This is a genomic window from Herbaspirillum lusitanum, assembly GCF_046025995.1.
Lineage (GTDB): Bacteria > Pseudomonadota > Gammaproteobacteria > Burkholderiales > Burkholderiaceae_D > Herbaspirillum > Herbaspirillum lusitanum_A.
In genome coordinates this window covers 516,211-614,746 of the sequence record NZ_JAQQFM010000003.1, presented here as the reverse complement: position 1 = coordinate 614,746, position 98,536 = coordinate 516,211, and the positions used below count along the sequence as shown (strand labels likewise).

Here is a 98,536-nt window from a genome sequence, read left to right as displayed (position 1 = left end):
CCCCCCCCCCCCCCCCCCCCCCCCCCCCAGGCCCCCCCCCCCCCCCCCCCCCCCCCACGGCAATACATACAAATCGTGGCGCCGCTAACACTTTGCGGCGCCACGATCATGGTTTCAATTGACGGGCTTGAAAGCCGATTACCAGCTGGCCTTGAATACTTCTTTCAGCTCATTGAGCGCAGGCTGTTCCAGCCCGCTTGCACGGCCGCCGGACAGATGCCACAGCTTGGCGGTTTCTTCCAGTTCTTCCAGAGCGAAGGCAGCTTTGGAGACCGAGCTTTCCCATACCACAGGGCCCAGCCGCTCCAGCAGCACGCCGCGTACCTGAGTAGCGATCTTTGCCACCTGCGCCGCCACTTCGGGCGCACCGGGGCGGGCATACGGAATCAGCGGAATGTGGCCGACTTTCATCACGTAATACGGCGTGATCGGCGGCAGCACATCATCCTGCTTCCAGACGCCGTTGATGGTCAGCGCCACCAGATGCGAGGAATGCGTGTGCACCACGGCATGCATTTCAGGATTGTTGTCGTACACCGCGCGGTGCAGCACCAGGGTCTTGGACGGCTTGGCGCCGGAGACCCAGTTGCCGTCCTTGTCGACCTTGGCGATGTCAGCCGGATCGAGAAAACCCAGGCAGGCGTCGGTCGGCGTGATCAGCCAGCCGTCGTCCAGCCGCGCGCTGATGTTGCCGGCCGAGCCGACGGTGTAGCCGCGCTGATAAAGCGAAGCGCCGATGCGGCAGATTTCTTCGCGCAGTTTGGCTTCCACACTCATGCAGGCACCTTGCCGTCCAGATAGCGCAGCGCCTTTTCAAAGAAATCGACGCTGCCGAAATTGCCCGACTTCAGCGCCAGCGCAATCGGTTCCGCATCCAGCGTGGCAGTCGCCGGCACGCCCGGATCGATCTGAGGTCCGATGCGCAGGGCGCGCACGTTGAGCGCCTGTACCACCGCACCGGAGGTCTCGCCGCCGGCCACCACGAACTGACGCACGCCGCGCTGATGCAGACCGGCCGCGATATCGGCCAGCGCCTGTTCGACCAGATGGCCGGCCTTGGCGACGCCCAGTTCTTTCTGGACTGCCTTGACTTCATCCGGCGTGGCGGTGGCGTAGATCAGCACCGGTTCTTGCTTGATGTGCTGATCGGCAAAGGCCAGCGCCTGATCGACGATCTTTTCGCCGCGCGCGAGCGCCAGCGGATCGATGCGATAAGAAGGATGCTTGGCGTTCCACTCCGCCACCTGGGCGTTGGTCGCCTTTGAGGCGCTACCGGCCAGCACGACCGACAGGCCGTTGACTTTGGGCAGTTGCGCGGCTTCGGCGCTGGCGTGCAGCAGACCGGCGCGACGGAAATTCTCAGGCAGGCCGAGCGCAATGCCGGAACCGCCGGTGATCAGTTTCAGTCCGGCGCAGGCTTCGCCCAGCGTGAACAGATCCTTGTCGGACACCGCATCGGTGATCGCCATCTTCACGCCTTCGCCGCGCAAGGCGGTGAAGCGTTCTTCAATCGCAGCCGCGCCCTTGGCCACGGTGTCGTAACGCACCAGACCCACCTTGGATTCGGTCTGACGCTGCAGCACGCGCACCAGGCTGGCGTCGGTCATCGGCGTCAGCGGATGGTTTTCCATGCCGGATTCGTTGAGCAGCGCATCGGCCACGAACAGGTAGCCGCGATAGATGGTGCGGCCATTTTCCGGGAAGGCCGGGCAGGCAATCGTGAAGTCCGCGCCCAGTTCTTTCAGCAGTGCGTCGGTCACCTGGCCGATATTGCCGGCGTCGGTGGAGTCGAAGGTGGAGCAATACTTGAAGAAGAATTGCGTGCAGCCCTGCTGCTGTAGCCAGCGCAGCGCGGCCAGCGATTGCTCGATGGCTTCGGCGGCGGGAATAGTGCGCGACTTGAGCGCGATGACCAGCGCATCGGCGGCCACGGATGGAATTTCAGCAGGAATGCCGATGGTCTGCACGGTACGCATACCACCGCGCACCAGCATGTTGGCGAGGTCGGTGGCGCCGGTGAAATCATCGGCGATGCAACCAAGCAAAGGTTTGGACTGAGACATGAATAGCTCCGGATCTGTGTGCTGTCGTATCGAAAAAGTGGCGGCCTGAATTACTTGGCGGACTTCGCTGCAGGCAGTTCGATACCCGGGAAAATCTTGATGACGGCCGAGTCGTCTTCACCACCGTGACCGGCGGTCGAAGCCATCATGAACATCTGATGCGCAGCGGCCGACAGCGGCAGCGGGAATTTGCTGCGGCGTGCGGTATCGAGTACCAGGCCCAGATCCTTGACGAAAATATCGACCGCCGACAGCGGGGTATAGTCGCCGTTCAGGATGTGCGGCACGCGGTTTTCAAACATCCAGGAATTGCCGGCGCTGTGGGTGATGACGTCGTACAGCGCATCGGGATTGACGCCTTCGCGCAGACCCAGCGCCATGGCTTCAGCCGAAGCGGCAATGTGCACGCCGGCCAGCAACTGATTGATGATCTTGACCTTGGAGCCGATGCCGTGCGCGTCGCCCAGACGGTAGACCTTGCCGGCCATGCCCTTGAGCACGTCTTCGATCTTGGCGTAGACGTCGGCGGGGCCGGAAGTCATCATGGTCATTTCGCCCGAAGCAGCGCGTGCGGCGCCGCCGGAAACCGGCGCGTCCAGCAACAGCAGATTCTTTTCGGCCAGACGCTGGCCCAGTTCCACCGCGAAATCCGGCGCCACGGTGGCGCTCGAAATCACCACGCTGCCGGGCTTGAGGGTCGATACCGCGCCGTTGTCGCCGAACAGAACAGTCTCGGTTTGTGCCGCATTGACCACCAGCGTGATCAGCACATCGACCGCCTTGCCCATCTCCGCCGGGCTGGAGCACGCCACGCCGCCTTCAGCCGCGAACTTTTCCAGCACTTCCTTGCGCACGTCGCAGGCGTGCACATTGAAACCCGCGCGCAGCAGGGAGCGTGCTACGCCCAGACCCATTGCACCCAAACCGATCACACCGACATTCTTAGACATATTGTCTCCACTGAATTGATGCGCCGGCCCAATGCTTCATTCATTGTGGCCGCAGCTGCATCTGGTTGATATTGCGTGCTGTCCGCGACGGCTTGCTGCATGCCGCACTGAACAGAATTCCTGTTTCCGATCTTGCTTGTACTGTGCTGCTGTTCTCTATCATCTATGGCCCTGCCCGGACCGCATCAGTTCTGCCCCTGGCTCAGCCGTCGCGCCGCGTTGAACATGTGGTTCTGCGCCGCGCTGCGCGCCGCCATTTCATCGCCGGCGCGAATCGCCGCGACGATCGCCTCATGCTCTTCACGCACCTGGCGCGAAAAATCTTCGTAGCGCGCTTCGTTGCCGCGCGTCACCGCCGTCGCCACTTCCAGATACTGGCTCAGAAACTCCAGCGTCTTGATGAAGTAGGGATTGCGCGTGGCGCTGGCCAGCGCGCGATGAAACTCCACATCTGCGGCGACGCCGTCGCCGCCCTGCTTCACATCCTGGCCGATACGCGCCAGCGCTTCCTCGATGGCGCGCATGTCGTCATCGGTACGGCGCTTGGCCGCCTGCGCCGCCACTTCGGCTTCAATGGCACGGCGCAGTTCAACGATTTGCAGCACCGCTTCCGGCGAACTGACTTCGGCGTAGTCGATGCGCAGCGGTTTGATGCCGGCCTGCTCGGTAATGAAAACGCCGCTGCCCTGACGAGGCTCGACCACACCCTCATGTTTAAGCTTGGAAATCGCCTCCCGCACGACGGTGCGACTGACGCCGAATTCCTGCGCCAACACCACTTCGGTAGGTAATTTGCTGCCTCTGGAAAATGCGCCCGCGTCGATCTTCTCGAGCAGTTGCCGCGCGACCGTGTCGCTCAGCGCCTGCGTAGGGATTTTCTGAAACATGGAGTGTCTCGTCGTTATAAAGTTATCCGGTCATCATACAAATTTATTTCGGGAGCCGCAATCCGATTTTTCTTATTGACCGGGAGAAACAAGTCGGTTTAAACGCATTTGAATGCAATTGGACGATATTAGGCGCAATTTCATGCAGGGAGATGGGGGTTTTGCGGGATTGGACAGAAAGCAAATATCGCAAAACGCGGCTTGCGGCCTCGCACACCGGCCAGAAAAGGCTGAGAATACAGCGTTCCAGGCTGTTTGGAGTGCCCCTCCGACAGGATCGGCAAGCTGCCTAATCAGCAAATCGGAGGATCGCCGATGGATAAAGGCAGTAGCCGCGCGGTGATTCACGTCGTCGCCCAGACCGACGCCCAAGCCTAGGCCGAGGCTGAAATATGGCACACTGTGCGGCGCGCTCAGGCGCCCTCTTTTTCGATGTTCAATCCGCAGTTCCACTCAGTTTGATTCAGCCTCCATGCCCTACGATCTCTCAGACAAACTCGTCATCGGAATTTCATCGCGCGCCCTGTTCGATCTTGAGGCCGAAAATCTCATCTTCGATCAGCAAGGCGTGGAGGCCTACTCCAGCTACCAGCGTGAACATGAGAATGATGCACTCACGCCCGGCACCGCGTTTCCGCTGGTGAAGGCGCTGCTGAAGCTGAACGATCTGATTCCCGAACGGCGTCTGGTGGAAGTAGTGGTCATCTCACGCAACACGCCGGATACCGGCCTGCGCGCCTTCAACGCGATCGAGTCGCACAAGCTCGACATCAGCCGTGCCGCCTTCACCGGCGGCGGCTCGATTGCGCCTTATCTGCAAGCCTTCAAGATCGATCTGTTTCTGTCGCGCGATACCGGCGACGTGCAGGACGCCATCGACGGCGGCGTGGCAGCGGCGCAGTTGTACACCGCCCCCACCGAATACATTGCGCCGGAAAATCAGATCCGCATCGCCTTCGACGGCGACGCCGTGCTGTTCTCGGCCGAGTCGGAACGCATCTTCGCCGAGAAGGGGCTGGAAGCCTTCACCCGCCACGAGCAGCGGCACCGCAAGAAAGCCATGAAGGAAGGCCCGTTCGCCAAGCTGCTGCTGGCGCTGTCGGCGATTCAGAAACAGTTCACGCCGGCCACCTGCCCGGTGCGCATCGCCATCGTCACCGCACGCAACAGTCCGGCGCATCAGCGTGTGATTCACACCTTGCGCACCTGGGATGTGAATGTCGACGAAGCGTTTTTCCTCGGCGGCCTGAAGAAGGCGGAAGTGCTGCAAGCCTTCGGCGCCCACATGTTCTTCGACGATCAGGAAGGCCATGTGCAGAGCGCCTCGGTGCTGGTGCCTTCGGGGCGCGTGCCTTACAAGGGCGGGAATCTGGAAGGAAAAATCAACGCCCGGACCGGCAAGAGCACGGTCAAAGCCGCCGTAAAAAACGCAGTCAAAACCAAGTCCCCCAGCGCGCGCAGCAAGGCCGGCGTGCAATAAACCCGCCGGCCGGGCGCATCAGTTGCGACGGCGCTGCCTGACCAGCCAGGCCGTCGCCAGCAACAACACCGTGGCAGCCGCCAGCGCAATCACAAAGCCCTGATCGAAGGCGTCGCGCGCCGCCATCGTCAGCTGCACGCCCAGCCCTGACGGCAATTCTGCAGCAACCAGCAAGGCCGCATCCAGACTATCGCCTGCGCTAGCCGGCACGCCTTGCAGCGGCAACTCCAGCCGCGCCGCGTAGACCACGGAAACGATGCAGCTCATCAGCGTGACGCCGATGGCGCTGCCCAACTCATACGACACTTCTTCCACCGATGCCGCCATGCCGGCGCGTTCGGCCGGCGCGCTTTGCAGGATCAGGGACGAGGCCACCGTCACCGTCGCCCCCAGGCCGGCGCCCAGCAGCGCCAGACTGAGCAGTTGCAGACTGGCCGCGGCCTGGTAGGCCAACAAATACGCGCCCATGCCGATGCCGGAGACGAACAGCGACAACGACAGCAATTTCAGCGCCGGCATGCGCGCCAGCAACCTGCCGCACAGCGGGCCGGCGACAAAGGCCGCCAGCGGCAGCGGCAACATGAACAGACCGGCTTCCAAGGGCGACATATCCAGCACCAGTTGCAGGCGCTGACTGAACAGCAGTTCCATGCCGAACATGGCGGCGGCGGCAACGATGGCCGAGATCACTGCGCCGCTGAACATGCGATTGCGAAACAGCGCCAGATCGATCAGCGGATACGCGCTGCGCAACTGCCGCCGCACGAACAGCGACAGGCCGGCCACACCGCCGGCCAGCGCCAGCGCAAAGGCTTGCCAGTCCGGATGGATGCGCGCCAGTTCCTTGAAGGCGTAAGCAGTGCAGATCAGCCCCAGCATGGCCTGCAAGGATGCTATCCAGTCCCATGGGCGGTCTGCGCCCGGCGTCGAGGCCGGCAGCAGCAGCCACCCGCACAGCAGCGCCGCCAGCACGATGGGCACGTTGATCAGGAATACCGAACCCCACCAGAAATGCTCCAGCAACAGACCGCCGATCACCGGCCCCAACGCAGCACCGCCGGATGCGACGGCCGCCCACACGCCGATGGCCATGGCGCGTTCGCGGTCGTCGGCAAAAGTCAGACGAATGATGGACAAGGTGGCCGGCATCATGGTGGCGGCGCCGACCGCCAGCAAGGCGCGAAAGGCAATCAGCATCGCCGGCGAAGCGGAACAGGCGGCGCCGAGCGAGGCCAGACCGAAAATGCTCAAGCCGCACAGGAACAGGCGTTTGTGACCGACGCGATCGCCCAGCGTGCCCATGCCGGGCAGCAGGCCGGAGACGATCAGCGCATAGATGTTGAGGATCCATAGCTTGGCCGAGGCCGATGCGGAGAGTTCCACCGTCAGTCGCGGCAAGGCGGTGTAGAGCACGGTCATGTCGATCACGATCAGCAGCAGCGCCACCGACACAATCGCCAGCACCAGCCAGCGCTGACGCGAGGGCAACTCGCGCGTGAGCGAAACGGCAGCTTGTCTGGTGACTTGATTCAGCATGAGGGCTCCTCCCGCATCATCACCACCGAGACCGTGTGGAAACCGTGGCGCCCGAAGAAGGCATGCGCCTCGGCATTGGCCATGCCGCTCTCCAGAAACAGGCGATGAATGGCGCGCGCTTTCAGTTCCGCAAACAGCCATTCGAGCAGCCGGCTGCCGACCCCGGCGCCGCGCGCCTCGGGATGCACCAGCAAGTCTTCCAGCGTGGCAAACGCCCGGGCTGCCGCAGGACGTTCGATGCTGACGAGGGCCATCGCCAGTACGCGTTGATCCAGGGTGGCGACGGCGATCATCGGCGCCGGATTTTCAGGCGGTTCGCTTGCGGGCGCCAGTGCCGCCGACAGTTCTGCGCGCAGTATCTGCGGCAGATCCGGCGCCCATGACGCCGGCGACAAGGCCCGCCCGCTTTGCAGTTCGGAATGGGAAATATAGCGATGATCGCCATTGGCCAGAAACAGATCGATCAGCGCTTGCAAACGCGAGGTGTCGCGCTGCCAGCCAAAGGCCAGCGAAGAAAAATTGAGGGTATGCATAAAAGAAGCGAGCGTCGCAGGGGCGCTCGGCCGGGCAAAAAGTGGGATAAAGAAACCGATGCAAAAAAAGATGCAACAGCATAGTCAGCAGTATCCACCTGTTTTTTAGTTGATAAAAGTTGGAATCCATCTTAATAATAGATAGATGGAATGGACTCTCGATCAGTTAAGGCAATTCGTGGCGGCCGTCGATGCCGGCTCGATCTCGGCTGCGGCGCGCCGTCAGGGCAAGGCGCAGTCGGCGGTCAGCTCGGCCATCGCGCTGCTGGAGGTGGATCTCGGCGTGGCGTTGTTCGATCGCTCGGGTCGCAACATCAAACTGACGCCGGTGGGCGAGGTGATGCTGCTGGAAGCGCGCGAATTTCTGCGTCAGGCGCAGGGCCTGAACCAGCGCGCGCAATCCTTCGCCGGCGGCGAAGCGGCGCGGCTGACGCTGGCCGTGGATGAAGCCCTGCCCTATCCCGCCGTGGCGCGCTTGCTGCGGGAACTGGCGCTGCGTTTTCCGGCGCTGGAATTGTCGCTGCTGAACGGTTCGGCCGCCGAAGTGGCCGACTTTGTATTGCGCCGGCGCGCCGATCTGGCGTTTCAGTTCGATCGCGGCGAAGTCGCGTCTTCGCTCTCGCAAAAACATGTGGGCAGCGTGCAGCAGGGCTTGTTTGCGGCGCGCGGCCATGCGCTGAGCCTGCTGGCTTCGGTCAGCCGCACCGAGCTGGCGCAGCACCGGCAACTGGTCACGCAGATCGACGACTTCGCCGATCTGCTGCTGAGCCCGGCGGTATGGCGTTCAAACAGTGTGTATGTGATTGCCGCCATGGTGGTCGACATGCTGGGCTGGGCCATTCTGCCGATCAATATCGCGGAGTATGAAAATTTGCAGGAGCTGCCCTGCTCGGATCTGGTACTACCGCGGCTGTCGGTGCGCATGCTGGCGCTGCACGGACAAACGCCGCCGGCCGCCGCGCAATGGATGGAACAGCGCATGCGCGCGCTGCTGCAGGAAGCCTGAAGAAGGCACTAAAAAAGGCGCTGCTCAGAACAGCGAGCTGTCCTCGTTTTCCAGTTCCAGCGTCAGCAGCCGCGCCATCTTCATGAGCGCCGGCGCCAGCTCGTCGCGGATCATCACGCGATCGGGAATCGGCCCCACCGCGCTGCAGTTGAGCCCCATCTGCAGCGGCGGATTGCCGACCGCCAGCGGCACGCTCACCGCGAAGGTATCGCGCTGATATTCACCGGCCGCCAGACAGTAGCCGTGCGTATCCAGATCGCCGAAAGCGCGCTCCATCTTGGCCACCACCTGCGGCCCGTGCGCACCGCTTTTCTTCCAGATGCCGAACAATAATCGTTGTCGCAACTCGGGTGGCTGTGCCCACACATAGGCGCGGCCGATGGAGCTGAGCGCCATCGGCACCGCGCGCCCCACGCCCAGCCGCAGCGTCGCGATCTTGCTGCTGTTGCAGTACTGGACGTAGATCATGTCGAGCTGATCGGCCATCGCCAGGCCGACCGACATGTCGTACTTGTCGGCAAAGGCCTGCATCACCGGCCGTGCGATCTCCGGCAAGGGGCTATTGACCAGATATTTCTGCCCCAGCCGCAAGCCGCGCACGCCGATCTGCACGCGCACGCCATCGGGTGCGCGGTTCAGATAACCCAGCGACACCAGCGTCGCCGCCAGGCGTGAAACCGAGGCCTTGGAATAGCCGGTGCGGCGCACCAGTTCGGAATGCGCAAGCGGTTTGGAACTGCCGTAAAACACCTTGAGCAATTTGAGCGCGCGCTCCAGCGTGTGCGTCGCGGTGACAGAGTCATCGCCGGCATCGTCGCCGGCCACATCCGGCACCGATGCGGTGCCGGTCGATATGCCGGCCGCCATGCGCTGCACCGCGCGATCGTCGCCACGTGAGGGCGGCACGTCGGCGACGCGCTTGCGCGCGCCGGCGGCCCCGATGGCTCCGATCGCCGCATTCTTGTCAGCCTTGAGCACGTCTGGCCTCCATCTCCTGCAACTGCTGAGTCAGCGCCAGCATCTGCGGGCCGGCGGTCTGCTCGATGCGCGCCTTGCTCAGGGTTTTCGCCAGCCCGGCGCAGAGCAGCACCATGGGCATGCGGTCCTGCAGTTTGAGCGGCGCGGCCACCACCGTGATGTCGGGGCCCCAGTCGCCGGTCGACACGCAAAAGGATTTGTCGGCGATCTGCGCCTCCGCCTCGGTGATCTTCTGCCGCACCGCCATCCACTCATCGCGCTTGTGATACGGCCGCATGTGGTCCAGCAGATAGCTGCGTTCGTTCTGATGCAGGCAAGACAGCAAGGCCCAGCCCACCGGCGAGGCCGCCATCGGCATGTGCTCGCCGACGCCCAGTCCGACCGTGGCCGGATTGGAGGCGCTGTGGCAGTTCTCGAACAGGATCATGTCCAGTCCGTCGCGCCCGGCCAGCGCCACGAACACGCCGTTGTCGTCGGCCATTTTCTGCATCAGCGGCCGCGCCTGCTGCATGACGTCGGTATCGACATTGGCGGCATAGCCCAGGCTCAGCACCGACACCGCCAGCCGATATTTGCGGCGGCGTTCGCAATAGGTCAGGTAGCCGAGCTGCGTCAGCGTCTGCGACAGGCGCGAGACGGTGGCCTTGGGCAGGCTGGTGCGGGTGGCGATGTCCTGATTGGCGAGCCAGTCGGCCTCGCCGAGAAATGCATCCAGCACCGCGAAACCGCGCTCGACCGGCTTGATCGGCTGGGTGCGCGACTCATGACGTTCGGGACTCGGAAAATCCGGCGGATTCGGCGCGCGCAGCACGATGCGCACATCTCTGGCGCGGCGCGCAGGCTTACGCGGCGCGGTGTTCATGCGTGAACGAAATGAGCGCATGCAGCATGCGCGGGGCGGGATGAAAATGCACTCGGTCTCCTGGTCGGTGCGCCTGTCTGCAAATCATGACTGAGCATGTTCGCGGATTCGTTTTGAGAGCGCACATCAGTGTTGTCTGGTGTTGTGTGGACTTGCCGGCTCAGTTTTTTCTGAGCCTGTAGCAGCAAGATGCGGCAGCCACAAACGACGGTCAATCGCTGTGTATTTTATGTTCCGTACAATGGAATTTACAAATATGTTTTGAAAAGCGAACGGCCATGTTGCAGCGCACGAGGGATTTTTCGCCAAAATTAAATCCGCGTGCTGCCTCGCAAAGCCCCGATCAACAAGGCTTTACAGAGGTAGGACAAGCAAGCCGCGCCTGTCTGCCTTGCACTGCAAGATGCCTGCGCGCAACGAAAGCCTCGACTTCGGAAAAATGGAAGGCATTGATTGATTCCGTTGTACGGAACATCTAAAAATGCTCGCTTGACACTCCTCCTGCGCTTTCAGACTATACGGACATCGCTGCAACGGGAGCCCGGACAATCCATCGTCACCAGCCCCGGCCACAAGACAGCGAGCAGACAAGATTCGCCACGAATCGACACAGAATCACAACGACAGAGACAGGCCTGCAGCTCCATTCGGAGCGCCGGCGCATTGGCAACTTAATTAGCGACTTAAATACGCAGCAAGCAATCGGCAAGGACTCAGGCCGCCATCGGAATATCCCGGGCGGCCCGGCGCAGTCCGTCCATGCCGAGCGCGCCAGCACAGGAAAGCGCCATGAGCACACAAAAAATGATGGATGGAAAAGTCGCAATCGTCACCGGCGCCGGTGGTGGCATCGGCCGCGAGATCGCGCTGATGCTGGCGCAGAACGGCGCCAGCGTGGTGGTCAACGACATCGGCGTTTCGCTCTCGGGCGAAGGCGCCAACGCCGGACCGGCGCAGCAAGTGGTGGAAGAAATCAAGGCTGCCGGCGGCCAGGCGGTCGCCAGCACCGACAGCGTGGCCGATGCCGCCGGCGCCGCAAAGATCGTCGATTGCGCGGTGCAGACCTTCGGTCGCATCGACAGCATCGTCAACAACGCCGGCATCCTGCGCGATGCGCTGTTCCACAAGATGAGCGGCGACGAATGGGATGCCGTACTCAAAGTGCATCTCTACGGCGCCTACTACGTGAGCCGCGCCGCCGCGCTGCACTTCAAGGAACAGGAATCCGGCAGCCTGGTGCACATGACCTCGACCTCGGGCCTGATCGGCAATCTGGGGCAAGCCAATTATTCGGCCGCCAAACTGGGGCTGACCGCGCTATCGAAATCGATTGCGCTGGACATGCAGAGATTCAATGTGCGCTCCAACTGCATCGCCCCGTTTGCCTGGAGCCGCATGATCAGTTCGATCCCGGTGAAGACGCAGGAACAACAGGAACGCGTCGACAAGATCAAGCAGATGACGCCGGACAAGATCGCGCCGCTGGCGGTGTATCTGGCCAGCGATGCGGCGGCAGATGTGAACGCGCAAGTCTTCACGGTGCGCAACAACGAGATCTTCCTGATGAGCCAGCCGCGTCCGCTGCGCTCGGTGCACCGCTCTGAAGGCTGGTCGCCGGAGAGCATCGCCGCGCACGCCATGCCGGCCCTGAAATCCAGCTTCATCGCGCTCGACCGCTCCGCCGACGTGTTCCAGTGGGACCCGATCTGAATCTGAACTTGCCCTCCCTTCGAACACCTTGCGACTGCCATGGCCATTGACTATCACACGCTGAAGAACTGGAATTTCCCGGTGCTGGAACACAGCTACGACGCCGACGACAGCATGTTGTATGCGCTGGGCGTGGGCGTCGGCGCCGACCCGACTTCTGCCGGCCAGTTGCAGTTCGTCTACGAACAGAATCTGAAGGCCCTGCCTTGCATGGCGGTGATTCTGGCGCATCCAGGATTGTGGATGGGGGTACCGGAGGCCGGCGTCAATCTGTTGAAGGTGGTGCACGGCGAACAGAAGCTGAGCTTGCATCGCCCGCTGCCGGCTGTTGGTTGCGTCACCGGCCATTCGCGCGTGATCGCAGTGGTCGACAAGGGACGCGACAAGGGCGCGCTGCTGGTGGTGCAACGCGAGATCCGCGACAAGCTCAGCGGCGAATTGCTGGCGACCGCCGAGCAGACCAGCTTCTGCCGCGGCGACGGCGGCTTCAGCGAACTGGGGCAACCCAGCGACGAAGCCCCCGCAAGCGACAACCGTCCGCTGCCGGAGCGCGCGCCCGATCTGATCTGCGATCTGCCGACGCGGCCGGAGGCGGCACTGATCTATCGGCTGTCGGCTGATCGCAATCCCTTGCACGCCGACCCTGAGACGGCGCAGAAAGCCGGTTTCCCGAAGCCGATTCTGCATGGGCTGGCGACTTATGGTGTGGCCTGCCACGCGCTGCTGCAGGCCTGCTGCGATTACCGGCCGGAACGTCTGCGCTCGCTGGCCACGCGCTTCTCGGCGCCGGTCTATCCGGGTGAAACCATCCGTACCGAAATCTGGCGCGAGGGCAAGCGCCTGCGCTTTCAGTCGCGCGCGCTGGAACGCGACAAGATCGTATTGAGCAACGGCAGCGCAGAGATCGACGACTGACGCCGGATATCGACAGACAGAACTAAGAGATACAGAGACCGAACCCCGAAACGCATTCCGGAGACATCATGACTGGCAAGACGACTGGCAAAACATCAAGCATCCGTTCCGACATCGCCTACAGCACCCCCGACCGCATCGTGGTGCGCGGCAAGGATCTGCCCAATGAAATTCTGGGCCACATGAATCTGGGCGACTTTGCCTACTTTCAACTCACAGGCAAGACTGCCACGCCCGAGCAATCGCGCGTCTTCAATGCGCTGCTGATCACGCTGGTGGAGCACGGCATCACGCCCAGCGCGATTGCCGCGCGCATGACCTATGCCGGCGCGCCCGAGTCGCTGCAGGCGGCGGTGGCAGCCGGCCTGTGCGGTCTCGGCACGGTCTTCGTCGGCACCACGGAAGGTTCGGCGCGCATGCTGTACGAAGCCTTCGACAGCGCCGGCGACAACCCCGATCTGCAGCAACTGGCCGAAAAAACCGTGGCCGCCTATCGCGGTCGCAAACAGATCATTCCCGGCCTCGGCCATCCGCTGCACAAACCCATCGATCCGCGCACGCCGCGGCTGTTTCAGATCGCAGAAGACAACGGCATGAGCGGCAAGTACATCGCTCTGATGAAGCTGATCGGCGCCGAAGCCGAACGTGCCTCCGGCAAGGTGCTGCCGATCAACGCCACCGGCGCGCTGGGCGCGATCTGCTGCGAATTCGGCTTTCCGTGGAAGATCGTGCGCGGCTTCGGCGTGATGGCGCGCGCCATCGGTCTGGTCGGCCACATCCTGGAAGAATCGGAGACGCCGATGGCGCACGAAATCTGGCACGACATCGAAGCCCGCGCCAGCGCACATCTGCGCGGCTGAGCCAGAAGTGGACACCGACATGAGTTCCGGGATGAACACTCCCGCCGGCAATGAGGCCGTGCTGTGCAGCTTCGTCGACGGCGTCGCCACCATCACGCTCAACCGGCCCGACAAGCTGAACAGCCTGAACGATGCGATGCATGCCGACATCGCCGCGTTTCTGGATCGCGTCGAAGCCGATCCGGCTCTGCGCGTGCTGGTGCTGACCGCCAACGGCCGCGCCTTTTGCGCCGGTCAGGATCAGAGCGATCGCAAGCCGCTGCCGGCCGGACAAAAACGCGACATGGGTCAAGCGCTGGAGCGCTATTACAAGCCGCTGGTGTTGCGCCTGCGCGCCTTGCCTGCGCCGGTGATGTGCGCCATGAACGGTCTGGCAGTGGGCGTCGGCGCCTCGCTGGTGCTGGCCTGCGACATCGTGATCGCCAAACGCTCGGCGTATTTCGTGCAGGGTTTTACCAGACTCGGTCTGATGCCGGACGGCGGCGGCACGCAATTTTTGCCGCAACTGCTGGGCCCGGCGCGCGCCATCGGCCTGGCCATGCTGAATGAAAAACTCAGCGCAGCGCAAGCCGCCGAATGGGGCCTGATCTGGCGCTGCGTGGAGGATGAAGAATTCGATAGCGCCAGCGCCGCACTGGTGCAGCAACTGGCGCAGTCGGCCACGCGCGCGCTGGCGCTGACCAAGCGCGCGATGTATGCCGCGCCCGGCAACAGCCTGTTGCAGCAACTGGACCTGGAAGTGCAATCGCAACGCGAACTCGGCCTCAGCGACGACTATCTGGAAGGCGCCAGCGCCTTCCGTGAAAAACGTGCGCCGGCGTTTCGCGGCAGTTGAATCAGTAGCAAGGCAGCAAGGATGCAGCGGCATTTCGCCAATGCATCAACCATAAAGGCAGCCGCACAAGGCGCCGCTCATAAAAGTAAAAGGAGATAGCAATGTCACAGTTCAAGAGGGTAATCAGCGCCGGCGTCATGGCCTGCGCACTGGTCGCAGCATCCGCCTCGCAAGCCGCCGACGTCACCATCGGCGCGCTGTTTCCGATGAGCGGCCTGAACGCGTCCTACGGCGACATCTTCGGCTCCGGCGCCAATCTGGCGGCCGAACACGTCAATGCCGACAATCTGCTGGGCGGCAAGCTGTCGATCCAGTACGAAGACAGCCAGGCGCTGCCGCAGCAAGGCGTGATCGGCATGAACAAGCTGGTCAATGTGCAGAAGGTGCCGTATGTGCTGTCGGCGTTCACCGGCGTCTCCAAGGCCATCTCGACCATCTCTTCGCGCACCAGGACGGTGGCGGTGAACGGCGGCGGCGTCGGCCCCGATCTGGCGGAACTGGGCCCGTATTTCTGGAACATCATCCCGCTGGCCAACTACGAAGTGCGGGCCATGATTCCCTACCTGGTCAATGAGCGCAAGATGAAGCGCGTGGTGCTGATCTACGTTGACGATCCGCTCGGCCAGTCAATCAAGAAGGAAATGGAAACCGCCTTGCCGGCCGCCGGCGGACAGCTGCTGGAAGCATTGTCGGTGCCGGCCAGCGCGCAGCAGTTCGGCGGTATCGCAGCGCGGGTGCGCTCGGCCAATCCGGACGCGATCTACGTCGCCTCCTACGGTTCGCAGCAGTCGCAGATCGTCAAGCAGTTCCGCGACAACGGTCTGAAGCAACTGTTCGCCAGCTACACCGCCTTCTCGATTCCTGAAATCAATGCGCTGCCTGAAGCGGCCGGCTCGGTCTATACCTCGCAGAACATCGACTGGGCCTCGCAGGATCCGGTGACCAAGCGCTTCGTCGACGATTACAAGAAGAAGTACAACAAGATGCCGACCGCCTACATCGCCAACTACTACAACGCGGTGCGTCTGTTTGCGCTGCTGTCGCAGCAGCTGATCAAGAAGGGCCAGCCGCTTACCGGTGAGAACCTGCTCAAGCAGCGCGTCGAGACCAAGACCTTCGATCTGGTCGGCGGCAAGGTGACGGTGGCCGAGAACGGCACCGTGACGATGCCGATGCAGATCAATGAAATCGACGGCAAGGGCGGCAAGGTCGTCAGCACCGCCGCTCCGAAATAATCACGACGCTGCCAGAGGACACACCATGCTGCTGTTACAGCTGTTGATCAACGGTGTTCAGGTGGGCGCGCTGTATGCGCTGATTGCGGTCGGGTTTTCGCTGATCTTCGGCTCCACCCGCATCTTCCACTTCGCCCACGGTTCGACCTTCACCATCGCCGCCTACGCCTTTTATTACGTGCTGTCGGTAGCCCAGATGCACTGGCTGCTGGCAGTGCTGGCGGCGACCGCGGCAGCGGTGCTGTTCGGCCTGGCGCTGAACCGTTTCGTGTACGTGCCGATCCAGAAGCACGAAGGCTCCTTCTTCACGGTCTTCGTGGCCTCGTTCGGGGTCGGCATCATCGTGCAGAACCTGTGCGGCATTCTGTTCGGCCGCAGTTTCGTATCGGTCAATACCACGCTGAGCCGCAGCATGGAAGTGATCCCCGGCCTGTTCGTGTCGCCGCTGTCGGGCATCGCCATCGTCATCGCGTTGCTGTTCTTCTTCGGCCTGCAGACCTTCCTGATGCGCACCCACACCGGCATGGCGCTGCGCGCCCTGTCGGAGAATCCGGAACTGGTGCGCGCCTACGGCATGAGCCCGCGTCGCCTGTCGAACACGGTGTTTGCCCTGGGCTCCTTGCTGGTGGTGCCGGCGGCCTTGCTGTCGGCCGCCAGCTCCGGTCTCAATCCGGCCATCGGCCATCACGTGATGCTGATCAGTCTGGCGGCCACCATCGTCGGCGGCGTCGGCAGCCTGCGCGGCGCCGCCGTCGCCGGTCTGGTGCTGGGACTGGCCGAGAATCTGGCGCTGCTGTATTTCGAACCGCAATGGAGCGAGGCGATCACCTTCATCGTGCTGTTCCTGTTCATCCTGTTCCGTCCGTCGGGCCTGTTCGGCCGCGCCACGGCGCACTGACCCCCGACCCTGACACCGGCTCCAGAGGATCTCATGCTTGCCTACATACTCAATCTCGCGACGCTGATCTGCATCAATGCGGTGCTGGCGATCACGCTCAATTTCATCATGGGTTACGCCGGCATCTTCTCGATCGCCCATGCGATTTTCTTCGGCGTCGGCGCGTACACGGCGGCCTACTTTGCGCTGCATGTGAACGCCTCGATCTTCCTGGTGATTCCGGTCGCCATGGTGGTGGCCGGGCTGCTGTCGCTGGTGCTGGCCTTGCCGGCGCTGCGGGTGCGCGGCGAATATTTCGTCGCCGCCTCGCTCGGCCTGCAGGTGCTGGGCGTGACCGTGTTCTCCGAATGGAAGAGCGTGACCGGCGGCCTGGGCGGCATGATCGGCATCCCGCCGGCCGACCTGTTCGGCCATGCGGTGACGGACCCGGTGCAGTTTCTGCTGCTGGCGCTGTGCTGTCTCTTCCCGGTGCTGGGCCTGACCACCTGGCTGTTGCGCTCCAGCTTCGGCCGCAATCTGAAGGCCATCCGCGACAGCGAATCGGCGGCGCATGCCTTCGGCAAGAACGTGGCCTTCATCAAGACCATGTCGGTGGTGATCTCGGCCGCGCTGGCGGCGGTGGCGGGCTCGCTGTATGCCTTCTACATGGGCTTCATCAACGTCGAGAGTTTTATGCTGGACACCTCGGTGCTGCTGATGGCGATGGTGATCATCGGCGGCACCGGCACCCTGCTCGGCCCGCTGGTCGGCACCATTCTGCTGATGCTGCTGCCGGGCGTGTTCAGCTACATGTCTTTTCTGCCGCAGACTGAAATCGGCTCCATCCAGCAGATCGCCTATGGCCTGGCGATGGTGCTGCTGATGATTTACCGTCCGGGCGGCATCGTCGGCTCCAGCAAAGGAAAAGCAGCATGAACGCATTGCATGTCCCTGATCAGGCGGTGATCGAAGCCGCCGCTATCCCGACCAACGCCGGCATCGAACTGTCCGGCAAGGCTGATCCGAAAGCCGGCGGCGAGGTGCTGCTGAGCATCCGCAATCTGAACAAGAGCTTCGGCGGACTCAAGGTCACCAACGATGTCTCGCTGGATCTGCGCGCCGGCATCGTCACCACGCTGGTCGGCCCCAACGGCGCCGGCAAGACCACCCTGTTCAATCAGATCACCGGCCATCTGGTGCCCGAATCGGGCGAAATCCTGTGGCAGGGCCAGTCGCTGATCGGCAAGAAACATTTCCAGATCAGCCGTCTCGGCGTGGCGCGCACCTTTCAGGATCTGCGCCTGTTCAGCCACATGACGGTGGAAGAAAACGTGCTGACGGTGATGGAGCCGGTGTCATGGATCTGGCAGCCGGGCGGTCGCGCCGGCCGCACCGAACGGCGCGACCGGGTCGAACAGATACTCAAGCGCACCGGCCTGGCCGGCAAGGCGCAGACGCGCGCCATCGATCTGGCCTATGCCGAACGCAAGTTCCTCAGCATGGCCCGCATCATGGCCGCCGACGCCAGGATCTGGCTGCTGGATGAACCGGCCTCGGGGCTGGACCGCAGCTCCTACGAACTGTTTCTCGACCTGTTGCGCACCGAAGTGAAAAAAGGCGTGACGGTGTGCATCATCGAACACAACCTCGACATCGTGGTCGGCATTTCAGATCGCATCGCCTTTCTCGACCAGGGCAAGTTGCTGGCCGACGGCCTGCCCGACACGGTGCTGAAAGACCCGCATCTGGCGGCCATCTATTTCGGAGATCAGGCAGCATGAGCGCTCAAGCAAATCTGCAGCAAACGAACCAGCCGCTGGTGCTGGAAACGCGTGGCCTGGTGGTCGGTTACGGCGGCCGCCCGGTGCTGCGCGACTTCAATTTCAATCTGCGTCCGGCCGAGGTGCTGTGCCTGATCGGTCACAACGGCGCCGGTAAATCAACCCTGCTCAAGACCCTGTTCGGACTGGTGCCGCGCCAGGGCGGCGAGATTCTTCTCGACGGCAGCCAGCTCGGCACGGTGGAGCCGCGCGGCCTGACCGCCGCCGGCGTGTCGCTGGTGCCGGAAGGCCGCGGCATCTTTCCCGGCCTGACCGTGGCCGAGACCATGAAGATGGGGCTGTGGTCGGCCGGCGTGCCGGTGCAGGAACGCAGCGCGCGGCTCGACTGGGTGATGTCGGTGCTGCCCGCGCTCAAGCAATTCTACGAACGGCGTGCCGGCAATCTGTCGGGCGGCCAGCAGCAGATGGTGTCGATCGGCCGCGCCCTGCTGAGCCAGCCGCGCTGCCTGCTGATGGATGAACCCTCGATCGGCCTCGCGCCCAAACTGTTTCAGGATTTGCTGCAGCCGATACGGCAACTGCAGCGCGACACCGGCATGTCGATTTTGCTGGTGGAGCAAAACGTCAAGGAAGCCCTGAAGATTTCCGACCGTGTGGTGGTGATGAAGTCCGGCGCCATCATTCGCGAGGCGCTTCCCGAAGAATTGAACGATAACGCCAAGCTGATGGAACTGTACTGATATGGCCACCACTCACTCACCCGCCGCTTCCGCTCATACGCTTGCTGCCGCCACCGTTGCGTCGGCCGAATTGCTGACCACCATGCCGGCGCTGCTGGCGCGCAACGTCGCCGCGCACGGCGATGCGCTGGCTTTCATCGACGGCGAGCGCGAGATCACGTATCGCGAGTTCGATCAGATGGTTCAGCGCAGCGCCGTCTGGCTCGATCTGCAAGGCATACGCCCGGGCGACAAGGTGGCGGTGTGGCTGGTCAATCGCATGGAATGGCTGGCGCTGTACTTCGGCCTGGCGCGCATCGGCGCGGCGCTGATGACGGTCAACACGCGCTATCGCTCGCACGAGCTGGCCTATATTCTGGAGCGCTCGCAAGCCTGCATGCTGATCCTGCAGCTCAACTTCCGCAAGATCGATTTCCCGGCGGTGCTGCGCGACGTGCCGGCCGAATCGGCCAGGACCCTGCGCAAGGTGGCGGTGGTGGATGCCGATCACAACATCCCGCCTTCCGTGCTGGGCAAACCGACGGTGCCGTTCAATCTGAGCACGCTGCCGGACGGCGAGGTGCCGAATGTGGCGCAGCCCGATGCCGACAGCATTCTGTTCACCACCTCCGGCACCACCAGCGGCCCCAAGCTGGTGCTGCATCCGCAACGTACGGTCACGATACACAGCCAGCGCGTGGCGCCGGCCTATGGTTTCGAGGAAGAAGGCACGCGTCTGCTGGCGACGCTGCCGTTCTGCGGCGTGTTCGGTTTCAATGCCGCGATGGCCGCTTTTGCCGCCGCCAAACCGGTGATCGTGATGGATACCTTCGACGGCCCGACCGCCGCCGAGCTGATCAACCGGCATCGCGCCACGCACGTGTTCGGCAGCGACGAACTGTTTCACCGCATCATCGAAAACGCCAGGGGCGACCGGCCGTTCCCGTCGGCGCGCGTGTTCGGTTTCGCCTGCTTCCATCCGGGTATCGTCGAGTACACGCAGGCGGCATGGGCGCGCGAAATTCCGATGATAGGTCTGTACGGCTCCAGCGAAGTGCAGGCGCTGTTCTCGCTGCAACAGCGCCAGCTGCCGCTGGAAGAACGCATCAAGGGCGGCGGCATGCCGGCCAGTTTCGGCCGTGGCGCCGAAGTGCGTATCCGCGATGTCGACAGCGGCGAGCTCCTCGGCCCCGGGCTGAGCGGCGCCATCGAAATCCGCGCCGACACCAATTTCACCGGCTATCTGAACAATCCTGAGGCCACCGCCAAGGCCATCGACGCCGACGGTTTTTTCCGCACCGGCGACGTCGGCTATGTGCGCGACGACGGCAGCTTCGTGTATCAGACACGGCAAGGCGACGCCATGCGCCTGGGTGGTTATCTGGTCAGCCCGGTGGAGATCGAGGACGTGATCAAGACCGTGCCCGGTGTGGTTGACGTGCAGGTGGTGGCGGTCGAGATCGGCGGCCAGACCCGGCCGGTTGCATTTGCCATCGGCGAGAGCGGCGTGCAGCTCAGGGAAAGCGAAATGAAACTGACGGCCTCGGCGGTGCTGGCGCCGTTCAAGGTGCCGCTGCATATCTGGCAGGTGGATGAATTTCCCAGCACCCAGAGTTCCAACGGCACCAAGATCCAGCGCGTAAAGCTGCGCGACATGGCAATGCAGCGTCTGACGCAGGCGGCCTGAATCAACTAGCAACGGCGGCCGGAACCACCGGCTGTAACGGAGAACAGCATGAGTTCGTATTACCTGGAAGACTTCCAGCCGGGACAGATTTTTGTCAGCAGCGGGCGCACCATTACCGAAGCGGATCTGACCTTCTTTTCCATGATTTCGGGCGACTGGAATCCTATCCATGCCGACGTCGAATTCGCACGCCAGACGCGTTACCAGCAACGCATTGTGCACGGCACGCTGGGCATTGCGATCTGCACCGGCATGCTGCATCAGCTGGGCATCTTCGAGAAATCGGTGATCGCCATGCTGGGTCTGCGCAACTGGAATTTTCTCAAGCCCATCATGATCGGCGACACGGTGCATCTGGAGCTGGAAATTACCGCCATCGAGCCCGGCAAGAGCGGCCGCAGCGGCAAGCTGGGACGCCGCTTCCGCCTGATCAATCAGCACGGCGAAGTAGCGCAGGACGGCGAGAGCGACGTGCTGGTGCTGACGCATGAAGGCGCGCGCCAGCAGGCTGAAGCCAGCGCCGGCAGCTCCGCCAAACCATCCTGAGCGAGACCGTCATGACTGAACTGGTAAAGCGTGAAGATAGCAATGGTCTGGCGACGCTGACGCTGAACCGGCCCGACAAGATGAATGCGCTGACGGTGCAGATGTTCATGGAACTGCATGAACATGTGGCGCAGCTGGAGCAGCAGACCGAACAGATCGGCGCGGTGCTGCTGCGCGGCGCCGGCCGCTGTTTTTCGGCAGGCAACGACCTGCACGACATCGCCGCCGGCAAGCCGCTGCCGATGCCGCATCTGCAGGCGCGCACCATCGACCGACTGGCGCGCTTGCCGCAACCGGTGATCACCGCGGTGCACAGCCATTGCTACACCGGCGCGCTGGAACTGGCATTGGCCGGCGACCTGATCGTGGCCTCGGAATCGGCGCGCTTTGCCGACACCCATGCCAAGTGGGCGCTGACGCCGCTGTGGGGCATGAGCCAGCGCTTGCCGCGCCGGGTCGGCGCTGCACGGGCGCGCGAAATGATGCTGCTGGGCCGCAGCTATTCAGGCAAACAGGCCGAGAACATGGGGCTGGCGAATTTCTGCGTGGCCGACGATGTCTTCGATGCCGAACTTGAAAAGCTGGCGCGCGAGCTGCTGGCCGGGTCCTGGTTTTCGCATCGTGCCAACAAGCGCCTGCTGCTGGAAACCGACGGCCTGTCGCTGGACGCCGGGCTGGCGCACGAAGTGTTCCGCAATGCAGGCAAGGGGCCGGACATGCAAGAGCGGATCGCCGCCTTCGGCAAGAAGTAGGCATCCATCCCAGCCGCAGATTCACACAGCTGAATCACCGGCGTCAGCGATGCCGGTGATGCTCCTTCACGCTTTTTTTTTAAATGATCCGCCATGACAAACCCGTCTGAATTTCTGCTGCCGACGCCGGCCGACCTGCCGGCTCGCCTGAGCATTCCCGTGATCGGCTCGCCCATGTTTCTGGTATCGAATCCGGCGCTGGTGATTGCGCAATGTTGTGCCGGCATTGTCGGTTCTTTCCCGGCGCTCAATGCGCGCCCGCAGGAAGAACTGGATGTCTGGCTGACGCAGATAGGCACAGCGCTGGCGTCGTACCGCAGCGCCCATCCCGACAGGAAAGTCGCGCCGCATGCGGTCAACCTGATCGTGCATCAATCCAATCAGCGTCTGCAGGCCGATCTGGACAGCTGTGTGCGGCATCGCGTGCCGGTCGTCATCACTTCGCTGCATGCGCCGGACATGGTGGTGGAAAAAGTCCATGCCTACGGCGGCATCGTGCTGCACGACGTCACCACCCTGCGCCACGCGAAGAAGGCGATCGGCGCCGGTGTGGATGGCCTGATTCTGGTCTGTGCCGGGGCCGGCGGCCATGCCGGCGCCCTCAGTCCGTTCGCGCTGGCGACTGAAGTGCGCGCCATTTTCGGCGGCTTGCTGGTATTGGCCGGCGCCATTAGCAACGGTGGCGGCGTGCTGGCGGCGCAGGCGATGGGTTGCGATCTGGCTTACATGGGCACGCGCTTCATTGCTTCCGAAGAATCGATGGCGCTGCCTCAGCACAAACAGATGATCGTCGACGGCAGCGCCGCCGACATTCTCTACACGCCCTACTTCTCGGGCGTGCCCGGCAATTATCTGAAACCCAGCATCAGCGCCGCCGGTCTCGACCCGGACAATCTGGAGCCGCAGGACAAGTCCGCCGTCGATTTCGGCAAACCCAAGCGCTGGAAAGACATCTGGGGCAGCGGCCACGGCATCGGCGCCATCCATGCCGTCGAGCCCGCCGCACAGATCGTGCAAAGGCTGATGGATGAATATGCGCAGGCGCAAAGGCGTATTAATTTGCTGCCTGCGGGCTGAACCTGGGGCAATACCACCTGCGGCACTCTCTTCGATCACCGTCCTCCTGACGAAACTCAGGAGCGCCCCTCAATTCGCGGCAAGCTGATCGCCGTCTCACGGCGCTCACGCCTCCCTTGCAAATTTCTTTGCGACAGCATTCACGTTTGACGCGGGCTTAATGCTGCATGGCACATTGAGCGTCATCCGGCTCGCCGCATGGCGGCAATACCGCAGGCTTCGGTCTTGCGCACCGGACTTGCTCAAATCACCACAAAAACACGCACCAAAAACTCGCAAAATCACCAAATACAGATCATGCAATGCTGCACCGCAATGGGATTTTTGCTCATATTTTAAGCAAAAAAATATTTGAGAAAAATTGCTGAAACCCTTTGCAGAAGCGGGTTTTAGCGGTAATAATCTGGCCGCACCGTTTTGTATGCCAATCTTGTATATCAGATTGGCACACTATTTGCTGATGAGAGGCCATGGGTACAAATCAGTCCGTCAAATCGTCGTCACAGATCGCCATTCGCATCACCGAGGCAATTCTGGCCAAGCAACTTGGGCCCGGAACCCGTCTCGGCGAACAGCAATTGGCCGATCTGTTCGGCGTCAGCCGCACCCTGGTGCGGGAGGCGCTGACACGCTTGATGGCGCGCGGCATTGTCACGGTCAGCGCGCGCCGCGGCTGGTTTGTCATCGAGCCGACCCCGCAGGAAGCACGCGAAGCGTTTGAAGCGCGCCGCGTGATTGAACTCGGATTGCTGCGCCAGGCGCGCGTGCGTCCGGTGTCTGCGGCTTCGATTGCTCAGCTGCGCGATCACATCGCCAGGGAAGAAGCAGCCATTGCAGGTGACGATATCGGGGCGCGCAGCTATCTGCTGGGCGATTTCCATGTCTGCCTGTGCGAATGCCTGGGCAATTCGCTGCTGTCCGAAACCCTGCGCGATCTGACCGCCCGCACCACGCTCACGGCGATGCTGCATCAATCGTCGGAGCAGGCTGAGGATTCATGCTCGGAACATATCCGGATCGTCGCGGCTCTGGAGCGCGGCGAACTGGAAGTGGCGGAACAACTGATGCAGACCCATCTGCAGCATGTTGAATCCGGCCTCAACCAGGTACGCAGCAACGATCCTCTGGAACCGTTGCGGCAAGCTTTGGCACCTGTGTCGGGAAGCACAGCCATGAAAACGGCCACGATTGCCGACATTGAGTCTCACCGCAGTTCAGCATCGAAAAACAGGCCATAAAAAACGGCCACTCATCAAGCACTTAAACGTTGCCTCAAGGGAAACCACCATGAAGATCTCCAAGCTGTTATTCGGCCTGATGGCCAGCGCCATGATCATGACCGGCACCGCCGCACATGCCGATACGCTGGACGACGTTCAAAAGAACGGCGTGCTGCGCGTGGCCGTGCCACAAGACTTTCCACCGTTCGGCTCGGTCAATTCCGACCTCAAGCCGCAAGGCCTGGACATTGATGTCGCCACCCTGATCGCCAAGAAGATGGGCGTCAAGGTCGAGCTGATTCCGGTCAGCAGCGCCAACCGCATTTCCTACCTGACCACCAAGAAGGTCGATCTGGTGATCTCCAGCATGGGCAAGAATGCCGAGCGTGAAAAGGTGATCGACTTCACCGCCGCCTATGCACCGTTCTTCAATGGCGTGTTCGGCCCGGCCGACCTCAAGGTCAGCAGCGCCGCCGATCTGGCAGGCAAGACCATCGCCGTGACGCGCGGCTCGGTGGAAGATCTGGAACTGAGCAAGATCGTGCCGGCCAGCGCCACCGTCAAGCGCTATGAAGACAACAACGGCACCATCAGCTCCTTCCTGGCGAATCAGGTGCAACTGGTCGCCACCGGCAACGTGGTGGCCGCTGCGATCATCGCCAAGAACCCGCCCAAGAAGCCGGAAACCAAATTCCTGATCAAGGATTCGCCTTGCTTCATCGGTCTGAACAAGGACGAAAAGAAACTGCAGGACAAGGTCAATGCGATCCTGGCTGAGTCGAAAAAAGACGGCAGCCTGAATACCCTGACCGAAAAATGGCTGGGCCTGCCGCTGCCGGCCGGTCTCTAAGCAAGCCTTACTGATGCAATCCCGCCTGGGCATCCGTAGCAAGGCCACACCGTGGACCAGGCGGGTTACTTTCACACGTTGAGGCAAAGGGCACAGATCACATCATGGCTTACCAATTCGATTTTCTATCTACATTCGACTATACGGATGTGCTGATAAAGGGCGTGCTGACGACGATCGAACTGATCGCCATCGGCGGCGTGCTCGGCATCGCACTCGGTATCGTCGGTGCGTGGGCGCGCACGCAAGGGCCTAACTGGCTCAAGCCGATTTTCAGCGGCTACGTCGAGCTGATACGCAACACGCCTTTCCTGGTGCAGTTGTTTTTCATCTTTTTCGGTCTGCCCAGCCTCAACATTCAGATCTCCGAAATCCAGGCCGCGCTGCTGGCGATGGTGATCAACCTCGGCGCCTACAGCACCGAAATCATCCGCGCCGGCGTCTCGGCGGTGGCACGCGGACAGATCGAGGCCGCGCTCAGTCTGTCGATGTCGCGCATGCAGGTGTTTCGCTACATCATCCTGCGCCCGGCGTTGCAAAAGATCTGGCCGGCGCTGTCCAGCCAGGTGGTGATCGTGATGCTGGGTTCGGCAGTCTGTTCGCAGATTGCGGTGGAAGAACTGTCGTTCGCCGCCAACTATATTCAGGGCCGTAATTTCCGCGCCTTTGAAGCCTATCTGATCACGACCGGCATCTATCTGGTGATGGCGATTCTGCTGCGCCGCCTGCTGCGCCTGATCGGCGATCACTTCATCACTGCCCGGAGGTCCGCATGATTGCTTTTTCCACCTGGGACATCGTCCGCAACCTGATGCTGGCCTGGCGCTGGACCATCGCGCTGTCGCTGTTCACCTTCATCGCCGGCGGCGCCGTCGGTCTGGTCATCCTGTTCCTGCGCACCTCGCGTCGCCGCTGGCTGCGTGAGGTCGCCAAGCTGTACATCGAGCTGTTCCAGGGTACGCCGCTGCTGATGCAATTGTTCCTGGCCTTCTTCGGCGTCGCCTTGTTCGGACTTGAAGTACCGGCCTGGGCCGCCGCAGGTCTGGCGCTGACGCTGTGGAGCGCTTCCTATCTCGCTGAAATCTGGCGCGGTTGCGTGGAAGCGATTCCGAAGGGCCAATGGGAAGCATCTTCGGTGCTGGCCATGGGCTACTTCCAGCAGATGCGTCACATCATTCTGCCGCAGGCGCTGCGTATCGCTATTGCACCGACGGTCGGTTTCGGTGTGCAGATCATCAAGGGCACTGCGGTGACCTCGATCATCGGTTTCGTCGAACTGTCGAAGGCCGGCACCGTGATTACCAACGCCACCTTCCGTCCGTTCACCGTCTTCGCCGCCGTCGGCGTCTTCTACTTTGTGTTGTGCTGGCCGCTGTCCAAATACAGCCAGTTTTTAGAAAGGAAATACAATGCCGCTCATCGCCATTGATAACGTCAAGAAAAGCTACGGTGACAACGAGGTTCTGAAGGGAATCCGTCTCGATATCGAACCCGGCGAGGTGATCGCCATCATCGGCAAGAGCGGCTCCGGAAAAAGTACCCTGCTGCGCTGTGTCAACGGTCTGGAAACCATCAACGAAGGTTCGATCAGCGTGGCCGGCGCCAAGCTCGGTCAGACCGAACTGGAACTGCGCAATCTGCGCCTGAAGGTCGGGATGATTTTCCAGCAGTTCAATCTGTTCCCGCATCTCAGCGTGGGCCGCAACGTGATGATCTCGCCGATGATCGTCAAGGGCGTGAGCGAAGCCAAGGCGCGTGAACTGGCCAAGGCCAATCTGGAGCGCGTCGGTCTGGGCATGAAGTTCGACAGCTTCCCGGATCAGCTGTCCGGCGGCCAGCAGCAGCGTGTGGCGATTGCCCGTGCGCTGAGCATGGAACCGCAGGCGCTGCTGTGCGATGAAATCACTTCGGCGCTCGACCCGGAACTGGTCAATGAAGTGCTGGCCGTGGTGCGCAGTCTGGCCAAGGAAGGCATGACGCTGGTGATGGTCACCCACGAAATGCGCTTTGCGCGTGAAGTGTGCGACCGCGTGGTGTTCATGCATCAGGGCAAGGTCCACGAAATCGGACCGCCGGAAGAACTGTTCACCAATCCGAAGACGCCTGAACTGCAACAGTTCATCGGCATGACTCAGGCTTGATGCCAGTTTGATGCGGACTTGATGCAAGTCTGAATCGGCAGTAAAAAGAAAGCCGGAATACCTTTGGGTGTTCCGGCTTTTTTCATGCGCCCTCCACTCTGAAATCAGGTGCGCCGACCACATTGATTAACAACCGCTGGTTGCGACTGAAACGAGTTTTCACTGCTTCTGGTGCATGCCGTCCTTCCCTATAGTGCCTCCTGTCGCCGGCTTCCGGCCATAACTCCAGAGAGGAACATCATGACTTCAGCCTTCACATCCCAGCTTTCCGGCCGCGTCGCGGTCATCACCGGCGCCTCCAGCGGCATCGGCTTCGCTACCGCACGTTTGCTGGCCGCACGCGGCGCCAGGGTCGCCGTACTGGCGCGCCGCCGCGAAACGCTGGACCGCCTGGTCGATGAAATCCGCAAGGCCGGCGGCGAGGCCATGGCGCTGACGGTCGACGTCACCGATCAGGCGTCGGTGGACGCTGCCGCCACCGCCGTCGAACAAAGCTACGGCCCGGCCAGCCTGGTCTTCAACAATGCCGGCGTGATGCTGCCGGGCGCCATCGAAGAAAACAAGATGCAGGAGTGGGAGCAGCAGATCGATCTCAACGTGAACGGCGTCATGCGCGTGATCTCGGCCTTCGTGCCGCAACTGGCGAAGTCGGCCAGCGCCGGCATCGCCAGCGATCTGATCAACACCTCGTCGATTGCCGGCCAGTACATCTTCCCCTACTTCGCGGTGTACAGCGCCACCAAGGCTTACGTCAGCCACCTGACGCGCCATATGCGCGTGGAGCTGGGCCCGAAGAACATCCGCGTGGCCATGATAGAACCGGGCTGCGTCGCCACTGAACTGCAAGGACATGTCACCTTTCAGGGCGCCAAGGACTGGCTGGCCAATGCGGCGCAGAACATCGACTTTCTGCAACCTGAAGACATTGCCGAGACGGTCGGCTTTCTGGTGTCGCTGCCGAAACACGTCAACTTGCAGCAAGTGGTGATCATGCCGACCAAGCAAGGTAGTTGATCAGCAAGGCCGGACGTGGAAACCGTTTCAGACCGGCAGGTATAATTTTCCGGCCGGTCCGGCCTGAACCCGATGAAAGAATCCGCATGGATGAGTTGCGAGCCATTTCAAGCTTCGTGCGCGCCGCCGAGCTCGGCAGTTTCCAGAAAGCCGCCGAAGCGCAGAACACCACGCCGCAGGCGGTGAGCAAGGCGATACGTCAGCTCGAGCAGCAGCTCGGCATCCGCCTGTTTCATCGCACCACGCGCAAGAGCTCGCTGACGCAAGAAGGCGAGCGCTTGCTGGCCAGCGTCAAGCCGAATCTGGAAGGCCTGATCGGCGCCCTGAGCAGCACGCGCAACGCCGCCCGCGACAACGAAGGTATCGTGCGCGTGGCCGCCGGCGGCGCGGTCGGACGCAAGGTGCTGATTCCGCTGTTGGCCGAATTTCAGCAACGCTTTCCACTGATTCAGATCGACCTGATGCTGGAAGAACGCTTCAGCGATCTGGTGGCGGAACGCATCGATGTGGGTTTTCGCGCCGGCAATCCGCCGGAGTCGCAGATCGTCAGCCGCCGGCTGTTTTCAGTGCAGCAGATCGTCTGCGCCGCGCCGGCTTATCTGGCGCAGCATGCCAAGCCGAAGACCAGCGATGAGCTGCGCGCTCACCGCTGCACCGCTTATCGCCAGCCGGGCAGCGGCCGACCCATGCCCTGGGAATTCGAGATCAATGGCGACACCCGCTTCTGGCATCCCGCGCCGGCGCTGTGCTGCAACGATCCCGAAGCCGAAATGCAGGCAGTGGCGGCCGGCATGGGCATAGGCCAGATCGACAGCATCAATGCGACGGCGGCGATTCGCAGCGGCGCGCTGGTGCCGCTGATGACCGACAGCCTCAGCGAACGCATGGGTCTGTATCTCTACTACGCCCATCGCAGCGACATGCCCGGCCGGGTCAGGCATTTCATCGATTTCACGCTGGAGCGCCTGCGCGACAGCACGGATTTTTATCTGAGCCGCGCGGAACTGGCGGCGGCACAGCGGCCACACAAGCCTCGCAAGACAAGGAAATAGTCAAACGCCGGCGGCCGGGGTCGGCCAGCCGCGGCACGGTACGCATCAGAAAGAAAGGCCGGCATGAAGCCAAAACTCAGCGCGACAAGCATCGACGACGCCGAACAACTCGTTGCGATCAGAATCGCCGCCATGCAGGAAAGCCTGCTCCGGATCGGCCGTTTTGATCCGGTTCGCGCGCGCGATCGTTTTCTTTCGGGCTTCAGGCCTGAGCAGTGCTGGTTCATTCATGTCGGCGACCAGGCTGCAGGCTTTCTGTCTCTCGATCTGGAAGGCGATCCTCTGTTGCTTCAGCATCTCTACCTGCTGCCCGCGTTTCAGAATCAGGGTCTCGGTTCGATGCTCATGCAGATGATTTGTGCGGAGGCGGACCGGCGTGCGCTGCCGATCAAAGTCGGCGCCTTGCGCGAGAGCGATTCGAATCGCTTTTACCTGCATCACCAGTTCGAGCAAGTGAGTGAGGAGGAATGGGACATCTATTACATCCGGACGCCTCGCCCGGCGACCGGCTCCGTCCATCCGCTATTCGGGACGGACAAATAAAAAAACCCGCCATGCGGCGGGCCTTTTGCAGGGCCGATCGCGACAGTAAAAATCAGCGATTCAGCTCGCACACTTTCTTGTCGTTCTCGAAGAACTGCACCTTGCCGGTGGTGAAGCGCTCCTTGGGAATCGACAGCAGCAGATAATCCTTGATGCTATAAGTAGCGCCCGAGGCCGGCTTGCGATAAAGGTAGTTGGCACGCAGCACGCCGTCACGCAGGGTAACGCTGAGCGGGGTAAACACGTGCGGCCGTTCGGCGGCGTCCGGTGCCTGCATCACGCGCGCCACCAGCAGCAGTTGCCGGTTGTCGAAGAAGGAAGACGGCGGTCCGAAGCTTTTCTTGCCGCCCATCACGGCTGCCGGATGCATCCATTCATCCCATTCGCGGGAGTTGCGCATCAGGGTGCAGAAGACCGGATGTCTTTCGTCATCCCAGTTTTTGAGGAAGCTTTGATACGAGCCGCTCATGATGGTCTTGAAGGGCACCACGGTCGGGTCTTCCTTGGATTGCCACGGCATCCATGCGCAGCCCGAAAGTCCTGCCACCAGCGCGACACTGAAACCACATAACAAGGTAAGAGCAATAGCTTTTTTCATGCGTAATCCTGTGGAAGGCAAGGCATTAAAACATGCCTGTTTGCCGGTGCGAAGGTTTTGCCGGGATCTTTACACCCGGCTTGATCGATGAGAGGTCTCCCCTGCAGCAGCCGCCATCGTCATGCACCAGAGCGATAGGATACCAACAAGCGGCGACATAGCGTGATCAGAGCAGGTCATGCGGGAAAAGTTGCAGGCCCGGCACAGTTGCCGGGCGCCCTGGCCACATCTGGTCTGAATACGAATGCCGGCTCCGCCGATTGCGAGGCCGGCGCCATGCATGATGCGCGATGCGAGCGCCATGTGCGTGCTCTCGCTTGCCCCTGCCGCTACATGCCGGTATGCGTATTGCATGATAGTGATCGCGCCCGGCCTGGGTTATGCTTCCGGCATTCACGCCCGGAATGCCGGGAGCGGGGCCGCAGCAAAAGCGATATCTGCGCGCCTCGTTTCTCAGGTGCCGGGAACCCGGGAATGTGCGAACGCTGTTCTCGCCCCTTTTTTCATACTAGGTGATTTGCCATGAACCCAGCCGTTTCATCCGACTCCGCCCCAAGCACGGGCACCGCGCTGCGCAGCTTCATCGAAGGCATGCCGAAGACCGAGCTGCATCTGCATATTGAAGGCACCCTGGAGCCCGAACTGATGTTTGCTCTGGCGCAGCGCAACAACATCAAGCTGCCTTACGACTCGGTCGAAGCACTCCGCGCAGCTTACGACTTCAGCGATCTGCAGTCCTTCCTCGACCTGTATTACGCCGGCGCCAATGTGCTGCAGACCGAGCAGGACTTCTACGACATGACGGCCGCTTACATCAAGCGCGCGCAAGCCGATCAGGTGCGTCACGCCGAAATCTTCTTCGATCCGCAGACTCACACCGAGCGCGGCATTTCCATCGCCACCGTATTTGCGGGCATTGCCGGCGCACTGCGCGATGCGCGTCGCACCGACGGTTTCGGCGGCGCCATGATCATGTCCTTCCTGCGCCATCTGAGCGAGGAGGAAGCATTCGACACGCTGGAGCAGGCGCTGCCGCTGCGCGATCAGTATCAGGATCTGTGGAACGGCATCGGCCTCGACTCTTCGGAGCGCGGCAATCCGCCTGAGAAATTCCAGCGCGTGTTCGCGCGTTGCAAGGCGCTGGGTTTCCATCTGGTGGCGCACGCGGGCGAAGAAGGTCCGCCTGAATACGTTATCGGCGCGCTCGATCTGCTGCACGTGGAGCGCATCGATCACGGCGTGCGCAGCGAAGAAGATCCGGCCCTGATGCAAAGGCTGGCGCAACAGCGCATTCCGCTGACGGTGTGCCCGCTGTCGAATCTGAAACTGTGCGTGGTGAAGGACATGGCCCAGCACAATCTGGCGCGCCTGCTCGACGCCGGCCTGGCGGTGACGGTCAACTCGGACGACCCGGCCTACTTCGGCGGCTACATGACGGCCAATTATCTGGCGGTGGCCGAGGCGCTCACGATGAGTCGCGAGCAGGTTCTGACGGTGGCCCGCAACGGCATCGAAGCCTGCTTCCTGAACGATGAAGAGAAGGCGACGCTGATGCTGGAACTGGAGCAATACGCGAGCACGCATTAAATCATCCACGCCGGCGAAGCCATTCGCCGGCGTCCGCCTCAGTCAAGCATCGACGCGATGCTGATTGTTCCTCCTGCCCCCGCTCCTTGCTCTCCATGCCACTCAGACGGCGCGCTCAGCGCCAGGTCTGCCCACGGCCACATCAGGGCCTCCCGGACACCTGCCCGCGGGGCAGACACAAGACGCGTCTCCCTCAAACAGAATATGATTCGCCAAACTATCGAAAAACTGTGAGCAAGCACGGTTCTTGCATCTGCTCGGAGATCGTATTCAACAATCGGGGATGAATACCTTGTCCAAAATAAACGCTGAAATTGCTGACAATCCTGCACGGAAAATCGGCTTGAGCAACTGGTTTCCCGCCTTAGCAAGAAGCTGAGGCGCTGGAAACCTGCCGGATTCCCACAGTTTTTTCGAGCAAGTGCTTGGTGCAAAAAAACCTGGACACCCTCTTTTTGGTGCAAGAACTCCCCATATTGTTGCAAATGTATTTTTATATTGTCGACAATGTTTGAGACGAATAATGTAAAAAAACAAGACTGCTGCGGGCAAGTGCTCCGGCAACCGATCAACAATTCCAGCTATCGATCGCACAAATCGTACAAATCGCACACCATGAACAAAGCCATCAAGCCATCCCGTCTTCAGTCCGCCGCCATCAGCCCGGCCGCGCCGGCTCAGCGCGACGCCTCGGTTGCCGTCGAGGAACGCATGTATCAGGACATCTACGACGCCATCATGGAACACCGGCTGCCGCCCCGGACCAAGCTGACCGAGCAGACGCTGTGCCAGATCTACGATACCGCCCGCCACACAGTACGCAAGGTGCTGACGCGCCTGTCGACCGAGGGCATGGTGGATCTGGAAGCCAATCGCGGCGCCTTCATCGCCAGCCCCTCACATGCCGAAGTGCGCGACATGTTCGAGCTGCGCAACATCATCGAACACGCGGTGCTGGACAAGGTCGGGCGTGAAGCCGGGGTGCGCCAGATCGCCGGTCTGCGCAAGATGGTGGAGGAAGAACGCGAGTCGTACATGAGCGGCGACCGCCCGCGCTGGATCCGGCTGTCGGCGCAATTCCACCTGGCGCTGGCCGAGCTGACCGGCAATGTGCTGCTGGTGGAAACCCTGCGCAAGCTGGTCTCGCGCACCACGCTGATGATCGCCAAGACCGAGGCGCCCGGCCATAACGCCTGCTCGTTCGATGAGCACGATACGGTGCTGGAAGCGCTCGAAAGCGGCAACATCGCAGCGGCGCAGGAACACATGGCACATCACTTGCATCTGTGCGAAGACCGAGTTCGCCCGGATGACAACGATCACTTCGATTTGCGCAGCGTGTTAGGCAAGCATTCCTGACCCTGCCAGGCCGTTCCGCAGCAGCGCTGAGCTGATTCAACGTAGTGAAATTGAATTGATTCAGCCTGCCGCCTGACCAGCCTGCTTCGAGAGTGAAATAGCTCGAAGGATTTCAGTTCGTCATTTCCGCAGGCGCGGCTCCCGACCCATAGCCCGGAGACAGCCATGACGATCAGTTCTGCATCCCCTGCCGCTCAGCCGCAGCCTGCGCAAGGCCACGCCGCCTCTTCGCCGCATTCTGCGGCCGCTTATCAGCAAGCCGCGCATTACAGCGACCGCCTGACCAATGCAGACCTGGCGCCGCTCAAGAAACAGACCTGGGGCGCCTACAATATCTTCGCGTTCTGGATGTCCGATGTGCACAGCGTGGGCGGCTACGTGTTTGCCGGCAGCCTGTTCGCGCTCGGCCTGAGCAGCTGGCAAGTCTTGCTGGCGCTGGTGATCGGCATCGCCATCGTCAACTATTTCTGCAATCTGGTCGCCAGACCGAGCCAGGTCAGCGGCGTGCCGTATCCGGTGATCTGCCGCATCTCCTTCGGCGTGCTGGGCGCCAATGTGTCGGCGGTGATTCGCGGCCTGATCGCGGTCGCCTGGTACGGCATACAGACCTATCTGGCGTCGAGCGCCTTCGTGATTGTGGTGCTCAAGTTCATGCCGGCGCTGGCACCCTATGCCGACCTGCAGCAGCACGGCTTTGCCGGGCTGTCCGTGCTGGGCTGGGCCAGCTTCTTGCTGCTGTGGGTGTTGCAGGCGCTGGTGTTCTGGAACGGCATGGAGACCATCAAGAAATTCATCGACTTCGCCGGTCCGGCGGTCTATGTGGTGATGTTCATCCTGGCCGGCTGGATGGTATGGAAAGCAGGCTGGAGCAATATCGGACTCAATCTGGGCGAGGTGAAATACAGCGGCTGGGCGGCGCTGCCGGTGATGATCACGGCGATCTCGCTGGTGGTGTCCTACTTCTCAGGGCCGATGCTCAACTTCGGCGACTTCGCGCGCTACGGACGCTCCTTTGCCGAGGTCAAGCGCGGCAATTTCTGGGGCCTGCCGGTCAACTTTCTGGCGTTTTCCCTGGTCACCGTGATCACCACATCCGCCACCGTTCCGGTGTTCGGCCATCTGATCACCGACCCGGTGGAAACCGTGGCGCGCATCGACAACACCACCGCCGTCGTGCTGGGCGCGCTGACGTTCCTGATCGCCACCATCGGCATCAATATCGTGGCCAACTTCGTTTCGCCGGCCTTCGATTTCTCCAATGTCGCGCCTAAAAAGATCAGCTGGCGCGCCGGCGGCATGATTGCCGCCGTGGCCTCGATCTTCATCACGCCCTGGAACCTGTTCAACAATCCGGCCATGATCCATTACACCCTGGACGTGCTGGGCGGCTGCATCGGCCCGCTGTACGGCATCCTGATCTGCGACTATTACCTGATCAAGCGTCAGCAGGTGAAACTGGACGACATGTATTCGATGGATGCCGGCGGCGCCTACTGGTACAGCCGGGGCGTCAACTGGAACGCGGTCGGCGCCCTGGCGCTGGCGGCCATGATGAGCGTGGCTTGCGTGATGGCGCCGCAGCTGCGCGCGCTGGCGGATTTCTCCTGGTTCATCGGCCTGCTGCTGGGCAGCGTGTTCTATCTGGCGCTGTCGCGCAAGGCGCGGTGAATCCGCCATGTGCGCATGCAGCGTGCGTCGCGCGCCGGTAAGCTCTAACATCCGGATCTACGCGGGCGCCGCACCCGACTTCCGACTCTGTTTTGTATTGTTGTCTCCGTTTTCCGAACCACGAACCGTTTTTGACTGAACATCTATGTCACAGCAACAAAGCTATCCCCGCGACCTGAAAGGCTATGGCCGCAATGTCCCTCACGCCCGATGGCCCGGCAAGGCGCGCATTGCGCTGCAATTCGTCCTCAATTACGAAGAAGGCGGCGAAAACAACGTGCTGCACGGCGACCCCGGCTCCGAACAATTCCTGTCGGAAATCATCGGCGCCGCAGCCTACCCGGCGCGTCACATGTCGATGGAATCGATCTACGAATACGGCTCGCGCGTGGGCGTATGGCGCATCCTGCGCGAATTCGAACAACGCGGCCTGCCGCTGACCGTATTCGGCGTCGCCATGGCCCTGCAACGCTCACCGGAAGTCACCAGCGCCTTCGTCGAACTCGGGCATGAAATCGCTTGCCACGGCCTGCGCTGGATTCATTATCAGAACACCGACATCGACATCGAGCGCGAGCACATGCGCCAGGCCGTGGAAATTTTCCGCCAGCTGACCGGCCACGCACCGCAAGGCTGGTACACCGGCCGCGACTCGCCCAACACCAGGCAACTAGTGGTCGAACACGGCGGCTTCGCCTATGACTCGGACTACTACGGCGACGACCTGCCGTTCTGGACCAAGGTGGAAACCTCAGACGGCGATCAGCCGCATCTGGTGGTGCCCTACACGCTGGACACCAACGACATGCGCTTCGCCACGCCGCAGGGGTTCAACACCAGCGAGCATTTCTTCCAATACCTGAAAGACAGCTTCGACGTGCTGTACGCGGAAGGCGAAGAAACGCCCAAGATGCTCTCCATCGGCATGCACTGCCGCCTGCTGGGACGTCCGGGCCGCATCGTCGCGCTGCAACGTTTCCTCGACTACGTGCAATCGCACGACCGCGTCTGGATCTGCCGCCGCATCGATATCGCCGAACACTGGAAGGCTACGCATCCTTATCGGGAAGCCTGAGTTTTTCTGAATGGATAAAAAAACGCCGGCAGATGCCGGCGTTTTTTATTGACGAGCAAGGAAAACAGCCCGTCGAAACAATCCCCCCAAAAACCGACTCAATTCCCCGTCGCCCCGGCTTCAAACCACTTCCCGATCAACGCCCGCTCCTCGTCCGTAATCTTGGTCATATTCCCCAAGGGCATCGCCTTCTGCACCGAGGCCTGCTGATAAATCTGCTGCGCATGCTGCAAGATCGCCTCTTTGCTATCCAGCAAAATCCCCTTGCCCGGCGTCGGCATCAGCGTAGGCGCAGCCGCATGGCACTGAATGCAACGCGCTTGCACCACCTCCTGCACCTGCGCAAACGAAACGCCGCTCGCAGGCGCCGCAGCTGCCGGAGCCGCCACAGCTGCGGCAGGCCGGTCAGACGAGGCAGCCGATGCGACAGCCGCCGGCTTGGGCACGGCAGGCCGCAAGGAAGCCGGACGCGCCAGAAACGCCGTCAAACCCAGCAACACCACCGCCACGCCCGGATACCACCAGTTCGACACCCCCTTGTGCCGCAGCACAAAGAACTGGCGAATCAGCACACCTGACGTCATGATCAGCAACAGCACCAGCCAGTTGTGCTCGGCGCTGTAGGTCATGCTGTAGTGATTCGACAGCATCGCAAACAGCACCGGCAGCGTGAAATAAGTATTGTGCACGCTGCGCTGCTTGCCGCGCTTGCCGTGGATGGGATCGGGCGACTGGCCGGCGCGCATCGACGCCACCATCTTGCGCTGGCCCGGGATGATCCAGAACAGCACGTTGGCGCTCATGATGGTTGCCATGGTGGCGCCGCTCAGCAGGAAGGCCGCGCGCCCCGAAAACAGATGGCAGGCCACCCACACCGCGATCACCACATACAGGCCGACCAGAATGTTGACAGTGCGGTCGCCGTTCTTGCGTTCACCGAAGACGCTGCAGATGGTGTCGTAAATCAGCCAGCCGAAAATCAGAAAGGCGATGGCTGCGCCGCCGGCCATCGGCCCCGACATGTCGAACACATTGCGGTCCACCAGAAACACATTGGCGTTGAACAGATACAGCACCGAGAACAAGGCAAAGCCGGACAGCCAGGTGCTGTACGACTCCCAGTAAAACCAGTGCAGATGCTCGGGCAGCATCTTGGGCGCCAGCAGATATTTTTGCGGATTGTAAAAGCCACCGCCGTGTACCGCCCACAGCTCACCGCCCACGCCCTTTTCCAGCAACTCGGGATCGGCCGGCCGCGTCAGGCTGTTGTCGAGCCAGACGAAATAGAAGGATGAACCGATCCAGGCGATAGCGGTAATCACGTGCAGCCAGCGCAGCAGCAGATTCAGCCATTCGAATATATATGCTTCCATGTTTCTGTCTTACCCCTGTGTTGGTTCTATTGATTTCGCCTATAGCGTTTTGCGACCGCGCCGCCAAGGATGCCTGCGCATTTTCCACCCTGTCGCCCTCAAAATCTCAGGGCCACCGCAGGGGCTTAGCATAAAAGATGCCGGGGCAAAAAAACACGCGCGCCATCCTATATCTGATATATGCGCGCGCCTTCACACAAAGCCTCGGCAAGACGGTCAAAACACAACAGCAAGATGCGATCGCAGCCAGGCAAGCGCGCTGAATCTGCGCCGAGCCACAAACGGCCGGGATCGGCGGTAAACGCTAAAGGGCCGCCAGGGCGGCCCACGCTCACTCCCGCGACGGCACAAAAAAAGCACGCATCATTCGATTATTGTCACACACACTGTCGACAATATTTTTCAACATTTTTATTTCTCAATTCTGTCCTGCAAAATTAAAAATCCAATACAGTACTGGCTTACAGGAGATATGAGGGATGCTGCACAAGAAATTTTATGTTTTCATTTTTAGTGCATAGCGTCAAATTCAGTGCATGAATAGCACCAACTTGTCGCAGATTGAAAATGATTTTGTCAACAAAATGAAATCAGGCTTTCCATCGCATTCCACATGTTTTAGTCGATATGCAGGGGAGATGCAAATCGGACAGGTGAAACGCCGCCATCGCATCGCACAGACATCGGAGCGGCAATAGTCGGAACGGAGCGCCTTGGCGGCGTGCGTACCAGCGCGACGACGGCCGCATGCCAGCCGCCCGATATGACAAAAAAATCCGCGGCCGGCAAAGCACCGTCACTACACAAATCGTACTGGCACGATATCTGCTAACGATCTGTCCTGGAAATTGCCGACGATGTGCTGAAAATGAGCGGGGAGCGCGTAGTTCTCAGTCCTGCGTTGACACATTTTTTCGTCTTTTCAATTTAACCGTAACGTACGTTGCGTACGTTACTTGTCCAACCTAGGGGAGCGTAATGAAGAAAACTCGTTTGGCACTGGCCTTGGCATCCTGCCTGATGGCCGGCAGCGCGATGGCGCAGTCGAGCGTCACCGTGAGCGGCTTGGTGGATGCGTTTGCAGGCAGCCTGAAGAACAGCGGCGATACCGGCAGCAAAGCCTCGGTCGGTTCCGGCGGCCTGACTACATCGTGGATCGGTTTCAAGGGCGTGGAAGATCTCGGCGGCGGTCTCAAGGCCGAATTCGCACTGACTTCCTTCTTCCAGACAGATACCGGTGCCAGCGGCCGTTTCAGCGGCGACAACCTGTTTTCGCGCGATGCCAATATCGCGCTGTCCGGCAGCTACGGCCGTTTCATGATGGGCCGCGGTCTGGCGCCCAGCTTCTTGCCGACCGTGCTGTTCAACCCGTTCGGCGACTCCTTCACCTTCTCGCCGCTGGTGCTGCACGTGTACACCCCTTCCGGCAACTTCGGCGCACGCACCTGGGCGCAAGCCAATGCGGCCGACAGCGGCTGGAGCAATGAAATCATTTACACGACGCCGAAATTCGGCGGTCTGCAGGCCAACCTGCACTACCAATTCGGTGAAGTCGCCGGCCAGACCGGCAAGAAGAACATCGGCGCCAACGTACTGTACTTCAACGGCGGCCTGGCGCTGACCGGCCTGTACTTCGATGCGCAGGCCAGCAACCCGAACTCCGGCGCCGCCGTGATAGATGCCACCGCACCGATCAGCTCGGTCACCCGCCAGAAGACGGCAATGGTCGGCGCGACCTACGACTTCCAGGTCGTCAAGCTGTACGGCACCTATCAGATCAGCAAGGACACCACCGCCGGCACGCCTGAAATGAAAGACAAGCTCGCCAGCGTCGGTATCAGCGCACCGATCGGCAACGGCTCGCTGCTGGTCGGCTACGCCAACACCAAGCGTTCGGGCAGCCTGATCGGCAACGATGTGAGCCGCAACACGACTTCGGTCGGTTACGACTACTTCCTCTCCAAGCGCACCGACCTGTACGCCATCGTGATGAGCGACAAGGTCACCACCTTCGGCCGTTCCAACGGCTTCGGTCTGGGTATCCGCCACCGCTTCTGATCGCGGGCGATCCGAGGCAATCCGGCCGGCGTTGGGGACGACGCCGGCCGATACCGTGTTGTACCGCAGTCCGGCGACTCCTTCTAGCCGGACCGTGTCTTGAGGCTGTACTTCGGTGGAAGCCGCATTACCGGAATGTGTTCAGGCGCGTAGTTTTGGTTTTGCACCCTGTCCGGCATCGGCAGCTGTTTTCGATGCACCGGCCTGCGCACATTGCGGCTTCCACCTCCTTTTCACAGATTCGTTTTCGGGAGATTCCCCCATGCGTTCATTCCGCTTCCTCGGCTGTTCTGCAGCGCTGCTGCTCGGCCTGGTATCGGCTTCGTCCTCTTTCGCGCAAGAGACCAAGATCAAATTCCAGCTCGACTGGCGCTTCGAAGGCCCGGCCGCGCTGTTTCTGGTGGCCAAATCCAAGGGCTACTTCGCCCAGGAAAAACTGGACGTCACCATTGACGCCGGCAACGGCTCCGGCAATGCGGTCAACCGCGTCGCCTCCGGCACTTACGACATGGGCTTCGCCGACATGGCGGCGCTCATGGAATTCGCCGCCAACAATACCGATGCGCCGAGCAAGCCGGTGGGCGTGATGATGGTGTACAACGACACCCCGGCCGCGATTTTCTCGCTGAAGAAGTCGGGCATCAAGAAACCGGCCGATCTGGTCGGCAAGAAGCTGGGCGCTCCGGTGTTCGACGCCGGCCGCCGCGGCTACCCTATCTTCGCCAAGGCCAACGGTCTGGATGCTAGCAAGACCGCCTGGACCAGCATGGACCCGCCGCTGCGTGAAACCATGCTGGCGCGCGGCGATGTCGACGCCATCACCGGCTTCTACTTCACCTCGCTGCTGAACCTGAACGCCCGCGGCGTCAAGGATGAAGACATCAGCGTGATGATGTTCCCGGACTACGGCGTCAAGCTGTACGGCAACGCCATCATCGCTTCGGAAGCGATGGTCAAGCAAAAGCCGGAAGCCATCAAGGGTTTCCTGCGCGCCTTCGCCAAGGCCTCCAAGGACGTGATGGCCAATCCGGAAGCCGCGATCAAGGTGCTCAAGGAACGCGACGGCCTGGTTGACGAGAAGCTGGAACTGCGCCGCCTGAAGCTGGCCATCACCAGCGCCATCGCCACCCCGCACGCCAAGTCGGAAGGCTACGGCCAGGTGTTTCTGCCGCGCCTGACGCTGATGGCATCACAAGTCTCGGATGCCTACGGCACCAAGACCCGGGTCAACGCCGACAAGATCTGGAACGGCTCTTTCCTGCCCTCCAAGGCTGAGCTGGACGTGTTCCCGAAATAAGCTGCAGGCCGACGGCTGCCTGCGAATCGCGACTGATTGCGCCGGCAGCCGCAGTCCTGCAGACAGGCCTGCCATACCGCCATATCGAATTAAGCAGGCAACAACTGCCCGAGCATTCCTGATTCACTGAATAAAGATGCAGCCCATGAGCGACACCTTCGTCGATTTCCGCCATGTCTATCTCGCCTACGACGGCGCCGCCGAATTTGCGGTGGAAGACATCAACCTGCAAACCCGTCCGGGCGAATTCATTTCCATCGTCGGCCCTTCCGGCTGCGGCAAATCGACCTTCATGAAGCTGGCGACCGGCCTCAGGCAGCCGAATCGCGGCTCGGTCTCGATTGACGGCGCGCTGGTCACCGGCCCGCTGAAGATCGTCGGCATGGCGTTTCAGGCGCCGACGCTGCTGCCCTGGCGCACCACGCTGGAAAACGTTCTGCTGCCGCTGGAAATCGTCGAACCGTACCGCAAGAATTTCAAGCAAAAGAAAGCCGAATACACCGAGCGCGCGCTCAAGCTGTTGAAGACGGTCGGCCTCGACGGCTATGCCGACAAGTTTCCCTGGCAATTGTCGGGCGGCATGCAACAGCGCGCGTCGATTTGCCGCGCCCTGATCCATGAACCGAAAATGCTGCTGCTGGACGAGCCTTTCGGCGCGCTGGATGCCTTCACCCGCGAAGAACTGTGGTGCGTGCTGCGCGATCTGTGGACCGAGCGCCAGTTCAACGTGATTCTGGTGACCCACGATCTGCGCGAAGCCGCCTTCCTGGCCGACACCATTTACGTGATGAGCAAGCGCCCCGGCCGCATCGTTGCGCGCAAGGAAAATCCGCTGCCGCGTCCGCGCGAGCTGGAACTGACCTACACCGACAGCTTCAACGCGCTGGTGCATGAACTGCGCGAGCATATCGGCCGCGTACGCAATACCTGATACCTGATAGCTGATACCTGACTCATCTGAACGCATCGGAAACGACATGAAAACCCTCTTCCAAGGAAAACTGAACAAGGCCGCCACCACGCTGGCGCCCTGGTTCCTGCTGCTCCTGATCATCGGCGTCTGGCAGTTCGTCTGCAGCGTGATGCAGGTGTCGGACTTCATTTTCCCCAGCCCCATGTCCATCCTGCAGGCCATGATCGAATTCGCCGGCCCCATCACGCATCACGCGCTGGCGACATTCTGGGTCACCATGGTCGGCTTCGGCATCGCAGTGGCAGTGGGCGTGACGCTGGGCTTCGCGATCGGCTCCTCGCCCATGCTGTATGCCGCCGCCTATCCGCTGATGACCGCCTTCAACGCCCTGCCCAAGGCCGCCTTCGTGCCGGTGCTGGTGGTGTGGTTCGGCATCGGCGCCGGCCCGGCGATCCTGACCGCCTTCCTGATTTCCTTCTTCCCCATCATGGTCAACATCGCCACCGGCCTGGCCACGCTGGAGCCGGAACTGGAAGACGTGCTGCGCGTGCTCGGCGCCAAACGCATGGACATCCTGCTCAAAGTCGGTCTGCCGCGTTCCATGCCCTACTTCTTTGCCTCCTTGAAAGTGGCGATCACGCTGGCCTTCGTCGGCTCCACCGTGTCTGAAATGAACGCCTCCAACGAAGGCATAGGCTATCTGCTGGTATCGGCCGGCTCCTCGATGAAGATGCCGCTGGCCTTTGCCGGTCTGGTGGTGATCGGCGCCATGGCGATGGCCATGTATGAACTGTTCGCCATCATCGAAAAACGCACCACCAGCTGGGCGCACCGCGGCGGCAAATGATTTTCCGGCAGCGCCGACAGGATGCAAAAGCGGTTTCTGTTTCCCGGCATTTTGTCTATGATGATCGCCGCAGCGCACACTAAAGGGAAGGTGCGCCAGGACGGTCCTGCAAGCGGACGTACTAGCAAATATCTGGGGAATAACAAGTGAGCGCAGCTCTTCGTCTACAAATCAGTCATGTCCGCAAAGCCTATCCGGGCGTGCTGGCCAATGACGACGTCAGCCTGAGCGTGGCGCCGGGCGAGATCCACGCCGTGCTCGGCGAAAACGGCGCCGGCAAATCGACGCTGATGAAAATCATCTTCGGCGCGGTCAAGCCGGATGCCGGCGAACTGCGCTGGAACGGTGAGCTGGTGCAGATCGCCAATCCGCAGGTGGCGCGCAAGCTGGGCATCGCCATGGTGTTCCAGCATTTCTCGCTGTTCGATACGCTGACCGTGACCGAAAACATCGCGCTTGGGCTGGACGCCGATACCGATCTGAAAGAGCTGGCCACGCGCATCCTGCAGACCGGCGAAAAATACGGTCTGGAGCTGGAGCCGCATCGCCACGTACATACCTTGTCGGTAGGCGAACGCCAGCGCGTGGAAATCGTGCGCGCGCTGCTGACCCATCCGCAGCTGCTGATTCTGGATGAGCCGACTTCGGTGCTGACGCCGCAGGCGGTCGAGAAACTGTTCGTGACGCTGCGCAAGCTGGCGGCAGAAGGCTGCAGCATTCTCTACATCAGCCACAAGCTCGATGAGATCCGCGCACTGTGCCACAGCGCCACCGTGATGCGCGGCGGCCGCGTGACCGGCGCCTGCGATCCGCGTGAAGAAACCAGCGCCGGCCTGTCGCGCATGATGATCGGCGACGAACTGGTGCGACTGCGCCGCGAACGCAATCCAGACTCACAACGCAATGAGCGCAAGCTGCACATCAATCGCCTGTCGCTGCCCAAGGCGCACCTGTTCGCCACCGAACTCAAAGACATAGAATGCGAAGTACGCGCCGGCGAAATCGTCGGCATTGCCGGCGTGTCCGGCAACGGCCAGCAGGAATTGCTGGCGGCGCTGTCCGGCGAAGACCAGCGCGCCGCGCCCAACATGATCATGCTGGGCGGCGGCGCAGTCGGCCATCTGTCGCCCAATCCGCGCCGCAGCCGCGGCCTCGGCCTGGTGCCGGAAGAGCGCCTGGGGCGCGGCGCCGTGCCTTCGCTGAGCCTGACCGCCAACATGCTGCTGTCGCATCAGAAGACGCCGTATGTGAAGCGCGGCATGATCGATTTCGCCTTCACGCGCCGCGCCGCAGCTTCGATCATCGAACGCTTCAAGGTCAAGGCCAGCGGCCCGGATGCGCTGGCCAAAAGCCTGTCGGGGGGCAATCTGCAGAAATTCATCGTCGGCCGTGAAATGGAACGCAAGCCCTCGGTCTTCATCGTGGCCCAGCCGACCTGGGGCGTGGACGTGGGGGCTGCGGCGCAGATCCACGGCGAAATACTGAAACTGAAACAGGAAGGCTGCGCGGTGCTGGTGATTTCGGAAGAGCTGGATGAGCTGTTCGCGCTGTGCGACCGCCTGCACGTGATTGCCAAAGGCCAGTTGTCGCCCTCGGTTCCGATTGAACAGGCCACGCGCGAGCAGGTCGGGGTCTGGATGAGCGGGCTGTGGCAGGACTACACGCCGCCGGCAGCAACTGCACCAGAAAATGCGTCGGAGGCCGGCCATGCTTAAGCTGACGCTGCCCTTCCGCCTCGAGCTACGCGGCGCGCCTTCGCGCAGCATGACCTATCTGTCGCCGCTGATCGCCATCGTGCTGACCATGCTGCTGGGGGCCCTGCTGTTCATCGCGCTCGGCAAGGATCCGCTGGCCGGGCTCAAGGTATTCATGATCGATCCCTTCAGCGGCAAGCGCGCCATCAGCGAGCTGCTGCTGAAATCCATCCCGCTGATCCTGTGTGCGCTGGGGCTGGCGGTGTGTTTTCGCGCCAGTATCTGGAACATCGGCGCCGAAGGCCAGTTCACGGTCGGCGCGCTATGTTCCGGCGCCATGCTGGTGTGGCTGGACGTGCCGGGACACAGCATCTCCGGCGGCGCCGGTCTGTTGCTGATGATCCTGGCCGGCATCGCCGGCGGCGCGTTCTGGGCCGGCATCACGGCGCTGCTGCGCGACAAGTTCAACGCCAATGAAATCCTGGTGTCGCTGATGCTGACCTACGTCGCGCAACTGCTGCTGATGTGGGCCGTGAACGGCCCGCTGAAGGATCCCAACGGCATGAATTTCCCGCAGTCGAAAGTGTTCTCTCCGGAGTTCATGCTGCCGATGCTGATCAGCGGCACGCGTCTGCACATCGGCTTCGTGGTGGCGCTTGTGGCAGCTGTGGTCATGGGCATTTTCATGACGCGCAGCCTGCGCGGCTTCTCGCTGACGGTGGGCGGTGTGGCGCCGCATGCGGCGCGCTATGCCGGCTTCTCCAGCCGCAGCGCACTGTGGGTGGCCTTGCTGCTTTCGGGCGGCTTCGCCGGTCTGGCCGGCGCCTTTGAAATCGCCGGCCCGATCGGTCAACTGCTGCCTTCGGTCTCGCCGGGCTACGGTTTCGCCGCCATCATCGTGGCCTTCATCGGCCGCCTGCATCCGGTCGGCGCGGTGCTGGGCGGCATCATCATGTCGCTCTTGTATCTGGGCGGCGAGCTGGCGCAATCGCGCCTCGGCCTGCCGTCGGCCATCACCGGCGTGTTTCAGGGCATGCTGCTGTTCCTGCTGCTGGCCTGCGACACCCTGATCGAATACCGCCTGGTGTGGAAACCGAAGGCATAAGGACACGGACATGGAACAACTCGCCCCCCTCATCGCAGCCTCGATCAATGCCGGCACGCCTTTGCTGCTGGCAGCCATCGGCCTGCTGATCAACGAACGCTCAGGCGTGCTCAATCTCGGCGCCGAAGGCATGATGCTGGTCGCCGCCATCGCCGGTTTCGCGGTCGGTTATCAGACTCACAGCCTGCTGCTGGGCTTCCTCGCCGGCGCCTTGTGCGGCATGCTGATGGCGACGCTGTTCGCCTGGCTGGCGCTGCGTCTGGCCACCAATCAGGTGGCCACCGGACTGGCGCTGTCGATCTTCGGCGCCGGCCTGTCGGCCTTCATCGGCCAGCGCTTCGTCGGCCTGGCCTTGCCCGCGCAGGCAAGCAAGGTGCCGCTGTTGGGCGATATTCCCTTCATCGGGCCGGCGCTGTTTCATCAGCACTGGATGAGCTATGTGGCGCTGCTGCTGTGCCTGGCCAGCATGGTTTTTCTGTATCGCACGCGCGCGGGTCTGGTGCTGCGCGCAGTCGGTGAATCGCCGGAATCGGCCCATGCGCTGGGTTACTCGGTGCGCGGCATCCGCTTCGCCGCGCTGTTGTTCGGCGGCGCCTGCTGCGGCCTGGCCGGCGCCTACATGTCGCTGGTCTACACCCCGATGTGGGTCGAGGGCCTGGTGGCCGGACGCGGCTGGATTGCACTGGCGCTGACCGCCTTCGCCACCTGGCGCCCGGCGCGCGTGCTGCTCGGTGCGCTGCTGTTCGGCGGCGTCACGATTCTGCAGTTCTATCTGCAAGGTCTGGGCGTGACCATCCCGTCGGAGATCCTGTCGATGGCGCCCTACCTCGCCACCATCGTGGTGCTGGCGCTGATCTCGCGCAATCCGGACTGGATTCGCCTGAACATGCCGGCCTCGCTGGGCAAGCCTTTCCGTCCCGGCTCGGCATGATCGCCCGCATTGGCTTCATCATTTTTCGCAGCAAAAAATGTACTTAACCACACGTACTTAACTACTCGCACTTAACCACTGAACCTGAGGGAGAACACCATGATCATTTCGCGCAGAGCTTCGCTTGCGATGCTCGCCACTCTGGCGGCGGCAACCCTGATCGGTTGCGGCAAGAAGGAAGAAGCCGCTCCGGCGCCGGCCGCTGCTGCACCTGCCGCGGCCGCACCGGCAGCCGATCCGCTGAAGGTTGCCTTCGTCTACATCGGGCCGGTCGGCGACGCCGGCTGGACCTTCGCCCACGACAACGGCCGCAAGGCGGTCGAAGCCAAGTTCGGCGACAAGGTGAAAACCAGCTTTGTCGAAAACGTGCCTGAATCGGCGGCCGATGCAGAACGCGTGATCCGCCAGTTGGCAACCGACGGCAACAAACTGATTTTCGGCACCACCTTCGGCTACATGGAAGCAATGCTGAAGGTAGCGAAGGAATTTCCGGACGTGAAGTTCGAACATGCGACCGGCTTCAAGACCGCCGACAACATGGCGCAATACGACGTGCGCACCTATGAAGGCGCGTATCTGGCCGGCGTGGTTGCCGGCAAGATGAGCAAGTCCGGCAAGCTGGGCGTGGTGGCCTCGGTGCCGATTCCGGAAGTGATCCGCAACATCGACTCCTTCACCATGGGTGCGCGTTCGGTCAATCCGAAGGCCACCACCGCCGTGGTATGGGTCAACAAGTGGTTCGATCCGGGCAAGGAACGTGAAGCGGCCACCACGCTGATCGGCCAGGGCGTGGACGTGCTGATGCAGAACACCGACTCGGCAGCCGTGGTGCAGACCGCGCAGGAAAAGGGCGTGTACGCCTTCGGCTGGGACAGCGACATGACCAGCTTCGGCCCCAAGGCGCACCTGGCGGCATCGGTGATCAACTGGGGCGTGTACTACACCGCCCGCGTGCAAGCCGTGCTGGACGGTTCGTGGAAATCCTCCACCACCTGGATCGGCCTGAAGGAAGGCGGCATCGATCTGGCCGCCTTCAACCCTGAGCTGCCGGCCGATGTCAAGGCGCTGGTGGAAGAGCGCAAGAAAGGCATCGCCGACGGCAGCGCGCCGATCTGGAAGGGTCCGATCAAGGACAACGCCGGCAAGGAGCAGGTTGCCAAGGATGCAGTGGCCGATGACGGCTTCCTGCATGGCATCAAGTTCTACGTCGAAGGCGTGGACGGCAAGGTGCCGGGCTGATCCGGCTGGCTATGTGCTCCGCCTGACGGCTGAAGCTGCGGTCGCGGATTGCAGGTAAATCGCGACGCATGCAGTGGTATCTGATGGCCGGGAATGTTTCTCCTCTGGAGAGATGTTCCCGGCCATTTTTTTGTCCGGCCGCCAGCGTCGGATGGATGGAAACATCAGGGTCCATTCGCTCAGCCGGCCGGGTCGCCCGGAACCGCGCCGCAAAAGATCGCACCGGGCGCTAGTGCGCAGCCGGGCTGGCTGTATAATGCAGACCCAGTAAACAAGGGAGACCGCGCGGCGACCCGGCAATGCATGTCTGGCGGCCGCAGATCGAGCGGCCGCAGTCTCATCCGCCGCCCGCGTTTGCATCTGAGGCTTTGCTTGCCGGCCCACGCGAGGCAACTCAAGGCAACCGCCGGACGCCGTCCCCGCTCTTCCTGCTGTTTGTTCAGAATTGATTATTCGATGCGAACGCCCGCCGGCACAAGCCTGGCGGACGGCGCTCACCAAGAAACGATTTATGCAAAAAATCCGCAAACCGATCGACATCAAGATTTCCACCGTGGTTGCCATTTCGGCAATTCTGCATGAGACCGATCCGGCAGCGCTGGAGCAGGCCCTGAAAGACATGACCGGCGGCGTTTCCGATTTCTTCGAAGACGAATTCGCGGTGCTCGACGTCGGCGCGCTGGAAGGCAATGCCGCCGGCATCGACTGGACTGCACTGGTGGCGCTGTTCAAGAAATACCGTCTGAACACGGTCGCCGTGCGCAATGCGGCGCCGGAGTTGCACGCAGGCATCGTCGCTCACGGCCTGAGCATCGACACCACCAGCACGGCCAAGGCAGCGCCGGCAGCTGCAGCGCCAACCCCGGAGCCGGCTGCTGCAGCATCACCCTCGGTACAACTGGAGCTGGAACCGCAGCCGGAAGCTGCGCCCGAACCAACACCTGCGGCGCGCCCGCAGGCAGCGCAGGCCGCTGCTCAGCCTGTGCAGCAAAGCATGCCGGCCGGCACCATGTTCGTCGATACGCCGGTGCGCGCCGGACAGCGCATTTATGCACGCGGCTGCGATCTGGTGATCATGGCGGCGGTCAACAACGGCGCCGAAATCATTGCCGACGGCAGCATCCATGTCTACGCGCCTTTGCGCGGCCGGGCGCTGGCCGGCGCCAGCGGCAATACCGAGGCGCGCATCTTCGCCGCTTCGCTGGAAGCGGAACTGGTCTCGATCGCCGGAGTCTATCGGACCTTCGAGAACGGCCATCCGCCGGAGCTGGCGCAGAAACAGATACAGGTGCGCCTGAGCGGCGACCGCATCGATGTGTTGCCGCTGAAGGCGACCTGAACTGCGTCACGAACTGCGCCGCGAATAGAACCAAGAACCACGACACGAAACATCAAGAATCAAGGCAAGGCCCCTGTCCGACAGGTGCCGAGCAAAGCGACATACCGACCAGCGCCATGGCCGCCCGGTCGTCAATAATTAAAATCTGCAATTTCAAATCAGCGACCACTGATCTTTTAAGGAGTTTTTTGTGGCAAAAATCATCGTTGTGACATCCGGTAAAGGCGGCGTCGGCAAAACGACTTCCAGCGCCAGTTTCGCATCGGGTCTGGCTCTGCGCGGACACAAGACTGTGGTCATCGACTTCGACGTCGGCCTGCGTAACCTCGATCTGATCATGGGCTGCGAACGCCGCGTGGTGTACGACCTGATCAATGTCGTGAATCAGGAAGCCACGCTGAATCAGGCGCTGATCAAGGACAAGCACTGCGACAATCTGTACATCCTGCCGGCCTCGCAAACCCGCGACAAGGACGCGCTGACCGAAGACGGCGTGGAGCGCGTGCTGAACGATCTGAACAAGATGGACTTCGAATACATCATCTGCGATTCGCCGGCCGGTATCGAACACGGCGCGGTGATGGCGCTGACCTTCGCCGACGAAGCGATCATCGTGACCAATCCCGAAGTGTCGTCGGTACGCGATTCGGACCGCATCCTCGGCATCATCCAGGCCAAGTCGCGCCGTGCGCTGAGCGGCGGCGAGCCGGTCAAGGAACATCTGCTGATCACCCGCTACTCACCGAAGCGCGTGGAAGCCGGCGAAATGCTGTCGTACACCGATGTGCAGGAAATCCTGCGCATCCCGCTGGTGGGCATCATCCCGGAATCGGAATCGGTGCTGCAAGCCTCCAACCAGGGCAATCCGGCCATCCATATCAAGGACAGCGACGTCTCGCAGGCCTATCAGGATCTGGTCGCGCGTTTCCTTGGCGAAACTGTGGAACTGCGGTTTACGAATTACGAAAAACCGGGATTCCTGCAGCGCATCTTCGGAGGTAAGTGATATGTCCCTGCTTTCTTTCCTGTTTCCGGCCAAGCCCAAAAGCGCCTCCGCAGCAAAGGAACGGCTGCAGATCATCATCGCCCGCGAACGCTCCAACGGTCGCCAGGGCCCCGACTTTCTGCCGGCGCTGCACAAGGAACTGATCGAGGTCATTTCCAAGTACACCAAGGTCAATGCCGACGACATCAAGATTTCTCTGGATCGCCAGGGCAATCTCGAAGTGCTGGACGTGAACGTGGTGCTGCCGGACGCCGAAACGCCGACCTGAGCATCTCTGATCCGATGCATGCCGCCGCTCATCTCTCATGGTTCCGGACTCTGCCGGGCCGGCCGGGAATGAGCGGCTTGTTTTTTGGCGCGATGCTTGAGGCCGGCGTGATCAGCTCTCTGCTCTGCTCAATACCATGAAGCTGGGCTTGCTCTTGCTGCATGAGGCAGCCGCTGGCTCCGACGCCCGTCCATCCTCCCGCGCCAATCTGCCTGCCGGGGCTGCCCATACTACCGATACTGCAGCGGCCACCTTGCTCGCCGCCCTGTCCGCGCACAACTGCCGCGTCTACCGCACTACCCAGGATGTGCGGCATGAGGCCACGCTGGCCGCACTGCCCGATTTGCTGGTGATCGATCTGGAATACGGTACAGGCGGCAAACTCACCGAGTTGCTGCTCTGGCTGAAACAGCAGCCGGTCGCGGCCGCCGGCCACGACAGCCAGGCGGAAAGTCCGTCCATGGCGAACGAAGCAGCTGCGCAATCGCAAACAAACGGCATTCCGGTGCTGCTGCTCGCCAACCACGCGCAACAAGACTTGCTGCATGAGCTGTTGCAGGCTGGCGCCGACGATTATCTGATCAAGCCGCTGCGCCGCAGCGATCTGAATACACGGGTTGATCTGTTGTTGCGGCGCTGCTATCCGCAGCAGACTGCCGGCGAAATCATCGCCATCGGCGCCTACCGTTTCGACCAGCGCTCGGGCCGCGCCAGCCTGGAAGGCCTGGACATCGTGCTGACGCAAAAGGAGTTCGAGCTGGCCTTGCTGCTGCTGCGCAATCAGGATCGTCCGCTGTCGCGCGCCTATATCCAGGAACAGATCTGGGGCGCCGAGCCGGAACTGCCGACCCGCACCATGGACACCCACATCTCGCGCGTGCGCAACAAATTGCAGCTGCGCCCCGAGCGCGGCTATCGCCTGGCGCCGGTGTACGGCTACGGCTATCAGCTGGAACAACTGGGCGGTAAAACTGCCGCTGCGCGCGCCATCCCGCCGTCCGAAGATGACGACCAAGGCTGAGATGAAATACGCCGGCCTCCCCGGCGCGCTGAGCGACTATCTGCTGACGCGCTTCAGCACCGCCACATCGCGTCGACTGCCACCGACAGGACGCATGCTGGAAACCGCCGCCGGCCGCCTCTATCTGCTCGACAGCGATGCGGGCAACAACGAAAAACCCTGCGTCGTCTTCACACCCGACGGCCCCAACGTGGTCGCCCATTACACCCGGCTGATGGCATTGCTCACACCGCGCTTGCGCGTGATTGTTTTCGACATGCCGGGATTCGGCTTTTCCCTGCCGACCGCCGGCTATGGCCATTCGCTGCAGGAGGGCGCGCAGGTCGTGCTGGATCTGCTGTCGCAGTTGCACATTCCGCGCGCAACGCTGGCCTTCAGTTGCGCCAACGGCCTCTATGCGATCAGGGCCGCGCAATTGCAGCCTCAGCGCATCGCCAGCCTGATGCTGACGCAAACGCCGTCCTTGCCGCACATGCAAGCCTGGGCCTATCGCATGATCCCGCTGCCTTTACGCGTTCCCGTGGCAGGCCAGCTGATCACCTGGGCAGCGCGCCGGACGCTGGCGACGCGCTGGTATCGCAGCGCTTTGCCGACCCATGCCGACATGGGCAGCTTTACGCAGACGACGGCACAGTCCTTCAAGCAAGGCGGCTGTTTCTGGCTGGCGTGGTACAAGGCCTGTTGCGTGAAAGCCGCCTGCCGGTGCGAGCGGCGATCGAGTCGCCAATGCCAATGCCGATAACGATACCGATGCAGCCCTGCACCGTCATCTGGGGCGCGCTGGATCGTTCGCATCGCGCCACGCCGCCTGCTTCGCTGCTGGGGTATTTGCCGCATGCAGAACTGATCGGCTTTGATGATTGCGGCCACTTCCCCGATCTGGAACAGCCCGATCTTTATGCGCAGCAACTTGTTGCGCATATGTCAAAACATGATCTATATCAGATGTGAATACCTATTATCAGCAGGGAACCAATCCCCTTTTTGCCCAACAGGTATAATGTCGAGTCGAAATGCCCCGAATTACTTCGATTTTTTAGCTTACTGCTGCCTACGCGCGGCGCCTATCTATGCAATTGCTCGCTGTCGGACTCAACCACACCACCGCGCCGGTTTCACTGCGCGAGAAGGTTGCGTTTCCGGCTGACCAGATCGGTCAGGCGGTGGCGGCGGCGCGTGCATGGTTCGGCGGTCGCGAAAATGCAACGAATCTGCTGCCGGCCGGCGAAGCTGCGATTCTCTCCACCTGCAATCGCACCGAGTTATACGCTGCCAGCACCGCTCCTGACGGCGGCTTTGACAGCGCTATCGACAGCACCGCGCATTTCCTCGCGGATTTCCACCGTCTGCCTTACGCCGACCTGCGTCCCTTCCTCTACGCCCTGCCGCAGGACAATGCGGTGCGCCACGCTTTCCGCGTCGCCTCCGGGCTGGATTCGATGGTGCTGGGCGAACCGCAGATTCTGGGTCAGATGAAAGATGCGGTACGCCAGGCGGACGCCGCCGGCGGCCTCGGCACTTATCTGCATCAATTGTTCCAGCGCACCTTTGCGGTTGCCAAGGAAGTCCGCACCACCACCGAAATCGGCGCTCACAGCGTGTCGATGGCGGCGGCTGCCGTGCGACTTTCGCAACGCATTTTCGATTCCGTCGCCAGCCAGAACGTGCTGTTCATCGGCGCCGGTGAAATGATCGAACTGTGCGCCACCCACTTCGCGGCGCAGAATCCGAAATCCCTGACCGTCGCCAACCGTACGCTGGAACGCGGCGAGACGCTGGCGCACCGCTTCAACGGTTCGGCGCTGCGTCTGGCAGATCTGCCGACGCGCCTGGCCGAGTTCGACATCGTGGTGTCCTGTACCGCCTCTTCGTTGCCCATCATCGGCCTCGGCCTGGTCGAACGCGCAGTCAAGGCGCGTCGTCACAAACCGATTTTCATGGTCGATCTGGCCGTGCCGCGCGATATCGAATCCGAAGTCGGCCGTCTGGACGACGTGTTCCTCTATACCGTGGACGATCTGGCAACTGTGGTGCAAAGCGGTGTCGAAAACCGTCAGGCCGCCGTGGCGCAAGCCGAAGCCATCATCGAAACCCGCGTGCAATCCTTCATGCACTGGATCGACACGCGCGCCATGGTGCCGCTGATTCAGGATCTGCACGAGACCGGCGAGACCCTGCGTCTGGCCGAGCTGGAGCGCGCGCGCCGCATGCTGGCCAAGGGCGACGATGTGGAAGCCGTGCTCGAAGCACTGTCCAAGGGTCTCACCGCCAAATTCCTGCACGGCCCGCAACAGGCCTTGCATCACGCGCAAGGCGAGCAGCGCAGCCAGCTGGTCACGCTGCTGCCGCAGTTGTTCCGCACCAAGCGTTAGCGTTACCCTCTTCTGATTGCCGCCCGGCAATCCACTGCCGGCCTCGCCGGTCGGCCCGCTCCGGCAGCTCCCTTTAATACTCCGCTCACCTCGCTGCCGCAGCCCTGCATCACATCAGGTCTCACGTTCAAATTCAGCCTCACCGCTCACCGGATACCGAATCGCCCATGAAACCTTCAATGCTTGCCAAGCTCGACCAGCTGGCCGAACGCCTGGAAGAACTCAACAGCCTGCTGGCGCAGGAAGACGCCACCGCCAGCATGGACAACTTCCGCAAGATGACGCGCGAACATGCCGAGCTCGGTCCGCTGGTGGAGCTCTACGGCAATTACACGCAGGCCGCGCAAGATATCAAAACCGCGCAGGAGCTGCTGTCCGACCCGGACATGAAAGAGTTCGCGCAGGATGAAATCAACAGCGCCAAGGCGCGTATGGAAGCGCTGGAAGGCGATCTGCAGAAGATGCTGCTGCCCAAGGACCCGAACGACGAGCGCAACATCTTTCTGGAAATCCGCGCCGGCACCGGCGGCGACGAATCGGCGCTGTTCGCCGGCGACCTGCTGCGCATGTACACGCGCTACGCCGAACGCAATCGCTGGCAGGTCGAGATCGTGTCTTCGTCCGATTCGGAAGTCGGCGGCTACAAGGAAGTCATCGCCCGCATCGTCGGCTTCGGTGCCTATTCGCGGCTCAAGTTCGAATCCGGCGGCCACCGCGTGCAACGCGTGCCGGCCACCGAAACCCAGGGCCGCATCCACACCTCGGCCTGTACCGTGGCCGTGATGCCGGAAGCCGATGAGGTCGAAGACGTCGACATCAACCCGGCCGACATCCGCATCGATACTTACCGCGCCTCGGGCGCCGGCGGCCAGCACATCAACAAGACCGACTCGGCAGTGCGCATCACCCACATGCCGACCGGCATCGTGGTGGAATGCCAGGACGACCGCAGCCAGCACAAGAACAAGGCCTCCGCATTGAAAGTGCTGGCGGCGCGCATCAAGGACGTGCAGCTGCGCGAGCAGCAATCCAAGGAAGCGGCCACGCGCAAGTCGCTGATCGGCTCGGGCGACCGCAGCGAACGCATCCGCACCTACAATTTCCCGCAGGGGCGCATGACCGATCACCGCATCAACCTGACCTTGTACAAGCTGGACTTCATCATGGACGGCGATCTGGACGAGCTCACCAATTCGCTGATCACCGAACATCAGGCCGAATTGCTGGCGCAACTGGGCGACGACGCCTGATCCCAGCCAGGTACGACAGCCCGGTGTCAGCAAGAATCGGCCAAGCAGGCGTATGATTCTGCCTGTTCCAGCGACCTGGAATGCAGCGTCGGCGAGGCGTGTAAAGCCGGGCCGGCGCGGGAACCAAAACCATGGCGGTCCCTCTGAGATGCAGTTTTACCGGTCCGCCGCGGTTCAGTCGCCACGGTTCAATCTCATTGCCTGAATGTGCTGCATCACTGATTACCCGGCTCATAACTCATATCAAAGCGAGCGCTCTCATGAAGTCATCCAAACCCCTGTTGCTGCTGATCGCGGCCATCTGCATCGCGCTGCTGGGCGCGGCCCTGTATCTGCAAATCGTTGAAGAAATGCAGCCCTGCCCGCTGTGCATCATCCAGCGTTATCTGTTCTGCGTGATTGCGCTGGTCTGCCTCATCTTCGCCTTCCTGCCGCGCGGCGCGACACGCATCGGCGCCGGTCTCGGCGTGCTGGCCGCCATCGGCGGCGCCGCGACCGCCGGCTGGCATCTGTGGGTGAAGGCGCATCCTGGCGTGTCCTGCGGCATCGACCCGCTGGAGACCTCGCTCAATCACATCGCTCCGGCCAACATGTTTCCGCTGATGTTCCAGGCCGATGGCCTGTGCGCAGCACCGCTGCCGCCGCTATTCGGCCTGTCGATTCCGCAATGGTCGCTGATCTGGTTCGTGATTCTTGGCCTGGCACTGGCACGCGTGCTGTTCAAGCGCCGCTGATCGTGCGCTGATTCTTTTTCCGCAAACTCAGTTGAAACTCCCCGACTTTGCCGGCAACACGCTGGCCGCCGCCCTCAAGGCGGCGCCGCTGGACGCGCTGGAAAATCGCATGCTGCTGTGCCACGCGCTGCGGCTGACACGGGTGCAACTGATCACCCAGTCCGAACGACAGCTGGATGCCGCCGAAGCCGCCTTGCTGACGCAGCTGTATGAGCGCCGCCTGCACGGCGAACCGATCGCCTACATCGTCGGCGCACGCGAGTTTTACGGGCTGGTGTTCAAGGTCACGCCGGCCGTGCTGATCCCGCGGCCCGACACTGAATTGCTGGTTGAACTGGCGCTGGAACGGCTGCCGCAACAAGGCAGTCTGCTCGACATGGGCACCGGCTCCGGCGCGATTGCGGTGGCAGTTGCACATACGCGGCCGGATGCCTCGGTGACCGCGCTGGATGCCAGCGCCGATGCCCTGGCCGTTGCACGCGACAATGCTGCGAGCAATCAGGCGCGCGTCAATTTCGTGCTGAGCGACTGGTATGCGGCACTCGCCACAAGCAATGCAAACGCGCAAGCGCCGGCACGTTTCGACCTCATCGCCTCCAATCCGCCCTACATCGTCGCCGGCGATCCGCATCTGTCGCAAGGCGACCTGCGGTTTGAGCCCGTAGACGCACTCACCGATCATCAGGACGGTCTCTCCGACTTGCGCACCATCATCGCCGGCGCAGGCAATCACTTGCATTCCGGCGGCTGGCTGCTGATGGAACACGGCTACGATCAGGCAGCGCCGGTGCGTGCGCTGCTCAATGCGGCAGGCTTCACCGAAGTGCAATCCTGGCGCGATCTGGCGGGGATAGAACGGGTGAGCGGCGGGCGCCTGGTTTAAGCTTCGCGACCGCGCTGAAACGACACCGGGCTCTGACTTTCGACAGAGCCCGGCTCAGCCAGACACTCAGGTACAACAGGACGTCTCGGCCTCCGCCGCCTCCCGAATCTTCAGGCAGCCCTCTTCCCACCGCCCTCCGGCCCTGCAGGCATACCGACCACGCTGATGTCGCGCAGCTCTGGATGTTCGATCATGCGCAGCAGCGAGGCTTCCTTCTGTTTCGCGGCCTTGAGATGGCGCTCCTTGACGTGGCCATAGCCGCGGATGTCTTCAGGGATGCGCGCCACTGCTGTCACCTGCACCAGATTTTCCGCGCTCAGATTCCTGAGCAGGCGCGTCAGTGTGTCGCGATACTCATCGATCAGCGCGCGCTCCTGTCTGCGCTCTGCGGTATGCCCAAAGGGATCGAGCGCACTGCCGCGCAAGAACTTGAATTTCGCCAGCACGCCGAAGGCGCGCATCATCCACGGGCCGTATTGTTTCTTGATCAGATGGCCCTTGTCGTCGTGCTTGGCCAGCAGCGGCGGCGCCAGATGAAACTTGATCTGATAATCGCCTTCGAACATGCCGGCAATTTTTTCGCGGAAGGCCGGCGCGGTGTAGAGCCGCGCGACTTCATACTCATCCTTGTAGGCCATCAGCTTGAACAGATACTGCGCCACCGCCTGCGTCAGCTTGAGCGGCTTGCCGGCATCGCCCAGCGCACTCTCGTAGGCGCGCACCATCTCCACGAATTCTGCGTAGCGCTGCGCATAGGCGGGGTTCTGATAATCCGTGAGAAATGCGACGCGGCGCGCCACCACTTCTTCCAGCACCGGCGCACGCTTGAACTCGATCACCTGCGCCGTCATGCCGTTGCGCCTGGCTGCCGCCAGTACCGCGTCGAGGTCGTGTGCGGCGGCGCGGCCCCAGCCGAAGGACTGCTTGTTGAATTCCACCTGCAGCGCATTGAGTTCGATGGCGCGCAACAGAGCCGCTTCCGACAAGGGCACCCAGCCCTGTTGCCAGGCATAGCCGAGCATGAACATGTTGGTGGCGATGGCGTCGCCCATCAGCGCGCCGGCGATGTGGCCGGCATCGACCAGCGCCAGATTGCCGGCGCCGCAGGCCTTGCTGATTTCGCCTTCGGCCGAAGCGCCGGGAAATTGCCAGTCGGGATTGCGCACGAAGGCGGCGGTCGGCGTCTGCGCCGAATTGACGGCGGCATGCGTGCGGCCTTCGCCCATACGCGACAGCGCATCGCGGCTGGCCGTCACGATGACATCGCAGCCGATCACCAGATCGGCCGCACCGGTGCCGACGCGGGTTGAATGCAAGTGATCGGCATGATCCGCCACGCGCACGTGCGACATCACCGGCCCGCCCTTTTGCGCCAGGCCGCTCATGTCCAGCACCGAACAGGCCTTGCCTTCCAGATGCGCGGCCATCGCCACGATCTGACCGATGGTGATGACGCCGGTGCCGCCGATGCCGGTCACAATGATGCCGTAAGGCTGCGCCAGCGAAGGCAGTAAGGGCTCGGGTAATTTCGGGCTTGCAGGGCTTTCATCTGCCGCGCCCGCTGCCGTAGCCTGCACGCGTTTGGGTTTTCTCAGCTTGCCGCCTTCCACCGTGACGAAGCTGGGACAAAAACCGTTGACGCAGGAATAGTCCTTGTTGCACGAGGATTGATTAATCTGGCGCTTGCGTCCGAACTCGGTTTCCAGCGGCTCGACCGAGAGGCAGTTCGATTGCACGCTGCAATCGCCGCAGCCTTCGCAGACGGCCTCGTTGATCACGGCGCGCTTGGCCGGATCGGGGTAGGCATCGCGTTTGCGGCGACGGCGTTTTTCCGAGGCGCAGGTCTGGTCGTAAATCATGGCGGAAACGCCGGGCACTTCGCGCAGCTCGCGCTGCACCGCATCCAGCTCGCTGCGATGGCGGATGGTGACGCCTTCGGCCCATCGTGTATCGGCCGGATATTTGTCCGGCTCGTCGGTGACGACGATGATGGGTCGCACGTTTTCCGCTGCCAACTGACGCGAAATCATGGCCTGATCAAGCGGCCCGTCGAACTCCTGGCCGCCGGTCATCGCCACCGCGTCGTTGTACAGAATCTTGTAGGTGATATTGACCTTGGCCGCCACCGATGCGCGCACCGCCAGCAAACCCGAATGGAAATAAGTGCCGTCGCCGAGATTGGCGAACACGTGCTTTTCATCGGTGAAGGGCGCTTGCCCGACCCAGGTCACGCCCTCGCCGCCCATGTGGGTGAAGATGCTGGACTCGCGATCCATCCAGGTCACCATGTAGTGGCAACCGATGCCTGCCAGCGCGCGGCTGCCATCGGGCAGGCGGGTCGAGGTGTTGTGCGGACAGCCGGAACAGAAATGCGGAATGCGATCCTTGTTGGGATCGGCCTTGGTGCTCACGTTAAGCGTGGCCTCCTTGGCCTCCAGATAAGCAATGCGGGCGCGCACGCGCTGCTCCACCGGATGGCCGGCGAAGTACTTGGAAATGCGCGCCGCAATCGCCCGCGCAATCTGCGCCGGACTCAGCTCATAGGTGGCCGGCAACAGCCAGTTGCCGTGGCCTTCGCGATGCGATCCGCTCCATTCGCCGGTGTCGTCGAACTTGCCAACCACGCGCGGACGCACGTCGTCGCGCCAGTTGTAAAGCTCTTCCTTCAATTGATATTCGAGGATCTGGCGCTTCTCTTCGACCACCAGAATTTCCTCCAGACCTTGCGCAAATTCCTTCACGCCTTCCGCTTCCAGCGGCCAGGTCATGCCGATCTTGTACAGGCGAATGCCGATGTCGCGCGCCACCTGCTCGTCGATGCCGAGATCATCCAGCGCCTGCCGCGTATCGAGATAAGACTTGCCGGCGGTGACAATGCCGATGCGCGCATGCGGGCTGTCCCAGATGATCTGATTGAGCTTGTTGATGCGTGCGTAGGCCAGCGCGGCATACCATTTGTGATTGTTCATCCGCGCTTCCTGCTCCAGCACGGTATCGGGCTGGCGGATGTTGAGGCCATCGGCCGGCAGGTCGAAATCTTCCGGCAACACGATCTTCACGCGATCGGGGTCGATCATCACCGACATGCCCGACTCAACGATATCGGTCACGCATTTCATCGACACCCAAAGCCCGGTATAGCGGCTCATGGCCCAGCCGTGCAGACCGTAGTCCAGATACTCCTGCACCGTGGACGGATACAGCACCGGTATGCCGCAGGCCTTCAGGATGTGTTCGCTCTGATGCGCGGTGGTGGAAGACTTGGCGGCATGATCGTCGCCGGCAATCACCAGCACGCCACCATGCTTCGACGTGCCCGCCATGTTGGCATGCTTGAAGACATCGCCGCAGCGATCGACGCCCGGCCCCTTGCCGTACCACAGCGAAAACACGCCGTCGTATTGCGCGCCCGGAAACAGATTGACCTGCTGCGTGCCCCACACGCTGGTCGCGGCCAGGTCTTCGTTCATGCCGGGATGAAATCTGATGTGCTGGGCGTCGAGATATTTTCTGGCCTTCTCCGCAGTCTGATCGACCGTGCCCAACGGTGAGCCGCGATAGCCGGTGATGAAGCCCGCGGTGTTGAGGCCGGCGCGCTGGTCGTATTGCCGTTGCAGGATGGGAAGGCGGATCAGCGCCTGGATACCGGTCATGAAAACCCGGCCGCGCTCAAGCGCGTATTTGTCGTCGAGGGATACATCGTCCAGCAACAAGCGTTGACCGGAAGTCAGGGGTGCGTTCATGCAGTCTCCGTGGCAAAAATCGTGTCTTTGCTTGCACATGCACCTGCTCACAATGAAGACAGGCGCGTAAAAACTCTTGCGCCTTGTGGGCGAGGTTTCTTTGTTTTAGTGGGAGCTACATTAGCACAAGCCATTTGGGCGCGCTACGCACGGCGCAATACGAAATGGTCCGAAATGGACAGCGCATTGCGTGAGCAAACCAATCATGCAGGCGACGCATCAAGCGAGCCTGGCAGAAAAATGTACGAGGTAAAAAATGCGGGCTGCGGGGTCGGCGAGGAGAGGAGTTGCAACAGAAATGCGAGTCGATGCTCAGTGAATTTCTCTGAAAATTTCCATCAGAACAATTGTTACCAAATGCGCAGCAGGTGTAACAGCTGGTAAAAGAAATTGGTCGACAGGCGGGGCTGGCGTTTAATGAGTCTCACTTGAACAGCGCTTGGTATCCCCCACCACTCTGTACAAGGTTCCTCCCCTCTAGTGTTGAAAGCACCACTAGCTCGCGGACTTGGCCTTCCCCTCCAAGTCCGCTTTTTTTCGTCTGTACGCTTTGATTTCAGGCGTTCGCCTGTCAGCGCACACTTGTCGATCAGACAAAAAAATGCCGCATCGCGCGGCATTTTTTTGATCCCGACCAACCGAGAAATCAGGCCGGCGGCAAATTGATTTCGCCCAGCAACAAGGTATGGGCGGCCAAGACTTCCTGCGTCTTCAGGCGTTCATACAAGGGCGTGAAATCGGGTGCCGTGTCACTGAACAGTTGCTCGAAATCCTTGATGACGAAATACGTTTCCTGATACGAGTCGATCTTGTACAAGGTGCGCATCACCCGCTCCAGCTCAAACGGAATCCGGCGCGGTTGCGGATTGGTAAGACAGTACTCGACCTCGCCGCCGGACGACAGTATGCCGGCGCCGTAGATGCGCAAACCTTCCGGACTTTGAATCAGGCCGAATTCGATGGTGTACCAATAAAGTCTTGCCAGAGAAGCCAGACCATCCAGCTTCAGCGCTTTCAGGCCGCCCTTGCCGTATTCCTGCAAATGGTTGGCAAAGATGGGATTGAACAGCAGCGGCACGTGGCCGAAGAAGTCGTGGAACACGTCCGGCTCGACGATGTAATCGAACTCATGCGGCTCGCGCAGCCAGACCGTGACCGGGAAGCGGCGATTGGCCAGATGATCGAAGAAGGTATGGTCGGGCACCAGACCCGGCACCGCCACCAGCTGCCAGCCGGTCGCCTTGTACAGTGCCTCGGTGGTGCGATCGAAACGCGGGATGCCCTGCGACACGTCGAGCGCCTTCAGGCTTTCGATAAACACATCGCAGGCGCGACCGGGGATCAGCTTGGCCTGACGCTGATACAGCTTGCGCCAGAGTTCATGCTGTTCGGGTGTATAGGCATCCCAGTTTTGCGCAACCACATAGTTGGCGTCGGCATGGGTGTAATCGCCGCGCAGTGCGCCGCTGTCTGATTTGGTGGCGACGGTGGCAAAAAAGTCGTCGGTATTGACGTTGTCCATGGCACAGGGTTTCGTTTCAAAGAGATGGCGATATTATGCGCCGTTTTGCCGACTGGCAGGCTGCGCGGGATCAAGCACGCAGAATGCGAAGCGGAGCAATGTTGAAGAGCGAAGCTTGCGCAGCAGACCGGCCGCGTCTGAAAAAAACTCCGGTGCAGACGTTCAGGAACGCGGCTTGTTCTTTCCGCTGAGACTGGCGATCCACTTGAACAGCGCGCGCATATTGGCCTTGACGATGTAATCCAGCATTGCCACCTGTTCTTCCATTGCCTCCTGAAACACCGAGACCGAGCTGGCCGGCTGAATCTTCAGATAGGCATCGGCTTCGCCGTAGTCGCGCTGGATTTCCATCCCCGCCTTCTTGGCGATATGCAGCATCACCTTGTTGGACGACAGGCAATGCATGTACAAGGTATCGACATCGACATTGCGACAACGCATCGCGCCCCGCTCAAACAGCTTGCTGCCCACACCCATGCCGCGCGCCGCAGCCGCTACCGACACGCCGAATTCAGCCACCACCGGTTTGATGGTGGCGCCGCTGATGCGGGTCTTTTCGCGTGGCGCAAAAGCCAGATGGCCGACGCCCAGCAGACGCAGTTTGCGGTCGTAGACGCCAAACACGGTGTCGCGCGCGAAGTCGATATTTTCCACGTAGCGCGTGACCATTTCATCGGATAGCTTGGTGCCGAAACGCAGCAGCCGGTCCTTCTCTTCCAGCGCCAGAAAATGGCGCAGCATGTGACGCCGCGCGCGCGGCGACAATTCCTTGACCAGGATCAGCGAACGATCCGATTTCTTCGACTCCACCACCACGCCGGTTTGCGCAGCGACAGGCACGCCCGCCTCCGGCCTCGCCTTGCCGCGCATGCTGTTGAACCAGTGTGAAAGTCGTTTGAACATCGGCGTCTGAATCGTCAATATGGCGCACAGTGTAGACCAATCGCTGCCGCCATCAATCTGCGGCAGGCGCCGTCTGCGGATGAAGCTTGCGATACACCGCAACAAACTCGGCCACGCGCGCGCTGCGCGCGAGCTGAATCGCTTCCTGGATTTTCTGCGGCTGCGTCTGATGACGGCCGGCGATGGCGCCGGCATCGATGTCCTGCGCCGCTTTCAAGGCGCCTTCCAAATAAGCCGCCTGCGGAAACGGGCGCTCTTCAAAACCGTAGCGGCCGCGATGGTCGCATTGCGCCGCCAGCAGCATGTCGAGAAAGCGCTGCGGTTTGCGGAAGGCATCGCAACGACCGAACAGGGTAACCAGCGTCGCCGGACGCATCTCGAAAGCACGCCCGACATTGCCATGCTCGCGCGCCGTCATCAGCGCCAGATCGCGGCAGTCGCCCGGCACCTTCAGACGCACACAGACTTGCTCCGCCAGCCTGGCGCTGCGCGCTTCGTGCCCATGATGGCGCGGCCACATGTCCTCGGGCGTGGTGCCCTTGCCCAGATCGTGCAGCAGCGCAGCGAAGCGCACCGGCAAGGCGTAATCCTGTTGCGCAGCCCAATCCACGACCAGCATCACATGCACGCCGGTGTCGATTTCGGGATGATGTTGTTCCGGCTGCGGCACGCCCCACAAGGCATTCAGTTCGGGCAGGATGCGCTCCAGCGCACCGCAGGCGCGCAGCACCTCGAACATGCGCGAAGGCTTCTGCTCCATCAGGCCGCGCGCCAGTTCCTGCCACACGCGTTCCGGCACCAGCGCATCGACTTCGCCATCGCGCACCATGCGCTGCATCAGGGCATTGGTCTCAGGCGCGACGCTGAAATCGGCGAAGCGCGCAGCAAAACGCGCCAACCGCAATATGCGCACCGGATCTTCGATGAAGGCGTCGGAGACATGGCGGAAAATCTTTTGCTGCACATCGCGCTGACCGTGATAAGGGTCGATCAGGCTGCCGTCGGCGGCCTGGGCGATGGCGTTGATGGTAAGGTCGCGCCGCGCCAGATCGTCTTCCAGCGTGACGTCGGGCGCGGCGTGAAAAGCGAAACCTTTATAGCCGGGCGCAGTTTTGCGTTCGGTACGCGCCAGCGCATATTCTTCCTGCGTCTGCGGATGCAAAAATACCGGGAAGTCCTTGCCGACCGCGCGATAGCCCTGCTTCAGCATTTCCTCCGGCGTCGCGCCCACCACGACATAGTCGCGATCCTGGACCGACAAGCCCAGCAAGCCGTCGCGCACTGCGCCGCCGACGGTGTAGATTTTCATGCTCAGCGGTGGTCCGGCAGGATTTCTTTTTCGGCCAGCGCTTCGGCGATCCAGCGCGCCACGGCGGGATGTTCGCTGAGCCTGTCCACATAAGCCTGCAAGGCCGGCGCCAGCGACACCTGATACGTGCGGAAGCGCATTGCCACCGGCGCATAGAAGGCGTCGGCAATCGAGAAATCGCCGAACAGAAATTCATGGTGGCCGAACTGCGACAGGCAGTCCTCCCAGATTTCACAGATGCGACCGATGTCGCCCTGCGCTTCCGGCGTGCGCCCCTGGCCCGGATAGCGTCCGCGAATATCCATGCTCATGGCGCTGCGCAGGCCGGTGAAGCCGGAATGCATTTCAGCGGTGATGCTGCGTGCGATGGCGCGCGCCTCGGTGCTTTGCGGCCACAGACCGCGCTCGGGAAATTGCTCGGCCAGATATTCGCAGATCGCCAGCGAATCCCAGATGGCAATGTCGGCGTCGAGCAGCACCGGCACCCGGCCGGAACCGGTGAACTGCGCGATCTGGTTCGCGGTATCCGGCTGATCCAGCAGCACGCGCACTTCCTTGAACGGTATGTCGAACGCCGTCATCACCACCCATGGCCGCATCGACCATGAGGAATAATTCTTGTTGGCGATCACCAGCGTCGGCTGGTGCCTGCCGGCCCTGGCCAGCGTTTCGGACAATACCGGATCAAGTTCAGTGTTCTGCATGTCGGTTCTTTCTGTGGCGGAACTGCGTGGATTATTGTTGATGCCTAGCGTCTGGCGTTGCTGCGATAAATGTCGAACTGGCGCTGCGGATCGCGCGGCGACAAATATAGCGGCGCAGCGGTTTCCAGCGAAGTCGGCGTGATGCGCAACTCGGCGGCAATCGGCCCGGAAGTCAGATTATCCACCCGCATCGAGGCTACATTGTCGCGGCTCATCAGCTTGCCGGGCAGGTGCTCCAGCATCAGGGCCTGCAAATAGCCGAGCGCCGGCGGCAGCGCAAAAATCGGGCGTGAGCAACCGGAATACCAGCCGGCCAGTTGCACCAGCTGCCGCAAGGAATAATCGGTCGGGCCGCCCAGCTCGTAAATCTTGCCGGCGCAATGCGGCAGTTGCAGCGCATTGAAGAAAGCCTGCGCCACGTCGCCCACATAGACCGGCTGAAAACGCGCGTTGGCACTGCCCAGCGGAATCACGGGAAATTTCTTTTGCAGGGCGGCGAACATGTTGAGGAAGTTATCGCCTTCGCCGAATACCACCGAAGGACGGAGGATCGCGACCTCCAGCGGCGTCGCCGGCGATGCGGTGGCGGCGACGTCCAGCACCGCGCGCTCGCCGGCGGCCTTGGAACGCTGATACATGGAAGGACCGTCGGCCGCTGCGCCCAGTGCGCTCATGTGCAGATAGCGCGGCACGCCATGTCGAACGCAGGCGGCGGCGATGCGGCGCGGCAGTTCGACGTGCGCGTAGTCGAAATCAGGGCCGTAGGCTTTGCCGCCGCGTGCCGGCCGCGAATGCAGTATGCCGATCAGATTGATCACGGCATCGGACTCTGCCACCAGTCGCGACAGGGTCGCCTCGTCATTCAGGTCGGCCACCACTACGCTGACCACCGGCGACACCAGCAGATGCTTGGCGCGCTCGTAGCGCCGGGTCGGCACCATCACGCGATAGTCGGTACTGCTGCCGAGCAGACGCACCAGCCGGCTGCCGATGAAGCCGGAACCGCCGATCACAAGTATCTTGCGTACAGCCATATTGTTCTCCCTTACGGCGCAACGCGGACGCTCAGCCGACATTGGCTGGCGCCGCGCGCCGGATCACACTCTTTCGGTCAAGGCAGATCGGTGGCGACGTTGCTGTTGGGCGCCACGCTGCCCATGCGTTGTTTCAGGGATTGCGGACGGTTTTCAAACATGGCCGCATAGTAGGTCGCGTTGGACATCACGTTCTTGACGTAGCCGCGCGTTTCGTTGAAGGGAATGATTTCAGCGAAAATCGCGCCTTCCACCGTGCGCGGCAAGGTCGAGCGCCAGGTGCGCGGCCGCCCCGGGCCGGCGTTGTAACCGGCGGTCGCCATGGTCTCCGAGCCCTCCAGATTATTCACCACCATGCTCAGATAGCTGGTGCCGAGCAAAAGATTGGTGTTGATGTCGTTGACCTGATCCGGCGTGAATTCGGTCATGCCGATTTTCTTGGCGACGAACTTGGCGGTCGCCGGCATCAATTGCATCAGCCCGGAAGCACCGACGTAGGACTTGGCGTTCTTGATGAAGCGCGACTCCTGACGGATCAGGCCATAGATCCAGGCGTTTTCCATGCCCAGCGGACGCGTCGCCGCTGTCATTTCACCCAGATGCGGCGCCGGGAAGCGCTGCGTGAAATCGAATTCGGTACGGGTCTTGTCGGAGGTGCTGACCATGCGGTCCAGCACGTCGCTCTGGCGCGCAAATTCGGCCGCAGCCAGCAGTTGGCGATCGTTCATCTTGCGCAGCTCCCAGTTCCATTCGCGGATCGCTTCGAAGCGCAGATTCAACTGATAGAACTTGAGGGAACGTCTGAAGCCCTCATTCTGCGCCATGACCGCCACCTCGCCGGCGCCTGGCGGCACCGGGCCGGGCGGAATGGTGATCTTCTGGCCCAGCTCTTCCAGCGCCAGCTGGCCGTAGAAGCTGAAGTTCTGTGAAATCGATTCAAACTGGCGGCGCGCCGCCTCGTTCAGGCCATCTTCCTTGAGCGCACGGCCAAGCCAGTAGACCCAGGTGATGTCGCTGCGCAATCCCTGCGGCATGCCTTCTATGGTGGCGCGCACCATCTTCCAGTCGCCGCCGCGCAAGGCCATGCGCACCTTCCATTGCATCGCGTCCTGCGACAGCGGCGCGTCCTTGGTCTTGCGCCAGTAATCGAGCGCTTCCGGCGCCAGCTTGTAGGATGCCGCCAGCGCAATCTGCCCCCAGCCCAGGGCCTGCTCCTGCGCGGTCAGCTGGTTGCCGTTGCTATTCAGAAAATTGGCGGCCTGCGCCGGATTGTTTTTCGCCACCCGCCCCAAAGCGATAATGTAAGTCTGATGATTGGTCGCGCCGCGACCCGGACCGCGCGCCGCGATCAGGGCCGGCTTGTCGAGCGCCTGCTGCAGGCTGACGTCGCCGTTGTCGAGCAGCACTGCAGCGCGGCGCACCACCACGCTGTTGCCGTTTTCAGCCGCCTGACGAATCTGCCCCCAGACATCGGCGTCACTGAACTGATGATTCTGCGCCAGCGTCGCAATCAGCTCGCTGCAACCCTGCCCGTAGTCCTTGGGGGAGACCAGCAAGGCACGCGCCTCATCGGCGACGTTTTGCCCTTTGACCGCGCGCGAGTTGAGCGCAAAGCACTTGACCTGGGTGTCGTCGTCCAGCGCAAACTTGGGATATTGTTCATCAAAGGTGACCCAGTTGCCGGTCTTGCCGAGCGCCAGCAGCCAGTCGTTGCGCAGACGGTCACCGATGGCGGTGCCGTCGTAGCGCGTCAGGAAATCGCGGATTTCCTGTTCCGGCGCGGTATAGTCGCGCACGCGCGGTTTGAGCCGATAATAGTCGACGTAGGACGGGATGTCGTAGCCGGGCAGACGCGCCGCCAGATCCAGCGCCAGCGCCGCGTTGTCATTACGCGCCGCTTCGCGCAGCGCCATGAAGGTATCGTCGGCAGAAGCACCCGCAGACAATCGTTTTTGCGCCTGCGCTGCAGACGCCACGCCAAGCACGGCGATGGCGGCCAGAGACAGTGAAATCAGGCATTTCTTGAACGGGTGATTCTTCTGGCGCATTCTTGTACAACCTCAAAGTGAAACAAATGACTTCATCAAGGATAGCATGCGGCACTGCTGAAACAGCGCGCAAAACGGCGGCGGAAACACCCCGTGAATCAAGCGCCTCCGCGACGACCGCCAGCGTTGCCGATAGCAGCAGCAACACCAGCACCGCCGAAACCAAGACAGCCTTGCGCTCGGCCTTGCTGGCGCGCCGGAAAGCGCTGTCCGAAGCAGAAAAACACACGTCCGACGCCCGCATCTGCGAACGGGTGATCGCCTGGTGCGAGGAACATCGGATTGGCAGTCTTGGCGTATTTCATCCGATCCGCAAGGAACCGGATTTGTTTCAGGCCTATAACGCTTTGATTGCCAAAGGCGTGCACCTCGCGCTGCCGGTGGTCACACAAAAAGATCAGCCGCTGGAGTTTCGTCGCTGGCAACCCGGAGATGTGCTGCAAAAAGATGCACTAGGCACCTCGGTGCCGCCGCCCGCGGCTGAGCTGATGAAGCCGCTGGCCTTGCTGATTCCCTGCGTCGGCTTCAACCAGGCCGGTATGCGACTGGGCTACGGCGGCGGCTTTTACGACCGCACACTGGCGCTGCCGGACAAACCTGTTGCGGTCGGCGTGGCCTATGCGTTTTCACGCGCGGATTTTTATTCTGAGCCGCATGACATCGCGCTCGACCTGATACTGACGGATGAAAATTAAAAGAACGACAACTGACATGCCCGGTGCAGATTACGGATGCCAGAAGCCGAGCCCAAAGAAAAAAGCCGGACAAGTCCGGCTTTTTTCTTTTCAACAAGATCGGGCGCCTGAAACGGAGTCGACGCCCTACTTCACCAGCCGCTGCCAGATCGCCTGCGTGGCATTGGCCTGATTCAGGCTGTAGAAATGCAGGCCGGGCGCGCCGCCTTGCAGCAGGCGCTCGCACAGCTGCGTCACCACATCGAGACCGAAAGCGCGGATCGATTCGGCGTCGTCGCCGTAGCTGGCCAGCTTGAGGCGCACCCAGCGCGGGATCTCGGTGCCGCACATATCAGAGAAGCGCATCAGTTGCGTGTAATTGGTGATGGGCATGATGCCCGCGATCACCGGCACGTTCACGCCCAGTTTGGCCGCCTCGTCGACAAAACGGAAGTAGGCATCCGCGTTGTAGAAGTATTGGGTAATCGCAGCATCGGCGCCGGCCTTCACCTTACGCACATAATTTTGCACGTCGTCCTGCGGCGATTTGGCTTGCGGATGCATTTCAGGATAGGCCGCCACTTCCAGCCGGAACCAGTCGCCGGTTTCGGCACGGATGAATTCCACCAGTTCATTGGCGTAGCGAAACTCGCTGGACGCCTGATCCATGGCGCCATAGCCGCTCGGCAAATCGCCGCGCAACGCGACGATGCGACGGATACCCTGACTTTTGTAGTCGTTCAGAATGGCGCGCAGACTTTCGCGCGAACTGCCGATGCAGGACAGATGCGGCGCCGCCTGATGACCTTCTGCCATGATTTCCAGCACGGTGTCGCGCGTGCCTTGCTGGGTAGAACCGCCGGCGCCGAAGGTGACTGAAAAATACTTGGGGTGCAGTTCCGCCAGCCGCGCCCGCGTGGCGCGCAGCTTTTCAGCGCCTTCCGGCGTCTTGGGGGGGAAGAACTCGATGCTGAAATTGTGCTGTGTCATTACTTCTTCCCGGATTTCAGCAACAAGGTAGACAAGGCCCAGGACACGATGCTGTACAACAGCGCACCGCCGACCGCCGCCCAGAATCCGGCGACATGAAAGCCGCCCACCAGTTGCGCCACCACCCAGAACATCAGGCCGTTGATGATGAGAATGAACAGGCCCAGCGTCAGCACCGTGACCGGCAGCGTCAGCAGCACCAGCACCGGACGCACCAGGGTATTCACGAAGCCGAGGATCAGCGCCGCCAGCAGTGCGGAACCGAAACTGTCGACCTGCACCGAATGCAAGAGATAGGGAACCGCCAGCAGCGCCAGCGCATTGATCAGCCAGGTCAGCAATAACAGCATGGCAATCCTTTCAGAACATTGAACGTTTGAAGCCGGCGGCGCACGGACTGGCTGCGTCAACGCCGGATATAACGGAGATATCGCTACGAAGGAATAAAACAAGAGGCGGCTGATTCAGCAGAAGCAGAAGCAGAAGCAGCAGCCCGATATCAGTTGAAGCGTCGGTTACACCTCGCCGGCCTCGCCGCATCCAAGGCACGGTCGCGCAATGTTCCACGCAACCGTGCCCGCAAATAGGCGGGGCCTTGCGATTAGTAGCGGTAGTGCTCAGGCTTGTAAGGGCCTTCGGAACTCACGCCGATGTACGACGCCTGCTCGGTGGTCAAGGTGCTCAATTGCGCATTGAGCTTCTTCAATTGCAGACGCGCGACCTTCTCGTCCAGATGCTTGGGCAAGGTGTAGACACCGACCGGATAGTTCTTGGTGTTCACGAACAGTTCGATCTGAGCGATGGTCTGGTTGGCGAAGGAAGAGCTCATCACATACGAAGGGTGACCCGTGCCGCAGCCGAGGTTCACCAGACGGCCTTCCGCCAGCAGGATGATGCGTTTGCCATCCGGGAAGATGATATGGTCGACTTGCGGCTTGATGTTTTCCCAGCTGTATTGCTTCAGTGCGGCGACTTCGATTTCGTTGTCGAAGTGACCGATGTTGCAGACGATGGCCTGGTCTTTCATCTTCTTCATGTGATCGTGCGTGATCACATGGTAATTGCCGGTGCAGGTGACGAAGATGTCGCCGTGTTCGGCAGCGTAATCCATGGTGACGACGCGGTAGCCTTCCATCGCCGCCTGCAGTGCGCAGATCGGATCGATTTCAGTCACCCAGACTTGCGCCGACAAAGCTCGCATGGCTTGCGCCGAACCCTTGCCGACGTCACCGTAACCGGCAATGACAGCAACCTTGCCGGCGATCATGACGTCGGTCGCGCGCTTGATGCCGTCGACCAGCGATTCACGGCAGCCGTACAGGTTGTCGAACTTGGACTTGGTCACCGAGTCGTTGACGTTGATGGCCGGGAAGGCCAGCTTGCCTTCCTTGTGCATCTGATACAGGCGATGCACGCCGGTGGTGGTTTCTTCGGTCACGCCCTTGATCTGGGCCAGACGGGTGGAATACCAGTTGGACGAAGTCGCCAGCTTTTTCTTGATCGAATTGAACAGGCAGATTTCTTCTTCCGACGTCGGGTTGTTCAGCACCGATGCGTCTTTTTCAGCACGCGTGCCCAGATGCAGCAGCAGGGTGGCGTCGCCGCCGTCGTCCAGAATCATGTTGGCCTGTTCATTCTCGCCGCCCTGCCATTCAAAAATGCGGTGCGTGAAATCCCAGTAGTCGTCCAGCGACTCGCCCTTGAATGCGAACACCGGCGTGCCCTTGTCGGCAATCGCAGCGGCAGCGTGATCCTGGGTCGAGTAGATGTTGCAGGAAGCCCAGCGCACCTTGGCGCCCAGCGCTTCCAGCGTCTGGATCAGCACTGCGGTCTGGATGGTCATGTGGATCGAGCCGGTGATGCGCGCGCCCTTGAGCGGCTGTGCAGCAGCGAATTCTTCACGGATGGCCATCAGGCCGGGCATTTCAGTTTCAGCGATCTTGATCTCTTTGTGGCCCCATTGCGCCAGGCCGATATCGGCGATCACATAGTCTTGAAAATTGGAATTGGTAGTCATGACTGCGGCGTTCTTCACGCCCTCCTTTCATGGAAAATCAGAAAAAAAGTAACGTGAGCGCAGTTGCTAAGATGGGTTGAGCATCTTGACCACATCAAGCCTGGCAGGTTTCCCCGTCGCAACGCTCCTTGATGCAGCAAGGCATTGTAGATGGCTGAACAGCCCCTCCGCACGCAATGCCCACAGGCGGAGGTGAAAACTGCATCGATGGAGTTTGTCTCCATCGATGCAGTCAGAACGACATTTTAACGCGGGTCGGACAACTTATAAACCCGGGTCAGTGCCGATAAATCCCTGTTGATGTTGCTATTACAGACCGGCGGCCGCGCGCAGGGCAGCAGCCTTGTCGGTGCGCTCCCAGGTGAATTCCGGCTCTTCGCGGCCGAAATGGCCGTAGGCAGCGGTCTTGGCGTAGATCGGACGCAGCAGATCCAGCATCTGCACGATGCCCTTTGGACGCAGGTCGAAATGCTCCAGCACCAGTTGCTCCAGCTTTTCGTCGCTGATCTTGCCGGTGCCGAAAGTAGTCACCATGACCGAAGTCGGCTTGGCCACGCCGATGGCGTAGGACACCTGAATCTGGCAACGCTCGGCTAGACCGGCGGCGACGATATTCTTCGCCACGTAACGACCGGCATAAGCTGCCGAACGATCAACCTTGGATGGATCCTTGCCGGAGAACGCGCCGCCGCCGTGGGGTGCAGCACCGCCGTAAGTATCGACGATGATCTTGCGACCGGTCAGGCCGCAATCGCCTTGCGGACCGCCAATCACGAAACGGCCGGTCGGATTGACCAGGTAACGCGTGTTCTTGACCCATTCAGCCGGCACTACCGGACGAATGATTTCCTCGATGACCGCTTCATGGATCGCCTTTTGCTCCATTTCCGGCGCATGCTGGGTCGACAGCACGATGGTGTCGATTGCGACCGGCTTGCCATCGACATACTTCAATGTGACCTGCGATTTAGCATCCGGACGCAGCCATGGCAGACGGCCATCCTTGCGCAACTGGGACTGACGCTCAACGATGCGGTGCGCGTAATAAATGGCGGCAGGCATCAATTCCGGCGTTTCATTGCAGGCGTAACCAAACATCAAGCCCTGGTCGCCCGCACCCTGCTCGAGATCCACACCCTTGCCTTCGTCCACGCCCTGGGCGATGTCCGGCGACTGCTTGTCGTACGCGACCAAGACTGCGCAGCTCTTGTAGTCGATACCGAAATCGGCATTGTCGTAACCGATGCGTTTGATGGTTTCGCGCGCAACATCGATGTAGTCCACATTGGCGCGCGTAGTGATTTCACCGGCCAGCACGACCAGACCTGTATTACACAAAGTCTCGGCGGCAACGCGGGATTGTGGATCTTGTGTGAAGATGGCATCCAGAATCGCGTCAGAGATCTGATCGGCTACCTTGTCTGGATGGCCTTCGGAGACGGATTCGGAAGTAAAGAGAAATTCGTTGGACATTGCAGGCCCCTTTTAACGAGTGGATTAACCATGTCGCGGCCAATCCCACCGTGCCTGCGACGCTTTAGCGAAATTTGTATCCCGTCTCGCAAGTTGTCATTAACTCGACGGCTTGTGCTATTTTACGCCTCTTGAAATTTTTCAGCAATTTCGCCTCTGAATCTCCCCTCCATTAACGGCAAGTATGCTTTTTTCTTTATTCCGCCTGCTCTCTTTTTTGCCGTTGCCCCTGCTGCATCTGATCGGGATGTTGATAGGGTGGGTCGTTTATCTGGCGTCGCCTTCATATCGGCGCCGTCTCAAACAGAATATCAAGCGCGCCGCTCACGGCAGGCATCTGACGCAGGCCATCACCGAAGCCGGCAAAAGCATTTTCGAACTGCCCTTCATCTGGTGCGCATCCCCCACGCGCGTGTTGCGCACCGCGCAAATCGAGAACTGGGAACTGGCACAAGCTGCGCTGGACGCCCAAACCGGCGTGATCTTTCTGACGCCGCATCTCGGCTGCTTCGAAATCATCGCCCAGAGCATTGCCACCAGAACATCCCTGACCGCGCTGTACCGTCCGCCGCGTAAAGCCGCATTGAAGCCGCTGATCGAAGGCGCCCGCGCGCGTGCCAATCTGCATCTGGCGCCGGCCAATCTGTCAGGCGTGCGCACGCTGCTGAAAGCCTTGAAGAACGGCCAGGCCATCGGCTTGTTGCCGGACCAGGTGCCGCAAAACGGCGAAGGCGTATGGGCCGATTTCTTCGGCAAGCCGGCCTACACCATGACGCTGCCCGCCAAGCTTCAACAGATGAGCAAGGCGCCTATCATTCTGTCGTATGCCGAACGCCTGCCTTTTGGCCGTGGTTATGTCATTCGCTTCGTGCCCTTCGACGAAGACCTGGGCGAGACACCCGAGCAGCAGGCGCGCGCCATCAATCTGGCGATGGAAAAACTGATCGCACGCTGCCCCGCGCAATATATATGGAGCTATAACCGCTACAAGACCCCAAAAGGTGTGGCGCCGCCGGGAGCCGCGCAATGAAGGCGCTGATTGGATTGATGTGGCTGCTGCACTGGCTGCCGCTGCCGATTCTCGGCCGCATGGGCGAAGCGCTGGGCGCCTTGCTTTACATCATCATGAAACCGCGCCGCGAGATCACGCTGACCAATCTGCACCTGTGCTTTCCGGAAAAGACCGAAGCCGAGCGCGAGCAGATTGCGCGCGGGCATTTCAAGGCTTATGCGCGCAGCGCGCTGGAACGCGGCATTCTGTGGTGGGCGTCGGAAGCGCGGCTGCGCCGACTGATCAAGGTCGAGCCCGGCATTCCCTTTGACGCGCTGAACTCCGGACCGGTGATCCTGCTGTGCCCGCATTTCGTCTGCCTTGAGATTCCTGGCATCGCGCTGGTGCTCAACTCGGATTATTCGGTCTGCACCATTTATGCCCGGCAACAGAATGAAGTCGTGGATCAGGCGCTGCTCAGGGGCCGCTCGCGTTTTCGGCCGGTGACCTTGTTGTCGCGCGAAAAAGGCGTCAAGCCCATCATCCGCGCCATGCGCGAAGGCCTGCCTTTCATCATGCTGCCGGACATGGATTTTGGCCCACGCGATTCGGAATTCGTCCCCTTCTTCGGCGTACCGGCAGCCACCTTGACGGCGCCGGCACGCATTGCCGCGACCACCCACGCCAAGGTGATTCCGGTGATCACGACTTTCCTGCCCGGCTATCGCGGCTGGAAGACCACCTTCTATCCGGACTGGCAGGATTATCCGGGCGACGATATCGTGGCCGCCACGCGGCGCATGAATGCCTTCATCGAAGAACGCGTGAAGGAATCCCCTGCCGAATATTTCTGGGCGCACAAGCGCTTCAAGACCCGCCCTCCCGGCATGCCTGGCGTCTACAACAAAGACAGTGAGGATTGAGTTCGGCGATACTGCCTCTAATATATAGAGGGAAAAACAGAGGCTGGCTCGACAAACCATCAACATTCGTCCGCCGCGGCGTGATGGCGACGAAACAATTATCATCAATACATGAAGATCAAATTCACCAAAATGCACGGCGCCGGCAATGATTTCGTTGTCATCGACGCCATTCATCAAGACATCCAGCTGACGCCTGCGCAGTGGAAGTTCATCGGCGACCGTCGCTTTGGGATCGGTGCCGACCAGATGCTGGTGGTCGAAAAGCCGCAGGGCTCAGGCGTCGACTTCCGCTACCGTATCTATAATTCGGACGGCGGCGAAGTCGAGCAGTGCGGCAATGGTGCGCGCGCCTTCGTCAAGTTCGTCACCGATAAGGGATTGACCGACAAGCGCGCGATCCGGGTTGAAACCATGTCCGGCATCATCGAGCCGCAACTGGAAGCCGATGGCCGCATCACCGTCAACATGGGCGCGCCGATACTGGAGCCGCAGCTGGTCCCGTTCGACACGGCCGGCCTGCAAGCTCAGACGGAAGCAAGCGACAAACTGTGGCCGCTGGAGGTTAATGGCAAGACCGTCATGATTTCGGTGGTTTCCATGGGCAATCCGCACGCGGTGCAGATCGTGAGCGACAGCGAGGCGGCACCAGTCTTGATTGACGGCCCCTTGATAGAAAACCATGCGCGCTTCCCGCGCCGGGTCAATGCCGGTTTCATGCAAGTGGTGGACGCGCACCACGTGAATCTGCGCGTATTCGAACGCGGGGCCGGCGAAACGCTGGCTTGCGGCACCGGCGCCTGCGCCGCTGTCGTAGCGGGGATTTTGCGCGGCGCGCTGCAATCGCCGGTGGCAGTACAGACTCATGGCGGCGTACTGAGCATCGCCTGGGCCGGAGAAGGCCAGCCAGTTTTGATGACGGGCCCGGCAGTTTCGGTATTTGAAGGTGAAATCGACTTGCCTGACTGAATCAGCACCTGACTCAGAAGCGGCGGCGCTATGCATATCCCCTCGTGCAGCCCGCCGGGCCCCTTCTAGACCGGGGTCTCCTCGTCCTGCGAGGCGCCCTCCTGAATGCTTGAAAGCTCATCCGCAGCGGCGGCCGGCAACACGGTGCGCAAACGGTACAAGCGCTGCCGGTAATTTCCCTCCGGGCCGGTCTGGCCACAATCCACATCTTCGAACAGACGGCCGACGCGATTGAGCGCGGCGCGCTCTTCGCCGGTCTCTATTAATATGAGGCGCCGCTTGCTGCGGGCGTATTGCGTACGGATATCCACCAGCAGGCAATGCCCGCAATCGGCCTGCTTGAGGTCGATCAGCAAGGCTTCCGGACGGCTGAGACCGAACATGATTGCCAGTTCTATGCGCGCCGCCAGAAAAGGATGGGCATTGATCATCTCACGCGTCAGCTGCTGCTTGGCATTGACGGCCCACGCAGCCGGCCCCGGGCGATCGGCAATCTTGCCCAGCAGCGTTTGCGCCTCGACATTGCCATGCGTAGCCGCCTTTTGCAGCCAGTAGACCGCGCGTACGTCGTTGGCGGGATCGTCGCGCCGGTTACGCCAGGCGCTCATGCCGCATTCAAGTTGCGCCTCAACATGGCCCATTTCCGCCGCGCGCTCCAGATAATGCTGCACGTCGGTCAGATTGCGCTGCGAAAATTCAGGCTTTAGATAAATACGCGACAGCGCAAACCAGGCTGCAGCCATACCGCGCTCTCCGGCCAGCGTCAGCCAGCGAATTGCCTTCTTGTAATTGGCGGATCCCTGGCCGGCAAAGATGCGTTCACCATGCGGATCCATACGGGCGTATAGCAGGCCCAGGGCCAATTGCGCGCCACGGTCGTCGGCGCAGGCAGCCAATTCCAATAATTGCTGAGCCTTGAGCAGATCGGCTTTCTCTTGCTCTTGCTCTTGTTCTTGGAGAACTTGCGCCAGACGCACCAGCAACACGGTATTTTGACCGCCCAGATTGCGCGCAAGCATGTCTGACGGCCCGTTGAGTTGAGCAATCAGGGGCTCGTACTGCTCCAGCAGATTGTCGGCCAGAGGCGCGGCGCTTTTCAGAAATGCGGTGCGATCTTCTTTTTCCCACGCCATCTCAGCCAGTGCATGACGCGCCTGCTCGATTCCTGCATCGGCCGCCTTTTGCGTCCATTGTTGTGCCTGGCTTTCCGGAGATTCAATCGCAGAAAAGGAGGAAGTCGCCGAAGAATCAGGCGAGACTTTCTTTACATACGGAGCGTCAGATCTGGTAGCGGCCACGGGTGCGACCTGATTCGCAGCCGGTGCAGCTGCGCTGCCCTGAACCTGTTGCGCCAGCAACCATTGCGCATCGGCGTTGCCGTCCTTGGCCACCACCTCCAGAGCGCGCACGGCCTTCTTTCTCAGCTCGGCCGTCAACAAAGCGGCATTACCCAAAACCAGACGGGCGAACACCAGACCGGCCTTCTTTAGACCGGCATCGAAGGCACGCTCATACCAAAGCGCCGCATCCTGTGGTCTGGCCAAGGGCAGCACTATTTCATAAGGAATGTGCTGAGCGATCAACATCCAGGCATCAGCGACGTCTTGACGCGCAGCGCGCTCCAGCCAGTGAAACGCGGTCGCCAGACTTTGCGGCAGCCCATTGCCGCCGAACAGATAACGCTGCCCCAGGGTCAGTTGCGCTTGCGCCTGCCCTGCGCGGGCCGCGCGAATAATTGCCAGATCCTCTCGATTTGCCATCAGCTATCCACGATCCGATCAGAAAACCAAAATTATGCACTACAAATCATATTTTTTTAAATGAAGCGCCATCAAGGCCAAAAACGAAACCTTTTAACAACACGAGTCTATGCGTCTCGCTTGTGATTACGAAAAGCAACTTCAACAAGAAAATGACTCTCCCGGTGCGCAAAGCGGGTAAAGCGTTTGAAAAAAACAACACAAGGGGAGGAGTTTTACCTTTTCAACCAAAATTCCAAGCCTCAGACGACCAATCTGCCGCCATGCCAGATGAGAACCCTTAATGTCTCACCATCCGACTAGAAGTACGGATCCTCAAGACTATTTTTATAGAAGGATGTCAAATGAAAAAATCTCTGCTGGCACTGGCCGTTCTCGGCGCGTTCGCAGGTGCTGCTCAAGCACAAAGCTCCGTTACTATCTACGGTATCGTTGATACTGGCGTTGTGTACACAAGCAAGGCTGTCAATACAGGCAACAACACTACTGGCAGCAAGTTCGGTCTGAACTCGGGCATCATCCAAGGTTCGCGTATCGGCTTCAAGGGCGTTGAAGATCTGGGCGGCGGTCTGAAGGCTGTGTTCAATCTGGAAACCGGCTTCAACAACGACAACGGTGCTCTGAACGGCCAAGATGCCGGTTCGACTAACCTGTTCCGTCGTAAATCGGTGGTTGGTCTGGCAGGCGGTTTCGGTACCGTGTTGCTGGGTCGTCAAACCGACTTCGCTGACACTATCAGCGCAATGACTTCGGTTAATGACTTCGGCGGCATCACTGGCGCTGTCGGTCACAATCTGGATCGCCTGGAAGGTACACGTACTAACAACTCCGTTAGCTACACTACCAACAACCTGGGTGGTTTCACCGGTAACCTGATGTACGGTTTCGGCGAAACAGCTGGTCAAACTTCGGCTGGCCAATCGTTCGGCATCGGCGGTAAGTACGAAAACGGTCCTCTGGGTCTGGGTTTGAACTACTACCAATCGAAGCAAGGCGCAACTCCTTCGGATACATCGTTGATCTCGGCTGCCTCGGCAACCACCAACGTTGGTAGCTCGGCCTACAAGGGCCTGAACGTTGTGGCCAGCTATCAGTTCGGTCCTGCACGCGTGTATGCTAACTATTCGCGCGTCAAACAAGATCTGAACACAGCTTCCCCAACAGCGTTTTCTTCGAAAACTCTGGGCGCCGCCAACAAGGCTGACGTCTACGAAATCGGTACTGCATACGCACTGTCGCCTTCTCTGAAACTGCTGGCAGCTGTGACTCATACTCGTGCTGACTTCAACTCGTCCTCCAAGGGCAAGCTGACTCAACTGAGCCTGGGCACCGACTACTGGCTGTCGAAGCGTACTGACCTGTACGCTTTCGTTGCTAGCACACGTGCTTCCGACATGGCCAACAGCGGCGTGTTCGGCGATGCAACTGGTAACGCAGTCACAGGTAGTGCTGACGCTAGCCAAACTGCAGTCGCAGTTGGTATCCGTCACAAGTTCTAATTTAAGGCTTTGACATCCGGCATGAAAATGCCGGGCATCAAAACTTAAGTTGAATGATTCGGGCTTGCATGAGCAATCATGCAAGCCCGTTTTCATTGGTCAATCTGTTTTGCTAAGCGCCAGTCTGCTCTTGCCGCACTGTCAGCCATTGTCTTCGCAGGGGATAGCGTAGATAATCTCGCGATGCCTGAGCGCTGCCCGCCGTCGATTTGCTTTCTCAGCAAAATCCTGCCAGCGCCCTCTCCCGACTCATATCAATCAAACTGCCAATGACCACTCAACTCGATTCCGACTCGATCGCTGAATATCTGCTGGACCATCCTCACTTCTTTGAGGAACATGCCGAACTGCTATCGACCATCAAGTTGACCAGCCCAGTCATGGGCCGCGCGGTTTCGCTGCAAGAGCGGCAAATGGAAATCCTGCGCGAAAAGATCAAGGTGCAGGAGCTGCACATGGCCGATCTGCTGCGCATCGCGCAAGAAAATGACGAGATCACCAACAAATTCCAGGCCTGGACCCGCGCCCTGCTGCTGGCGCGCAACGATGCCGATCTGCCGCGCTTGCTGGTCGAAGGCCTGAAAGAGATTTTCCATGTACCGCAGGTCACCCTGCGCGCCTGGAACGTCGCCGAGAAACATGCCGATGCCTGGTTCACCTCGGCCGTCTCCGACGATGCACGCATTTTCTCGAATGGTCTGAACGCACCATTCTGCGGTCCCAATAATGATTTCGAAACCGTGTCCTGGCTGGAAGACGCGGCCTCGGTCAAATCGGTTGCGATTCTGGCGCTGCGCGTCGGTGCCGCTCCTGAAGCCTTCGGTCTGCTGGTGCTGGGTTCGCCTGATCCGACCCGCTTCACCTCGGACATGGGTACCGATTTTCTGTCGCGCATCGGCGAAACAGCCAGCGCAGCCCTGGCCTGCCTGCTGCACTGACGCTGATCAACACCAAGCTCTTAGACCCGCAACCATGCATATACGTGACAACCAAGCCATCTGATCTGCTGAGCGCCTATCTCGATAGCTTGCAGACTCAACGCAAGCTATCGGCGCATACGGTCGTCAACTATGGGCGCGATCTGACGGAGCTGCTGGAGCTGATGAAGCAAGCAGACTCGGTTCAAGCATCATCCGCCACCGAGCCTGATTTCAGTGCCGTCACTCATTTCCAGATACGCAAATTCGCCGCGCAATTGCACAGCCGCGGCCTCGGCCCACGCTCCATCGCGCGCAAACTGTCGGCCTGGCGCGGCTTCTTCGAGTGGCTGTCGGAACAGATGCCGCTCAAGTCCAACCCGGTCGACGGCGTCAAATCTCCCAAGAAGAGCAAGCCGCTGCCCAAGGCGCTGGCGGCGGACGATGCCATCCATCTGGTATCGCAAGCCAACCCTGTCAAGGATGCCGCAGCGCCCATGCAGCGCTGCAACCGCGCCATGTTCGAACTGCTGTATTCCAGCGGCCTGCGCGTTTCCGAGTTGACCTCGCTGGACGTGCGCTACGTGCAGGAGGCCGGTTATCACTCCGTCAGCTGGATCGACCTCAGCAGCGGTGAAGCCTTTGTCACCGGCAAAGGCAACAAGATGCGCAGCATTCCGATCGGCGCGCCCGCGCGCGAAGCCATCGCCAACTGGCTGGCGGTGCGCGAAACCCTGATCAAGACAGAATCCCCGGAGCAGCCGGCGCTGTTTCTGACCGAGCGCGGCACGCGCATGTCGCCGCGGGTGGCGCAATTGCGGCTGAAAGCCCACGGCCAGGCCGTGGGCATGGCCAGCGACGTGCATCCGCACATGCTGCGCCACTCGTTTGCCTCGCATGTGTTGCAAAGCTCAGGCGATCTGCGCGCGGTGCAAGAGATGCTGGGCCACGCCTCGATCACCGCTACCCAGGTTTACACGGCGCTCGACTTCCAGAGGCTGGCGCAGGTTTACGACGCCGCTCACCCGCGCGCCAAGAAAAGCCCGTCCAAATAAGAACGCGCGCCATGGCTGAGCCAGGCAAAATCACGAGCCCCATCGATTTGCGGCATAATCGTGGATCACGTGCACAGCGCATTCGTCATCGCATCCATCACAGCAGCAGGCGAAGCCAAGCCGGCACATTCCATCTGAACCGCAGCAACAGCCGCACACAAACTACACCAGCCCATCAGTGACACGAGCAGCCATGAAAGCCAAATCCGCAGAGCCAATTTCTACGCCAGGCCACAAGCACGATGCCCCTTCCGCATCTGCGCTGGCAGAAGCGCAGTTGCGCGATGCGGGCGTACGCGTCACGCAGGCGCGCATCAACGTGCTGGGCTCACTGCTCAACGCCCGCAGCGCCGTGTCGCATCAGGATATTCAGGATAAGTTTGGCGACATGGATCGCGTCACGCTGTATCGCGCGCTGGACTGCCTGACCGATGCCGGTCTGGCGCACAAGATTTCCAGCGACGACCGCATCTTCCGTTACAGCGCCGGCACCGATCACGCCGATGCGCATCAGCACGATCACGGCCAGCAGCATCAGCATGGCCATTTCAAATGCACGCGCTGCGCCCGGGTATTTTGTCTGGATGGCAGCGGCGGCGCGGATTTCCTCGCCAGCGTCCTGCCGGAATCGACCAAGCGCCAGTCCAGCGCAGCGCAACTGCAAAGCGCGCTACGCAAGACCTTGGGCAAAGGCTTTCAGAGCCATGAAGTGGAATTGACGATCAAGGGTTGGTGCGCGGATTGCGCCGACTGAGCGCCAGCACAAGAACAACTTACTTCAAACGCCCGCCCAGCTGCGGCAAGCGCCGCGCCAGATGGCGCACCGATCTGACCTTCACATCGACATAAGCCGGGTGCTTGCTGCGACGCTGCAAGGCTGTGGCATTCGGCGTCTGTGCATCTCCCAGCAGATACTGCGTGACCCATGCCGTGCGCACGCCAAGCTCGCGCGCCGACTTCAGATTGACCTCGGTATCCTCCACCAGCACACAACGGCGCGCGCTGACGCCCTCGCGCGCCAGCAATTTGCGCAACATGGAACGCGAAGGCTTGGGCCGCAACTGGCGATGCACGTGCATGGATTCGATGGAGATGTGACGTGAGAAATGCCGGTGCAATCCCAGATGGCGAAGCACCTGGCGCGCATACAGAATGGGCGCATTGGTCAGCAAAATCTTCTTGCCCGGCAACCTGCGCAACCAGCGGCCGATGCCGCGTTCGGCGCGCATCATGCCGGTCAGATCATCAAACTTGTGTGCCTCTTCGAGAAACTCGCCGATGCTCACGCGATGGTGGCGCACCATGCCCAGCAAGGTCGCACCATAAAGCTTCCAGTAATGCCGGCGCAGGGCGTTGACGGTATCGACGTCAGCCTGCTCGCCGGCCTCCTCCAGCACGCGCGTCATGAAGCGATTCATGTTGACGTTGATGGCGGGGAAAATCGCATGCGACGCATCGTGCAGCGTGTTGTCGAGGTCGAACAGCCAGAGCGGTGTAGTATTGGACGCCATGAATAACGGGCAAAGAAAGGCCAGCAGTGAACGGTAAAGCAAGACCCCAGATTATAGTGATATTCAAGTGCCTGCTCTGCCTGTTCTCCAGCCTTCTTTGCCTGCCGCCCGCTTACGCCCAGAGCAACGGCAAACTTCCCGCGCGCGGCGCCTTGTACAAGATCTCGGACGGCCGGCACACGTTACATCTGTTCGGCACCATTCACGTCGGCAAACCTGATTTTTACCCACTCGAAGCGCGCGTGATGCAGGCGCTGCAGCAAGCGCCGGTGATTGCCCTGGAACTGAATCCAAATGACGGCAAAGGTCTGCAGGACGCCATGCTGCGCCACGGTCTCTATCCTGACGGACAAAGTTTTCGCGACACGCTGCCGCCCCCCGTGACGCAATCACTGCTGGCGGCGCTGGCGCAATACAAGATTCCGGTCGCCAACGTCGAACGCTTCCGGCCATGGCTGCTGGCGACCACGCTGACGGTGGAGGAATACGCCGCCAACGGCTACCAGACCAGCTCCGCCATCGATATCTACCTGGCCGGCTACATGCGCCAGCGCGGCAAACCCGTCATCGAGCTGGAAAGCGCCGAACAGCAGATGACCCTGTTCAGTCAATTGAGCGATGAAGAGGAGAGCCGCTTCCTCAGCGACACGCTGGATGAGCTGAACGATCCGGGCTCCAGACGCAAACTGCTGGAACTGATAGAGCTGTGGCGCACCGCAGATAGCAAAGCCTTGGCCGCCTTGCTGCTGGACATGGATAAATCCTTCGCCGACCGCTTCACCCGCCGCGTGTTGCTTGATCAGCGCAATCCCTTGCTGGCGGAAGGCATCGCACGCCTGCTGAAGCAGCAGGACAAGGCCTTCGCCGCCATCGGCATCCTGCATCTGGTCGGGCCGCAAGGCGTGCCTGAACTGCTCAGGCAGCGTGGATATCAGGTCGAGCAAATCTATTGAGCCTCCGTGGCTAAATCAAGAGGCACGACACGAACTGCAGCGGGCAAACAAAAAGGGATGAAGCATTTGCTTCATCCCTTTTTATCTTGCGGCAGCTGGCTCGCCTGCCTCATGTTTCCCGCCTGACTCGACGGAGCGGACGCAGCATGCCGTCCAAGCTCGATCCTCAGATCAGTGCGAGCGGATCATCGTGCCGAAGGCCTGTTCGGTCAGCACTTCCAGCAGCAGCGAGTGTTCGATGCGGCCGTCGATGATGTGCACGGTGTTCACGCCCGATTTGGCAGCGTCCAGCGCCGAGGAAATCTTCGGCAGCATGCCGCCGGAGATGGTGCCGTCGGCAAACATTTCGTCGATCTCGCGCGCCGACAGATCGGTCAGCAGATTGCCCTGCTTGTCTTGCACGCCGGCGATGTTGGTCATCATGATCAGCTTTTCCGCATGCAGGATTTCAGCGATCTTGCCGGCCGCGACGTCGGCGTTGATGTTGTAAGCCTGACCATCGTCGCCGAAGCCGATAGGCGAAATGATGGGAATGAAGGCGTCGTCCTGCAGCGCCTTGACCACCGCCGGGTTGATCGCCTCGATCTCGCCGACGTAGCCGATGTCCAGAAACTGGCCTGGGTTTTCCTTGTCCGGCATGCGCATCTTGCGCGCGCGGATCAGACCGCCGTCCTTGCCGGTCAGGCCCACCGCCTGGCCGCCGTAATGATTGATCAGCATCACGATGTCTTGCTGCACTTCGCCGCCCAGCACCCACTCCACCACTTCCATCGTTTCTTCGTCGGTGATCCGCATGCCTTGCACGAAGGTGCCCTGCTTGCCGATTTTCTTCAGCGCATTGTCGATCTGCGGGCCGCCGCCGTGGACCACCACCGGGTTCATGCCCACCAGTTTCAGCAGAATCACATCGCGCGCGAAACCGTGCTTCAGACGCTCTTCGGTCATCGCGTTGCCACCGTACTTGACGACAATCGTCTTGCCGTGAAATTTGCGGATATACGGCAAGGCCTCCGCCAGGATTTCAGCTTTGATCTGGGGCGAGACGTTGGTGAGGTCGGTGGTCATGGCGAGGGTCCTGTACGGAAGAAAAACGAATGAGCGCGATTTTACATGGAAAGCGCGGCGCGATTGTTGCCGAATGTTGCGGATTTGCCGTATCGGCAAGCTGAATTTATCGTGCCGGGCGTTCAGCGACAAATTCAATGCCGGGCCGGGTTTCCGCCCGTATTTCAAATTGCGATCCGGTGGCGCCCGCAGTCGCGCCGTGAGCGGCCTGCAAGCTGAAGGTCAACCGCAGCTCAGCCCACTTCGCAGCTGCGAATTTCCTGCTCCGGAAAACCGCGCTTGATATTTTCCAGCGCGCTGCGGTTGGCCGGCGTCATGTCACGCAACTGAAACGCCTGCTTGCCGGCGCCGGAACGGCGCGCGATGATGCGCGCGCTGCGCAGGCCCTGGCCGATCAACTGGCCGACGTAGGCCTTGGCGGCGTCTTCGGTCTTGAAAATGCCGAGTGAAATGCCCCAGCGCAAGGCCGGGTTGGGAAAGGTATCCGGTATTACATAAAAGTCCTTGATGCCGAGCCGCTTCAGTTCGGCCAGGCGGCGTTCGGCCCCGTCCTTGCCGTCCTGCGGCGCGATATAGACCATGTTGCTGGTGACATCCTGCAAGGTCTTCAATTGTATTTTGTTGCCCAGATTCAGGCTCGCCAGTTGCGCCGAGAAACGCTTGGCGTCAGGCGCAGTGAAATTGCCGACTTCAGTGCAGGCCACCGTTTCCACCTTGGCGCCGGCTTGCTGTTGCGGCGGCTCGGGCTTGGCAGCCGGCGCTGCGGCATTGGCTGGCGTTGCCGCGCTAGCCGGAGCTGCCGGCGTGCTGGTAGGCGTTGCCGCCGCAAGCTCCGGAGCGGCGGCGGGAGCACCGGCCGTTGCAGCAGCAGCAACGGCATCGGGATTGGCCGCGCGGGCGGCAGGCACCAGTTTTTCGCTATTGGGCGGCAGGATGGCCAGCGCCTCCGGACGCAATTGCTGCGTCAGTCGCTGCGGCTCATGGCGCTCGGACGCGGTCGCGCCGAAATAGCCGCGCTGCAAGCCGAACACGACCACATTGCCGATCAACAGTAGCCAGAAAAACAATTTCAGCTTCATCTATTGCCTTGCCTTCCTTCCTTTATCTTCCTCAGCCCGAAGCTCAGAACCAGTCCATGCTCAGTCGGTCTGCATCGCCACCGTGTGCAAACCGATCAAGACCAGATTATCCACTTTTTCCAACTGCGCGCCGGGCAGCGTCAGATACGGCGCCACGATGGCGCCGGCGCCGCCGGCCAGCACGCAGCGCACCTGCGCCGCGACTCCGCCTGCTTGCTTTACGGACAATGCCAGTTGCGTCGCCACCGCCCGTTCTATCGCGCCGGCCTGGGCCGCAATGCAACCTGCCACGATGGCATCGACGGTGTTGTCCGCGAACGGTGCGCTCAGGGCGCCGATCTCATGAATCTGGGGCAGTTGCGCGGTGGTCAGCGCCAGCGATGTCGCCATGGTGCCCAGCCCCGGCAAGATCATTCCTCCCAGGAAACGTCCGTCGGCGCTGACGGCGTCGACCGTGGTCGCGGTGCCGCAGGTCGCCACGATCAAATCCTGCGCCGGGAACAAGGCCCGCGCGCCGATAGCAGCAGCGAAACGGTCGCAGCCCAGTTGCGCCGGATTGCGATAGCGGTTGCGCAAACCCGCGCACTCTGGCTGCGAAGCAAACCATTCAATCCTGAGCGCATCGCCCAGACTCTGCCGCAACAATGCATCCAGGGCATCGCGCAAGCCGGGCCCGGCGACGTTGGAAATCACCACCCTTGACAGGTTCAGGCTTTCCGCTGCGGCGGCCCATTGCTGCGCCAACTCGGCCAGCGCGGCGCGTTCGGCAGACCCTGTGTGCAACCAGCGAGCAGCGCAAGCCGATGTCAGCGCTGCTTCCGGGACAGATGCCGGCACCGCCCATTTCACGCGCGTATTGCCGGCGTCGATCAGCAGCATGGATGGCGACTTTGCGTTTTCCATCAGACCGGCTCCTGCAAGCGCAGCGACAGATCACCGGCCAGCACCGCGACGCGGCCTTGTGCGGTATCCATCAGAAAGCGGCCCATGGCATCCACCCCGACCGCGCTGCCCTCATGCACGCTGCGCCCATTGTCGAGGATACGTACCGGCTTTCCGGCGTAAGAGTGAAAGGCATGCCAGCGCTCGACGAAGGCGGCGAAGCCTTGCTCTTCAAACAGCACCAGGGTATCGGCGAGTGCACTCATGAAGACCGCCAGCACCGTTTCGCGCGACTGCCCGCCGAGTTCGGGCGCAGCGCCGATGGCGCGTCCCAGTTCCTGCACCAGACCGTCCGGTGCGGCCAGATTGATGCCGATGCCGATCACCGCCCAGCAGCCCTTCTTTGCATGTTGATCTGCAGCGTGCCCGCGCTCGTCGGCTGCAGTTTCGATCAGGATACCGGCCAGCTTGGCGCCGCCGCGCAAGACATCGTTTGGCCATTTCAATTCCACCGGCACACCGAATACCTTGAGCGCCTCCGCCACCGACACGCCGACGGCCAGCGGCAAACCCATCAGCGCGCTCAACGGTTGAGCGAAGCGCCAGGCCAGAGAAAAGGTCAGCGCCGACTCCGGCGAAGTGCGCCACGGACGACCGGCACGGCCACGCCCTGCGGTCTGACAATCGGCCACGCGCAATTGCGGCTGTGTCAGCTGTGGCACACGCCGCATCAGATCGGCATTGGTCGATCCGGTCTCGGCGACCGCCTCGACCAGAATGTGTTTGGCGTGTTCGTTGCCGGAACGCGCGATCAATTCGGCGATGCGCGCCGCCGAGGTGGCGGGAAATGTCAGCGACGATTGGGCAGATGTTTTGCTCGAATTCATAGCGCGCATTGTAATGGCTTTGGCGCCGGCGCGGACCGCCTGCGACATCGCAAAGTTGACCGCAGGCAAGGTGCAGCCCCGACTGAAATCGGGTACCCTCGACCGCATGGAAGCTCAGCCATCCCTCTCGCCCGCTCCCCCGTCGACCACTCCCAATGCACCGCGTGCGGTGGCATCTTCGTTTGCGCGCGTCAGCCTGCTGATGTATGCGCTGCTGATCGTCTACGCCAGTTGGTATCCCTTCAGCGGCTGGCGCGACATGGGGCTGGGGCCTTTCGATTATCTGGGTTCGCGCTTTCCCTATTACTGGACCGGCTTCGACATCTGGACCAATATCGCCGGCTATATTCCGCTCGGCTTGCTGGGCGTGTTCGCGCTCTACCCCAAGGTACGTTCGGGCTGGGCGGTATTGCTGGCGGCGCTGGGCGGCGCCCTGCTCTCGGGCTGCATGGAGGCGGTACAAACCTATCTGCCGACACGCGTGCCATCCAATCTGGATTTGCTGACCAATGCCGGCGGCGCGCTGATCGGCGCCTTGCTGGGCGCGCGCAGTTGCCGCTATTTTCTGCAGGACGGCAAGCTGCTCGGCCTGCGCCGCCAATGGTTTACACGCGAGGCCAGCCGCGGCCTGGTGGTGGCCGGGCTGTGGCCGCTGGCGCTGATCTACCCGCAAAACCATCTGTTCGGCCTCGGCCATGTGGTGCCGCCGCTATCGGCGCTGATTTCCGATCTGCTGGATACGCCCATCGATCTGGCCACGTTGTGGCTCAATCACGCCCAGCTCAGCGCCGAGCAATACTGGCTGACCGACCTGATCGTCAGCGCCTGCGGTCTGACCGGCGCCTCGCTGCTGCTGATCCAGATGATGCGCAAGCTGGCGCCGCGCCGCACGCTGGCGCTGCTTTATCTGCTCAACTGCATCGCCGTGAAGTCGCTCGCCAGCGCGCTGTTCTTCGCGCCGCAAAACGCCTTCGTCTGGCTCTCGCCGAGCGCCTTCGGCGGCATCCTGATCGGCGGCATGATGCTGATCGGTCTGAGTTTCGCCCCACCCACGGTACAGCGCCGCATCGCTGCGCTGGCGCTGATTCTGAGCCTGCTGACCACCAACGCGGTGCCGGCCAATCCGTATTACATCTCGACGCTGCAGACCTGGGTCCAGGGAAAATTCCTGAACTTCGACGGCGCCGCGCAGTTCCTGTCGATACTCTGGCCCTTCCTCGCGATCTGGTTTTTATACCATCCGGTGCACCGGAAACAAAAATGAGCCGGGTGTATCATTGGGGCCTGTCGCGGCGGCACGGCCTGGGCTTGCCCAGTTTGCCTTGGTACAAGCACCTGTACCCGGCCCCAGATTGCGTGAACCGACCGCCAGCCGCCATCCCATCACGAGCTACAGGATTTCCTCTCAGACCATGAGCGACCAACCATTCTACGAACACCACGTCTTCTTTTGCCTGAACCAGCGCAAGCCCGGCGAGCGCACTTGTTGCGCCGACAAGGGCGCACAAGCCGCTCAGGAACATGCCAAGAAGCGCATCAAGCAACTCGGCCTGGCTGGCGACGGCAAGGTGCGCATCAACAAGGCCGGCTGCCTGGAGCGCTGCGAAGAAGGTCCGGTGGTGGTGATCTATCCGCAAGGCACCTGGTACACCTTTGTCGACAATGAAGACATCGATGAAATCATCGATTCGCATATCGTCGGCGGCAAGATCGTCGAGCGCCTCAAGATCTGAGCCGCTGCTGTATCCACCAGATATCCCCTCTCTGAATCGTCTTTAGCCGCAATGAACGCCCATACGCAAAATTTCATGATCGCAGGCGCGGTCGGCCAGCTCGAATGCGCGCTGGATCTGCCCGATGCCGAACAATTCCCGACCCCGGTCGGCCTGGCGCTGGTCGCCCATCCGCATCCGCTGTACGGCGGCACCATGGATAACAAGGTCGCGCAGACGCTTGCGCGCACTTTTCTCGCCTTGGGCTATGTCGCGGTGCGCATGAATTTCCGTGGCGTCGGCAAGTCGGAAGGCGTACACGATCACGGCCACGGCGAAACCGACGACATGGGCTTGCTGCTGCAACACATGCGTCAGCAATATCCTGATCTGCCGCTGGCGCTGGGCGGATTTTCCTTCGGCACTTTCGTGCAGGCGCAGTTGCAACAGCGTCTGCTGCAAGACAACAACGCCGCCGAACGCATGGTGCTGGTCGGCACCGCTGCCGGCAAATGGCCGATGCCGCCGGCGCAGGCCAACACGATCCTGATCCACGGCGAGCTGGACGACACCATTCCGCTCACAGCCGTGCTCGACTGGGCGCGTCCGCAGGAACTGCCGGTGATCGTGATTCCAGGCTCCGATCATTTTTTTCACCGCAAGCTGCAACATATCAAGAACCTGGTAGTCGAAATGTGGCATCGCCGCCCGGCTTCGGTCTGACTCCGAATTCCGACAGCAACTTGTCAGCTTCGCAGGCCGGGCGGCGAACGCGGCCGGAATGTTCTTCAAGGGGTGAAGTCCCTTCCGGCTGTGGCCCGCTGCGGTACTTGCGTCGTTTATAATCCCGGCTGACGCAATAAAGCCATGAAGCAATGACTTGATGCTGGATTCACTTTCAGGCTCTCCGATTTCTGACTTCCGCGCGGTTCGCTCACCTCTCTTTTCAAACTACAGCACCGATGTTTTCCCTGCTGGTCTCTTACTGCCAACGATGAAAAAAATACTTGCGGCACTTGCCGCCACCGTCCTTTCCGTTTCTGCACTTTCGACATCCGCTCAGACACTGCCGCCTCCGACCATCGCCGCCAAGACATGGCTGCTGCTGGACGCATCGAGCAATCAGATGATGGCGTCGCAAGATCCCGATCAACGCGTCGAACCGGCCTCGCTGGTCAAGCTGATGACGGCCTACCTGGCCTTCGCCGCCGTGCGCGACAAACGCCTGAACCTGGAGCAGGAAGTCAGCGTGTCGGTCAACGCCTGGAAGGTCGATCCGAGCAGCTCCAAGATGTTCATCGAGCCGAACAAGCCGGTCTCGATCAACAATCTGCTGTACGGCCTGATTTCGGTCTCCGGCAACGACGCCGCCGTGGCGCTGGCTGAAGCCGTGTCCGGCACGGAAGACGCGTTCGTGCAACTGATGAACCGCGAAGCGCAACGTCAGGGCCTGACCGGCACTCACTTCAGCAATCCGCATGGTCTGCCCAGCCCGGACACTTATACGACGGCGCGCGACCTGTCGATTCTGTGCCGCAACCTGATCAACGATTTCCCTGATTTCTACAAGACCTATTACTCGGTCAAGAAATTCACCTACAACAACATCACCCAGCCCAACCGCAACCGCCTGCTGTGGCTGGACCCGACCGTCGACGGCATGAAGACCGGCCACACCAGCAGCGCCGGCTACTCGCTGATCACCTCGGCCAAGCGCCCGGTCGCCAACGGCGAGCGCCGCCTGATCTCGGTCGTGATCGGCACCGTCTCGGATCAGGTCCGCACCCAGGAAAGCCAGAAGCTGCTGAACTGGGGCTTCCAGAACTTCGACGCCGTCAAGCTGTACGGCAAGGGCCAGCCGGTGGACACGCCCGACGTCTGGAAGGGTTCGCAAAGCAAGATCAAGGTCGGCTTCAAGAATGATGTCTACATCACCATTCCGAAGGGAAGCGCCGACAAGGTCAAGACCCATCTGGACCGCAACGATCCACTGATCGCACCGATTGCAGAGAACACCAAGATCGGTACCCTGAAGGTCACGATCGACGACAAGGTCGTCACCGAACTGCCGGTGATCGCACTGGAATCGGTGGGCCCGGCCGGCATCTTCGGCCGCGCATGGGATTCGCTGCGCTTGTTGTTCAAGTGATGTGATTTTCTGAACGCGGCCGGACCTTGGTCTGCTCCCCGGCACGGTACCGAAATAACAGCTGCAAAGAACAAAGCCACCTTCATGGTGGCTTTTTCTTTGGGCTGACAGAGCGGATTGGGCTGATTGAGCTAACTACGCCGCGCACTAGTTCACCGGCCGGCCGCACCCGGCATCATCATGCTTGCATCAGCGTTTTGCAGTAGCACATCAGTGGCCCTTCAAGCACGGATGCTGACATCTCCGATCCGCAAAAAAAAGACCACCGAAACATCGGTGGTCTTTTTAACTTTCTGCGGCCCGCTATCGGATACAACTCAAGCCGCGACAGCTTCCTTCTTCTCGGCAGCAGGCACGTCATCGAACGGCGTGCGGATCAGGTAATCGAATGCGCTCAGCGATGCCTTGGCGCCTTCGCCGACCGCGATCACGATCTGCTTGAACGGCACAGTAGTCACATCGCCGGCGGCGAACACGCCGGGGATCGAGGTCTGGCCCTTGGCATCGACTTCGATTTCGCCGTGCTTGCTCAGCGCAATCGTGCCCTTCAGCCATTCGGTATTCGGCACCAGGCCGATCTGCACGAACACGCCTTCCAGTTCGATGTGCTTCACTTCGCCGGATTCACGCTCCTTGTAAGTGATGCCATTGACCTTCTTGCCGTCGCCGGTGATTTCGGTAGTCTGCGCCGAGGTGATCACCTTGACGTTGGGCAGGCTGCGCAGCTTGCGTTGCAAGACTTCGTCAGCGCGCAGTTCTGCGCCGAACTCGATCAGCGTGACTTCCTTGACGATGCCCGCCAGATCGATTGCCGCCTCGACGCCGGAATTGCCGCCGCCGATCACCGACACGCGCTTGCCCTTGAACAGCGGGCCGTCGCAGTGCGGGCAATATGCCACGCCGTGATTGCGGTATTCTCGCTCGCCCGGCACGTTGATTTCGCGCCAGCGGGCGCCGGTCGCCAGGATCACGGATTTGCTCTTGAGCACGCCGCCGTTGGCCAGCCTGACCTCGATCATCTTGCCCGGCACCAGCGCTTCAGCGCGCTGCACGTTCATGATGTCGACCTCGTATTCGCGGACGTGCTGTTCCAGCGCGGTCGCAAATTGCGGGCCTTCGGTTTCCTTGACGGAGACAAAGTTTTCAATCGCCAGCGTATCCAGCACCTGGCCGCCGAAACGTTCGGCAAGGACGCCCGTGCGGATGCCCTTGCGGGCGGCGTAAATCGCAGCAGCCGCGCCGGCAGGACCACCGCCGACGATCAGTACGTCGTAGGCTTCTTTGGCGCTCAGTTCTTCACCCTTGCGAGCGGCGGCGCCGGTGTCCAGCTTGGCGAGAATTTCTTCCACGCCGGTGCGGCCCTGACCGAATACTTCACCGTTCATGTAGACGGTCGGCACGGCCATGATCTGGCGTTTCTCGACTTCGTCCTGAAACAGCGCGCCGTCCACCGTCACCGAACGGATGCGCGGGTTGATGATCGACATCACGTTCAGCGCCTGCACGACTTCCGGGCAGTTCTGGCAGGTCAGCGAGATATAGGTTTCAAAGGTGTAATCGCCATCCAGATTGCGGATCTGTTCGATCACCTTGTCGTCCAGCTTGATCGGGTGGCCGCCGACTTGCAGCAGCGCCAGCACCAAGGAGGTGAATTCGTGGCCCATAGGGATACCGGCGAACTGCACGCTGATATCGGTACCGGGGCGATTCAATGAAAAGGACGGCTTGCGTGCGGCGTGATCCACGCGCTCGACCAGCGTGATGCGCTCGGACAGCGTGACGATTTCCTGCAGCAGCTCCTGCAACTCACGAGACTTGGCGCCATCATCCAGCGACGCGACGATCTCGATTGGCTGCGTGACTTTTTCCAGGTAAGCCTTCAATTGGGTTTTGAGATTGGCATCCAGCATGATGATTTCAACTTTCCTCTGATGTGAGCATTCAATATTGTCCGGACTCCGCCGCTCGGCCTCGTGAGCTCTGCGACGTTGCTTGCGCCGAGCCCGGACTGGTACTTCAGTTTTTGTTTCTGTACTTCTCGATGACTGCATTAAATCGTGAGTGGGCGTAGCGAGCGGTCCGAGGTCGAAGCGAGAAGCGCAGCCGTACGAATGTACGGCGAGCATCACAGCTTTGAGATCGGCCCGCGCAGCAGCCCAATCAGCGATTTAGATCTTGCCGACCAGATCCAGGGAAGGCTTCAGTGTTTCTGCGCCTTCAGTCCACTTCGCAGGGCAAACTTCACCTGGGTGCGAAGCAACGTATTGCGCTGCCTTGACCTTGCGCAGCAGTTCGGAAGCGTCGCGACCGATACCGTTGTCGTGAATTTCCAGAACCTTGATCTGACCTTCTGGGTTGATCACGAAAGTACCGCGCAGTGCCAGACCTTCTTCTTCGATCAGCACTTCGAAGTTACGCGCCAGAGTTGTAGTCGGATCGCCGATCAGTGGGTATTGCACTTTCTTGATGGCTTCCGAGGTGTCGTGCCATGCCTTGTGCGCGAAGTGGGTGTCGGTCGACACGCCGTAGATTTCAACGCCCAGTTTCTTGAATTCAGCGTAGTTGTTCGCCAGATCTTCCAGTTCTGTAGGGCACACGAATGTGAAGTCAGCTGGATAGAACACGAAAACGGACCATTTGCCCTTCAACGATGCTTCGGTGACGTCAACGAACTTGCCGTCGTGGTAAGCAGTTGCTTTGAAAGGCTTGATGGTGGTGTTAATCAGGGACATTTTTATTTCCTTTACTGGGTTGAAAGAAGCAGTGAGGCGATAGTAAAGCCCCAAACAAAATAGATCAAATTTATTTATTGATAGACATTGATTGAGTTTAACTATCGATGATCGGAAGCAGTTCACCTCTGAATACGTAAAATTGCCTGGGTACTGCCACGTAGACTTGCCGGCGGCAGCACATTCGAAAGGTGATGACTTACTATTGGATGCTGCAGCGAGTCTGCATTGCCACAATGAAACTTCGGAGCCGACTGACTGCACCGGGGCCCGATTGGACAATATCAAGCGCGCGGGATTTCATCCCGTGACCATGTTACTGCAAGGAAGCAGATTTTGCCTGCGCCGCAAACCGGAGGCAGCGCGCCGAGAGACCGGGAGACCATCGCCATGAAACAGAACAACAGCAAACCCATTCCCCGACAGCAAGGTGACTACCCGCACTTCCAGCCGATCCAGACACGCTGGATGGACAACGACGTCTACGGCCACGTCAATAATGTCGTCTATTACAGTTGGTTCGATACGGCGGTAAATCAATACCTGCTTGAACGTGGCGTGCTGAACATCGCCGCCAGCGAAGTGATCGGCCTGGTGATCGAGACCCAATGCAATTACTTTGCGCCGGTGAGCTTTCCCGATGCAGTGCGCGTCGGCGTGCGCGTTGCCCACATCGGGCACAGCAGCGTGCGCTACGAAGTCGGCATCTTCAGGGGCGATGACAGCGCGCCTGCGGCGCAAGGACATTTCGTGCACGTCTACGTGGATCGCACCACGCGCCGACCGGTGGATATCCCGGCCGCGATGCGCGAAGCGCTGCTGCGGATCAAGGCGCCGGATTGATTGAGTGAAATCCGTCTCGCAATGAAAAAAGCGGTTGCCGCATGCATCCGGCAACCGCTTTTTCTTTGCTGGCGCGAGCTGCAACGCAGCCCGCGTCGGCTTGCATCATTACTTGGCCAGTTGCTTTTCCAGCTTGGCCTTCACATTCGCCAGTTCCGGCGGCAGCTTGTGCTTCAGCTTGTCGAACAGCTCGGTGTGCAATTCAACTTCCTGAGCCCATGCGGCCTTGTCGATCGAAGTGATGGTGGCGAACTGCTCGGCCGAGAAGTCCAGTCCATCCCATTGCAGATCCTGGAAGCGCGGCGTCACGCCAAACAGATGCTCGACACCGCCGGCGCGCACGCCTTGCGGATCTTCGATGCGCTCCAGCATCCACTTCAGCACGCGCATGTTGTCGCCGAAGCCCGGCCACACGAACTTGCCTTCAGCATCGGTACGGAACCAGTTGACGCAGTAGATCTTAGGCAACTCGGCCGGCGAAGCGGCGATCTTCTTGCCGATGTTGAGCCAGTGCTGGAAGTATTCGCTCATGTTGTAACCGGCGAACGGCAGCATCGCAAACGGATCGCGACGCACCACGCCTTGCTGGCCGACGGCGGCAGCAGTGGTTTCCGAACCCATGGTCGCGGCCATGTACACGCCTTCCACCCAGTTGCGGGCTTCAGTGACCAGCGGCACGGTGGTCGAACGGCGACCGCCGAAGATGAAGGCCGAGATCGGCACGCCGGCCGGATCATCCCAGGCGGCGTCGATCACCGGATTCTGGGTCGCCGCGACAGTGAAACGCGCGTTCGGATGGGCCGCCTTGCGGCCGCTTTCCTTCGCGATTTCCGGCGTCCAGTCCTTGCCTTGCCAGTCGATCAGATGCGCCGGCGCTTCCTTGGTCATGCCTTCCCACCAGACGTCGCCGTCGTCGGTCAGCGCGACGTTGGTGAAGATGGTATTGGCACGCAGCGATGCCATGCAATTGAAGTTGGTCTTTTCATTGGTGCCCGGAGCCACGCCGAAATAACCTGCTTCAGGATTGATCGCGTACAAGCGGCCATCCTGCCCCGGCTTGATCCATGCGATGTCGTCGCCGATGGTGGTGACTTTCCAGCCGTCAAAAGTCTTGGGCGGAATCAGCATGGCGAAGTTGGTCTTGCCGCAAGCCGATGGGAAAGCCGCTGCAATGTAGTGCTTCTTGCCCGCCGGCGATTCCACGCCGAGGATCAGCATGTGTTCGGCCAGCCAACCCTGATCACGGCCCATGGTCGACGCGATGCGCAGCGCGAAGCATTTCTTGCCGAGCAGCGCGTTGCCGCCGTAGCCGGAGCCGTAGGACCAGATTTCGCGGGTCTCTGGGTAGTGAACGATGTACTTGGTTTCGTTGCACGGCCATGCGACATCTTGCTCGCCGGCCTTCAAAGGCGCGCCGACGGTGTGCACGCAGGGCACGAACTCGCCGTCGGTACCCAGCACGTCATACACGGCCTTGCCCATGCGCGTCATGATGCGCATGTTGACGGCGACATAAGGAGAATCGGACAACTCGACGCCGATATGCGCAATCGGCGAGCCCAGCGGGCCCATCGAGAACGGCACCACATACAGGGTGCGGCCCTGCATGCAACCGTCGAACAGACCGCTGAGGGTCTGGCGCATTTCGGCCGGATCGGTCCAGTTGTTGGTCGGGCCGGCGTCTTCCTTGTTCTTGGAGCAGATGAAGGTGCGATCTTCGACGCGCGCCACGTCCGACGGATCGGAGCAGGCCAGATAGCTGTTCGGACGCTTGTCCTGATTCAGCTTCTTCATGGTGCCGGCGGCCACCATTTCCGCGCAAAGCCGGTCGTATTCTTCCTGCGAACCGTCGCACCAGTAAATGCGAGCAGGCTTGGTCAGCGCAGCAATTTCGGCGACCCAGTTCTGCAGCTTCTGATGTTTGACGTAAGCGGGTGCGTTCACTGTCGGAACGCCTTCCATGAGGGGTTGATTCATAAATGCTACCTCCTATGCCTCAGTTAAATGAATTCGTGTTGGCACGGCAGGATCGTCGTTGGCTTGTCGGCGGCGGCGGTAAATTCACGCCATGCGCGCCTGCCAGTGTTACGGCGGTCTTGTCGACGGCGACCGGCTTCGACTGAAGTCCGGCCACGCTGCCCGCGCGCTCGGGTGGCCGCGGGATTGAGTCACTTTTCGACAGTGGAAATCACAAAAAGTGGCGCCGATTGTACCTCTTAAAAAAACAAAATACTAAAATTTGTAGCGATATATACCCGAGTTTTGTAGTAGGTAATTACAAATCCAAAACAGAGCTGTTTTTTCATTACCAAAGTGCATAACTTAAAAACTGGCGAAATCCGCCTCAGCACTGGATTTGAAAGGGATTGCGGCGATTTAGTCATTCTCAATATGAATATCTAACTTGAAAAAATGACAAACAGACTGATTTTTACTTTGCCTTAATCCATTCTGCGGAACAGCGGCGCTGGGCGCGACAGTGTTTTAGATACGAAGCAAGGAAGCCCCCCCCTATTCCCCATATCGCTGAACGTAGATACATCGTTCCGGCTCATCGAAAATCGCGCAGCGCGTTGTTTTATGCCACTACTTTTTACCGCATCACGTCTTGCAAACTTGCCCTATCACAACATGCGAGCCAAGGTGTGCCATCGCACCGGCATTATTCGCAGCGCCCAATGCTGCGCCGTCAGATCGTAGAAGCCCTTGGCTCCCTCTGCGAACGCGGCCGCGATTATCCACGTTTTCATAATTCAGCTTTATGCCCGGCCCGGTTTTTCTGCAACGCGGCTTTCCCTACACTTGAAAGCATTACTTATAGCCTGCCGCACTTAAGCAAGCAGGCTGACCATGCGCCATCAGCATCAAGGAAAGCCATATGAATACCAAGCTCGAGCTCCGCAACACCGACAGCAGCACCATGCAAGCCGCCCGCCTCGCCGCCTTCGACACGCCGCTGCAGATCGCGCGCGTTCCCCGCCCGCAACCGGCCGCTCATGAAGTGCTGGTACGCGTAAAGAGCAGCGGCGTGAACCGGCTCGACGTCAAGATTCACAACGGCAGCGCCGCCCATGCGCGGGTACAGTTGCCGGCGATTCTCGGCATCGATCTGGCCGGCGTTGTCCAACAGGTGGGCCGTCAGGTGAGCTCGTTCAAAGTTGGCGACGAGGTCTACGGCATGAGCGGCGGCGTCGGTTGCATGGCCGGCTCGCTGGCCGAGTTCGCCACGGTCGACGCGCAATTGCTGGCGCTCAAACCTCGCAACTTCAGCATGCACGAAGCCGCCGCCCTGCCGATGATCTTCGTCACGGCGTGGCAAGGTCTGGTCGACAAAGCCAGGCTGCAGGCAGGGCAAAAAGTGCTGGTGCATGGCGGCGCCGGCGGCGTCGGCCATATCGCGGTGCAACTGGCGCGTGCGTTCGGGGCCCAGGTTTTCGCCACCGGCAGCCGGGCGCACAGGGAGACC

General features: G+C 61.0%; 90 protein-coding genes and 1 riboswitch (1 of these 91 cut by a window edge). Of the genes, 60 read left to right on the top strand and 30 right to left on the bottom strand.

Annotation, left to right across the window (positions count from 1 at the left end; genetic code table 11):
• Positions 1–138: 138 nt before the first annotated feature.
• The 4 genes from otnC to PQR62_RS08615 form a co-directional block, all read right to left on the bottom strand.
• Entirely contained in the window at positions 139–777 is a 639-nt protein-coding gene (gene otnC, locus PQR62_RS08630; RefSeq protein ID WP_408156836.1) for a 3-oxo-tetronate 4-phosphate decarboxylase, read from the bottom strand.
• A complete protein-coding gene (gene otnK / locus PQR62_RS08625) occupies positions 774–2,063 on the bottom strand; it encodes a 3-oxo-tetronate kinase (protein WP_408156834.1) in 1,290 nt (429 codons plus the stop codon). Before otnK ends, otnC begins: the two co-directional genes overlap by 4 nt.
• A 50-nt stretch (positions 2,064–2,113) precedes the next feature.
• Positions 2,114–3,013: an L-threonate dehydrogenase gene (gene ltnD / locus PQR62_RS08620; RefSeq protein WP_408156832.1), complete on the bottom strand. Its 900-nt coding sequence runs from the start codon at positions 3,011–3,013 to the stop codon at positions 2,114–2,116.
• Positions 3,014–3,198: 185 nt separating this feature from the next.
• On the bottom strand, positions 3,199–3,900 hold the full coding sequence (locus tag PQR62_RS08615) for a FadR/GntR family transcriptional regulator (RefSeq protein WP_408156830.1): 702 nt from the start codon (positions 3,898–3,900) through the stop codon (positions 3,199–3,201).
• Between the two features lie 472 nt (positions 3,901–4,372).
• On the opposite strand from PQR62_RS08615, the gene PQR62_RS08610 reads away from it, so the two are divergent.
• Positions 4,373–5,380: a 5'-nucleotidase gene (locus tag PQR62_RS08610; protein ID WP_408156829.1), complete on the top strand. Its 1,008-nt coding sequence runs from the start codon at positions 4,373–4,375 to the stop codon at positions 5,378–5,380.
• 18 nt (positions 5,381–5,398) lie between these two features.
• Here the strand turns inward: PQR62_RS08610 and PQR62_RS08605 are convergent, their stop codons facing one another.
• Both PQR62_RS08605 and PQR62_RS08600 read right to left on the bottom strand, forming a co-directional pair.
• Entirely contained in the window at positions 5,399–6,916 is a 1,518-nt protein-coding gene (locus tag PQR62_RS08605) for an MFS transporter (RefSeq protein ID WP_408156827.1), read from the bottom strand.
• A complete protein-coding gene (locus PQR62_RS08600; RefSeq protein ID WP_408156826.1) occupies positions 6,910–7,449 on the bottom strand; it encodes a GNAT family N-acetyltransferase in 540 nt (179 codons plus the stop codon). Before PQR62_RS08600 ends, PQR62_RS08605 begins: the two co-directional genes overlap by 7 nt.
• Before the next feature lie 145 nt (positions 7,450–7,594).
• Here PQR62_RS08600 and PQR62_RS08595 point away from each other — a divergent pair, with 145 nt between their 5' ends.
• The gene (locus PQR62_RS08595) at positions 7,595–8,455 is read left to right on the top strand and encodes a LysR family transcriptional regulator (RefSeq protein ID WP_408156824.1); all 861 of its coding nucleotides are present in this window, start codon (positions 7,595–7,597) and stop codon (positions 8,453–8,455) included.
• A gap of 24 nt (positions 8,456–8,479) precedes the next feature.
• Here the strand turns inward: PQR62_RS08595 and PQR62_RS08590 are convergent, their stop codons facing one another.
• Together PQR62_RS08590 and PQR62_RS08585 are read right to left on the bottom strand one after the other, a co-directional pair.
• Complete coding sequence (locus PQR62_RS08590; RefSeq protein WP_408156822.1) at positions 8,480–9,433, bottom strand: IclR family transcriptional regulator; 954 nt, start codon at positions 9,431–9,433, stop codon at positions 8,480–8,482.
• Positions 9,420–10,316: an IclR family transcriptional regulator gene (locus PQR62_RS08585; protein WP_408156820.1), complete on the bottom strand. Its 897-nt coding sequence runs from the start codon at positions 10,314–10,316 to the stop codon at positions 9,420–9,422. Before PQR62_RS08585 ends, PQR62_RS08590 begins: the two co-directional genes overlap by 14 nt.
• 783 nt (positions 10,317–11,099) lie before the next feature.
• On the opposite strand from PQR62_RS08585, the gene PQR62_RS08580 reads away from it, so the two are divergent.
• From PQR62_RS08580 to PQR62_RS08480, 21 genes are all read left to right on the top strand, one after another.
• Entirely contained in the window at positions 11,100–12,005 is a 906-nt protein-coding gene (locus PQR62_RS08580) for an SDR family NAD(P)-dependent oxidoreductase (RefSeq protein WP_408156880.1), read from the top strand.
• Positions 12,006–12,044: 39 nt separating this feature from the next.
• Complete coding sequence (locus PQR62_RS08575) at positions 12,045–12,920, top strand: MaoC/PaaZ C-terminal domain-containing protein (RefSeq protein WP_408156818.1); 876 nt, start codon at positions 12,045–12,047, stop codon at positions 12,918–12,920.
• A gap of 68 nt (positions 12,921–12,988) precedes the next feature.
• Entirely contained in the window at positions 12,989–13,780 is a 792-nt protein-coding gene (locus PQR62_RS08570; protein WP_408156816.1) for a citryl-CoA lyase, read from the top strand.
• Positions 13,781–13,811: 31 nt separating this feature from the next.
• Positions 13,812–14,615, top strand: a complete 804-nt coding sequence (gene paaG, locus PQR62_RS08565) for a 2-(1,2-epoxy-1,2-dihydrophenyl)acetyl-CoA isomerase PaaG (protein WP_408156814.1) — start codon at positions 13,812–13,814, stop codon at positions 14,613–14,615.
• A gap of 101 nt (positions 14,616–14,716) precedes the next feature.
• The gene (locus PQR62_RS08560) at positions 14,717–15,850 is read left to right on the top strand and encodes an ABC transporter substrate-binding protein (RefSeq protein WP_408156812.1); all 1,134 of its coding nucleotides are present in this window, start codon (positions 14,717–14,719) and stop codon (positions 15,848–15,850) included.
• A 25-nt stretch (positions 15,851–15,875) separates the two neighbouring features.
• On the top strand, positions 15,876–16,748 hold the full coding sequence (locus tag PQR62_RS08555) for a branched-chain amino acid ABC transporter permease (RefSeq protein WP_408156810.1): 873 nt from the start codon (positions 15,876–15,878) through the stop codon (positions 16,746–16,748).
• A gap of 33 nt (positions 16,749–16,781) precedes the next feature.
• Complete coding sequence (locus PQR62_RS08550) at positions 16,782–17,663, top strand: branched-chain amino acid ABC transporter permease (RefSeq protein ID WP_408156808.1); 882 nt, start codon at positions 16,782–16,784, stop codon at positions 17,661–17,663.
• Positions 17,660–18,508: an ABC transporter ATP-binding protein gene (locus PQR62_RS08545; protein WP_408156806.1), complete on the top strand. Its 849-nt coding sequence runs from the start codon at positions 17,660–17,662 to the stop codon at positions 18,506–18,508. The genes PQR62_RS08550 and PQR62_RS08545 overlap by 4 nt, the downstream gene beginning before the upstream one ends.
• Complete coding sequence (locus PQR62_RS08540) at positions 18,505–19,248, top strand: ABC transporter ATP-binding protein (protein ID WP_408156804.1); 744 nt, start codon at positions 18,505–18,507, stop codon at positions 19,246–19,248. Before PQR62_RS08545 ends, PQR62_RS08540 begins: the two co-directional genes overlap by 4 nt.
• A gap of 1 nt (position 19,249) precedes the next feature.
• Positions 19,250–20,914: an AMP-binding protein gene (locus PQR62_RS08535; RefSeq protein ID WP_408156802.1), complete on the top strand. Its 1,665-nt coding sequence runs from the start codon at positions 19,250–19,252 to the stop codon at positions 20,912–20,914.
• Between the two features lie 48 nt (positions 20,915–20,962).
• Positions 20,963–21,460: a MaoC/PaaZ C-terminal domain-containing protein gene (locus tag PQR62_RS08530; protein ID WP_408156800.1), complete on the top strand. Its 498-nt coding sequence runs from the start codon at positions 20,963–20,965 to the stop codon at positions 21,458–21,460.
• Positions 21,461–21,471: 11 nt separating this feature from the next.
• Complete coding sequence (locus tag PQR62_RS08525; protein ID WP_408156798.1) at positions 21,472–22,212, top strand: enoyl-CoA hydratase/isomerase family protein; 741 nt, start codon at positions 21,472–21,474, stop codon at positions 22,210–22,212.
• A gap of 93 nt (positions 22,213–22,305) precedes the next feature.
• Positions 22,306–23,289, top strand: a complete 984-nt coding sequence (locus PQR62_RS08520; protein WP_408156796.1) for an NAD(P)H-dependent flavin oxidoreductase — start codon at positions 22,306–22,308, stop codon at positions 23,287–23,289.
• A gap of 470 nt (positions 23,290–23,759) precedes the next feature.
• Positions 23,760–24,527 carry a GntR family transcriptional regulator gene (locus PQR62_RS08515; protein ID WP_408156794.1) on the top strand — a complete coding sequence of 256 codons (768 nt, stop codon included), beginning with the start codon at positions 23,760–23,762 and terminating at the stop codon, positions 24,525–24,527.
• Between the two features lie 49 nt (positions 24,528–24,576).
• The gene (locus PQR62_RS08510) at positions 24,577–25,359 is read left to right on the top strand and encodes a transporter substrate-binding domain-containing protein (RefSeq protein ID WP_408156792.1); all 783 of its coding nucleotides are present in this window, start codon (positions 24,577–24,579) and stop codon (positions 25,357–25,359) included.
• Between the two features lie 104 nt (positions 25,360–25,463).
• Positions 25,464–26,135: an amino acid ABC transporter permease gene (locus PQR62_RS08505; RefSeq protein WP_408156790.1), complete on the top strand. Its 672-nt coding sequence runs from the start codon at positions 25,464–25,466 to the stop codon at positions 26,133–26,135.
• Positions 26,132–26,788, top strand: a complete 657-nt coding sequence (locus tag PQR62_RS08500) for an amino acid ABC transporter permease (protein ID WP_408156788.1) — start codon at positions 26,132–26,134, stop codon at positions 26,786–26,788. The genes PQR62_RS08505 and PQR62_RS08500 overlap by 4 nt, the downstream gene beginning before the upstream one ends.
• The gene (locus tag PQR62_RS08495; protein ID WP_408156786.1) at positions 26,769–27,500 is read left to right on the top strand and encodes an amino acid ABC transporter ATP-binding protein; all 732 of its coding nucleotides are present in this window, start codon (positions 26,769–26,771) and stop codon (positions 27,498–27,500) included. Before PQR62_RS08500 ends, PQR62_RS08495 begins: the two co-directional genes overlap by 20 nt.
• Before the next feature lie 240 nt (positions 27,501–27,740).
• On the top strand, positions 27,741–28,514 hold the full coding sequence (locus PQR62_RS08490; protein ID WP_408156784.1) for an SDR family oxidoreductase: 774 nt from the start codon (positions 27,741–27,743) through the stop codon (positions 28,512–28,514).
• An 86-nt stretch (positions 28,515–28,600) separates the two neighbouring features.
• Positions 28,601–29,566, top strand: coding sequence for a LysR family transcriptional regulator (locus tag PQR62_RS08485; protein ID WP_408156782.1), 966 nt, complete (start codon positions 28,601–28,603; stop codon positions 29,564–29,566).
• A 63-nt stretch (positions 29,567–29,629) separates the two neighbouring features.
• Positions 29,630–30,109: a GNAT family N-acetyltransferase gene (locus PQR62_RS08480; protein ID WP_408156780.1), complete on the top strand. Its 480-nt coding sequence runs from the start codon at positions 29,630–29,632 to the stop codon at positions 30,107–30,109.
• Between the two features lie 52 nt (positions 30,110–30,161).
• Here PQR62_RS08480 and PQR62_RS08475 read toward each other — a convergent pair whose 3' ends face one another.
• Positions 30,162–30,707: a hypothetical protein gene (locus PQR62_RS08475; protein WP_408156779.1), complete on the bottom strand. Its 546-nt coding sequence runs from the start codon at positions 30,705–30,707 to the stop codon at positions 30,162–30,164.
• Positions 30,708–31,229: 522 nt separating this feature from the next.
• Between PQR62_RS08475 and PQR62_RS08470 the strand changes: the two genes are divergently transcribed.
• From PQR62_RS08470 to puuE, 4 genes are all read left to right on the top strand, one after another.
• On the top strand, positions 31,230–32,294 hold the full coding sequence (locus PQR62_RS08470; RefSeq protein ID WP_408156777.1) for an adenosine deaminase: 1,065 nt from the start codon (positions 31,230–31,232) through the stop codon (positions 32,292–32,294).
• A gap of 615 nt (positions 32,295–32,909) precedes the next feature.
• Positions 32,910–33,653, top strand: a complete 744-nt coding sequence (locus PQR62_RS08465) for a GntR family transcriptional regulator (RefSeq protein WP_408156775.1) — start codon at positions 32,910–32,912, stop codon at positions 33,651–33,653.
• Between the two features lie 165 nt (positions 33,654–33,818).
• Entirely contained in the window at positions 33,819–35,321 is a 1,503-nt protein-coding gene (locus tag PQR62_RS08460; protein ID WP_408156773.1) for an NCS1 family nucleobase:cation symporter-1, read from the top strand.
• A 145-nt stretch (positions 35,322–35,466) separates the two neighbouring features.
• A complete protein-coding gene (gene puuE, locus PQR62_RS08455; RefSeq protein ID WP_408156772.1) occupies positions 35,467–36,396 on the top strand; it encodes an allantoinase PuuE in 930 nt (309 codons plus the stop codon).
• A 98-nt stretch (positions 36,397–36,494) separates the two neighbouring features.
• Here puuE and PQR62_RS08450 read toward each other — a convergent pair whose 3' ends face one another.
• The gene (locus tag PQR62_RS08450; RefSeq protein WP_408156770.1) at positions 36,495–37,769 is read right to left on the bottom strand and encodes a urate hydroxylase PuuD; all 1,275 of its coding nucleotides are present in this window, start codon (positions 37,767–37,769) and stop codon (positions 36,495–36,497) included.
• A 978-nt stretch (positions 37,770–38,747) separates the two neighbouring features.
• Here PQR62_RS08450 and PQR62_RS08445 point away from each other — a divergent pair.
• The 18 genes from PQR62_RS08445 (at position 38,748) to prmC (ending at position 56,726) form a co-directional block, all read left to right on the top strand.
• A complete protein-coding gene (locus tag PQR62_RS08445) occupies positions 38,748–39,827 on the top strand; it encodes a porin (RefSeq protein WP_408156768.1) in 1,080 nt (359 codons plus the stop codon).
• 262 nt (positions 39,828–40,089) lie between these two features.
• Positions 40,090–41,124, top strand: coding sequence for an ABC transporter substrate-binding protein (locus PQR62_RS08440; RefSeq protein WP_408156766.1), 1,035 nt, complete (start codon positions 40,090–40,092; stop codon positions 41,122–41,124).
• A gap of 145 nt (positions 41,125–41,269) precedes the next feature.
• The gene (locus PQR62_RS08435; RefSeq protein WP_408156764.1) at positions 41,270–42,055 is read left to right on the top strand and encodes an ABC transporter ATP-binding protein; all 786 of its coding nucleotides are present in this window, start codon (positions 41,270–41,272) and stop codon (positions 42,053–42,055) included.
• Positions 42,056–42,101: 46 nt separating this feature from the next.
• Positions 42,102–42,884: an ABC transporter permease gene (locus PQR62_RS08430; protein WP_408156762.1), complete on the top strand. Its 783-nt coding sequence runs from the start codon at positions 42,102–42,104 to the stop codon at positions 42,882–42,884.
• A 146-nt stretch (positions 42,885–43,030) separates the two neighbouring features.
• Positions 43,031–44,599, top strand: coding sequence for an ABC transporter ATP-binding protein (locus PQR62_RS08425; RefSeq protein WP_408156760.1), 1,569 nt, complete (start codon positions 43,031–43,033; stop codon positions 44,597–44,599).
• A complete protein-coding gene (locus PQR62_RS08420) occupies positions 44,592–45,683 on the top strand; it encodes an ABC transporter permease (RefSeq protein ID WP_408156758.1) in 1,092 nt (363 codons plus the stop codon). Before PQR62_RS08425 ends, PQR62_RS08420 begins: the two co-directional genes overlap by 8 nt.
• Before the next feature lie 10 nt (positions 45,684–45,693).
• Positions 45,694–46,614, top strand: a complete 921-nt coding sequence (locus PQR62_RS08415; protein ID WP_408156755.1) for an ABC transporter permease — start codon at positions 45,694–45,696, stop codon at positions 46,612–46,614.
• A 99-nt stretch (positions 46,615–46,713) separates the two neighbouring features.
• Positions 46,714–47,853 (top strand): BMP family ABC transporter substrate-binding protein, encoded by a 1,140-nt coding sequence (locus tag PQR62_RS08410; protein WP_408156752.1) that lies wholly within the window; start codon positions 46,714–46,716, stop codon positions 47,851–47,853.
• 511 nt (positions 47,854–48,364) lie between these two features.
• Positions 48,365–49,192, top strand: a complete 828-nt coding sequence (minC, locus tag PQR62_RS08405; protein ID WP_408156749.1) for a septum site-determining protein MinC — start codon at positions 48,365–48,367, stop codon at positions 49,190–49,192.
• 190 nt (positions 49,193–49,382) lie between these two features.
• A complete protein-coding gene (gene minD / locus PQR62_RS08400; protein WP_408156747.1) occupies positions 49,383–50,198 on the top strand; it encodes a septum site-determining protein MinD in 816 nt (271 codons plus the stop codon).
• A gap of 1 nt (position 50,199) precedes the next feature.
• Positions 50,200–50,466, top strand: coding sequence for a cell division topological specificity factor MinE (gene minE, locus PQR62_RS08395; RefSeq protein ID WP_408156744.1), 267 nt, complete (start codon positions 50,200–50,202; stop codon positions 50,464–50,466).
• A gap of 136 nt (positions 50,467–50,602) precedes the next feature.
• Positions 50,603–51,487 carry a response regulator transcription factor gene (locus tag PQR62_RS08390; protein ID WP_408156742.1) on the top strand — a complete coding sequence of 295 codons (885 nt, stop codon included), beginning with the start codon at positions 50,603–50,605 and terminating at the stop codon, positions 51,485–51,487.
• Positions 51,471–52,229, top strand: a complete 759-nt coding sequence (locus PQR62_RS08385; protein ID WP_408156739.1) for an alpha/beta fold hydrolase — start codon at positions 51,471–51,473, stop codon at positions 52,227–52,229. The genes PQR62_RS08390 and PQR62_RS08385 overlap by 17 nt, the downstream gene beginning before the upstream one ends.
• The gene (locus PQR62_RS08380; protein WP_408156736.1) at positions 52,214–52,438 is read left to right on the top strand and encodes an alpha/beta fold hydrolase; all 225 of its coding nucleotides are present in this window, start codon (positions 52,214–52,216) and stop codon (positions 52,436–52,438) included. The genes PQR62_RS08385 and PQR62_RS08380 overlap by 16 nt, the downstream gene beginning before the upstream one ends.
• 119 nt (positions 52,439–52,557) lie before the next feature.
• Positions 52,558–53,859: a glutamyl-tRNA reductase gene (gene hemA, locus PQR62_RS08375; RefSeq protein WP_408156734.1), complete on the top strand. Its 1,302-nt coding sequence runs from the start codon at positions 52,558–52,560 to the stop codon at positions 53,857–53,859.
• 167 nt (positions 53,860–54,026) lie between these two features.
• Positions 54,027–55,109 carry a peptide chain release factor 1 gene (gene prfA / locus PQR62_RS08370; RefSeq protein ID WP_408156731.1) on the top strand — a complete coding sequence of 361 codons (1,083 nt, stop codon included), beginning with the start codon at positions 54,027–54,029 and terminating at the stop codon, positions 55,107–55,109.
• A gap of 260 nt (positions 55,110–55,369) precedes the next feature.
• Positions 55,370–55,843 carry a disulfide bond formation protein B gene (locus PQR62_RS08365; protein WP_408156729.1) on the top strand — a complete coding sequence of 158 codons (474 nt, stop codon included), beginning with the start codon at positions 55,370–55,372 and terminating at the stop codon, positions 55,841–55,843.
• Between the two features lie 31 nt (positions 55,844–55,874).
• Complete coding sequence (gene prmC / locus PQR62_RS08360; RefSeq protein ID WP_408156727.1) at positions 55,875–56,726, top strand: peptide chain release factor N(5)-glutamine methyltransferase; 852 nt, start codon at positions 55,875–55,877, stop codon at positions 56,724–56,726.
• Between the two features lie 110 nt (positions 56,727–56,836).
• Here the strand turns inward: prmC and PQR62_RS08355 are convergent, their stop codons facing one another.
• The 7 genes from PQR62_RS08355 to PQR62_RS08325 form a co-directional block, all read right to left on the bottom strand.
• Positions 56,837–60,469 carry an indolepyruvate ferredoxin oxidoreductase family protein gene (locus PQR62_RS08355; protein WP_408156724.1) on the bottom strand — a complete coding sequence of 1,211 codons (3,633 nt, stop codon included), beginning with the start codon at positions 60,467–60,469 and terminating at the stop codon, positions 56,837–56,839.
• Positions 60,470–61,115: 646 nt separating this feature from the next.
• A complete protein-coding gene (gene phhA / locus PQR62_RS08350) occupies positions 61,116–61,991 on the bottom strand; it encodes a phenylalanine 4-monooxygenase (RefSeq protein WP_408156722.1) in 876 nt (291 codons plus the stop codon).
• 162 nt (positions 61,992–62,153) lie between these two features.
• Positions 62,154–62,894, bottom strand: a complete 741-nt coding sequence (locus PQR62_RS08345) for a GNAT family N-acetyltransferase (RefSeq protein WP_408156721.1) — start codon at positions 62,892–62,894, stop codon at positions 62,154–62,156.
• A gap of 52 nt (positions 62,895–62,946) precedes the next feature.
• Positions 62,947–64,203 carry a multifunctional CCA addition/repair protein gene (locus tag PQR62_RS08340; protein ID WP_408156719.1) on the bottom strand — a complete coding sequence of 419 codons (1,257 nt, stop codon included), beginning with the start codon at positions 64,201–64,203 and terminating at the stop codon, positions 62,947–62,949.
• 2 nt (positions 64,204–64,205) lie between these two features.
• Positions 64,206–64,907 (bottom strand): glutathione S-transferase family protein, encoded by a 702-nt coding sequence (locus PQR62_RS08335; RefSeq protein WP_408156716.1) that lies wholly within the window; start codon positions 64,905–64,907, stop codon positions 64,206–64,208.
• A 44-nt stretch (positions 64,908–64,951) separates the two neighbouring features.
• The gene (locus tag PQR62_RS08330; protein ID WP_408156714.1) at positions 64,952–65,941 is read right to left on the bottom strand and encodes a complex I NDUFA9 subunit family protein; all 990 of its coding nucleotides are present in this window, start codon (positions 65,939–65,941) and stop codon (positions 64,952–64,954) included.
• A 77-nt stretch (positions 65,942–66,018) separates the two neighbouring features.
• A complete protein-coding gene (locus tag PQR62_RS08325; RefSeq protein ID WP_408156712.1) occupies positions 66,019–67,989 on the bottom strand; it encodes a lytic transglycosylase domain-containing protein in 1,971 nt (656 codons plus the stop codon).
• A gap of 26 nt (positions 67,990–68,015) precedes the next feature.
• Here PQR62_RS08325 and PQR62_RS08320 point away from each other — a divergent pair, with 26 nt between their 5' ends.
• Positions 68,016–68,684 (top strand): 5-formyltetrahydrofolate cyclo-ligase, encoded by a 669-nt coding sequence (locus PQR62_RS08320; RefSeq protein WP_408156710.1) that lies wholly within the window; start codon positions 68,016–68,018, stop codon positions 68,682–68,684.
• A 126-nt stretch (positions 68,685–68,810) separates the two neighbouring features.
• Here the strand turns inward: PQR62_RS08320 and metF are convergent, their stop codons facing one another.
• From metF to metK, 4 genes are all read right to left on the bottom strand, one after another.
• Positions 68,811–69,653 carry a methylenetetrahydrofolate reductase [NAD(P)H] gene (gene metF, locus PQR62_RS08315; RefSeq protein WP_408156708.1) on the bottom strand — a complete coding sequence of 281 codons (843 nt, stop codon included), beginning with the start codon at positions 69,651–69,653 and terminating at the stop codon, positions 68,811–68,813.
• Positions 69,653–70,003 (bottom strand): phage holin family protein, encoded by a 351-nt coding sequence (locus PQR62_RS08310; RefSeq protein WP_408156706.1) that lies wholly within the window; start codon positions 70,001–70,003, stop codon positions 69,653–69,655. The genes metF and PQR62_RS08310 overlap by 1 nt, the downstream gene beginning before the upstream one ends.
• Positions 70,004–70,254: 251 nt before the next feature.
• Entirely contained in the window at positions 70,255–71,670 is a 1,416-nt protein-coding gene (gene ahcY, locus PQR62_RS08305; protein ID WP_408156704.1) for an adenosylhomocysteinase, read from the bottom strand.
• Positions 71,671–71,718: 48 nt separating this feature from the next.
• Positions 71,719–71,806: riboswitch (S-adenosyl-L-homocysteine riboswitch) on the bottom strand.
• 173 nt (positions 71,807–71,979) lie between these two features.
• The gene (gene metK, locus PQR62_RS08300) at positions 71,980–73,143 is read right to left on the bottom strand and encodes a methionine adenosyltransferase (RefSeq protein WP_408156702.1); all 1,164 of its coding nucleotides are present in this window, start codon (positions 73,141–73,143) and stop codon (positions 71,980–71,982) included.
• 184 nt (positions 73,144–73,327) lie between these two features.
• Between metK and PQR62_RS08295 the strand changes: the two genes are divergently transcribed.
• The 3 genes from PQR62_RS08295 to dapF all read left to right on the top strand — a co-directional run bounded on the left by PQR62_RS08295 (position 73,328) and on the right by dapF (position 76,026).
• Complete coding sequence (locus tag PQR62_RS08295; protein ID WP_408156700.1) at positions 73,328–74,173, top strand: lysophospholipid acyltransferase family protein; 846 nt, start codon at positions 73,328–73,330, stop codon at positions 74,171–74,173.
• Complete coding sequence (locus tag PQR62_RS08290) at positions 74,170–75,057, top strand: LpxL/LpxP family acyltransferase (protein WP_408156698.1); 888 nt, start codon at positions 74,170–74,172, stop codon at positions 75,055–75,057. The genes PQR62_RS08295 and PQR62_RS08290 overlap by 4 nt, the downstream gene beginning before the upstream one ends.
• 111 nt (positions 75,058–75,168) lie before the next feature.
• A complete protein-coding gene (gene dapF, locus PQR62_RS08285) occupies positions 75,169–76,026 on the top strand; it encodes a diaminopimelate epimerase (RefSeq protein ID WP_408156696.1) in 858 nt (285 codons plus the stop codon).
• Positions 76,027–76,091: 65 nt separating this feature from the next.
• Here dapF and PQR62_RS08280 read toward each other — a convergent pair whose 3' ends face one another.
• The gene (locus tag PQR62_RS08280) at positions 76,092–77,786 is read right to left on the bottom strand and encodes a tetratricopeptide repeat protein (RefSeq protein ID WP_408156694.1); all 1,695 of its coding nucleotides are present in this window, start codon (positions 77,784–77,786) and stop codon (positions 76,092–76,094) included.
• Positions 77,787–78,130: 344 nt separating this feature from the next.
• On the opposite strand from PQR62_RS08280, the gene PQR62_RS08275 reads away from it, so the two are divergent.
• The 4 genes from PQR62_RS08275 (at position 78,131) to PQR62_RS08260 (ending at position 82,011) form a co-directional block, all read left to right on the top strand.
• On the top strand, positions 78,131–79,285 hold the full coding sequence (locus PQR62_RS08275; protein WP_408156692.1) for a porin: 1,155 nt from the start codon (positions 78,131–78,133) through the stop codon (positions 79,283–79,285).
• 269 nt (positions 79,286–79,554) lie between these two features.
• A complete protein-coding gene (locus tag PQR62_RS08270; RefSeq protein ID WP_408156690.1) occupies positions 79,555–80,223 on the top strand; it encodes a DUF484 family protein in 669 nt (222 codons plus the stop codon).
• A gap of 44 nt (positions 80,224–80,267) precedes the next feature.
• A complete protein-coding gene (locus PQR62_RS08265; RefSeq protein WP_408156688.1) occupies positions 80,268–81,257 on the top strand; it encodes a tyrosine recombinase XerC in 990 nt (329 codons plus the stop codon).
• Positions 81,258–81,450: 193 nt separating this feature from the next.
• On the top strand, positions 81,451–82,011 hold the full coding sequence (locus PQR62_RS08260; protein WP_408156686.1) for a Fur family transcriptional regulator: 561 nt from the start codon (positions 81,451–81,453) through the stop codon (positions 82,009–82,011).
• Positions 82,012–82,030: 19 nt separating this feature from the next.
• On the opposite strand, the gene PQR62_RS08255 is transcribed toward PQR62_RS08260, so the two are convergent.
• The gene (locus PQR62_RS08255) at positions 82,031–82,768 is read right to left on the bottom strand and encodes a pyrimidine 5'-nucleotidase (protein WP_408156684.1); all 738 of its coding nucleotides are present in this window, start codon (positions 82,766–82,768) and stop codon (positions 82,031–82,033) included.
• Positions 82,769–82,824: 56 nt separating this feature from the next.
• Here PQR62_RS08255 and PQR62_RS08250 point away from each other — a divergent pair, with 56 nt between their 5' ends.
• Positions 82,825–83,721, top strand: a complete 897-nt coding sequence (locus PQR62_RS08250; protein ID WP_408156682.1) for a TraB/GumN family protein — start codon at positions 82,825–82,827, stop codon at positions 83,719–83,721.
• 171 nt (positions 83,722–83,892) lie between these two features.
• Here PQR62_RS08250 and argB read toward each other — a convergent pair whose 3' ends face one another.
• From argB to PQR62_RS08230, 4 genes are all read right to left on the bottom strand, one after another.
• Positions 83,893–84,786, bottom strand: a complete 894-nt coding sequence (gene argB, locus PQR62_RS08245) for an acetylglutamate kinase (RefSeq protein WP_408156680.1) — start codon at positions 84,784–84,786, stop codon at positions 83,893–83,895.
• 233 nt (positions 84,787–85,019) lie between these two features.
• Positions 85,020–85,865: a hypothetical protein gene (locus PQR62_RS08240; protein ID WP_408156677.1), complete on the bottom strand. Its 846-nt coding sequence runs from the start codon at positions 85,863–85,865 to the stop codon at positions 85,020–85,022.
• A gap of 60 nt (positions 85,866–85,925) precedes the next feature.
• Positions 85,926–86,768: a type III pantothenate kinase gene (locus tag PQR62_RS08235; RefSeq protein WP_408156675.1), complete on the bottom strand. Its 843-nt coding sequence runs from the start codon at positions 86,766–86,768 to the stop codon at positions 85,926–85,928.
• Positions 86,768–87,643, bottom strand: coding sequence for a biotin--[acetyl-CoA-carboxylase] ligase (locus tag PQR62_RS08230; RefSeq protein WP_408156673.1), 876 nt, complete (start codon positions 87,641–87,643; stop codon positions 86,768–86,770). Before PQR62_RS08230 ends, PQR62_RS08235 begins: the two co-directional genes overlap by 1 nt.
• A gap of 97 nt (positions 87,644–87,740) precedes the next feature.
• On the opposite strand from PQR62_RS08230, the gene PQR62_RS08225 reads away from it, so the two are divergent.
• From PQR62_RS08225 to PQR62_RS08210, 4 genes are all read left to right on the top strand, one after another.
• Positions 87,741–88,898, top strand: coding sequence for a VanZ family protein (locus tag PQR62_RS08225; RefSeq protein ID WP_408156878.1), 1,158 nt, complete (start codon positions 87,741–87,743; stop codon positions 88,896–88,898).
• A 148-nt stretch (positions 88,899–89,046) separates the two neighbouring features.
• Positions 89,047–89,367 (top strand): (2Fe-2S) ferredoxin domain-containing protein, encoded by a 321-nt coding sequence (locus tag PQR62_RS08220; protein ID WP_408156671.1) that lies wholly within the window; start codon positions 89,047–89,049, stop codon positions 89,365–89,367.
• A 51-nt stretch (positions 89,368–89,418) separates the two neighbouring features.
• On the top strand, positions 89,419–90,069 hold the full coding sequence (locus PQR62_RS08215) for an alpha/beta hydrolase (protein WP_408156669.1): 651 nt from the start codon (positions 89,419–89,421) through the stop codon (positions 90,067–90,069).
• Between the two features lie 271 nt (positions 90,070–90,340).
• Positions 90,341–91,495: a D-alanyl-D-alanine carboxypeptidase family protein gene (locus PQR62_RS08210; RefSeq protein WP_408156666.1), complete on the top strand. Its 1,155-nt coding sequence runs from the start codon at positions 90,341–90,343 to the stop codon at positions 91,493–91,495.
• Between the two features lie 317 nt (positions 91,496–91,812).
• On the opposite strand, the gene ahpF is transcribed toward PQR62_RS08210, so the two are convergent.
• Positions 91,813–93,405, bottom strand: a complete 1,593-nt coding sequence (gene ahpF / locus PQR62_RS08205; protein WP_408156663.1) for an alkyl hydroperoxide reductase subunit F — start codon at positions 93,403–93,405, stop codon at positions 91,813–91,815.
• 258 nt (positions 93,406–93,663) lie between these two features.
• Positions 93,664–94,227 carry an alkyl hydroperoxide reductase subunit C gene (gene ahpC / locus PQR62_RS08200; protein ID WP_408156661.1) on the bottom strand — a complete coding sequence of 188 codons (564 nt, stop codon included), beginning with the start codon at positions 94,225–94,227 and terminating at the stop codon, positions 93,664–93,666.
• A gap of 390 nt (positions 94,228–94,617) precedes the next feature.
• Here ahpC and PQR62_RS08195 point away from each other — a divergent pair, with 390 nt between their 5' ends.
• Complete coding sequence (locus PQR62_RS08195) at positions 94,618–95,070, top strand: acyl-CoA thioesterase (protein ID WP_408156658.1); 453 nt, start codon at positions 94,618–94,620, stop codon at positions 95,068–95,070.
• Positions 95,071–95,178: 108 nt separating this feature from the next.
• Here the strand turns inward: PQR62_RS08195 and PQR62_RS08190 are convergent, their stop codons facing one another.
• Complete coding sequence (locus PQR62_RS08190; protein ID WP_408156656.1) at positions 95,179–97,047, bottom strand: phosphoenolpyruvate carboxykinase (GTP); 1,869 nt, start codon at positions 97,045–97,047, stop codon at positions 95,179–95,181.
• A gap of 901 nt (positions 97,048–97,948) precedes the next feature.
• On the opposite strand from PQR62_RS08190, the gene PQR62_RS08185 reads away from it, so the two are divergent.
• Positions 97,949–98,536, top strand: the 5' portion of a protein-coding gene (locus PQR62_RS08185; RefSeq protein WP_408156654.1) for a zinc-dependent alcohol dehydrogenase family protein. Its footprint extends 447 nt past the window's final position; the window shows 588 of its 1,035 coding nt (coding positions 1–588); its start codon is at positions 97,949–97,951; the stop codon falls past the right edge of the window.

What these genes read in the sequence shown, in the direction of transcription:
- otnC (WP_408156836.1), bottom strand. Translation starts at nt 777, where the DNA reads ATGAGTGTGGAAGCCAAACTGCGCGAAGAAATCTGCCGCATCGGCGCT.
- otnK (WP_408156834.1), bottom strand. Translation starts at nt 2,063, where the DNA reads ATGTCTCAGTCCAAACCTTTGCTTGGTTGCATCGCCGATGATTTCACC.
- ltnD (WP_408156832.1), bottom strand. Translation starts at nt 3,013, where the DNA reads ATGTCTAAGAATGTCGGTGTGATCGGTTTGGGTGCAATGGGTCTGGGC.
- PQR62_RS08615 (WP_408156830.1), bottom strand. Translation starts at nt 3,900, where the DNA reads ATGTTTCAGAAAATCCCTACGCAGGCGCTGAGCGACACGGTCGCGCGG.
- PQR62_RS08610 (WP_408156829.1), top strand. Translation starts at nt 4,373, where the DNA reads ATGCCCTACGATCTCTCAGACAAACTCGTCATCGGAATTTCATCGCGC.
- PQR62_RS08605 (WP_408156827.1), bottom strand. Translation starts at nt 6,916, where the DNA reads ATGCTGAATCAAGTCACCAGACAAGCTGCCGTTTCGCTCACGCGCGAG.
- PQR62_RS08600 (WP_408156826.1), bottom strand. Translation starts at nt 7,449, where the DNA reads ATGCATACCCTCAATTTTTCTTCGCTGGCCTTTGGCTGGCAGCGCGAC.
- PQR62_RS08595 (WP_408156824.1), top strand. Translation starts at nt 7,595, where the DNA reads ATGGAATGGACTCTCGATCAGTTAAGGCAATTCGTGGCGGCCGTCGAT.
- PQR62_RS08585 (WP_408156820.1), bottom strand. Translation starts at nt 10,316, where the DNA reads ATGCGCTCATTTCGTTCACGCATGAACACCGCGCCGCGTAAGCCTGCG.
- PQR62_RS08580 (WP_408156880.1), top strand. Translation starts at nt 11,100, where the DNA reads ATGATGGATGGAAAAGTCGCAATCGTCACCGGCGCCGGTGGTGGCATC.
- PQR62_RS08575 (WP_408156818.1), top strand. Translation starts at nt 12,045, where the DNA reads ATGGCCATTGACTATCACACGCTGAAGAACTGGAATTTCCCGGTGCTG.
- PQR62_RS08570 (WP_408156816.1), top strand. Translation starts at nt 12,989, where the DNA reads ATGACTGGCAAGACGACTGGCAAAACATCAAGCATCCGTTCCGACATC.
- paaG (WP_408156814.1), top strand. Translation starts at nt 13,812, where the DNA reads ATGAACACTCCCGCCGGCAATGAGGCCGTGCTGTGCAGCTTCGTCGAC.
- PQR62_RS08560 (WP_408156812.1), top strand. Translation starts at nt 14,717, where the DNA reads ATGTCACAGTTCAAGAGGGTAATCAGCGCCGGCGTCATGGCCTGCGCA.
- PQR62_RS08555 (WP_408156810.1), top strand. Translation starts at nt 15,876, where the DNA reads ATGCTGCTGTTACAGCTGTTGATCAACGGTGTTCAGGTGGGCGCGCTG.
- PQR62_RS08550 (WP_408156808.1), top strand. Translation starts at nt 16,782, where the DNA reads ATGCTTGCCTACATACTCAATCTCGCGACGCTGATCTGCATCAATGCG.
- PQR62_RS08545 (WP_408156806.1), top strand. Translation starts at nt 17,660, where the DNA reads ATGAACGCATTGCATGTCCCTGATCAGGCGGTGATCGAAGCCGCCGCT.
- PQR62_RS08540 (WP_408156804.1), top strand. Translation starts at nt 18,505, where the DNA reads ATGAGCGCTCAAGCAAATCTGCAGCAAACGAACCAGCCGCTGGTGCTG.
- PQR62_RS08535 (WP_408156802.1), top strand. Translation starts at nt 19,250, where the DNA reads ATGGCCACCACTCACTCACCCGCCGCTTCCGCTCATACGCTTGCTGCC.
- PQR62_RS08530 (WP_408156800.1), top strand. Translation starts at nt 20,963, where the DNA reads ATGAGTTCGTATTACCTGGAAGACTTCCAGCCGGGACAGATTTTTGTC.
- PQR62_RS08525 (WP_408156798.1), top strand. Translation starts at nt 21,472, where the DNA reads ATGACTGAACTGGTAAAGCGTGAAGATAGCAATGGTCTGGCGACGCTG.
- PQR62_RS08520 (WP_408156796.1), top strand. Translation starts at nt 22,306, where the DNA reads ATGACAAACCCGTCTGAATTTCTGCTGCCGACGCCGGCCGACCTGCCG.
- PQR62_RS08515 (WP_408156794.1), top strand. Translation starts at nt 23,760, where the DNA reads ATGGGTACAAATCAGTCCGTCAAATCGTCGTCACAGATCGCCATTCGC.
- PQR62_RS08510 (WP_408156792.1), top strand. Translation starts at nt 24,577, where the DNA reads ATGAAGATCTCCAAGCTGTTATTCGGCCTGATGGCCAGCGCCATGATC.
- PQR62_RS08505 (WP_408156790.1), top strand. Translation starts at nt 25,464, where the DNA reads ATGGCTTACCAATTCGATTTTCTATCTACATTCGACTATACGGATGTG.
- PQR62_RS08500 (WP_408156788.1), top strand. Translation starts at nt 26,132, where the DNA reads ATGATTGCTTTTTCCACCTGGGACATCGTCCGCAACCTGATGCTGGCC.
- PQR62_RS08495 (WP_408156786.1), top strand. Translation starts at nt 26,769, where the DNA reads ATGCCGCTCATCGCCATTGATAACGTCAAGAAAAGCTACGGTGACAAC.
- PQR62_RS08490 (WP_408156784.1), top strand. Translation starts at nt 27,741, where the DNA reads ATGACTTCAGCCTTCACATCCCAGCTTTCCGGCCGCGTCGCGGTCATC.
- PQR62_RS08485 (WP_408156782.1), top strand. Translation starts at nt 28,601, where the DNA reads ATGGATGAGTTGCGAGCCATTTCAAGCTTCGTGCGCGCCGCCGAGCTC.
- PQR62_RS08480 (WP_408156780.1), top strand. Translation starts at nt 29,630, where the DNA reads ATGAAGCCAAAACTCAGCGCGACAAGCATCGACGACGCCGAACAACTC.
- PQR62_RS08475 (WP_408156779.1), bottom strand. Translation starts at nt 30,707, where the DNA reads ATGAAAAAAGCTATTGCTCTTACCTTGTTATGTGGTTTCAGTGTCGCG.
- PQR62_RS08470 (WP_408156777.1), top strand. Translation starts at nt 31,230, where the DNA reads ATGAACCCAGCCGTTTCATCCGACTCCGCCCCAAGCACGGGCACCGCG.
- PQR62_RS08465 (WP_408156775.1), top strand. Translation starts at nt 32,910, where the DNA reads ATGAACAAAGCCATCAAGCCATCCCGTCTTCAGTCCGCCGCCATCAGC.
- PQR62_RS08460 (WP_408156773.1), top strand. Translation starts at nt 33,819, where the DNA reads ATGACGATCAGTTCTGCATCCCCTGCCGCTCAGCCGCAGCCTGCGCAA.
- puuE (WP_408156772.1), top strand. Translation starts at nt 35,467, where the DNA reads ATGTCACAGCAACAAAGCTATCCCCGCGACCTGAAAGGCTATGGCCGC.
- PQR62_RS08450 (WP_408156770.1), bottom strand. Translation starts at nt 37,769, where the DNA reads ATGGAAGCATATATATTCGAATGGCTGAATCTGCTGCTGCGCTGGCTG.
- PQR62_RS08445 (WP_408156768.1), top strand. Translation starts at nt 38,748, where the DNA reads ATGAAGAAAACTCGTTTGGCACTGGCCTTGGCATCCTGCCTGATGGCC.
- PQR62_RS08440 (WP_408156766.1), top strand. Translation starts at nt 40,090, where the DNA reads ATGCGTTCATTCCGCTTCCTCGGCTGTTCTGCAGCGCTGCTGCTCGGC.
- PQR62_RS08435 (WP_408156764.1), top strand. Translation starts at nt 41,270, where the DNA reads ATGAGCGACACCTTCGTCGATTTCCGCCATGTCTATCTCGCCTACGAC.
- PQR62_RS08430 (WP_408156762.1), top strand. Translation starts at nt 42,102, where the DNA reads ATGAAAACCCTCTTCCAAGGAAAACTGAACAAGGCCGCCACCACGCTG.
- PQR62_RS08420 (WP_408156758.1), top strand. Translation starts at nt 44,592, where the DNA reads ATGCTTAAGCTGACGCTGCCCTTCCGCCTCGAGCTACGCGGCGCGCCT.
- PQR62_RS08415 (WP_408156755.1), top strand. Translation starts at nt 45,694, where the DNA reads ATGGAACAACTCGCCCCCCTCATCGCAGCCTCGATCAATGCCGGCACG.
- PQR62_RS08410 (WP_408156752.1), top strand. Translation starts at nt 46,714, where the DNA reads ATGATCATTTCGCGCAGAGCTTCGCTTGCGATGCTCGCCACTCTGGCG.
- minC (WP_408156749.1), top strand. Translation starts at nt 48,365, where the DNA reads ATGCAAAAAATCCGCAAACCGATCGACATCAAGATTTCCACCGTGGTT.
- minE (WP_408156744.1), top strand. Translation starts at nt 50,200, where the DNA reads ATGTCCCTGCTTTCTTTCCTGTTTCCGGCCAAGCCCAAAAGCGCCTCC.
- PQR62_RS08390 (WP_408156742.1), top strand. Translation starts at nt 50,603, where the DNA reads ATGAAGCTGGGCTTGCTCTTGCTGCATGAGGCAGCCGCTGGCTCCGAC.
- PQR62_RS08385 (WP_408156739.1), top strand. Translation starts at nt 51,471, where the DNA reads ATGACGACCAAGGCTGAGATGAAATACGCCGGCCTCCCCGGCGCGCTG.
- PQR62_RS08380 (WP_408156736.1), top strand. Translation starts at nt 52,214, where the DNA reads ATGCCAATGCCGATAACGATACCGATGCAGCCCTGCACCGTCATCTGG.
- hemA (WP_408156734.1), top strand. Translation starts at nt 52,558, where the DNA reads ATGCAATTGCTCGCTGTCGGACTCAACCACACCACCGCGCCGGTTTCA.
- prfA (WP_408156731.1), top strand. Translation starts at nt 54,027, where the DNA reads ATGAAACCTTCAATGCTTGCCAAGCTCGACCAGCTGGCCGAACGCCTG.
- PQR62_RS08365 (WP_408156729.1), top strand. Translation starts at nt 55,370, where the DNA reads ATGAAGTCATCCAAACCCCTGTTGCTGCTGATCGCGGCCATCTGCATC.
- PQR62_RS08355 (WP_408156724.1), bottom strand. Translation starts at nt 60,469, where the DNA reads ATGAACGCACCCCTGACTTCCGGTCAACGCTTGTTGCTGGACGATGTA.
- phhA (WP_408156722.1), bottom strand. Translation starts at nt 61,991, where the DNA reads ATGGACAACGTCAATACCGACGACTTTTTTGCCACCGTCGCCACCAAA.
- PQR62_RS08345 (WP_408156721.1), bottom strand. Translation starts at nt 62,894, where the DNA reads ATGTTCAAACGACTTTCACACTGGTTCAACAGCATGCGCGGCAAGGCG.
- PQR62_RS08340 (WP_408156719.1), bottom strand. Translation starts at nt 64,203, where the DNA reads ATGAAAATCTACACCGTCGGCGGCGCAGTGCGCGACGGCTTGCTGGGC.
- PQR62_RS08335 (WP_408156716.1), bottom strand. Translation starts at nt 64,907, where the DNA reads ATGCAGAACACTGAACTTGATCCGGTATTGTCCGAAACGCTGGCCAGG.
- PQR62_RS08330 (WP_408156714.1), bottom strand. Translation starts at nt 65,941, where the DNA reads ATGGCTGTACGCAAGATACTTGTGATCGGCGGTTCCGGCTTCATCGGC.
- PQR62_RS08325 (WP_408156712.1), bottom strand. Translation starts at nt 67,989, where the DNA reads ATGCGCCAGAAGAATCACCCGTTCAAGAAATGCCTGATTTCACTGTCT.
- PQR62_RS08320 (WP_408156710.1), top strand. Translation starts at nt 68,016, where the DNA reads ATGACTTCATCAAGGATAGCATGCGGCACTGCTGAAACAGCGCGCAAA.
- metF (WP_408156708.1), bottom strand. Translation starts at nt 69,653, where the DNA reads ATGACACAGCACAATTTCAGCATCGAGTTCTTCCCCCCCAAGACGCCG.
- PQR62_RS08310 (WP_408156706.1), bottom strand. Translation starts at nt 70,003, where the DNA reads ATGCTGTTATTGCTGACCTGGCTGATCAATGCGCTGGCGCTGCTGGCG.
- ahcY (WP_408156704.1), bottom strand. Translation starts at nt 71,670, where the DNA reads ATGACTACCAATTCCAATTTTCAAGACTATGTGATCGCCGATATCGGC.
- metK (WP_408156702.1), bottom strand. Translation starts at nt 73,143, where the DNA reads ATGTCCAACGAATTTCTCTTTACTTCCGAATCCGTCTCCGAAGGCCAT.
- PQR62_RS08295 (WP_408156700.1), top strand. Translation starts at nt 73,328, where the DNA reads ATGCTTTTTTCTTTATTCCGCCTGCTCTCTTTTTTGCCGTTGCCCCTG.
- PQR62_RS08290 (WP_408156698.1), top strand. Translation starts at nt 74,170, where the DNA reads ATGAAGGCGCTGATTGGATTGATGTGGCTGCTGCACTGGCTGCCGCTG.
- dapF (WP_408156696.1), top strand. Translation starts at nt 75,169, where the DNA reads ATGAAGATCAAATTCACCAAAATGCACGGCGCCGGCAATGATTTCGTT.
- PQR62_RS08280 (WP_408156694.1), bottom strand. Translation starts at nt 77,786, where the DNA reads ATGGCAAATCGAGAGGATCTGGCAATTATTCGCGCGGCCCGCGCAGGG.
- PQR62_RS08275 (WP_408156692.1), top strand. Translation starts at nt 78,131, where the DNA reads ATGAAAAAATCTCTGCTGGCACTGGCCGTTCTCGGCGCGTTCGCAGGT.
- PQR62_RS08270 (WP_408156690.1), top strand. Translation starts at nt 79,555, where the DNA reads ATGACCACTCAACTCGATTCCGACTCGATCGCTGAATATCTGCTGGAC.
- PQR62_RS08260 (WP_408156686.1), top strand. Translation starts at nt 81,451, where the DNA reads ATGAAAGCCAAATCCGCAGAGCCAATTTCTACGCCAGGCCACAAGCAC.
- PQR62_RS08255 (WP_408156684.1), bottom strand. Translation starts at nt 82,768, where the DNA reads ATGGCGTCCAATACTACACCGCTCTGGCTGTTCGACCTCGACAACACG.
- argB (WP_408156680.1), bottom strand. Translation starts at nt 84,786, where the DNA reads ATGACCACCGACCTCACCAACGTCTCGCCCCAGATCAAAGCTGAAATC.
- PQR62_RS08240 (WP_408156677.1), bottom strand. Translation starts at nt 85,865, where the DNA reads ATGAAGCTGAAATTGTTTTTCTGGCTACTGTTGATCGGCAATGTGGTC.
- PQR62_RS08235 (WP_408156675.1), bottom strand. Translation starts at nt 86,768, where the DNA reads ATGGAAAACGCAAAGTCGCCATCCATGCTGCTGATCGACGCCGGCAAT.
- PQR62_RS08230 (WP_408156673.1), bottom strand. Translation starts at nt 87,643, where the DNA reads ATGCGCGCTATGAATTCGAGCAAAACATCTGCCCAATCGTCGCTGACA.
- PQR62_RS08225 (WP_408156878.1), top strand. Translation starts at nt 87,741, where the DNA reads ATGGAAGCTCAGCCATCCCTCTCGCCCGCTCCCCCGTCGACCACTCCC.
- PQR62_RS08220 (WP_408156671.1), top strand. Translation starts at nt 89,047, where the DNA reads ATGAGCGACCAACCATTCTACGAACACCACGTCTTCTTTTGCCTGAAC.
- PQR62_RS08215 (WP_408156669.1), top strand. Translation starts at nt 89,419, where the DNA reads ATGAACGCCCATACGCAAAATTTCATGATCGCAGGCGCGGTCGGCCAG.
- PQR62_RS08210 (WP_408156666.1), top strand. Translation starts at nt 90,341, where the DNA reads ATGAAAAAAATACTTGCGGCACTTGCCGCCACCGTCCTTTCCGTTTCT.
- ahpF (WP_408156663.1), bottom strand. Translation starts at nt 93,405, where the DNA reads ATGCTGGATGCCAATCTCAAAACCCAATTGAAGGCTTACCTGGAAAAA.
- ahpC (WP_408156661.1), bottom strand. Translation starts at nt 94,227, where the DNA reads ATGTCCCTGATTAACACCACCATCAAGCCTTTCAAAGCAACTGCTTAC.
- PQR62_RS08195 (WP_408156658.1), top strand. Translation starts at nt 94,618, where the DNA reads ATGAAACAGAACAACAGCAAACCCATTCCCCGACAGCAAGGTGACTAC.
- PQR62_RS08190 (WP_408156656.1), bottom strand. Translation starts at nt 97,047, where the DNA reads ATGAATCAACCCCTCATGGAAGGCGTTCCGACAGTGAACGCACCCGCT.